Here is a 97,568-nt window from a genome sequence, read left to right as displayed (position 1 = left end):
CCGTTCTGAGGTATTTTGTGCTCACGCAATGCTAGTGCCGGTGTGGTGAGTTCTATGAGTCAATTTCGGCGCCGGAAGTCCCTGACCGGCGCTGCTGTTCCTCGCCATAGCCCGGCTATGACTCGTCACAGCGCCTTGGCCGTGAACTTCTGGCATCCGAATTTGAGTTAACGAACTCACCGTACAGGCCACTAGGCTCGGTGCCTGGCATTGTTGTTTCCCAGGCTTGGGTCTGAGCATTTGACGCTGGCCGGAGCCACGGGTATAAACCGCCTCTCGCAGTTTTGTCGGACCTTCTCCCATGAGTTTCAGCCCCCTGATTCGCCAGTTGATCGATGCCTTTCGGGTTTTGCCCGGTGTCGGTCAGAAAACTGCCCAGCGCATGGCTTTGCAGCTGCTCGAGCGCGACCGTAGCGGTGGCGCGCGCCTGGCACAGGCATTGGGCCAGGCCATGGACGGAGTCGGGCATTGCCGCCGGTGCCGGACCTTGACCGAAGACGACCTGTGCCCACAGTGTGCCGATCCCCGGCGCGACGACACCTTACTGTGTGTGGTCGAAGGACCGATGGATGTTTACGCGGTGGAGCAGACCGGTTATCGCGGTCGTTACTTCGTGCTCAAGGGACATCTGTCGCCGCTCGATGGCCTTGGGCCGGAAGCCATCGGTATTCCGCAGTTGTTGGTGCGTATCGAAGAACAAGGCAGCTTCACCGAGATCATCCTTGCCACCAACCCGACGGTCGAAGGCGAAGCTACGGCGCACTACATCGCACAGTTGCTCTCCAACAAGGGGTTGATCACCTCGCGTATCGCTCATGGTGTTCCCCTGGGCGGCGAGTTGGAACTGGTCGACGGCGGTACGCTGGCGCATTCGTTCGCGGGACGCAAACCTATCACGCTTTGAAGGCAGGAAGGGGCGATCGGACAAGCTCTTCAGGGAGCCAGCAAACGCAGTATCTGATCCAGTCGGTGGTTGGCGAGCCAGCTCAGCAGCATACCCAGGACCGTTGTACCGCCAGCGATATAGGCAAGTCGGGCCTTGATCGACTTCACATCGCCGCGGACTTCGCCGAGGTCGCGGTGGATGTACTCCAGGTGGGTTTCCAGTTCGGTGATTCGTGGTTCCATGGTGTCGCCTCGAGACGGGTCGCCGGTCTTGGTGGGACCACTGGGTGACGGAGATTGCTGCATCGCCTCATGATTGCCCGACCATCGGGAGGCAGGATTCAGGCAGGGTGTCACGCAGTGTTGTAGCTCAACTTCCATGTGGTTTACATCCTCGCTGGTTGATGTTCCGGGCACCATCGCCCTGATAAAAGACACCGTGGAAAATCGCGCCATTTCGCTTTCCGGTCAATTAAGGCGATTCGCTGATGTTTATGGGAAAAGTCGCCGGCGCCCGACATGCCCGCTGAATCAGGCTCGGGCTGTCGGCGTAGCGTCTATACAAGCTATCTACCAGGGTCAGGGTGAGCCCAGTGCCGGCAGTCAGTCGGTTGAACGGCCGCTGCGGTTGGATTTATTTTTTTGGGGGAGGACGGTGAAATAAATCCTGGGGCGCCAGCTCCTTTGCGGCTGGCCGTGGTCCACATTCTTCAGGCTCATCGACACAGGAGAAACCGCTGATGAACGAGCGCAAGGCATTGCTGATTCTGCATGGCAAGCAGGCCTTCAACGAAGAAGTGCGGTCGGCGGTTGAGGGCAAGCGACGAGACGGTTGGGAATTGGCCGTGCGCGTCACCTGGGAGGCCGGGGATGCCCGGCGCCTGGTGGCTGAAGCGTTGGACATGGGTTATCGGCAGTTGATCGCCGGCGGTGGCGACGGCACTTGTCGTGAGGTCGCCGAGGCCATGGCATTGGCGCACAGCGAGGCGAGTTTGGTGCTGATGCCGTTGGGCACCGCCAATGACTTTGCCCGTGCCGCCGGAGTGCCGCTGGAGCCAGCCCTGGCCTTGCAATTGTTGGAGGTGCCTGCCGCGGCGATCGACCTGGGGGCGGTTGGCGGGCAGTTGTTCCTGAACATGGCCACCGGCGGTTTCGGTAGCCAGGTGACGGCCAATACCTCGGAGGAACTGAAGAAAATCGTTGGTGGTGCGGCCTACCTGTTTACCGGTCTGTCACGCTTCAGCGAGCTGCATGCCGCCTACGGCGAGTTGCAGGGGCCGGATTTCCATTGGCGAGGGGAATTATTGGCATTGGGGATCGGCAATGGACGTCAGGCGGGGGGCGGGCACCTGTTGTGCCCCGAGGCGCTGGCCGACGATGGCTTGCTCGATATCAGTATCCTGCCGGCGCCCCAGGAGGTGGTGGGCACCTTGCGCCAATTGATGAGCGATGGGTGGGGGCTCGACAACCTGTTTGTCCGAGCCCGCCTCCCCTGGGTCGAGATCAAGGTCGCCGAAGGCTTGTACCTGAACCTCGACGGTGAACCCCTGGAGAGCGAGTGCCTGCGTTTCGAGGCGCGTGCCGGGGCACTGCGGCTGCACTTGCCGACGGATTCGCCGCTGCTCAGTCGTCGAGGCTGATGATTCGCTCGCGGACGGCGAACAGTACCAGCCCGGCGATGTCGAAAATCTGCAGGCGTTTCATGATCTGCGAACGATGGGCCTCCACGGTCTTGATGCTCAGGCCCAGGCCGTTGGCGATTTCCCGAGTCGATTTGCCGCGCACGATCAGTCGGAGGATTTCCAGCTGGCGCCCGGTCAGGTTGTAGGTGGCGGCCTCCATCGGCGAGTGACGCTGGACCTGGGTCAGGGCCCGATTGATCACCGTGTGGGCGACCGCCGGGCTGAGGTAGCGCTCGTCGTTGCGCAAGGCTTCCAGGGCCTGGGCCAGTTCGGTGGCGGTGGTGTCCTTGAGCAGGTAGCCACGGGCGCCGATCTCCAGAGCCTGCATGATCAATTGCGGGTCGGTGTGCATCGATAGAATCAGCACCTTGCTGTGAGGGCGGGCCGCCTGGAGCTGGCGCAAGGCGTCCAGGCCGCCAGTATCGCGCATGGACAGGTCGAGCAGGATGATATCCGGGTTCAGGCGCTCGACGGCTTCGAGCAACTGGGCGCCGTCACTGGCTTCGCCGATGACGGCGTAGCCCGGGATGTCCAGCACCAGGGCACGCACACCGGCCCTGATCAGTGAGTGATCATCCACAAGAAGTAAGTTGCAGGTCATAAAACTTTATTCGTACTGGCTCGTTCGAGGGCTCGTGGAGCCCAAGGAAGTAGGGCGTCGATTTGCGTGCCCTTGCCGGGTCCGCTGGTGATTGTCAATGTACCGCCTAGCTGTTCGACACGCTCCGCCATACCGGCCATGCCGCGCTGCCCTTGCTCGCTCGGATTGGCCACCGGCGAAAAACCCAGACCATCGTCGGCGATGTGTATCGACAGACCTTCGGGCAGGCGCTTGAGGCGTATCAGCAGATTGTCGGCCTGAGCATGGCGCAACATATTTGTAACGGCTTCCTGGGCCAGGCGAAAGGCAGTCACGGCCATTTCCTCTGACAACCCGGTCAGCCGTTGCTGGCATTCCAGGCTCCAGTTCACCGTGGTATTGCCCAGGGTCTTGAGCAGGTGGGCACGCAGACTGGCTTCGAGTCCGAGGCTGGCCAACTGGCGTGGATTGAGAATCGCCGAAACGTCCCGCACCTTGGTCAGGGTTTCATCCAGGATGTTGCTCAGATCGGCACAATGGTTACGCAACGTCTCCGGCAAGTGCCCCAGCAGCCATTGGGTTTGCAGCTTGGCGGCCGTCAGTAGTTGGCCGATATCGTCGTGCAGTTCGCGGCTGAGGCGGTGGCGCTCGTTTTCTTGCACTTCCAGCAGGCGATCGGCGAGTTCCTGGGGTTGAAAATTGATCGATGCCCGCGACCCCCGATGCTGTATCCAGACGCTGATCAGCGCGGCCAGATTGAGCATTGGCAGCAACAGGCTTCGCGGTAGGCTCGAACAGCTCAGATAGACCGACAAGCTCGTCACGGCCGAGGCAAGGCATAGCAATACGGTCAGCCGGCGGGCATTTTTGCGAGAGGAAAGCCAAGGCTTTAATGACTTGAGGCTGGCGTACATAGCGTGTGGAGCCAATGAATGTTCGCTACGGAGAGCCCCACGCTGTCACCGGCGGGACTCTGTTTGAAAAACGGTTACGGTTCAATACCTATACATAAAGTTCTGCGATGTATAGGTTAGCTCGTCAAGACAATGCTGGTGCCATGACCAATCGAGGTGAAATCATTTTGTAGTCAAGCACATAAGTGAACGGACAGCATAATAGCACTTTGTTTAAGATTGGTCCTCCTCAAGGATATATGTCCGGATGGTCAGCATTTTTTGCGCAATGGTTCTGCAAGGCTCGGGAAGCCGCTGACCGCAGTCTGGTTAATTGTGAACTTGCGACACTTTACTAGTTGTTTTTTGGCTAATAAAAAGCCCGGTCTGAAACCCGGAAATTGGTTAATTAGTTGGTTGTGTCGGTTTTGACTATGAGGCAGGGGTAAGGCGCGCTTAACTATTGAAAACAGCGCATGTAAATGCATGGGCGAAGATGCTGCTATTCAAGCGGATTGTCCGGGAAAAGTGATCAGTGTGAAGGTTTTTGGCTCGTTAAACACGGTTTCGGACATGTTGGTCTGTGACGCCAGGGTCGCGACCAGTGCAGCCTGCTCGCTGTCGTCGAGGCTCAACTGACCACTATAGGGATCGATCAATTCGAGCTGCCACGCTAACAAGGTCAAGCAGTCCTGTAGGGCCTGCAAGGCAGCGCTGTGCAGGTTGAGTTGCTCGGGAGCGTGGCTTAGCACACTGTGGATATGCCGGGAAAACTCGGCCATACAACGCACGCCGAGCACATCGGCGCGTCCGGCCAGCTTGTGCAGCGTAGCGAGTAGGCAATCGATTGCATCCCGGTCGTTGCGGATCAGGCCCAGATGCAGGCAGCACTCTTGCATTTTCGCTTGCAAAGTCTCGGCCTCGACGAGGAATTCAGGCAGGCTTATCTGCCACTCTTTACCGTTCAGCATGCTTTATCTCCATGAAAATATCGGCAGGCGATAGAACGTCGCGCTTGGCGAACGGTGTTAAGTTAATGTCGCCAACAGAGGATGTCTGTAGTCTGTTTCCGATTGTTTCGGCCTTGGTGCATTGCGCGACATTTTTGGGCCGTGCGCTCATTTTTAAGAAGATGATCCCCTGCGGTTGCAAAGATCCTTCGAAATAGCCATTGCAGAGCGCCTCAGCAAAATCTATGAGGCTTTTTCCCGGCTTTCCGGCCATCGTCTCGCGATCGAAAGCAAAAGCCTGACTCCATTCATGCAATGAGAATAGCGTCACATTAATAGCTATTGAATATTGCGAATATCAGGTCATGCCTGATTGTTGCTAGGGGATTCCCCTATAGAGGGGAACAAAAAGCATAATTGATGGTCGCGCGCCTGGGGCGGGTGTCGAATTCTGGCGGTGAATTCAGTGAAGCATGATATCAATATGGTATCAACTGCTTTGCATGGCATTGGGGTGGGCGGTCAAGCTTTGACAGCTCCAGCCGATAACTCGCGCAATGTAGCTTTTTTTATCAGCGCCCCAGGAGTGATTGATGGCCGGCATTCTCGACACGGTAGACCAACGCACGCAACTGGTGGGTGAGAATCGTCTGGAGATTCTCATGTTTCGCCTGGCCGGTCGGCAGTTGTTCGCGATCAACGTGTTCAAGGTTCAGGAGGTACTGCAACTGCCCAAGCTGACCTTGATGCCCCAGCGCCATCCGTTTGTCTGCGGTGTGGTCAACTTGCGGGGCCAGACCCTGCCGGTGATCGACCTGTCCCAGGCGATTGGCATGCGTCCTCTGGTGCCAGGTCCCAACAGCACCATTATCGTGACCGAATACAACCGTTCGGTGCAGGCATTCCTGGTCGGTGGTGTGGATCGCATCGTCAACATGAACTGGGAGGCAATCCTACCGCCGCCGACCAGCGCGGGTCGCCAGCACTACCTGACTGCCATCAGCAAGGTCGACGATCAGTTGGTGGAAATCATCGATGTCGAGAAAGTCCTGGCTGAAATCGTCCCCTACAACGCCAAGGTGTCCCGTGAAAAACTCGACGATCCGTTGATGGAGCGCGCGCGCGGGCGGGAGGTGTTGCTGGTCGATGACTCCAACGTGGCCTTGTCGCAGTTACGCGATACCCTGGGCCAACTGGGGGTGAAGATGCATATCGCCGGCGATGGATTGAAGGCGTTGAACATGCTCAAGGGCTGGGCCGATTCCGGGACGGTGATGACCGACAAGTTGCTGATGGTCTTCACCGATGCGGAAATGCCAGAGATGGACGGTTATCGCCTGACCACCGAAATTCGCAACGACCCACGCTTGCGCGGTCTTTATGTGGTGTTGCATACCTCGCTGTCCGGCAGCTTCAACGATGCCATGGTGAAGAAGGTCGGTTGCGACAACTTCCTTTCCAAGTTCCAGCCGGACAAGCTGGTGGATGTAGTGCGCCAGCGTTTGTTGCTGGATAAGAGCTGATCCCCTGCGTCTGCAAGGCGTGCCGGCCAGCCGAACCTCAGGGCACGTTTGTGTGACGGTGATTCACCCTCCTGTAGAATCACTGTTTTACCTCTCCAGGAGTTGGACATGTTGCGTTTGAGCGCGCTGTACCGTTACCCGCTGAAGTCCGGCAGGGGCGAACGCCGGCAGCACAGCTCGCTCGACGAGTTGGGGTTGAGCGGGGATCGGCGCTGGATGGTGGTGGATGAAGCCAGCGGACGCTTCCTGACTCAACGAGCCGTGGCCGGCATGAGCCAGTTGTCCGCCTTGTGGAATGCCGCGGGCGGCCTGACCTTGAGTGCACCGGGGCGTTTGGCGCTGGAGGTGGCATTACCCTCGGCAGACCAGTCGTTACGCGGGGTGACCCTCTGGAGCGATACCTTGCGGGTGCCCGATGCCGGTGATGAAGCCGCGGCTTGGCTCAGCGAGTTTATCGGCAGGCCGGTGCGCCTGGTCCATATGCCGCCGGAACGGGCGCGGACCACCCAGGCGGGTTATGGCAAGGAGGATGACCGTGTGGCGTTTGCCGATGGTTTCCCGTTGTTGCTGATTGGCCAGGCCTCGCTGGAGGATCTTTCCCGCAAAGTCGGACGACCTCTGGAGATGCTGCGTTTTCGTCCCAACCTGGTGATCGAGGGCGGCTCGGCGTTTATCGAGGACCAGTGGAAGCGTATTCGTATCGGCGACATCGATTTTCGTGTGATCAAGCCTTGCTCACGCTGCATCCTGACCACGATCGACCCGCAATCCGGGGTGCGTAGCGTTGACCGGGAACCGTTGACGACTCTCAAGACCTATCGAGAACAAGGTGGGGATGTGATGTTCGGGCAAAACCTGGTCAATGACGGCCAGGGGCGGCTTGAGGTGGGTATGCCGGTTACCGTTCTTGAGTCATGACGCAAAAGGGTAGGCGCCGGCCAGCCGGCGCGCATGAGTAACCTTATTGATCGTCGAAATAACGCTCGTTCCAATCGACCAGCGGCTGCGGTGCGTTGAGTTTCTGGCCGTAGATCACCGAGTACGACAGCACGTTCTGCACGTATTGGCGGGTTTCATCGAACGGAATGCTTTCCACCCAGACGTCGAAACTCAGGTGGTTGGCACCCCTGAGCCATTGCCTGACCCGGCCCGGGCCGGCGTTGTAGGCGGCGGTGGCGAGCACGCGGTTACCGTTGAACTGGCCGTGGACCTGGCTCAAATAGGCCGCACCCAGTTGGACGTTCTTGTCCGGATCCAGCACCTGCTGGGGGGACGCCAGCGGGATGCTGAACTTGCGCGCGGTTTCCTTGGCGGTGCCGGGCATCAGTTGCATCAGGCCAGTGGCGCCGGCGCTGGAGCGGGCGTCATCCATGAAGGCACTTTCCTGGCGGGTAATAGCAAACACCCAGCTCGAATGCAGGCCGCGTAGCTTGGCTTCGCGCACTAGCGTATCGCGGTGAGCCATCGGGAAGCGGATATCCAGATCATCCCAATACTGGGCCTGGCTGATAGTGCGAATCGCGGGAAAGTACCACTTCAGATCGTAGGCCAATTTGGCCTGGGCAACCATTTCGTCACGGTTGAACATCCGGCTGACGTGATACCACTCGCGTCGACCGTCGACAATCTGGCCGCGATCATGCAGCTCCAATGCCCGCCGCACGCCCGGTGTATTGCGGACTTTATTGATTAATTGCGGGCTGAGCACTAGCGGGCGATTGGTCAACTGGTAGGGCGTCTGCGCGCGATCGGCGGCGAGGAAGCCGTAGAAGTCACGCTCACGGGCGACATTTTTGAGCAGCACCAGCGCCTGCGGATTCTGCGGTTGCGCCAGCTCCAGGCTACGGGCCTGCCAGTAACGCCAGCGATTGGTCTCGGCCAGGTCCTGAGGCAGCTTGCGGGTCAACTGGTAGACATCTTCCCAGCGGCCCAGGCGCAACAGCAGGCGCAAGCGCCATTCGGTGACGGTATTGTCGCGCCGCTCCGGGTCGTACTGGGTCATGATATCGAGGGCGCGACTGTCATAGCGGCGCGCCAGGGTCAGGCCGATCTCGCGGGCGATCGAAACCTTTTCGTCACGGGAGAAGTGCATGCTGGCGGCATAACCGTCGAGCAGCGCCATGGCCTTGTCCGGATCCTGGCGGGCGAGGCGGCGCAGGCCGAGGCCGACCACGTCGGACATGGCGTCATCGGCTGGCAGGAAGCGCGAGGGTTGGCTGAGCAGGTCGGGTTTTTGCGCCACCTCGATCATCAATTGACCCTGCGCGCCGAGGGTGCCCAGGCCCTTCATCAGGGCGGTGGCCAGCGTGTAGTTGCGGGCTTCGGCGGCCAGCTTGAGGCGCTGCCAGCGTTTTTGTTCGGTCAACTGGCCTTCCGTCGCCCAGCGGTCGAACAGCGCATCACAGGCGGTTGGCTGGGTCTTGCCGGTCAACCAGAGCTTTTGTGCCGTGGCGTAGCCTTCGGCGCGCAGGTTGTGAATGAGCTGGTATTGGCCATTGAGGCAGTCCAGTTCGGTGAAATTCAGTTTCGGGTCGTAATATTTGGCGAAGGGCCCCCAGTCGCCACGCTCGGCGAGCCAGCGCAACCAACGCAGTTTCATCCAGTTGGCCTGGGGCAGATCGCCGTGTTCGGCGAGAAATTTCTCGATCTCGGCGTTGCTGGCGGTTTTCAGCCGGGCGGTCAGTTCGTCGTAGGCTAGGTACGGTTCAAGCGGGTAGCTGCGCAGGGTGTCCTGATAGCGCAAGTAAGGGCCTGAGTCGCCCTTGGCCAGGGCGCGCTTGGCCTCGTCGTAGAGTTGGCGTTGCTGAGCGAGATCGACAGCCTGGGCTGCTTGAACGGCGCAGGTGGAAAGAAGCAGGCACGATAAAAAGTTGAAAAGACGGCTGCGCATGAGACTTCCGAGCAAAAAAACGGGTAAGTGGCGACAAGGCCGACACGGATTGTCGGGTAGCTTAGCCTTTTGCCGGCGACGGGCGAAAGTTTTGCCGGGCGCTGTACGCAACTTGATACTAATTGTCATCTTGCTCGGCTCATTGGCAAAAATCGCGGCCGCCTCATAGCCCAACTCAGGTAGAATACGCGCCCGGTTTTTGGAGAAGCTCATGACCCTGCTCAAATTCAGCGATGTGTCCCTTGCTTTCGGCGCCATGCCGTTGTTGGACAAGGTGTCCTGGCAGATCGCCCGTGGTGAGCGGGTGTGCATCATCGGTCGCAATGGCACAGGCAAATCCAGCATGCTGAAGCTGGTCAAGGGCGATCAGAAGCCCGATGACGGCTCCGTCTGGCGTGCGCCCGGACTCAAGATCGGCGAATTGCCGCAAGAGCTGCCGGTGGCCGACGGGCGAACCGTGTTCGATGTCGTGGCCGAGGGCCTGGATGGCGTCGGTGAGTTGCTCGCGCAATATCACCATCTGAGCCAGAACATTGTCACCGATGCCGATCTGGACAAACTGATGCATGTCCAGCACGACCTTGAGGCTCGTGACGGCTGGCGTTTGCAGCAACTGGTCGACAGCACCCTGAGTCGCCTGCAGTTGCCCGCCGACAAGACCCTCGCTGAGTTGTCCGGCGGCTGGCGTCGTCGCGTGCTGCTGGCCCAGGCGCTGGTGTCCGAGCCGGACTTGCTGCTGCTCGATGAGCCGACCAACCACTTGGACATCGGTGCGATTGCCTGGTTGGAAGAGGCCCTGAAGGATTTCCAGGGCGCTGTGCTGTTTATTACCCACGACCGTTCTTTCCTGCAAAACCTGGCGACCCGCATCCTTGAGCTGGATCGTGGCGGCCTGATCGACTGGAATGGCGACTACGCCAGCTTCCTCGTGCACAAGGAAGCGTCCCTGGCCGCTGAAGAAACTGCCAACGCATTGTTCGACAAGCGCCTGGCCCAGGAAGAAGTCTGGATTCGCCAGGGCATCAAGGCCCGGCGTACCCGTAACGAAGGCCGCGTGCGGGCGTTGAAGGCCCTGCGCGTAGAGCGCAGTGAGCGTCGCGAGCGCACCGGTAAGGCGAATATCCAACTGGAAACCGCCGACAAATCCGGCAAACAGGTCATGGTCCTCGACAACGTCAGCTTTGCCCACCCAGGCGGCCCGTTCTTGATCAAGGATTTCTCCATGGTCCTGCAGCGCGGCGACCGGATTGGCCTGCTGGGGGCCAACGGTACCGGCAAGACGACGCTGTTGAAGCTAATGCTCAGCGGGCTGGTGCCGACTAGCGGCAAAGTGGAAGAGGGCACCCGTATCGACGTGGCCTACTTCGATCAGTTGCGTCATCAACTGGACCTGGAAAAGACCGTGATCGATAACGTCGCCGAAGGTCGCGACTTTATCGATATCGATGGCCAGAGCCGTCATGTGCTCAGCTACCTCGGTGACTTCCTGTTCAGTCCGCAGCGTGCGCGAACGCCGGTCAAGGCTTTGTCCGGTGGCGAGCGTGCGCGTTTGCTGCTGGCCAAGCTGTTCAGCAAACCGGCGAATCTGCTGGTGCTCGATGAACCGACCAATGACCTCGATGTGGAAACCCTCGAGCTGCTGGAGGAGGTGCTGTTGACCTTCCAGGGCACCGTGTTGATGGTCAGCCACGACCGGGCATTCCTCGATAACGTAGTGACCAGCACCTTGGTCTTCGAAGGCGAAGGCAAGGTTCGTGAATACGTCGGTGGTTATCAGGACTGGTTGCGCCAGGGCGGCTCGCCCCGGCTGTTGGGCGTGACCGAGAACAAGTCGGGCAAGGCCGAGCTGAATTCGGCGGTGGTGAGCGCACCCGCGGCGCCGGTGGCGGCCGTGGCCGAAGCTCCGGCAGCGAAAAAGAAGCTCAGTTACAAGCTGCAGCGCGAGCTGGAAGCCCTGCCGAGCGAGATCGACGCCAAGGAGCAGGAGATTGCCGCTGTCGAGGCCGAAATGGCCGAGACGGGTTTCTATCAGCGCCCTGCGACTGAAACGGCAGCAGTGATTGCCCGGCTGGAAAAACTCCAGGCTGAACTGGACCTGATGGTGGAGCGTTGGGCAGAGTTGGATGCCTGATTGATCGACTGGCAAGCAAAAGCCCGGCTTCATGCCGGGCTTTTTTGATGATCAGCTCTTGCTCTGCAGGCGGACCGCGAGAACGTCACACGGAGCGCCGTGTAGCACGTCATTGGCGGTAGATCCGAGCAGCAAGGCCAGCCCGTGGCGGCCGTGACTGCCGACCACGATCAGGTCGCAGGCCTGTTCCTTGGCCAGGTGATGAATTTCCTGGCGGGGCTGGCCGTAGGTCAGGTGACTGGTATCTTGCGACAGCTCGGGATACTTGAGGATCAGCCGCTCCAGGCGCTCCTTGGCCTGATCGAACTGTTGCTGCTGCAATTGGGACAGGTCCATCGGCACATCGCCGCCGAAGGCCATGGCCATGGGCTCGACGATATGCACCAGGGACAATTTGGCGCTGTTGCTGACCGACAGTTCGCGTGCGCGATGAATGACCGGGTCGCATTCTTCCGTCAAGTCGACGGCAACGAGAATGTGGTGGTAGGGCATGGAAGGCACCTCCTGAGGATCGCAATTGCTTTAAGTATGGCTCGTTTCATGCGGATTGGTTCAGCGGCGACCCAATGGCTCATGAATAATGTTCGGGGAGTAGAAATATGACGGTCTGGATAGTGGTGTCAATCCTGGCGGTAGTTCTCAGCCCTCTGGCCTGGTTGCGTCCTTCGCGCCGCCAGAGCGGCCAGATGGCCCTGCGTATGGAGGCACGCCGCATCGGCCTGGGCATGCAACTGGCGCCCCAGGAGTGGCCGCACTGGCTGACACAGGAACCACCCAGTCCGTGTGCCCAATACCACCGGCCCCGCCGTGGTCAGGACCCGGCGTGTTGGAGCTACTGGCAGACTGAGCCTGGGGTTTGGGTCAACCGATGGCGCGAGGTGCTGGTAGATGATGCCTTGCTGGTTCATTTCAGGACATTGCCGGCCAATGTGTTCAAGGTCGAGGCAGACAAGCAGATGATCGCGTTGTACTGGGGTGAGCGCGGTGAGGTGCTGGTATTACAGGACATCGCAGCTGTACTCAAGGCGCTGGCCTGAGGCAAGTAAGCGAGCCGCAATGGCGCTGGCATCGCGACGGGAAAACAGTCAAATTACGACCCGACAGGCTATATGAGTCTGGGTAGGTCAAGCAGGCTGACCAAGCAGTGTGGCGAGGCTTATGCTTCGGCTTCATAAAAAATGCCCTATTTTCTACCAAGCTGTTTCTTGGGATCTGGTAGGTTTATTCCCTTATCGTTGCCTGATCTGGTCGCTTGGTGGGGTATTGTTTCCGTGAATGAGACGTCATCAGGCCCGCTGCTGGCGTACTCGTCGGCCTTGAAAGTGACTGGAAAATCGCATTTTTAGGGAGTGTTTTCGACAATTGACAATTGTCTCGAATTCCGTGATCGTGTTTACACCCAAATCAAACGGGCGTATGAATTGAGCGTTTGTCTGATCAGACAACTCTTACAGAATCCCGACTATCGCGTCGGCGGGTTCGCCTGGCAGCTTGGCGTAGCAGCGATGATGAGGTCAATGCCGGGTCAGAAGTTAGCGTCCGACGCGTACTGTTCAGCTTCCATATCGTGGAGATCAGTTGATGATTTACGAAGGTAAAGCCATCACGGTTAAGGCTCTTGAAAGTGGTATCGTCGAACTGACGTTCGACCTCAAGGGTGAGTCCGTCAACAAGTTCAACCGTCTAACCCTGAACGAGTTGCGTCAGGCGGTAGGCGCCATCAAGGCCGATGCCTCGATCAAGGGTGTCATTGTCAGCAGCGGCAAGGACGTGTTTATCGTCGGCGCCGACATCACCGAATTTGTCGACAACTTCAAGCTGCCCGATGCCGAGCTCCTGGCGGGTACCCTCGAAGCCAGCAGGATTTTCAGCGATTTCGAGGACCTGGCCGTACCGACCGTTGCCGCAATCAATGGCATCGCCCTGGGTGGCGGCCTGGAAATGTGCCTGGCCGCGGATTTTCGCGTGATGTCCACCCGTGCGAAGATTGGTCTGCCGGAAGTCAAGCTGGGAATCTATCCGGGCTTTGGTGGCACCGTGCGCTTGCCGCGCCTGATCGGTGCGGACAATGCCATCGAGTGGATTGCCGCCGGTAAGGAAAACAGTGCCGAAGACGCTCTGAAGGTCGGTGCCGTCGATGCCGTGGTCGCTCCGGAAAAGCTGCGGGCAGCCGCCCTGGAACTGGTCAAGCGCGCCATTGGCGGCGAGATCGATCATAAAGCCAGGCGCCAGCCCAAGCTGGACAAGCTCAAGCTCAATGCCATCGAGCAGATGATGGCGTTCGAAACCGCCAAGGGGTTTGTCGCCGGTCAGGCCGGTCCGAACTACCCGGCTCCGGTCGAAGCGATCAAGGCAATCCAGAAAGCCGCCAACTTCGGTCGCGACAAGGCGCTGGAAATTGAGGCCGCCGGTTTCGTGAAACTGGCCAAGACCTCGGCTGCACAGAGCCTGATCGGGCTGTTCCTGAATGACCAGGAGTTGAAGAAAAAGGCCAGGGTCTATGACGAAATCGCCAAGGAGGTGAAACAGGCCGCCGTGTTGGGCGCCGGTATCATGGGCGGTGGCATCGCTTATCAGTCGGCGTCCAAGGGAACGCCGATCCTGATGAAGGACATCAACGAGCACGGCATCGAGCAGGGGCTGGCGGAAGCCGCCAAGCTGCTGGTCGGTCGCGTCGACAAGGGCCGCATGAGCGCGGCGAAGATGGCCGAAGTGCTCAACGGCATTCGTCCGACCCTGTCCTACGGCGACTTCGGTCATGTCGATCTGGTGGTCGAAGCGGTAGTCGAGAACCCAAAGGTCAAGCAGGCAGTACTGGCGGAAGTGGAAGCCCAGGTCAGGGAAAATGCGATCCTTGCGTCCAACACCTCGACCATTTCCATCAGCCTGCTGGCCAAGGCCCTCAAACGTCCGGAAAATTTCGTCGGCATGCACTTCTTTAACCCGGTGCATATGATGCCGCTGGTGGAAGTGATCCGTGGCGAGAAGTCCAGCGAACAAGCGATTGCCACTACCGTGGCCTATGCCAAGAAGATGGGCAAGAACCCGATCGTGGTCAACGACTGTCCAGGCTTTTTGGTCAACCGTATCCTGTTCCCGTACTTCGGCGGTTTCGCCAAGCTGGTCAGCGCTGGCGTGGACTTCGTCCGTATCGACAAGGTCATGGAGAAGTTCGGCTGGCCGATGGGCCCGGCCTATCTGATGGACGTGGTCGGCATCGATACCGGTCATCATGGCCGCGATGTGATGGCCGAAGGTTTCCCGGACCGCATGAAGGACGACCGTCGTTCGGCTGTCGATGCCTTGTATGAGGCCAAGCGCCTGGGTCAGAAGAACGGCAAGGGCTTCTACGCCTACGAGACCGACAAGCGCGGCAAACAGAACAAAGTCACCGACTCTTCGGTGTTGGAAGTGCTCAAGCCGATCATCTACGAGCAGCGTGAAGTGAGCGACGAGGACATCATCAACTGGATGATGATCCCGTTGTGCCTGGAAACCGTGCGCTGCCTGGAAGACGGTATCGTCGAGACTGCCGCCGAAGCCGACATGGGGTTGGTCTATGGTATTGGTTTCCCGCCCTTCCGTGGCGGTGCGTTGCGCTACATCGATTCCATCGGTGTGGCCGAATTCGTTGCCCTGGCCGATCAGTACGCCGACCTGGGCGCGCTGTACCACCCGACCGCGAAGCTGCGCGAAATGGCCAAGAACGGCCAGCGGTTTTTCGGTTAAGCGCCCACACCAGAGCGAGAGTGAACGATATGAGCTTGAATCCTAGAGACGTCGTGATTGTCGACTTCGGTCGTACTCCGATGGGCCGCTCCAAGGGCGGCATGCACCGCAACACCCGCGCCGAGGACATGTCGGCGCACCTGATCAGCAAGCTGCTGGAACGCAACGTCAAGGTCGACCCGAACGAAGTCGAGGACGTGATCTGGGGCTGTGTGAACCAGACCCTGGAGCAGGGCTGGAACATCGCGCGCATGGCATCGCTGATGACCCAGATCCCGCACACCGCTGCCGGTCAGACCGTCAGTCGCCTGTGCGGCTCGTCGATGAGCGCGCTGCACACCGCCGCCCAGGCAATCATGACCGGCAATGGTGACGTCTTCGTCGTCGGCGGCGTCGAGCATATGGGCCATGTCGGAATGATGCACGGTGTCGATCCTAACCCGCACATGTCGCTGTACGCGGCGAAGGCCTCGGGCATGATGGGCCTGACCGCCGAGATGCTTGGCAAGATGCACGGCATTACCCGCGAGCAGCAGGATGCCTTTGGCGTGCGCTCCCATCAGTTGGCTCACAAGGCCACGGTGGAAGGTAAGTTCAAGGACGAAATCATCCCGATGCAGGGTTATGACGAAAATGGTTTCCTGAAAGTGTTCGACTACGACGAAACCATTCGTCCGGAAACGACCCTGGAAAGCCTGGCGGCGTTGAAGCCGGCGTTCAACCCCAAGGGCGGCACCGTGACGGCAGGCACTTCGTCGCAGATCACCGATGGTGCTTCGTGCATGATTGTGATGTCGGCGCAGCGTGCCCAGGACCTCGGGATCCAGCCTCTGGCGGTGATCCGCTCGATGGCGGTGGCGGGTGTAGATCCAGCGATCATGGGCTATGGTCCGGTACCGGCGACCCAGAAAGCGCTGAAGCGCGCGGGCCTGGCGATCTCCGATATCGACTTCTTGGAGCTCAACGAAGCCTTCGCCGCACAGGCCTTGCCGGTGCTGAAGGATCTGAAAGTGCTCGACAAGATGAACGACAAGATTAACCTGCACGGCGGTGCCATTGCTCTGGGCCACCCGTTCGGTTGTTCCGGTGCGCGAATCTCCGGCACCTTGCTCAACGTGATGAAGCAGAATGGCGGGACCTTTGGGGTCTCCACCATGTGCATCGGTCTCGGCCAGGGCATTGCCACCGTCTTCGAACGCGTCTAAGCGTCTCGTCGATGGAATCCGGGGCCTAGTGCCCCGGTTTTTGTTTTTTAAAATTTTTTTATTTTTATTTTGTAAGAGGTCGAGACATGAAATTGCAGCCTGGGCTCTATCAGCATTATAAGGGGCCGCAGTACCGTGTTTTCAGCGTGGCACGGCATTCCGAGACTGAGGAGGAAGTGGTGTTTTACCAAGCGTTGTATGGCGATTGCGGCTTCTGGGTACGTCCTTTGAGCATGTTCCTGGAGTCGGTCGAGGTTGACGGCGAACGGGTCCCGCGCTTTGCTTTGGTGCAAGCCGAACCGAGCCTTTTTTCCAGGCCATGAGTGCGGGTTGCACGGAACCCCGCGCTTGACCTCACGTTGTTGCCACTATATATAGCGATGCCGCGCCCGACGCGGGCTGCGCTCTCACTTCAAGCATTCAGGAATTTTCCGATCCATGGGCAAATCGCTGGTCATTGTGGAATCCCCGGCTAAGGCCAAGACCATCAACAAGTACTTGGGTACCCAGTACGTGGTGAAGTCGAGTATCGGCCATATCCGAGACCTGCCCACCAGCGGTTCGGCGAGTGCCGCCAAAGAACCTGCCGCCAAGCGTGGCAAGGCTGGCGCTGGCGAAGCGCCGGTGCTCTCGGCAAAAGAGAAGGCGCGCAAGCAGCTTGTCTCGCGCATGGGCGTCGATCCGGATCATGGCTGGAAAGCCCGTTACGAAATCCTTCCTGGCAAGGAGAAGGTGATCGAGGAGCTGCGCCGGCTCGCCAAGGATGCTGACACCATCTACCTCGCAACCGACTTGGACCGCGAAGGGGAGGCCATTGCCTGGCACCTGCGCGAAGCCATCGGCGGTGACGACAGCCGCTACAAGCGCGTGGTGTTCAACGAAATTACCAAGAAGGCAATCCAGGAAGCCTTCTCCAAGCCGGGCGAGCTGGACCTGGATCGCGTCAATGCCCAGCAGGCGCGACGTTTCCTCGATCGCGTGGTGGGTTACATGGTTTCGCCGCTGCTGTGGGCCAAGATCGCCCGTGGCCTGTCCGCCGGTCGTGTGCAGTCGGTGGCGGTGAAGTTGGTGGTCGAGCGCGAGCGCGAAATTCGCGCATTCAACCCGGAAGAATACTGGGAAATCCACGCCGACCTGGGCACCACTAAGGGCGCCAAGGTGCGCTTCGAAGTGGCCCGGGAAAAAGGCGAGGCCTTCAAGCCACTCAACGAAGCCCAGGCCATGGCGGCACTGGAGAAGCTCCGGGCATCGGCCTATACCATCGCCAAGCGCGAAGACAAACCGACCAGCAGCAAGCCCTCGGCCCCGTTCATCACGTCCACCCTGCAGCAAGCCGCAAGCAACCGCCTGGGCTTCGGGGTGAAGAAGACCATGATGATGGCCCAGCGTCTATATGAGGCCGGCTACATCACCTATATGCGTACCGACTCGACCAACCTCTCGGTCGATGCCGTGGCGATGGCACGCAGCTACATCGAGAGCGAGTTCGGCAAGAAGTACCTGCCGGACTCGCCAAACGTCTACAGCAGCAAGGAAGGCGCCCAGGAGGCTCACGAAGCGATCCGTCCTTCCGATGCCAATACCGAGCCGAGCAAGTTGTCGGGTATGGAGCGTGATGCCGAGCGCCTTTACGAACTGATCTGGCGCCAGTTTCTCGCCTGCCAGATGCTGCCGGCGCAGTACTTGTCGACCACCGTGACGGTGGGGGCCGGTGACTTCGAGTTGCGTGCCAAGGGGCGCATCCTGAAGTTCGACGGCTATACCCGCGTGATGCCACAGATCGCCAAGCCGGGCGATGATGATGTGCTGCCGGAGATGAGCCAGGGCGATGTGCTCAAGCTGATCCAGCTCGACCCGAGCCAGCACTTCACCAAACCGCCGGCGCGTTACTCCGAAGCCAGCCTGGTCAAGGAAATGGAAAAGCGTGGCATTGGTCGTCCTTCGACTTATGCGGCGATCATTTCCACCATCCAGGACCGTGGCTATGTGGCGCTGCACAACCGTCGCTTTTACTCCGAGAAGATGGGCGACATTGTCACCGAGCGCCTCGCGGAGAGCTTCTCGAACCTGATGGACTACGGTTTCACCGCCGGCATGGAAGAGAACCTCGATGACGTGGCCCAGGGCGAGCGTGACTGGAAAAACGTGCTCGACGAGTTCTACGGCGACTTCAAGAAGAAGCTCGAAGTGGCCGAAGGCGCGGAAAACGGCATGCGTGCCAACCAGCCGGTCATGACCGACATCCCGTGCCTGACCTGTGGCCGACCGATGCAGATTCGTACCGCATCCACGGGAGTGTTCCTCGGCTGCTCGGGTTACAGTCTGCCGCCCAAAGAACGCTGCAAGGCGACCGTCAATCTGGTTCCCGGCGACGAGATCGCCGCTGACGATGAGGGCGAGTCGGAATCGCTGGTGCTGCGTGGCAAGCATCGCTGCCCGATTTGCAGCACGGCAATGGATGCCTACCTGCTGGACGAGAAACGCAAGTTGCATATCTGTGGCAACAACCCGGATTGCGCCGGCTACGAGATCGAAGAGGGCAGCTACCGGATCAAGGGCTATGAAGGCCCGAGCCTGGAATGCGACAAGTGCGGCAGCGAAATGCAGCTCAAGACCGGTCGCTTCGGCAAGTTCTTCGGTTGCACCAATCCGACCTGCAAGAATACCCGCAAGCTGCTCAAGAGCGGTGACGCGGCACCGCCGAAGATGGATCCGGTGAAGATGCCGGAGCTCAAGTGCGAAAAGGTCAACGATACCTACATCTTGCGTGACGGTGCGTCCGGCCTGTTCCTGGCGGCCAGCCAGTTCCCGAAAAACCGTGAGACCCGTGCGCCGCTGGTGATCGAGATCGTTCCTCACAAGGACGAGATCGATCCCAAGTACCACTTCCTCTGTGAAGCGCCGAAGAAGGACCCGGACGGGCGTCCGGCAGTCATTCGCTACAGCCGCAAGACCAAGGAGCAGTACGTGCAGAGCGAAGTCGATGGCAAGCCGACCGGTTGGAAGGCGTTCTACGACGGTGGCAAGTGGAAGGTCGAGGACAAGCGTCAGGGCGCCTGATGTCCGCTATCTCGTAGTGGCAAGGCCGTGTGAAGACCTGGGGTTTCACGCGGCCTTGGTCTTTTTGGCTTGCCGCAAGCCGGGTCGATCCCTGAAACTGTCCGACTCGCCTGTGGCTTTTTGTCTGGAGTGCGCCGTCATGGCCAATGAACTCTACACTCGCACCAACCAGAAGATTTTTTACGCGGGCCTGGCGCTTGAGGCCTTGGGCAAGGCCGAGGAAAGCCGGGCTCTAAACGCGCTGGCGCTGATCCAGGCCGAGCGTGAAGCGGCGGTATTCCACCTGTATGGCGCCTTGCTCGGGCTGTGCCATGAAATTGCCGGTTTCTACCGGCTGCCCCAGGCCAATGCGCCGCGTGCCGAGCTATTGCTGACCCGGGAAGCGCTGGCATCCATTGCTATTCCGGAAATGGCCGAGCTGGTCGAGTTGGCCCACAGCCCGCAAACCTGGCTGGCCCGGCTGATCGCCGCGCACACGGCCTTGTACTTGCCGCCCCAGATGCCCAGGAAAGCCAAGGGAGACGTGTTGCAACCGTTGATCGTGGCGGTCGGCCTGGACGAGGAGGAAACTCCGCAGCTGGGGCGCGAGGAGCTGGAGGGCTGGCGACAGAACCTCAAGGGTTTGGCGATCCGCTTTCGCGATGGACTGAACGAGTGCTAATTCGTTGGGTGGGGCTGTAGGCTCCGTCTGTCAGTTGTTCATCAAGCAGTAAAGAAAGCTGTTGAGATCTTGAGCGAGTTGCCACGGATGACTGATATAATCCTGGCCTTTCGTGGAGAACAGATTTTTATGCCTACGTCCTTTCTAGAAATCGTCGAACTGCCGGACGGCCGTATCGAGCTGCGCCGGGCCGAGGACGAAGGTTCTCTGGTTACCTTGAACTTCTCTGAAGATGCCAAAGTGTTCCTGCAGGGCCAGCATGTCGAAGTAGCCAAAGCCATGTTGAGCGTCGGTGTGCAGATGGCGGGGCGATTGGTAGAAGGCGAGCTTGAGAAAGAAGACGGTCCGCGCGTTCTTCATTGAAGCTGCCAACCGTTTTCTAGCGTAGATCATCGATTCTGATCGACTTCCCTGTTCAGCATACGCGCTAAGAGTGCCTGCGGCGCCTCTGTCTAGCCCAAACGAATATTCAGGCTTTGCGCATCACCCTTGCGGGCTGCGCTGATCAATTGTTGGCGAGCGCTGTTGCTCAGCGGATTGAGCCAACTGACCACGGTATGGCTGCGTCCCAGGCGCAAGGCTTCGCAAGTCAGCTGCTGGGCATTCTGGGCGCTACTGGGTTGCAGCAGCAGGATTCGCTCGCGATTCAATCCTGCTTCCCGCAGCCAGGCCTGGGTCAGGCTCGACGGCGGGGCGATCAGGGTCAACCAGCGGGCATCCTGGTCCTGGCTCAGTTCACGCAGGATGGGCGCCAGCAGGCTCAGGCAATTCCCGCCACGTAACGACAATTCGCTGAAGACCTCGGACTCGGTGCTCCAGGGCGTTTCAACCACTTCCGTGAGAAGCGGAGCCAGCGGCTGCGCCATGAAAGCTTCGAACAAGGGCAACTGTGCGTGTTGTGGAGTTTGCGGAAATTGCATGATGCCTCCTTCAGCGGCGAATGACGCCGACACTCAAACCTTCGATGACGAAGTCCTGATCTTTCAGGTTGACTTCGATGGGGGCGAACTCGGGGTTTTCAGCCAGCAGCCAGACCTTGCTGCCTTCGCGCTTGAAGCGCTTGACGGTGACTTCCTCGCCGATCCGCGCCACCACGATCTGGCCGTTGCGGGCTTCGCGGCACGTATGCACGGCCAGCAGGTCACCGTCGAAAATGCCGACGTCCTTCATGCTCATGCCGTGAACGCGCAACAGGTAGTCGGCTCGGGGATGGAAGAAGGTCGGGTTGATGTTGCAGGATTCCTCGACATGCTGTTGGGCGAGAATCGGCGCGCCTGCGGCGACCCGGCCGATGATCGGCAAGGTGGACTCGTCGGCCTTGGCCTCGAAGCCAGGAATACGAATGCCGCGCGAGGCGCCAGGGGTCATTTCGATGGCACCCTTGCGCGCCAGGGCCTTGAGGTGCTCCTCGGCCGCGTTCGGTGACTTGAAACCCAGTTCCAGGGCAATCTCCGCGCGGGTCGGCGGATAACCGTTATCCTCCAGGCAGCGTTTGATAAAAACCAGAATCTCAGCTTGGCGTGGCGTCAGTTTTAGCATCTCGATCGCTCTGTTTTTTTATACAGTGACTGGGATTATATACAGTGGAAGGCACTTGGCAATCCTCCTTTTCAAAGCGTCCGCCGGACGGTTGTCGGGAAGGTTGCCGACAACTGAGTCGAGCACTGTGCTACAGGTCCCGATTTCTATGATTTAATACCTGACCGGCCGGCCACGAATGGACTGTCAGACTTGACATTTTTTGAATTGAAACGTATGTTTCAAACAAGTGTTTGTCAGGCGGAATAATCGTGGCCCAATCGGAAACCGTTGAACGCATTCTCGATGCCGCCGAGCAATTGTTCGCGGAAAAAGGTTTCGCCGAGACCTCATTGCGATTGATCACCAGCAAGGCGGGCGTCAATCTGGCGGCGGTGAATTACCACTTCGGCTCAAAGAAAGCCCTTATCCAGGCGGTGTTTTCGCGCTTCCTCGGACCATTCTGCATCAGCCTTGACCGCGAGCTGGAGCAGCGCCTGGCCAGGCCCGAGGTCAAGTCGAGCCTGGAGGATCTGCTGGAAATCCTTGTCGAGCAGGCGTTGGTGGTGCAGCCGCGCAGCGGCAACGACCTGTCGATCTTCATGCGCTTGCTGGGGTTGGCGTTCAGCCAGAGCCAGGGTCACTTGCGGCGCTATCTGGAAGACATGTACGGCAGGGTGTTCCGTCGCTACATGCTCCTGGTCAATGAGGCGGCCCCGCGTATTCCGCCGATCGAATTGTTCTGGCGCGTCCACTTCATGTTGGGGGCGGCGGCGTTCAGCATGTCCGGGATCAAGGCGTTGCGAGCGATTGCCGAGACCGATTTCGGCGTCAACACCTCGATCGAGACCGTAATGCGCCTGATGGTGCCGTTCCTCGCGGCCGGCATGCGTGCGGACAGTGGCGTGACGGATGAAGCCATGGCTGGCGCCCAGTTACGGCCGCGTAGCAAGTCGAGCGTGCCGGTCGCCGCCAAGGCCTGATGTATTTTTTTCACAAGGATTTTCTATGAGTACTGCCCTGCAAGGCTCCCTGATGGTCGACATCGCCGGTACGTGGCTGACGGCTGAAGATCGTCAGTTGCTGCGCCAGCCGCAAGTGGGTGGGCTGATCATCTTCGCACGCAATATCGAGCATCCGCGCCAGGTGCGCGAACTGAGTGCGTCGATCCGTGCGATTCGCCCCGACCTGTTGCTGGCGGTCGACCAGGAGGGTGGCCGCGTGCAGCGCTTGCGCCAGGGCTTTGTGCGCTTGCCGGCGATGCGCGCCATTGCTGACAATCCGAACGCCGAATACCTGGCCGAGCAATGCGGCTGGCTGATGGCAACGGAAGTCCTGGCCGTAGGGCTTGACCTGAGCTTTGCGCCAGTACTCGACCTGGATCACCAGCGTAGCGCGGTGGTGGGTAGCCGCGCCTTCGAGGGCGACCCCGAGCGTGCGGCGTTGCTGGCCGGTGCCTTTATCCGTGGGATGAAGGACGCTGGCATGGCGGCCACCGGCAAGCATTTTCCGGGGCATGGTTGGGCCGAGGCGGATTCCCATGTGGCGATCCCCGTCGATGAGCGCAGCCTGGAGGTTATCCGTAGCCATGACCTGGTGTCTTTCGCACGGTTGAGCCAGCAGTTGGCGGCGGTGATGCCGGCCCATGTGATTTACCCACAGGTCGATGCGCAGCCTGCCGGGTTTTCCCGGCGTTGGTTGCAGGAGATCCTGCGTGGTGAGTTGCAATTCGACGGGGTCATCTTCAGCGATGACTTGTCGATGGCCGGTGCCCATGTGGTTGGCGATGCCGCCAGTCGCATCGAAGCGGCGTTGTCAGCCGGTTGCGATATGGGCCTGGTGTGCAACGACCGGGCGGCGGCGGAGTTGGCGCTTGGCGCGGTCCAGCGCCTGCGGGTGACGCCGTCGCCCCGTATCGCGAGGATGCGCGGGCAGGGGTTTGCTCGCACCGATTACCGTCAGGAGCCGCGTTGGCTGACGGCTATCGAAGCCCTCAGGGACGCCCAATTGATTGATTGAGCCCCTCTGGCAAGCGGTCTCGGTGCCGGCTGATAGCTGTCGGTCGAGCCGTTTGGAACTCATGCTTCGCTAAGTTGATTGGGTGGGCAACGGCGCAAACAGCGCCTCGATATCGTCGTTCTGTAACTGCCAGTCGCCGGCCTGGCGCCCGTCGAGCACGCCCGCGGCGAGGGCGGATTTTTCCTGTTGCAGATGTTGGATCTTCTCCTCCACCGTGCCGCGAGCGATCATTTTGTAGACGAACACCGGTTTTTCCTGGCCAATCCGGTACGCGCGGTCGGTTGCCTGGTTTTCCGCCGCCGGATTCCACCACGGGTCGTAGTGGATCACGGTGTCGGCCTCGGTGAGGTTCAGGCCGACGCCACCGGCCTTGAGGCTGATCAGGAAAATCTGCAATTTCCCGCTCTGGAAGTCCTTGACCGGAGTCCTTCGATCCCGGGTCTGTCCGGTCAGCTGCGCATAGGCCACATTGCGCTTTTGTAGCTCCACCTCGATTAACGCCAGCATCGAGGTGAACTGGGAGAACAGCAGGATCCGTCGGCCCTCGGCAAACAACTCATCGAGCATTTCCATCAGGCTGTCGAGCTTGCCGGAAGCGCTGCCACGCGCCGGCAGGGTGGCGCCGTTGACCAGGCGCAGGTCGCAGCAGACCTGGCGCAGCTTGAGCAGGGCTTCGAGAATGATGATCTGGCTGCGGGCCACGCCTTTGCGAGTGATTTCGTCGCGGACTTTCCGGTCCATCGCCAGGCGCATGGTCTCGTAGACGTCGCGCTGGGCCTCGTTGAGTTCAACCCAGTGAATAATTTCGGTCTTGGGCGGCAGTTCGGTGGCCACCTGTTCCTTGGTCCGACGCAGCAGAAAAGGTTTGATCCGACCGTTGAGGTGTTGCAGGCGGACTTCGCTGGCGCGCTTTTCGATGGGCACGCGGTAGTCGCGGTTGAAGCGCTTGATATCTCCCAACCAGCCCGGCAGGAGGAAGTGGAACAACGACCAGAGTTCGCCGAGGTGGTTTTCCAGCGGCGTGCCGCTCAGGCACAGGCGCTGGCGTGCATTCAGCTCGCGGGCGGCGTGGGCGGCCTTGCTGCCGGGGTTTTTGATGTACTGCGCCTCATCGAGCACCAACACATGCAACGGTTGCAGCTTGAGTTTCTCGATGTCCTTGGGCAGTAGGGCATAGGTGGTGAGGATCAGGTCGTAATTTTGCAGTTGTGCGAAATGTTTTTTGCGGGCGGCGCCATACAGTGCCAGGACCTTGAGCTGGGGAGTGAAATGTGCGGCTTCGTCGACCCAATTGGGTATCAGGCTGGTGGGCATCACTACCATGCAGGGGCAGTCGAGGCGTCCGGCATGCTTTTCGCTGAGCATATGCGCCAGGGTCTGCAAGGTCTTGCCCAGGCCCATGTCGTCGGCGAGGATCCCGCCGACTTGCAATTGCCGTAGCGATTGCATCCAGCTCAGGCCTTCGTGTTGGTAGGGGCGCAAGGTGGCGTTGAGCCCCTTGGGAATGCAGGCCTGATACTCGCGGATATCGCGCAGGCGCTCGGCGAAGTTACGAATCTGTTCGCCGCCTTCCCAGAGCAGCGGCAAGCCGTCGAGAGGGTTGAGGCGCGTGGCATCGGCGCGGCTCAGACGTAGGGCGGTGGCGCCGGGTTCTTCCAGGTAGAACTCACCGAGGGTGATCAGCACCGGTTTAAGGCGGCCGTAGGGCAGCGCTACTTGCAGCGGTCCGTGGCTGCCGTTGGGCGAGGCGGGGATATTCACCAGGATCAGCTCGTCGTCTCGGCGCCGGGCCAGACGCTCGGGGTTGAGTAGTTCGGTGTGGGAGCGCATCAGATTGAGCAGAATCGGCAGCAGGCTCAGGCGTTCGCCATTGACGATGATCCCCAATTCGAGGTCGAACCAGTCGCGCCCCGGTGCTTCGTCGACAGTGGCGTACCAGTCGTCGATGGTGCTCAGGTCGAAACCGAAATCCTCGTCGATCTGCAACTCCCAGCCCTGACTGCGCAAACCTGGCAGCTCGTTGAGGGTGAAGTTCAGCCAGGCGCTGTCGTTGACCATCTCGTACAGATCGCCGGCGCTTTCCGGCAGGGCCTTGCTTTGTCGCGTGGCGATCTTGAAGCCGAGCAGGCGCAACTGCTCGCGGCCAGTCTTTTCTGCTTCGGGCTGGCGCTTGATACGCAGGCTCTGGTGCTCCTGGCGCAGGATAATATCGGCGTTTTTCTGTCCGCTGACGTACTCGCCCAGGTAGTTAAACGACAGTGCCGCACGGTGCTGGATGTAGCGCTGCATGCGTCCGTTGCGCGGTTCGAAGGCGCTGAACGCGACGCTGGCCAACCACAGGCGCGGCACGGGCATGACGTCTTCGACGAGCTGCTGGGGCAGCGCGGGAGGGCGGGCATCCAACACCGCCTGCAGCTTTTCCAGCAGTTCGGCGTCTTGTTCCGCTGCTGGGTAGGCCAGGGTTTCCTGGACTTTCAACAAGACCGCCGCGGTGTGCTTGCAGTAGCTGCGAACCGGACAGGTGCAGTTGGCATCGACAATCAGCAAGGTGCCCTTGGCCGACTCGCGAAGGTGAACGGTTTGGCGGTAGACATTGCCACCGGAGCCTTCGCAACTGGCGGTGATGGTGCTATCACCGACCTGGACAATTCTCACCCGGTTTTCCACGGCGTAGCGCCTGCCACGTTCCAGGCTCTGTTCCTTGAAGCGGCTGACCCATGACGGCGCGAGTGGCTTGGTCATGGAGGGCGTCAGGGATGAGGGCATCGGCTGGTCACTGGTCCAGGTTCTGTGGCGGCGCTTCGCGTTTGGAGGCTGACAGCGAGGTCACCTTGAGCAGCAGGGCGAGGTGCCCGCTGTCGAGGAAGTTGAGTTGACCGTTCTTGATCTGGCTGATCTGGTTCAGGCGTTCACTGGCACTGACCACGCCGTTGCTGTCGAAGCGGTTGACCCAGAACAGAGCTTCCACGTCGGTGAAACGCTTGAGCGTGAGGCTCAACGTGCCCTCCACGGGAAACTGGCCGAACTGTTCCTGGCCGGCAGTGATCGAGACCTTGCTCGGTTGGTCGCTGAGTGACTGCTGCCAGCTCTTGTGCAGCAATACTTCATAGTTGCCGCTGGCGCCGAGCTTGGCGACCATGTCGTTCAGCGCCGGCGTGCGCTCGTCGCCAGTGGTAACAGGTCTGGCGCCCTTGGCCCAGTCTTCGGGAGCCGGTTGGCTGAGGAACGGTTGTTCGAGGTTTTGTCGGATCAGGATCATTTCGACCTGATACTGCTCGTCGGCAAAGGCTGGCGGGGTAAGCAGGGCCAACAACACGGCCAGCGAAGAGATCAGGCGCATACGGCGTCCTTATCAAGCAGATTTCGGGGTGAGGCGCTCGAACAGCGCCTCCAGTGTACTAAAGCGTTCTTGCGCATGCTCCATCGGCACCATGAACTTGAACAGTGTGGCACCTTCGAATTTATAGCGATTGGGTTGCCCCTGGATCAGCTTGATCAATGCCAGGGGATCGACCGGCGTGTCCGCGGCGAACTCGATACGCCCGCCTTGCGGACCACCGTCGATTTTCTTGATGCCCAGTTGCTCGGCCTGCAGTTTCAGCAAGGTCAGGCGCACCAGGTTCTTGGTCGGTTCCGGCAGCAGGCCGAAGCGGTCGATCATTTCCACTTGCAGGTCCTTGAGACCGTCTTCGTCGGTCGCCGAGGCGATGCGCTTGTAGAGGATCAGGCGCGCATGGACGTCCGGCAGGTAATCTTCGGGGATCAGCGCCGGCAGGCGTAGGTTGATCTCCGGGCCGCCGCCCAGGGGCTGGTCGAGGTTGGGTTGCTCGCCTTTGCGAATGGATTTGACTGCGCGCTCGAGCATTTCCATGTACAGGGTGAAGCCCACCGCCTGGATCTGCCCGCTTTGGCCGTCGCCCAGCAGTTCGCCGGCACCGCGGATCTCCAGGTCGTTGGTGGCGAGTACAAAGCCGGCGCCGAGGTCCTGGGTATTGGCGATGGCCTCCAGGCGTTTCTCCGCGTCGGCGGTGATCTGCTGGCGAGCGGGCGTCAGCAGGTAGGCGTAGGCCTGGTGGTGACTGCGCCCGACCCGGCCACGCAACTGGTGCAATTGGGCCAGGCCGAACTTGTCGGCGCGCTCAATGATGATGGTGTTGGCGCTCGGCACATCGATGCCGGTCTCGATGATGGTCGAGGCGATCAGCACGTTGAAGCGCTTGTGGTAGAAATCGCTCATCACCTGTTCGAGTTCGCGCTCGCGCATCTGCCCGTGGCCGATGCCGATGCGAGCTTCCGGCACCAGTTCGGCGAGGTCGGCGGCGCACTTCTCGATGGTCTTCACATCGTTGTGCAGGTAGTAGACTTGGCCGCCGCGCAACAGCTCGCGCAGCAGGGCTTCCTTGATCGTGCTTTTGTTCTGCTCCATGACGAAGGTGCGCACCGACAGGCGTCGGGCTGGCGGGGTGGCGATGATCGACAGGTCGCGCATACCCGACACCGCCATGTTCAGCGTGCGCGGAATCGGCGTGGCGGTCAGGGTGAGGATGTCGACTTCGCTGCGCAGGGCCTTGAGCTGTTCTTTCTGGCGCACGCCAAAACGGTGTTCTTCGTCGATGATCACCAAGCCCAGATTCTTGATCTTCACATCATCCTGCAGCAACTTGTGGGTGCCAATGACGATATCGATCTTGCCTTCGGCCAGCTCCGCCACGGCGGCGTTCACCTCTTTGGCGGACTTGAAGCGGCTCATCACTTCGACGGTCACCGGCCAGTCGGCGAAGCGATCGCGGAAGCTGTTGTAGTGCTGTTGGGCGAGTAGCGTGGTCGGCACCAGGATCGCCACCTGCCTGCCGCCGTGGACTGCGATAAAGGCAGCGCGCATCGCCACTTCGGTTTTGCCGAAGCCCACGTCGCCACAGACCAGGCGGTCCATCGGCTTGGCCGAGAGCATGTCGGCGCGCACCGCCTCGATGGTGGTCTGCTGGTCCGGGGTTTCCTCGAACGGGAAGCCGGCGCTGAAAGTCGCATAGTCGGCTTTCGGATCGGCGAATGCATAACCTTCACGGGCGGCTCGACGGGCGTAGATGTCGAGCAGTTCGGCGGCGACGTCGCGGACCTGCTCGGCGGCCTTGCGCTTGGCTTTTTGCCAGGCTTCCGAGCCCAGGCGGTGCAGCGGTGCGAGGGCGTCGTCGCTGCCGGTGTAGCGGGCGATCAGGTGCAGGTTGGCCACGGGCACGTAGAGCTTGGCGCCCTCGGCGTATTCCATGGTGAGGAATTCAGCGGCTTGATTGTCGATTTCCAGAGTAGCCAGGCCGAGGTAGCGACCGACGCCATGGTCGATATGTACCACCGGCGCGCCTTCGCGCAACTCGGTGAGGTTCTTGATGACGGCGTCGTTGTTAGCGTCGGCGCGTTTTTCCCGACGTCGGCGCTGCATCACGCGTTGGCCGAACAGCGGGCTTTCGGCAATCAGTGCCAGGGCTGGATCGTCAAGGACCAGGCCTTCGTCCAGCGGCGCGATGGTGATCGCCAGGCGCTCCTTCGCGGCGACGAAGTCGGGCCAACTGTCGACGGTCTTCGGGCGCAACTTGAGGCGTTCGAGCAGCTCCAATAAGACTTCACGACGACCGGCGGATTCGGCGGTGAACAGCACCCGCCCGGGAAACTGGTCGAGGAACGCGGAGAGCGCCGCCAAGGGCTGGTTGGCTTTGGCCTCGATCGCCAGGTTCGGCAGTTCGCGGGTGGGGAAACGTTCGCGGCCTATACCGGTTTCCACATCTTGCTGGCTGGCGATGACCCGTGGCCAGCGTTTCAAGCGGGCGAAGCAGTCCTCCACCGGCAGGAACAGTTCAGCCGGCGGCAGTAGTGGGCGGGTTGGATCGACGCGGCGCTCTTCGTAGCGGTTGCGCACATCGTTCCAAAAGTTTTCCGCGGCCTGCTCGATGCCTGGCAGGGAGAACACTTGGGTGTCCTGAGGCAAGTAGTCGAACAAGGTCGAGGTTTCCTCGAAGAACAGCGGCAGGTAGTACTCGATGCCGGCAGGGGTGATCCCGCTGTTGAGGTCCTGGAAGATCGGGCAGCGGCGAAAGTCGACGTCGAAGCGTTCGCGAAAGCGCGCCTTGAAGCGGGTGACCGCTTCCTTTTGTAGCGGGAATTCCTTGGCCGGCAGCAGGCGCACCGAATCAACCTTGTCGATGGAGCGCTGGTTTTCCGGGTCGAAGGTGCGCAGCGTCTCGATCTCGTCATCGAACAGATCCACGCGGTAAGGCAGTTTACTGCCCATCGGGAACAGATCGATCAGGGCCCCACGCACGGCAAATTCACCATGCTCATAGACCGTGTCGACACAGCGGTAGCCGGAGGCTTCCAGGCGGCTGCGCATCTGTTCGACGTCGAGTTTTTGGCCGATATCCAGCACCAGGCTGCTACCCAGCAGGAACCGGGTCGGGGCCAGACGGTGCAGCGCGGTGGTGATCGGCACTACCAATACGCCATGTTCCAGCTCCGGCAGCCGGTAAAGGCTGGCGATGCGCTGAGAAATGATGTCCTGATGCGGTGAAAACAGATCGTAAGGCAGGGTTTCCCAGTCGGGAAAATGCAGTACCGGCAAATCGGGGGCGAAGAAACTCAGCTCCTGTTCCAGTCGTTCAGCGCTCTGGCTGTCGGCGGTGAGCAGCAGGGTGAAGCGCCTGGCGGCGCTGGCGGCCTCGGCAATGGCCAGGCTCAGGGCGGCACCGGGGAGATTGCCCCAGTGCTGTTTACCTGCCGCAGCAGGGAGTAGCGGTAGACGCAGAACGGGCACGGAAGGTTGAGCTCCAAGCGTTGCGACAAAGTCGGTAATTGTAGCGGCCTAGGGTGCCGCCTGTCAGTTGTAGACTGTGTCTATTACAGGTTGGGGGAAAATGTAGTGGCTATGATAAGAAATAGCGCTTTTATGCTGAATAGGTGGTGCCATATTGCACGGGTAGTTCGGAGGGTTACAGACAAGTTATGGTGAGCGCTCCAAAATGGTGCGCTCCGAAGGCCGCGTATTTACTGGCCTTGCGCGGGGTGAGAAGTTTCTGTGTGGAGTTTTATGGGCAATTGCGCGACAGCCGCGCATTGCTCGTCGGGCGACTGGACTGCATAATGTAGCCCCTTTTTTCAGCCCCTACATGTGGAAGGTTCCCGTGACTCAGAAGCCCGACCAGTGTCTTGGTGAGTGGATTGATCGTGAAGCGCTTGCAGAAGCGATGATTCCGCTTATCGGTCAGCTCTACCGCAATAACAATGTGGTGAGTTCGATCTATGGCCGCAGCCTGATCAACCAGTCTGTCATCGCGATTCTCAAGGCTCACCGCTTTGCTCGCCATCGTCAGACCGATGATGTCGAACTGTCCGTCCACGAGACTTTCCCGCTGCTCAAGGCCATGAGCGAGCTCAAGCTGGGCGCCGCTTCGGTGGATCTCGGCAAGTTGGCCGTGAAGTTCAAGACTCAGGGCAATGGTCGCAGCGCCGAGCAGTTCGTCCGCGAAGAGCTGGCCGATGTCGTCGGTCAGCAGAATGTTTGCGCACGCAAGGGCACTGACGTGGTGCTGTACGGCTTTGGTCGTATCGGTCGTCTGCTGGCGCGTATCCTGATCGAGAAAACCGGTGGCGGCGACGGATTGCGCCTGCGCGCCATCGTCGTGCGCAAAGGCGCCGAGAACGACCTGACCAAGCGCGCCAGCCTGCTGCGCCGCGACTCGGTGCATGGTTCGTTCAACGGCACCATCACCATCGACGAAGAAAACAACACCATCACCGCCAACGGTAACCTGATCCAGGTGATCTACGCGAAGAGTCCGAGCGAGGTGGACTACACCCGGTACGGCATCAAGAACGCCCTGCTGGTGGACAACACCGGCGTATGGCGTGACGCCGACGGCCTGGGTCAGCACCTGGCCTGTCCGGGTATCGACCGCGTGGTCTTGACCGCGCCGGGCAAAGGCAAGCTGAAGAACATCGTGCATGGCATCAACCACGGTGAAATCACCGCTGACGATAAGATCGTTTCCGCGGCGTCCTGCACCACCAACGCCATCGTGCCGGTGCTCAAGGCCGTCAACGACAAGTTCGGCATCGTCAACGGCCACGTCGAAACCGTTCACTCGTACACCAACGACCAGAACCTGATCGACAACTTCCACAAGGGCGATCGCCGTGGCCGCAGCGCGGCGCTGAATATGGTGATCACCGAGACCGGTGCCGCCACTGCTGCCGCCAAGGCCTTGCCTGAGCTGGCCGGCAAACTGACCGGCAATGCGATTCGCGTACCGACTCCGAACGTGTCGATGGCGATTCTGAACCTCAACCTGGAGACTGCCACCAGCCGCGAGGAGATGAACGAGTACCTGCGCTATGTGGCGCTGCACTCGGATCTGCACAAGCAGATCGACTTCGTCAACTCGCAGGAAGTGGTGTCCACCGACTTCGTCGGTTCGCGCCACGCTGGTGTGGTCGATGCCGAGGCGACGATCTGCAACGATAACCGTGTTGTCCTGTACGTCTGGTACGACAACGAGTTCGGTTACAGCTGCCAGGTGGTGCGTGTGATGGAAGATATGGCTGGGGTCAACCCGCCAGCGCTTCCACACTAAGCAACAGCCGCCAACAAAAACGCCCCGACTAGTCGGGGCGTTTTTGTTGGCGATCAAACCTGGCTGGGGGCCGTCACTTGTGCGGTGCGCAGTTCATGCCTGTTACCATGGAACAGCACCAGGGTAGCGATCAGCCCCAGTACGGCCGCACCACTGAGCCAGATGCCCGGAGCCGCCTTATTGTCCAGTACGTGGATCAGGTAGGTGCAGGCCGCCGGCGTGAAGCCGCCGAAGGTCGCCGTCGCCAGGCTGTAGGCCAGGGAGAAGCCCGTGGTGCGGACTTCCACTGGCATGATCTCGGTCAGGGCTACCACCATTGCGCCGTTGTACGAACCGTAGAGGAACGACAACCACAACTCGGCAATCAGCAGATGGCTGAAACTCGGGTTTACCACCAGCCAGGACAGCACTGGATAGGCCGTAAGGATCGCCAGGATGGTCGCCCCCAACAGTAACGGCTTGCGGCCGATCTTATCGGAAACGGCGCCCATCACCGGCAGCCAGAAGAAGTTCGACAGGCCGATGCACACGGTCACCAGCAACGCGTCGAAGTCCGACAGGTGCAGTTCGTTCTTGCCGAAGGTCGGGGTGTAGGCGGTGATCAGATAGAACGATACCGTGGTCATGACCACCAGCGCCATGCCCGCCAGCACCAGGCCGAAGTTCTGGCTGATCGAACGCATGACTTCCTGTAAGGTGGGGCGATGTTTGCGTGCCTGGAATTCAGGTGTCTCTTCCAGCGAGCGGCGGATGATGAAGATCGTCGGGACGATCATGCAGCCGATCAGGAACGGCACGCGCCAACCCCATTCACCCATTTGCTCGGGGCTCAGCCAGTGGTTCAAAGCCACCCCCAGCAAGCCGGCGAAGACCACTGCGGCCTGTTGACTGGCAGACTGCCAACTGACGAAAAAGCCTTTGCGGCCCGGCGTCGAGATCTCGGCCAGGTAGACCGAAACACCGCCCAGCTCTACCCCAGCAGAGAAACCCTGCAACAGACGGCCCAACAGGACCAGCAGCGGTGCCGCCACGCCGAGGGTTGCGTAACCCGGCACACCGGCAATCAACACCGTGCCTGCAGCCATCATCGCCAAGGTGATGATCAGCCCCTGACGACGACCATGGCGGTCGATGTAGGCACCGAGAAAGATCGCACCCAGCGGACGCATCAGGAAACCGGCACCGAAGGTAGCCAGAGAAAGCATCAGGGAGGCAAATGCACTGTCGGCCGGAAAGAAGGTTTTAGCGATGGCCGTGGCATAGAAGCCATAGACCATGAAGTCGAACATCTCAAGAAAGTTACCGCTGACAACGCGAAAAATCGCCTTGCCCTTGCCTGTACTCAAGGCCATTTTTATCCACCACGTTGGCTATCGAAGCAATCTTTCGTCGTTGTTCCTCGTGACTGATCCTTTCAGGTATCCGCAAGCTGGAAGAACAGTTTGTAACAATATGTGTATTGCCGAGGTCAGGCAACAAAAACCCCAGCCTCTGAGCAAAATGCCATAATCTGGCCACTAGAGCGTCTCAGTTGGTTTTTGGGGTGAGCAAGGTCGCGTGCCGCGGGGCTGAAAAGGTGTCCGAGACTAACCCAACACTGAAGGGCACCCAGGTGAGTTCCGAAGGCCGGCGGCCTGCAACGATCTAACGCATACTACGCAACCTCCAACGATGCCTTCTTAGCGATCATGTTATTTCCAGGCCCCAGGATTTTCTTACGAACAGGTATGCCATGGCTCGCCACCGCGTTCCTGCTGATCTGCGGCTGCGGTTCGCAAGACTCCCTGGAGCGGTTTGGTGGGCCTACCATGGGCAGTACCTATTCCATCCAATACGTGCGGCGTGCGGATGGGCCAGTGGCCCGTGAGGTCAAGGCCGAAGTCGAGGCGATTTTGGCTGAGGTCGACCAGCAGATGTCGACCTATCGCAGCGACTCCGATATTGAACAGTTCAACGATCTGCCGGCCCATCGCTGTCGTCCCATGCCTGCCTCGATTCTGCGATTGGTGCGCGTGGGCGATGAGTTGGCGCGGGCCAGCCAGGGAGCCTACGACCTGACGGTCGAGCCGCTGATGAATCTCTGGGGCTTTGGTCCGCAAGGGCGCAAGGAACAAGTGCCGCAGGCCGCGCAACTGGCCGAGGCCCGCCAACGCGTCGGGCACCTGCATCTGCGTGTCGAGGCCGAACGGTTGTGCAAGGACGCGGCCGTGCGGGTCGACTTCGATAGCATCGCCGCAGGCTACACGGTGGACCGGATTGCCGAGCGGCTGACGGCGATGGGCATTGAGAGCTTTCTAGCCGAGGTCACGGGCGAACTCAAGGCAGTGGGCCGCAAACCCGACGGCAGCCCCTGGCGCGTTGCGCTGGAAGAACCGCGCGACGACCGGCAGGTCGCGCAACGCGTCATCGATATCGATGGCTACGGGGTGTCCACTTCCGGTGACTATCGCAATTATTTCGAGCAGGATGGCAGGCGGTACTCCCACACCTTCGATGCGCTCACCGGCGCGCCGATTACCCACGGGCTGGCGGCGGTCACGGTGATCGATCCCTCGACCCTGATGGCCGATGGGTTATCGACGATGCTGTTGATCCTGGGCCCCGAGCGCGGTTGGGACTACGCGCAGGAGCACGATATCGCTGCATTTTTTGTGGTGCGTGCCGATACCGGTTTCGTCACGCGAACGAATTTGGCGTTTGACCGATTGTTCAGCGACAAGGCACATTAACTTGAGTGCCTGGGCCTAGCCCGCGACGCGGCCAAGGGTTAGTGTGCGCGGCGTTAACGTTTCTATAGACTGCACACCGAGATTTGATCCTTCATGTCGTCGGTTGCGACATGGTTTAGCCGCAGGTGCCAGAGGGGTGCCTCGGCCTGTTCTGAGGAGTACGCATGGCTGTCTACAACTACGACGTGGTGGTACTGGGTTCTGGGCCCGCTGGAGAAGGTGCGGCGATGAACGCCGCCAAAGCAGGGCGCAAGGTGGCGATGGTCGACAGCCGTCGGCAGGTTGGCGGCAACAGCACCCACCTGGGGACCATCCCGTCCAAGGCCCTGCGTCACTCTGTACGACAGATCATGCAGTTCAACACTAACCCGATGTTCCGGGCCATCGGTGAGCCACGCTGGTTCTCCTTCCCGGATGTGCTCAAGAGTGCGGAAAAGGTGATCTCCAAGCAGGTTGCCTCGCGCACTGGTTACTATGCCCGTAATCGCGTGGACCTGTTTTTCGGCACTGGCAGCTTCGCCGACGAGCAGACCATCGAAGTGGTTTGCTCCAACGGCGTGGTCGAGACGCTGGTGGCCAGGCACATCATCATCGCTACCGGTTCGCGGCCTTATCGCCCAGCCGATATCGATTTCCATCACCCGCGTATCTACGACAGCGACACGATCCTCAGCCTGGGCCATACCCCGCGCAAGCTGATTATCTACGGGGCCGGGGTGATCGGTTGCGAATACGCCTCGATCTTCAGTGGTCTGGGGGTGCTGGTGGAACTGGTGGATAACCGCGACCAGTTGCTCAGCTTCCTCGACTCGGAGATTTCCCAGGCGCTGAGCTACCACTTCAGCAACAACAACATCACCGTGCGCCACAACGAAGAGTACGAGCGCGTCGAGGGCCTGGACAATGGGGTGATCCTGCACCTGAAGTCGGGCAAGAAAATCAAGGCCGATGCCTTGCTTTGGTGTAACGGCCGTACCGGCAACACCGATAAGCTGGGCATGGAGAACATCGGGGTCAAGGTCAACGGCCGTGGCCAGATCGAGGTCGACGAGAACTATCGTACCTGCGTGCCCAACATCTATGGTGCTGGCGATGTGATCGGCTGGCCGAGCCTGGCCAGTGCCGCCCACGACCAGGGCCGTTCGGCGGCGGGCAGCATTGTCGACAACGGTAGCTGGCGCTATGTCAACGACGTGCCGACCGGGATCTACACCATTCCGGAGATCAGCTCGATCGGCAAGAACGAGCATGAACTGACCAAGGCCAAGGTGCCTTACGAAGTGGGCAAGGCATTCTTCAAGAGCATGGCCCGGGCGCAGATCGCCGGCGAGCCACAAGGCATGTTGAAGATCCTGTTCCACCGCGAGACCCTGGAGGTCCTCGGCGTTCATTGCTTCGGTTACCAGGCCTCGGAGATCGTGCACATTGGCCAGGCGATCATGAACCAGCCGGGCGAGAACAACACCCTGAAGTACTTCGTCAACACCACCTTCAACTACCCGACCATGGCCGAAGCCTATCGGGTAGCGGCTTATGATGGTCTCAACCGGCTTTTTTGAGCGGCTCCGGCCGGTGGCCTGAGCCGGCCGGGGAGACCGATTTCAGCCTTTCCCAAGTGTGGCCGTGGCCAAACCGGGAAAGTCTGTAATCAGGCTGTCGACGCCGAAGTCGGCGAGCCTGCGCATCAGCGCCGGCTCGTTGACTGTCCATACCGACACATGCAGACCCTGGCGCTGAGCCTTGATCAGGCGTTCCGGGGTGCAGAGCGTCCAGTTCAACGCCAGAATCTGGCAGCCATAACTCTGCGCAATCTTCAGCGGGTCGAGCCAGGCGTATTCGGCTACCAGTCCACGTGACAGATCAGGGGTCAGCTCCAAGGCGGCCTTGAGCACCTCGCGAGAGCTGGAGGTGACGGTGACCCTGTCCAGCAGGCCGAAGCGCTGGGCCATTTCGCGGATCGCCAGTACGGTGGTTGCGGCGCGGGTACGTGAAGCGCTCTTGACTTCCAGTTGCCAGTGTTCGAACTCGCACTGCTCGAACAATTCCTCCAGGCGCGGAATCGGACACGGGGTGATCCAACCCGGACCGCCCTTGCGTGCGTCGTAGGTCACAAGGTCGGCGGCCGAATGCTCGACCACCTTGCCGCGTCGGTCGGTGGTGCGCTTGAGGGTCGGGTCATGGATCACCATCAATTCGCCATCCATGGACAGATGCAAATCCAGTTCGCAGCGGCGCACGCCGTGTTTGAGGCACTCCTGGAAGCTGGTCAGGGTGTTTTCCGGTGCCTCGCCTTTGGCACCACGATGGCCATAAATCAGAGTCACGACTGCTCCTTCAAGGAAAAAATGATCCTGCAAATAATCGGGTCGCACGATAAATCCAGGGCTTAACTCGCCTCGGGATCGTTTTGCTCGCGAGCCAGGCGTCGTTGCTGCGCCTGTTTCTGGAGGATATAGCGTGCCAGCAGTTGGCGCTGGGCATCGGTCAATGCTTGGAATTCGGTGCCGATTTCGAAAGTGCCGAAGCTCTGTGGTTTGCAGTGGACCACCTTGGCCCGCAACAGCAGCCCGAGGGCCTGCGGCATCAGCACCAGCTTGACCGCCAGGTGGGTGCCCGCCAGGTAGGCCTGGTGATGGCTGAACTCAATGCCGCCTTCGGAGATGATCACCGATTGCGGTTCGCCGAACTCGCCGAGCACGGTCAAGGCCATGACCTGGCTGAGCAGGTCGATGCGCTTGTTCTGCGATTTCAGGTAGGCCGACAGCGTCCGGTCGCGCTCGCTGACCTGGCGCAGCAGATGCTGTGATTCGAATTCGCTCAGGTGCAGTTCGCTGAGCAGATTGAAGAGCGGCGAAGCATCCTGCAATACTTCCCGGTGAGCGGCATCGGCGGCAGACAGAGGGTGGATTTCCAGTGCGATCGTGTCCTCGATACGGTAGTATTCGCGGCGATCTTCTTCATCTAATGTCGACATGGCGAACCCAAGGTAGAGGTGATGGTCTGAGTGTAAAGCTGCTGACCCCGCCTCGCCACATTGGACGTCTTCTTTTCCTCCGAACTTCTTTGCCTTCGAACTAGCCTCCGACATGTTCAGACCACTTTTCGTATTTATCGGTACGCGTTACACCCGTGCAAAGCGCCGCAGTCACTTTGTTTCCTTCATTTCCCTGACATCCATGATTGGCCTTGCCTTGGGCGTGGTAGTGATGATCGTGGTGCTGTCGGTGATGAACGGCTTCGACCGTGAAATGCGCGACCGCGTGCTGGGCATGGTGCCCCACGCCACCCTCGAGTCGGGCCAGCCGATCAGTGACTGGCCGAGCCTGGCGGACAAGGTCCGGCACAACCCGAAAGTCGCCGCCGTGGCCCCGTTCACTCAGATGCAGGGGTTGCTGACCAACAACGGTCAGGTGCAGAAGGTGCTGCTCAATGCCATCGATCCGGCGCAGGAGCGTAAGGTCTCGATCATTGACCGGTTCATGCTCCAGGGCCAGCTTGATGCGTTGTCGCCTGGCAGCTTCGGCATCGTCATTGGCGACAAGGCGGCGACCAAGCTCGGTGTCGGTCTCGGCGACAAGCTGACTTTCGTCGCCCCGGAAGTCACGGTGACGCCGGCGGGAATGTTCCCGCGGATGAAGCGCTTTACCGTGGTCGGGATCTTCCATGTCGGCGCTGGCGAACTGGATGGCTATCTCGGCCTGACCAATCTCGATGACCTTGCGCGCCTGCATCGTTGGAAACCGGATCAGGTCCAGGGCCTGCGCCTGAAGTTCAACGACCTGTTCCAGGCACCGCGCACGGCCTGGGAAATCGCCCAGCAGTTGGGCGACAACCACTACTACGCCCGCGACTGGACCCGTACCCACGGCAACCTGTACCAGGCAATCAAGATGGAAAAAGCCATCATCGGCCTGCTGCTGCTGCTGATCGTGGCGGTGGCGGCGTTTAACATCATCTCGACCCTGGTGATGGTGGTGAACGACAAGAAAGGCGATATCGCCATCCTACGTACCCTGGGGGCCACGCCGGGGCAGATCATGAGGATCTTCATGGTCCAGGGCACCGTGATCGGCGTGGTGGGCACGCTGATTGGTGCGGCGGTGGGAATGTTCGCCGCGCTCAATGTCAGCGCGGCGATTTCTGCCCTCGAAGGTCTGATCGGGCACAAATTCCTCAATGCCGATGTGTATTTCATCGACTACCTGCCGTCCCAACTGATGGCCCAGGATGTCTTGGCGGTCTGTGGCGCGGCGTTGGTCCTGAGTTTCCTCGCCACCTTGTATCCGGCCTGGCGTGCGGCGCGCACCCAGCCTGCGGAGGCGCTACGTTATGAGTGAGTTAGGCATGAGTGATAAAGCAGTGCTGAGTTGCCGCAACCTGGGCAAGTCCTACGAGGAGGGCCCGGAGTCGGTGGTGGTGTTGTCCGGCTTGCAGCTTGAGCTCCACGCGGGCGAGCGGGTGGCGATCGTTGGCAGTTCCGGCTCCGGCAAGAGCACCTTACTCAACCTGCTGGGCGGGCTGGATACGCCGTCCCAGGGCAGTGTCTGGCTGGCCGGCGAAGAGTTGTCGGCGTTGGGGGAAAAGGCCCGTGGGTTGTTGCGCAATCGTTCCCTGGGTTTCGTTTACCAGTTCCATCATCTGCTGGCGGAATTCACTGCACTGGAGAACGTCTGCATGCCGTTGCTGATCGGTCGCACGGCGATTCTCGAGGCCCGCCAGCGCGCTACTGCATTGCTGGCGCGGGTCGGCCTGGGGCACCGCCTGGAGCACAAACCGGCCGAGCTGTCCGGCGGTGAGCGCCAGCGCGTGGCGATTGCTCGGGCGCTGGTGAACAAACCGGGCCTGGTGATGCTCGACGAGCCGACCGGTAACCTCGACCACCACACTGCTCAGGGTATCCAGGACCTGATGCTGGAACTCAGCACCTCGATGCGCACGGCGTTCCTGGTGGTGACCCACGACATGAGCCTGGCCCGCCAGATGGACCGCGTGCTCCATCTGGAAGATGGCAAGCTGGTCCAAATCCCGTGAAAGCTACGGCGCTCGACGATACGGCGTTAAATACAGGCTCGCCGTCGCTCGCTGCGCTTTCGGGCGATTTGGATGTCTGTTCTTCATATTGAAGTAACTGTTATTTTTCTACGGTGGCTTGCGAATGTTCCGACCGTTATCGATTTTCATCGGCACGCGCTATACCCGCGCCAAGCGCCGCAATCGCTTTGTCTCGTTTATCTCGATGACCTCAATGATCGGCCTGGCCCTGGGCGTGCTGGCAATGATCGTGGTGCTGTCGGTGATGAACGGTTTCCAGAAGGAAATGCAGTCGCGCATCCTTGGCATGGTGCCTCATGCGACCATCGTCGGCGTAAAGCCCATCGATGACTGGCTGCCGGTGGCTGAGGCGGCAATGAAGAATCCCGAAGTGATCGCGGCGGTGCCGTTCACTGAAATGGACGGGATGCTGTCGTACAAGGGCTCGATGCAACCGATCCAGATCAGCGGCGTCGATCCGGCCCAGGAAGGCAAGGTCTCGATCGTTGCCCAACATATTGTCCAGGGCCAGTTGGATGACCTAAAGCCGGGCGAGTTCGGCGTGGTGATCGGCGATATCACCGCGCGGCGCTTTCGCCTGAATATCGGTGACAAGTTGACGTTGATCGTCCCCGAGCTCAGCTCCGCGCCGGGTGGCATCACCCCGCGTATGCAACGCCTGAACGTGGTCGGGGTATTCAAGGTCGGTGCCGAGCTGGATGGTTCCATGGCCCTGATCCATATGGCGGATGCGGCGGATATCCAGCACTGGCAACCGAACCAGGTGCAGAGTGTGCGCCTGGCGGTGAAGGACCTGTATGCCGCGCCCCGAGTCTCGGCTCACATTGCCAGCGGGCTGGGCGCCGAGTTCACGGCGGATAACTGGACCCATACCCAGGGCAGCCTGTTCAGCGCGATGAAGATGGAAAAGACCATGATCGGCCTGCTGCTGATGATGATCGTGGCGGTGGCGGCGTTCAATATCATCGCGACGCTGATCATGGTGGTGAACGACAAGGGGGCGGATATCGCCATCTTGCGCACCCTTGGCGCCACGCCCCGGCAAATCATGACGATCTTCATGGTCCAGGGCACGGTAATCGGGATTGTCGGGACCTTGATCGGTGGTGTGCTCGGCGTGATCGCGGCGCTCAATGTCAGCGAACTGGTGGGTTGGATCGAGCGCATCAGTGGGCAGCACATCTTCAGTTCCGATGTGTACTTCGTCAGCAACCTGCCGTCACAGTTGCAGGCGGGGGATGTAGTGTTGATCTGTTCGGCCGGGTTTATCCTCAGTTTCCTGGCGACCCTGTACCCGGCATATCGGGCGGCGAAGATCGAGCCGGCGCATGCGCTAAGATATTCGTAGTCGGTGATGGCCTCTGTGGCGGGTGGGCTGGTCGGAACGCCGCACCGCCGCTGGGCGCGAAGCGTTGTGTCAGATGGAACGCGGTACTTGCACAGGGTCAATCCCATTCCGTTGGAGGGTGAGTATGTTTGTTTTTAATAGCATTGCGCGCAATAGCCTGGCACTGGCCAGCCTGCTGGTGGCGGGTTTTCCGGCCTGGGCATCGCCGGTCCACTATGACTTCGGCCAGCCCGCGCCCGCCGCGAAGGCCACCCGCACGATCGAAGTAGGCATGACCGATATCGCCTTCAGCGCCAAGGAGCTGGAGGTCAAGGCCGGTGAAACCGTGCGTTTCGTACTGGTCAATAACGGCCATCTGCTGCATGAGTTCAACCTCGGCCATGCCTCGATGCATGCCGAGCACCAGCAGGAAATGCTCAAGATGCAACAGGCCGGCCTGTTAACCCCGACCGGCATACAGGAAGGCGCAATGGATCATTCCGCCATGGCGGGCATGGATCATGGGATGAAGCATGACGATCCCAACAGTGTGCTGGTGGCGCCGGGCAAGACCGCCGAACTGACCTGGACCTTCAATCAGGCCGGCAACCTGCAGTTTGCCTGCAATATCCCTGGCCATTACCAGGCAGGCATGGTCGGCGAGCTAAAAATCGACGGTTGAGCGGGGTCGGTTGCATCGCCACGCTGAAAGCCGCAGGTAAACCCGATAGACTGGTCGGGTTTATTCTTTCAGGTTTCCGTTATGCATCCCGCAGCCGAACACTCGCCGCTGGGCAAGTCCAGCGAGTACATCGCCACTTACACCCCGTCCTTACTGTTCTCGATCCCGCGTGCGGCAAAATGGGCCGAATTGGGCCTGAGCGCCGCTACCTTGCCTTATCGGGGCGTGGATTTCTGGAACTGCTTCGAGCTGTCCTGGCTGTTGCCGTCGGGCAAGCCTGTGGTGGCGATCGGCGAGTTCAGCATTCCCGCGGATTCACCGAATATCATCGAATCCAAGTCCTTCAAACTGTACCTTAACTCCTTGAACCAGACGCCGTTCGCCGATACCGCGAGCCTGGAGGCAGTGCTGCGCGCCGATTTGTCGGCAGCCGCCGGGAAAGCGGTGGGCGTGCGGGTCCGTTCCTTGAATGAGGTGCAGGCCGAGGGCGTGGTGGCGTTACCGGGTGTGTGCATCGACGACCTGGAGGTCACTGTCAACGACTACGCCCATCCGCGTCCCGAGCTGCTGCGTTGCGATAAGTCGCGGGTGATCGAGGAGAGCGTGTACAGTCATCTGCTCAAGTCCAATTGCCCGGTCACCAGCCAACCGGACTGGGGCAGCGTGGTCGTCGAGTATCGTGGTGCGGCGCTGGATCACGCGAGTCTGTTGGCGTATCTGGTGAGCTTCCGCCAACACTCGGATTTTCATGAGCAGTGCGTGGAGCGGATCTTCCTCGACCTGCAACGCTTGCTGAAGCCGGAGAAACTGACGGTGTATGCGCGTTATGTACGGCGCGGTGGCTTGGATATCAATCCGTATCGCAGTACCGAGGCGGCCGAATTCCAGAACCTGCGGTTGGTGCGTCAGTAACGGTTATCGCCAACGCGTGTTGGCGATAACCATTCAGGCACAAAAAAGCCTCGACGAGTCGAGGCTTTTTCTATTGGGTGCTCCAGGAACGACAGGTTGCGCAAACGCAGCCTGCTTGGCTGTGGATCCGACAGCCATAAGCAAGAAGGTCGCACGAATTACCTCGTCATCTTACTCGATTTTCTGCAGTGTGATCATCTAACCAGAAAAAGGTAATCTTGCTCGTAGCGATTCAAGAAAGGTTGGAGGCATGACGATGGTGTGATCCACCTGTTTTTCATCATCTTGATAAATGATCTTACCCTTTTCGATAGTGATAGGCTCATGACCTGGCTGACCATCCCAGAAGATTTTGTAGTGTCTCTTGACTAGAAGCGATCCTTGTTCATCTGTGATGGTGAGTTGAACTTGATCCATGCTATCGCCAAAGAGGTGGCTGGTATTTACTCCGCTACCACAAATGTTGATAGTGTACTTCTTGTCATCGAACTCTTTGACTCCACCATTCAATTTGTCATTATAGTTGTATCTTTGACAATCAGTGTTATTAAATGAATTTTCGAGAAAAGATGCACCATAACCAAGGACTATAATACCGATAGCTATAAAAAGGGCAGACTTGAAAGGCCTCTTCACATCGGCTCCGATGGGCGGCATATTTGTTCCAATTTCATTTGAATCGGCTTCTTCAGCTTGAAAAGTTGTGGTTTGCTGTAGATCATGAAATCGCCACCTCTATTGTGCTTCTCGCGCCACTCATTATAGCTTTTGTTGTAAACGGGATAGTAAACGTTTTTCACCAAAAGCTTACTGAAGAAGCCGGTTCTCTTATCTATAGGTTTGTCAATAGGGTTGCCTGGTAGGTAATCCCAATTGATACCCATCTCGGTAATTTTTGAGCTTCCCATCTTGGTATTAATTTTATTGCCATCAACCAAGTCACTGATTACTGCAAAGTAAGAAAGAATCATGTCTTTCTTATTCCAATGTCCAAGATATTGACTGTTGCTATTATTTTTGTCATTGAATGAATAATTGTCTTTCAGATATGCATAAATGTGAGTGATGGTGGCAGTGGAGTCAATGCAATATGACTTGGTTCTGTTCTGTCCGTCATATTTGAAATATTTCTCTGTGCTGATTTTGACGTGGCCAATAGCGGTATAGATATTGAAATTTCCTAATGTTCCGGTAAGGTCGGTTAGAAGCAATCCATCCAGTGTCGCACTTGTTGGGATGTCCTGAAATTGAAATTGCCAATCGATGTGAAATTGGCGAATGTCGCCGATATATTGTGCAGTGCCAAATGAAAGGTTCATTGATTTTTGATCGATGAATATCTTTCTGATCTGCTCTGTAATTTTTTTCTTGGCACCCTCAATAGCTTTAGGTGAATATATTTTCTCACTTAGTAGTTCATCGAAACGCCTTCGCACGCTGCCAAAATTTAATGCCCATTTGAGTGTTACCGTATTGTGGTCAATGGGGTGAACCGCGTTAGGTTGATCGTTATAGATGTGTTTGGGGCTGGCAAACCATTCTCTAGCGACCTTGGCGGATATTGGCCAACCAATCTTTTCCATTGCACCGGGAATGTCTTGAAGATCAAATTCAGGGAGCCTCTCATGATCTTCAGCTTCAAGCTCTTGTGGCTTGAGGGCAGGTGGGGGCTTAGATTCTTTCTGCTGTTGTTTTGCGGTTTGTGCAGCAAGCTGCTTCTGAGGTGCTGCTTCTACTTGTTGGGGCTTGATTTGTTCAGCGATGAGTGTGGATACCGTGGGCCTTGGGGGTGGAGCTTCACCAGGCGCAAGCCGCTCATAGGAGATCGTCTGTGGGGTGTTGATTGGGACACACCCAGCCGATCCCACATAGCACTTCCACGTTGAAGTAGTAAACGGAAGACCAGATGGAGCCATCTGGTAATAGGGTCGCTTTATTATCTTCGTTTTGCTCAAAACACCTTCCTGCTTATCGTTGCGCGTGTGGCATGCCCGATGCCTATCTAAGCGAAGCGTGCCAAGTTCATCTACATAAATCTAACTTAATCGTATCGTAAGATTAGTTTGTAGTTGTTCGTTATTGAATTTTGGAGAGACTCGGTATGAGCAATCCTAAATAAAGAAAGCACGCTGTTGAGTACATTTTTATGATTCAGCTTTAATTTTTCACGTTTCAGTTTTTCTATGATTTTTTTGAGTATAAAGTGAAAATTATCAATGACGCCATCGTCTAATCTCAATACAGGATACGATAAATCGGCTCAGCAATGTAACCTGAGCCGCTGTATACGGGGTTGTATGTATGATGAATGGGAGGCGGTTCTGAAGCCGCCTCCCATTCGATCACTTGTTGCTTAGGCTTGCACAACCGGGATCTTGGCGTTTGCCGCGGCTTCACGGAACTCGGCGATCTGGTCGAAGCTGAGATAGCGGTAAACATCGGCAGCCATGCTGTCGATCTTGCCCGCGTACTCCATGTACTCCTCGACGGTCGGCAGGCGACCCAGGATCGATGCCACGGACGCCAGCTCGGCCGAAGCCAGGTAGACGTTCGCGCCGTCGCCCAGACGGTTCGGGAAGTTACGGGTCGAGGTCGACACCACGGTGGAGTTCGGTTCTACCCGTGCCTGGTTACCCATGCACAGCGAGCAGCCCGGCATTTCCATGCGCGCACCGGCCTTGCCGTAGATGCCGTAGTAGCCTTCCTCGGTCAGTTGGTGAGCGTCCATCTTGGTTGGCGGCGACAGCCACAGGCGAGTCGGCAGTTGGCCCTTGACCTGATCCAGCAACTTGCCCGCGGCGCGGAAGTGGCCGATGTTGGTCATGCAGGAACCGATGAACACTTCGTCGATCTTCTCGCCGGCAACGCTGGACAGCAGGCGGGCGTCGTCCGGGTCGTTCGGCGCGCAGAGCACGGGCTCCTTGACGTCGGCCAGGTCGATTTCGATGATTTCGGCGTACTCGGCGTCCTTGTCGGCTTCCAGCAGCTCAGGATTGGCGACCCAGGCTTCCATCGCCTGTGCTCGACGTTCCAGAGTGCGGGCATCGCCGTAGCCTTCGCCGATCATCCAGCGCAGCAGGGTGATGTTCGACTTCAGGTACTCAGTGATCGACTCTTTGGACAGCTTGATGGTGCAACCGGCGGCGGAACGTTCGGCCGAGGCGTCGGACAGTTCGAAAGCCTGCTCGACGGTCAGGGTTTCCAGACCTTCGATTTCCAGGATGCGACCAGAGAAGGCGTTCTTCTTGCCTTTCTTCTCGACAGTCAGCAGACCTTTCTGGATCGCGTAGTAAGGGATGGCATGTACCAGGTCACGCAGGGTGACGCCCGGTTGCAGTTTGCCCTTGAAACGCACCAGAATGGATTCCGGCATGTCCAGTGGCATCACGCCAGTGGCGGCGGCGAAAGCCACCAGGCCGGAACCGGCTGGGAACGAGATGCCGATCGGGAAGCGGGTGTGCGAGTCACCACCGGTGCCGACGGTATCCGGCAGCAGCATGCGGTTCAGCCAACTGTGGATGATGCCGTCGCCCGGACGCAGGGACACACCGCCACGGGTCATGATGAAGTCGGGCAGGGTGTGATGCGTGGTGACATCGATTGGCTTCGGATAGGCCGCGGTGTGGCAGAACGACTGCATGACCAGGTCGGTGGAGAAGCCCAGGCAAGCCAGGTCTTTGAGTTCGTCACGGGTCATCGGCCCCGTGGTGTCCTGGGAACCGACGGTGGTCATCTTCGGCTCGCAGTAGGTGCCAGGACGAACGCCTGTCACGCCGCAGGCCTTGCCGACCATTTTCTGCGCCAGGGTATAGCCCTTGGTGCTTTGGGCCGGAGCTTCCGGCAGCTTGAACAGGGTCGAAGCGGGCAGGCCCAGTTCGGCACGCGCCTTCTCGGTCAGGCCACGGCCGATGATCAGTGGGATACGACCGCCGGCACGAACTTCGTCGAGCAGTACCGGGGTCTTCATTTCGAAGGTGGCCAGGACTTCATCGCTGTTGTGCTTGGTCACTTTGCCGGCATGCGGGTACAGGTCGATCACGTCGCCCATGTGCATGTTGGTGACATCGAACTCGATTGGCAGTGCGCCAGCGTCTTCCATGGTGTTGTAGAAGATCGGGGCAATCTTGCTGCCGAAGCAGAAGCCGCCTGCGCGCTTGTTCGGCACATAAGGAACGTCGTCACCGAAGAACCACAGGACCGAGTTGGTCGCCGATTTACGCGACGAACCGGTACCGACCACGTCACCGACGTAGGCAATCGGGAAGCCGTCATTGCGCATCTGCTCGATCTGTTTCATCGGGCCGATGGCGCCTTGCTGGTCCGGAACAATACCGTCACGGGCCATTTTCAGCATGGCCAGAGCGTGCAGCGGAATGTCAGGGCGCGACCAGGCATCCGGAGCCGGGGACAGGTCGTCGGTGTTGGTTTCGCCAGTGACCTTGAACACGCGCAGGCTGATCTTGTCGGCCAGGGTCGGGCGGTTCTTGAACCACTCGCCGTCGGCCCAGGACTGGATCACGGCCTTGGCGTGGGCATTGCCGTTCCTGGCTTTTTCCGCGACGTCGTGGAAGGCATCGAACATCAGCAGGGTATGCTTGAGTTGCGCGGCGGCAACCGGGGCCAGCTCGGCGTCGTCCAGCAGCTCGACCAGGGTGACGATGTTGTAGCCGCCCTGCATGGTGCCGAGCAGCTCAACGGCACGCTTCTTGTCGATCAGGGGGGAACTGACTTCGCTCTTGGCCAGGGCGGAGAGGAAACCGGCCTTGACGTAGGCGGCTTCGTCCACTCCAGGCGGAACGCGATGGGTGATCAAGTCAACAAGGAACGTTTCTTCGCCAGCCGGGGGGTTCTTCAGCAGCTCGACCAGGCCTGCAGTTTGTTCGGCGTTAAGCGGCTGGGGCACGATACCCAGGGCTGCACGCTCTTCGATATGTTTGCGGTAGGCTTCAAGCACAGTATTACCCTCATCAGTGGTCCCAAATGGGTGTCCGGGACGCTCATCCAGAAATGCTCGACTCCATGCGCAACAGGGCTTTTTGAGCCGTTTAGCCAGAGGTTCGGAGATTTCCAACAGAAGCTGTTTTCAAAGTTTTACGTCTTCGGAACGGAGCTGATGCAGATGAGGGTCGGCATGAGGATTTCCGGGCGGAAACTCCCACGCCAACGCCGTTCTTCAGAATGAGGGCGATTTCGCCCGGAGGGTGAAGCGTCTTTGGACGTATTTCACCCCACACTGTGCTCGTGACGCTTTGAAAACAGCTTCCAACGGACATTGGCGCCTAAAAAGGCAGGCCGATTCTACGGCATATTCCGGAGAAAGGTAAGTTAAGCCCTACAGGTTCGGGGGTGATCCTTTTTAGACAAAAGGCTAACATGCGGACCTGTTTTGCTTTGCCGCGTGTTCCCTGCCCATGTCCCATCAGACCATCAAGACTCCCTGCGTCGGCCTCTGCTCCACTGTTTACGGTGACTTGGTGTGTCGTGGCTGCAAGCGCTTCCACCATGAAGTGATCCACTGGAACGGTTACGACGAGGAGGCCAAGCGTGCGGTCTGGCTGCGTTTGGAGCAGTTGCTGGTGCAGGTCATGGTGGCCAAGCTGGAAGTGTTCGATCCGGTCAGGCTGCGTGAGCAACTGGAGGCCCGCAAGATTCGCTTCGTGCCGCATCAGTCGGAATATTGCTGGGCTTATCAGTTGATTGCCCGCGGCGCACGGGTGATCAGTCAGTTGGATGCCTACGGTATGGTACTGCTGCCGGAGTTCCGCGATTGGAACCTGCCGGAGCTGCGCGATGCCATTGATCGGGAGTTTTTCCTGCTGTCCGAAGCGCACTACCAGCGTTATATCGCGCCGGGCTTTCTCAAGGACGCGTTCGGCGCCTGAGAAATCCGGCGCGGGGCAGCGATGCCGGATTCAGCGCCGACTTCAACCTCTGGCCAGTTCTTCCAGATGATCGATGATCTCCTGGGGCTTGAGCACCAGGATGTCGCTTTCCAGTGAGTCCAGGACCGCCTCGGCGGTATTGCCGATCAGCGCTCCCGAGATCCCGGTGCGCGCCACCGTACCGATCACCGTGACCGCCGCGTCGAGCTTATGGGCCATGTGCGGGATCAGCACATCCGCCGGGCCTTCGGCGATGTGCAGGTGGTCGTCGTCGATATCGAACTCTGTCTGGAAGGCACGGCATTGCTCGCGATAACGCGCCTCGATGGTTTCCTTCAACTGATACACCGGGTCGGCTGCCGAGAGCATGGGCGAGGGGTGGGCGGTCATCACGTGCAGTCGCCCTTTGGCGAGGCTGGCGATGTCATAGCCATGATCAATGATACTGGCATGCAGGTGCCGATGTTCTTCGTCCGCGTTGCCGACATCCACAGCCGCCAGGATCACCCCACCGGCCCATGGCACTTCGGTCTTGACCATCAGCACGGCGCAAGGGCAGAAACGCAGCAGCTGCCAGTCCGAGGGGGTCAACAGGGCTTTTTTCAGCGAGCTGTCGGGGCGGTGTTGTTTGATCACCAGTGCGCAGCCTTCGGCCTGTTGCACGCCGATGATGGTGTCGTGCGGGGTTTTTTCCCAGGCCTGTTCCGCGGTGGCGCTGTAGCCGTCGTCATGCAACTGACTCTTGAGCAGCGCGAGCAGGGCGCTGTGATCATGTCTTGGGTCGCACATCAGTAGGTGCAGGTGCGCGTCCGTGACCTTGGCAATCAGTTTGGCGCGATTGAGCGCCAGGCTATGCGCGTGTTCAGGGTCGAGTATCACCAGAATGCTGCGGATGGCTTGCATGGTCAGGTTTCTCCCTGAGGCTGAAGTCGGCTTATACATCACTATAGTTGGACTGCGCCGACTCTGGAGTTGCTGCCCATCCAGGGCGGCGGTTAGTGGCCCGGCCCAGGCTCTGTACGAAATGTATCTACGCTTGCCCATGCCGCGAGAGCCGGCTCGCCATGCTCATTGTCCCCCCGCCAACGGCGCTGGCTCGGCTGCTTTCGCCTGGTCTGGGCTTTGCTCGAAAACATTTCGTACAGACCCCAGGATCCGTATAATCGCCTACCCTGCTTGCCCGCACCGCCAGAGCCTTGCTGTGAACCTGCCGGAAAAAGGGGCGCGTTTGGGGGGTAAGCGGCGCTGGCCGATCAAGCGGCACGGCTGATCGACCACAAGAACCCTGAGAAGAAGGCGGCAATGCGCCGACCCATTGTGAGAGTTTTCCATGCTGCCTGAAATCCATGATTTTCTAGGATGTCGCACACCCGATGCCTGGGTGGAAGCTGCCCTTGGCCAGCAGGATGTGATGCTTTTGGATCACAAAAATTGCGAATTCAAGGCCGCTAGCACGGCCCTGAGCCTGATTGCCAAATATCACTCCCATGTCGACTTGATCAACATGATGTCGCGTCTGGCCCGGGAAGAGCTGGTTCACCACGAGCAGGTCATGCGCCTGCTGAAAAAGCGCAAGATCGAGCTGCGTCAACTCTCCGCCGGGCGATACGCATCGGGCCTGCGCAAAGTGGTGCGCAACCACGAGCCGGTCAAACTGGTCGATACGCTGGTGGTCGGCGCGTTCATCGAAGCCCGGAGCTGTGAGCGTTTCGAGGCGCTGGTGCCGCATCTGGACGAAGAGCTGGGCACGTTCTATTTTGGTTTGCTGAAAAGCGAAGCCCGGCATTTCCAGGGTTATCTGAAACTGGCCTACCAGTACGGCGATGCGAGTGACATCGCCCAGGTGATCGATAAGGTTCGTGCCGCCGAGCAGGAACTGATCGAGTCCCCGGACGTGGAGTTCCGTTTCCACAGCGGTGTGCCGACAGCGGCGTGACGTGGATTGTACCCGTGGGGATGTAGCTTGAGGCGTAGCCCAGTCCAACGCCGGATCAGGTGTGCAAGCTTGTGGGGTGTATGGCCTTGAAGCTACCCTCTGCCTTTGGTTCGAGCTTGGTAGTACCTTATGGAAGTAAAACTGGTTGCCCGCACACTTGACCTTCTAGAGGTCTTTGCCCGCGAGCGTCGCGCCATGTCGCTGACCGAGTTGGCCCGGCTGCTGGATGTGCCAATGTCGAGTTGCCTTGGACTCATTCGTACATTATCGGCACGAGGGTATCTTTATGAAGTGCGCAAGCGAGGGGGCTATTACCCGACAAAGCGCTTGTTGTCGATAGCCATGCAGATCGATAGCGGTGACTCACTGGTCAATATCATCGATGAGCATCTGCAGGCGCTTCAGCGAGAGGTCGATGAGACGGTAGTCCTGGGTAAATTGGAAGGTTCGCAGGTGCTCTATCTGCATGTGCTGGATTCCTCCCGGCCAATCCGCTACTCCCCTGACGCTGGCGAACTTCGACCTTTACACGCCAACTCCATCGGCAAGGCGATATTGGCGCAATTACCCGAGACGCAGGTACGACAGCGACTGCAAGGTTTGGCCATGCCGCGCTTCACTGATCACACACTCACCTGCGAAGACGATTATCTCGCCGCACTGGCAGAAGTGCGCCAGCGTGGCTGGAGTGAGAATATGGGTGAAAGCTCCAATGATCTGGCAGCGCTCTCCTGTGCCTTCAATTTCGCCGGGGAATGGTATGCGGTTTCAATCGCAGGGCCGCTGCCACGTATGCGCGAACATTGGCAAAGCCTTTCGGCACCGCTGCTGGCGTGCATCGCGTCGATCGTCGCCGACATAGACCTCGGTTGAAAACACACGTTTGCCATCAGGCTCAATCACCGGGATGCAGGGCACTGCATCCGGCCACGCAATTAAAGCCGGGCCACCCATTGATGATCGCGCTTGTGCTAGCGGCGATGAAAACAACCGTCCTTCCTTTTCCCGATGTTCATCGGATTTTACCGCCACTCCCACCGAAATAGCCTGCTGAGCTCGTACACCCTCGACTCCTGGGCATTGCGCTGTTCCCCGCTCATTGGATTCTTCGAACAAAGTGCGATCACGAAAATGATTGCGCGAAGTAATTCTTGAAGGTAAATTAATTTTCACTCTGGTGAATTAACTGCGCGTGTAACCCGTGGCCCTCGAATAAAAACAACGGAGAAAGCGATGAATTTTCAGCTCAATGAAGACCAGTTGGCCATCCGCGATTCCATTCAGCGAATTTGCAAGGCATTTGGTGATGAGTACTGGCTTGAGCGCGACGCCGACGGTCGATTTCCCCATGAGCTGTACCGTGCTTTAGCGGATCAGGGATGGTTGGGTATCGCCATGGATGCGAAATATGGCGGCGCCGGTCTGGGTATTTTTGAAGCGGCGGTGATGATGCAAACCATCAGCGGCTCGGGCGCAGGTCTTTCCGGTGCATCAGCCGTGCACATGAATATTTTCGGGTTGAACCCGGTGCAGGTCTTTGGCAGCGAAGAGCAAAAGCAGCGTTTTTTACCCGCGTTGATTCAGGGCAAGGAAAAGGCCTGTTTCGCGGTTACCGAGCCTAATACGGGCTTGGACACCACGAACCTTAAGACCTTCGCACGCAAGGTCCCCGGCGGGTATGTGGTAGATGGCCGCAAAATCTGGATTTCCACCGCGCAGATAGCCGACCGAATGCTGATCATTGCCAGGACCACGCCTCGCGATCATGTCAGCAAGTCGACTCAGGGTCTCTCCTTGTTCTACACCCGCCTGGATCGCGAAAAAGTTGAAGTGCGCGAGATAGAAAAAATGGGCCGCAAGTCCGTGGACTCCAACATGCTCTTCATCGACGGTCTTGAAGTGCCCGAAGAAGATCTTATCGGCGAAGAAGGGAAGGGGTTCGAGTACCTGCTGCACGGGCTCAATCCCGAACGCATCCTGATTGCGGCGGAAGCCGTTGGACTCGGCCAAGTGGCACTGTGGCGCGCGGTTGAGTATGCGCAGGATCGAGTGGTATTTGGCCGACCGATTGGGCAAAACCAGGGCATACAGCATCCTTTAGCCCAAGCCTGGATGGCCTTGGAGGCAGCCCAGTTAATGGTTTACAAGGCCGCCAGTCTGTATGACGCGGGACAACCCTGTGGCGCCGAAGCAAACACCGCCAAATACCTGGCAGCAGAAGCTTGCAGTCAGGCGTGTCAAACCGCAGTGGCGACGCTTGGCGGTATGGGGTTTGCGAAGGAGTATCACGTCGAGCGTTATCTTCGTGAGAGCTGGATTCCGCGTCTGGCACCGGTGAGCCCGCAACTGATCATGTGCCATATCGCCGAAAAGGTTCTCGGTCTCCCCAAATCCTACTAAACAAGTCTGCGACCTAGCCTGGGCGGTTTCTATAAAAAAATAACAAGAAGGTAACGCTGATGAACCTACAAGCAAACTTGAGCGCGCTTTCGGGACTCAAAATAGTAGATCTATCGAAAGTTCTGGGTGGTCCTTATTGCACCCAGATCCTCGCTGATCACGGTGCGCAAGTGATCAAGGTCGAGCCCCCTTCGGGCGACGAAACCCGTGGCTGGGGTGCCCCAGTGCGCGAACGCACCTCCGCGTATTTTATGGGGGTCAATAGAAACAAACGTGGAGTCAGTTTAAACCTCGGCGACGCTGTCGATCGGCAACGCCTGTTCGATCTTCTCGAAGACGCCGATGTATTGGTGGAAAACTACAAGCCAGGCACCCTGGAAAGGTGGGGCTTGAACTATGAGTCGTTGAAGTTACGCTTCCCCAGACTGATCCATTGCCGCATTTCTGGCTATGGCGATCAAGGCCCCTACGCGGGCATGCCGGGCTACGATGCGGCCATCCAAGCCATGAGTGGGCTCATGAGCGTAAATGGTGAACAAGGCGGCGATTCACTTCGGGTTGGCGTGCCCATAGTCGACATGGTCACGGGTATGAATGCCACGCTCGGTATCCTCATGGCGCTTTACGAGCGCGAGCGTAGCGGTGAGGGGCAGTTCGTCGAAGCGGCGCTGTTCGATTGCGCGTTGTCGATCCTGCATCCGCATTCGGCCAACTATCTCTACGCGGCGCAAACACCCCAGCGCAGTGGCAATGCCCATCCCAACATCACGCCTTATGACAAATTCGCCACGGCTACCGGCGACATTTTCCTCGCTGTTGGCAACGACGCACAATTTGCCACGCTGTGCCAGCGGCTCGCTTTGCCGGAGCTGATTGATGACCCACGCTTCTTCAGCAACCAACTGCGTAATGAGCACCGCCAGGCGCTACGCCAATCATTGGCGACAAAACTATTGAAGCTTTCTGGCGAGGCATTGTGCGAGCAACTGATCCATCAAGGCGTGCCTTGCGGGCCTGTGCTGGATATCCCGCAGGCGCTGGCGTTGCCTCAAGTCGCCGCACGCAACATGCTGGTGAGGATCGGCGAGGACTACAGCGGCATCGCCTCGCCGATTCGCCTCAGTCGTACACCTGCCAGTTACCGGTGCCGTCCGCCATTACTGAATGAGCACGCCGCTGAAATCTTCGGTACGACCGCAGATTGACGACCTGACCAGGCCCGCAGTGACGGACCGCTCTGACATAAGCCGGGAGTCAGGAGCTGCCTTCATACACGGGTAGCCCCTTGGATCGTTCGATGAGGAAAGAAAAATGCTCGCGAGTATCGGTTTGCTGGCCATTGCCAGCCTGTTCTTGCTTATTCTGACGAAACGCCTTTCGCCACTCGTGGCGTTAATCATAGTGCCGGTGGTTGCATCGCTGTTAGCTGGGTTCGGCTTGCAGACTTCTGGCTTCGTGCTCAATGGCATTAAAAATATCGCTCCCGTGGCCGGCATGTTTATTTTCGCCATTATCTTCTTTGGTGTGATGAGCGATGCGGGGTTGCTCGATCCGATCATTAAGCGCGTATTGAGGGTCGTTGGCGGGCGACCGCGTTATATCGTCATGGGCACCGCAATGCTAGCGCTGCTTATTCACTTGGATGGATCAGGCGCGGTAACTTTTCTGGTGACTATCCCGGCAATGCTTCCGCTTTATGAACGTTTGGGAATGGATAAGCGAGTGCTGGCCTGCGCGGTGTCGCTGGCGGCCGGCGTGAATTTTCTGCCTTGGGTAGGCCCGATGCTGCGTGCCTCGGCGGCATTGGGCATACCGACCACGGAAATGTTTTATCCACTTATTCCCGTGCAGATAATAGGGCTGACTTTTGTGTTTGCCGTGTGTTACTGGCTCGGACTTCGTGAAGAGCGGCGTTTGGGTATCACGGCCATGGGTATCGACGTATCGGCACACGTACCGGAAATGTCGATTGAACAACAAGGGATACGTCGCCCCAAGCGTTTCGGCGTTAATTGCGTGATCACATCGACGGTCTTGATCGTTCTCGTGGCTGGCTGGGTTCCACCGGTCCTGATGTTCATGCTCGGCACTGTCGCGGCTTTGTTGGTCAACTATCCCAATGTACACGAGCAACGTGCCCGAGTGGATGCTCACGCCAAGGCAGCATTGATGATGGCAAGTGTATTGCTGGCTGCCGGTGTATTTACCGGAATCATGGGGGAATCGGGCATGCTCAGGGCCATGGCCGAAATGCTGGTGCAGCATGTGCCCCGCGAGCACGCGGAGCATATGCCGTTTATCCTTGGCCTGCTTTCCATGCCATTGAGCCTTTTGTTTGATCCGGACTCCTTCTACTTCGGCGTACTGCCTGTATTGGCCCACAGCGCGCAACTGCTTGGGGTTGCGCCCATTCAGATGGGCCAGGCCGCGCTCCTTGGGCAAATGACCACGGGGTTTCCGGTCAGTCCGCTAACGCCTGCCACTTTCTTGATTGTGGGGCTGACCAAAATAGATCTGGCCGACCATCAGAAATTCACCATTCCTTATCTGTTTGTGGCGAGCGTGATTATGACTATCGCGGCAGCGGCATTTGGGGTGTTCCCATTTTGATTGACATATAACCCAGATAGGCGAGTTCCCAGGGCGGTGGTTGAGTGGCTCGCGATTGCCGTGGAACGCTTCCTGGCCGTTACGAACTGATTAATCATTAGAAGTGCGGGAGTGTGTAAATGAATGCAAATGCTTTGGTTGTCCAACAACGAGGCTTGTATTACGAAGAACTCGAAATGGGCGTGCTTTACAGCCACGCACCTGGGCGAACGCTGGATGACGGGGACAGCACGTTATTTTCTTTGTTGACCATGAATCCCGCGAGCATTCATTTCGATGCACATGACAGTGCTGGCAACGAATTTGGCGGGCGTTTGGTTAATAGCATGCTGACAGTTTCAACGCTGGTCGGCTTGAGCGTAGGTCATTTGACACAAAAGACGCTTGTAGCAAACCTGGGTTTTGCTGACATAAAATTTCCGGCACCGGTGTTTTCCGGCGATACCCTTTATGCAAAGACAGAAGTCATAGAAAAGCGCCTGTCAAAGTCCCGCCCGGACGCTGGAATAGTTCTGCTGGAGCATCGTGGATATAATCAGGAAGGTGTCTTAGTGGCTGTTGCCCGGCGTCACGCGCTCATGTTGCGCAAGCCGGAGGTGGTATGAAACAAATCCGTCTTGGAGAGGCCATCTTATTTTGTCCTGGCGATCGTCCCGAACGTTTTGACAAGGCCTTGCAGCGAGCCGACCGGGTTATTTTTGACTTGGAAGACAGTGTCGCTGCGCACCGCAAGGACGTGGCTCGTCGTTGCGTCATCGATGCCTTACCGGCAGCAGGTAAGGACATTATTGTGCGGATCAACGCGTCGATGTCCCCTTGGTATAAAGAGGATGTGCAAGCCTTGCGAGACCTGCGTGAACGCAGCGGTATTGATCCTTTGATTCTTCTTCCAAAGGCAGAAGAAATACAACAACTGCTGGCTTTGGATGACTTCCAGGTAATCGTCCTGTGTGAAACCGCGAAAGGAGTGATCAACGCTTATCAGTTAGCGCAGGCTCAAAACTGTATGGCGCTGTTCTGGGGCGGCGAAGATCTCATCGCCGACCTGGGAGGGCGCAGTAGTCGGGACTCTTCCGGGAACTATTACCCTGTGGTCGAGCACGCGCGAACCACGATCCTCCTCGCCGCCGGTCAGTGCGCTAAGCCAGCCATTGATGCCGTGCATATTGATATAGCCGATGTGGACGGATTGGCCCGTGAATCCAAGCAAGCGGTTGATGTGGGCTTTACGGCCAAGGCATGCATCCATCCTTCCCATGTCAACGTTATTCGTAACGCCTTCAGCCCCAGCGAAGAACAACGCCTGTGGGCCACGCAAGTGGTTGCGGCGATGCAATCCACCGCCGGCGCAGTGGTCAGCCTTAATGGGCGCATGATCGATGAACCTCTCCTCAAGCAAGCTTTGCGAGTGCTCCAAGCACCCTCTGTAACGCTCACCAACAGATAGCAACCGACACTCCCTGACCTGGGCGCGACGATCATACCGGCATTGAAGTGACAGGCATACACACGCACCGATGGCTCTTGCGGGAGGGGGCCTTTTATCGAGTAAATAAAAAGCTTGCTAACAATTGCGTTGACACAGGCTGCCTAAGCAGTAATATCCAAGCGACTATCTGTCTAGGCAGCTTTCCAGGTAACGCGTATGAAACACTTCTTGCCGGACGACTTCCACAACTGCCATCTGGGTCTGCTTCTGGGGCGCGCTGCCTTGCTCAAGGACCGGATCATTGACACCCATATGGTCCCTTACGGCATTACTGCGGCGCAGTTCAAGGTGCTGATCATCATGGCCCAATTCGGCGTCGACTCGCCGGCCGAGCTGTGTCGCCACCTGTCCTTGGACAGCGGTTCGATGACGCGAATGCTCGATCGCCTGGAACAGAAGGCGTTGCTGGCCCGCCAGCGCTCGGCAGGGGATCGGCGCCAAGTCCGATTGGTGTTGACCGCGCAGGGGCAGGCCCTTGCGGATCGCTTGCCGCAGATCGGTGCCGATGCCATGAACGAGTTGGCGGGAGCGATTACCCACGAGGAATTGCGGACCCTGGAAAATGTTCTCAAGAAGATTTTGCTGGCGGCCGGCGATTCGCTTATCGAGCTGCGCCTGGGTGGAGAAAATGAACAGTAGGACCTTGCGTGGTGCTTTGAGTACAGCAGACCCCGCCGCACAACCTCATTAACTGAAGGTACTGGCCATGGCTATCGCTGCCGAAACAGATGCGGTTGAAAAGGTCCCGAATACCGGCAATTCCGGCAAACGCAAGGTCATGTTCTCGGCACTCGCCCTGGCGGTGCTCGTGGGTGGTCTAGCGGTGTGGGGTTGGTATGAATTCTACGGTCGCTGGAGCGAAAGCACCGACGATGCCTACGTTAACGGTAACGTGGTGGAAATCACCCCGCTGATCACCGGGACGGTGGTGAGCATTGGCGCCGACGACGGCGATCTGGTCCATGCAGGCCAGGTGTTACTGAACTTCGATCCGAGCGATGCCCAGATTGACCTGCAAAGTGCCGAGGCCAGCCTGGCCAAGACCGTGCGCGAGGTCCGTGGTCTGTATAGCAACGTCGATGGCATGAAGGCCCAGCTCGCGGTGCAGCAGGTTGCGGTGCGCAAAGCCCAGGACAACTTCTCCCGCCGCAAGAACCTGGCCGCTGGCGGGGCAATCTCCCAGGAAGAGCTGTCCCATGCCCGCGATGATCTGACCATGGCTCAGAGTGCTTTGGGCAACACCCAGCAGCAACTCAACACCCTCAATGCGCTGGTGGACGATACGGTGGTGTCCAATCACCCCGAGGTCAAGGCCGCCGCCGCCCGTTTGCGCCAGGCCTACCTGGCGAATGCCCGGACCACCTTGATCGCGCCCGTGACCGGCTATGTCGCCAAGCGGACCGTGCAGCTCGGCCAGCGTGTGCAGCCGGGCACCGCGCTGATGGCGGTGATCCCGCTGGATCAGTTGTGGATCGATGCCAACTTCAAGGAAACCCAGCTACGGCAGATGCGTATCGGCCAGCCGGTGGATATCGAGGCCGATCTGTACGGCAGCGAGGTGAAATACAGCGGCACCGTCGACAGCCTCGGTGCTGGCACCGGCAGTGCCTTCGCCCTGTTGCCGGCGCAGAACGCCACCGGTAACTGGATCAAGATCGTCCAGCGTGTGCCGGTGCGGATTTATATCAACGCCCAAGAGCTGGTCCGGCATCCGCTGCGGGTCGGGCTGTCGACCCAAGTTGAAGTCAACTTACGGGACCAAAGCGGTCCGGTGCTCGCCCAGCAACCGCCGCAAAAAGCCTCGTTCACCACACATGTCTATCAGTGGCAACTGGCTGACGCCGATGCAGTGATTACCCGGCTGATCAATGAAAACAGCGCGGCGGCGAGCAAAACCTCGCAACGCTGAGTCGCCGATCCCCGCTCGCGAGCCTGTTGGTCGCGGTGCCAGCCTTGCTCCAAAGGATTCGCGATGAACTCGAACGCCTCTTTTACTCCGCCCAGCTTGCTGCTCAGCACCATCGGCTTGTCGCTGGCGACCTTTATGCAGGTACTCGACACCACCATCGCCAATGTGGCGCTGCCCACCATTTCCGGCAACCTGGGAGTGAGTTCGGAGCAGGGGACCTGGGTCATCACCTCGTTTGCCGTGAGCAACGCCATTGCCCTGCCGCTGACCGGCTGGCTGAGCCGGCGCTTTGGCGAGGTGAAACTGTTTATCTGGGCCACGCTGTTGTTTGTGTTGGCTTCGTTTCTCTGTGGCATTTCCACATCGATGCCCGAGTTGGTGGGCTTCCGCGTCGTCCAGGGTCTGGTGGCCGGGCCGTTGTACCCGATGACTCAGACGCTGTTGATCGCCGTGTATCCACCGGCGCGGCGCGGCATGGCCCTGGCGTTGCTGGCGATGGTCACGGTGGTGGCGCCGATTGCCGGGCCGATTCTCGGTGGCTGGATCACCGACAGCTACAGTTGGCCGTGGATTTTCTTCATAAATGTGCCGATCGGCATCTTTGCCACCCTGGTCGTGCGCCAGCAGCTCAAGGCGCGACCGGTAGTAACCCAGCGCCAACCGCTGGACTATGTCGGCTTGCTAACCCTGATCATCGGTGTTGGCGCATTGCAGGTGATCCTCGACAAAGGCAACGACCTGGATTGGTTCGAGTCGAACTTCATTATTATCGGTGCGGTGATCTCGCTGATCGCCCTGGCGGCCTTTGTGATCTGGGAAATGACCGATCAGCACCCGGTGGTCAACTTGCGCCTGTTTGCCTACCGCAATTTCCGTATCGGCACCCTGGTGCTGATCCTGGGTTATGCGGGGTTCTTCGGCATCAATCTGATCCAGCCCCAGTGGTTACAGACCCAGATGGGCTACACCGCGACCTGGGCGGGATTGGCGGTGGCGCCGCTGGGCATCCTGCCGGTGCTGATGTCACCCTTTGTTGGCCAGTACGCCCACAAGGTCGACCTGCGCCTGCTGGCGGGCTTGGCGTTCCTGACCATCGGCTTGAGTTGCTTTATGCGGGCGGGCTTCACCAACGAGGTGGATTTCCAACATATCGCTCTGGTGCAGTTGTTCATGGGGATCGGCGTGGCGCTGTTCTTCATGCCGACCTTGAGCATCCTGATGTCGGACCTACCGCCGCACCAGATTGCCGACGGCGCCGGCCTGGCCACGTTCCTGCGCACGCTCGGCGGGAGTTTCGCGGCGTCGCTGACCACCTGGATCTGGATTCGCCGGGCGGACCAGCACCACGCCTACCTGAGTGAAAGCATGAGCCCGTTCGATCCGGCGACGCGCAGCGCTCTGGATAGTCTTGGCGGGGCGGGCAGCCAGGCTTATGGCCGGCTGGATCAGATTCTCACCAGCCAGGCGTACATGCTCTCGACCGTGGATTATTTCACGCTGCTGGGTTGGGGCTTCATGGGATTGATGCTGCTGGTGTGGCTGGCCAAGCCGCCGTTCACGGCCAAGGCCGGGCCGGCAGCGGCGGGGCATTAGTGGTAAGACACTGATGTGACAAGGGGGCAAGCCTGCTCGCCACCCGGGATTCAGTTGTCAGATCGCTGGTGGCGTAAAATCGAAGGGCGCCAACTGGAATCCTTGCTCATCTACCTGCAAGGCCCAACCCTGGCGATCCCAATCCCCCAGGACAATGCGCTTCGCCGCTTGCGCGCCGAGTTGCAGTTTGTGGATGGCGGGGCGGTGGGTATGACCATGGATCAGCGTGTGCACGCCATATTGCTGCATGATCCGTGGAATTTCCTCGGGAGTCACGTCAACGATGTCGTTGGCCTTCATGCGGGTCTGGGCGCGACTTTCGCTGCGCAGCTTGCGCGCCAGCTTGTGGCGGGTGCGCAATGGCAGGTGTCGCAGGATAAACAACGTAACGGGATTGCGCAGGTAGCGCCGCAGGCGCATGTAGGCCTCGTCACGGGTACACAGGCTGTCACCGTGCATCAGCAGCACCGGTTCGCCATTAATCTGCACCACGCTCGGGTCTTTGAGCAGGGTGGCGCCGGCGGCCTTGCAAAAGGCCGTGCCGAGCAGGAAATCGCGATTGCCGTGCATCAGGAAAATCGCCGTGCCAGCCTCGCTGGCCGTGCGCAGCGCGGCGCAGATCGAACGTTGGAACGGGGTCATGGCATCGTCGCCGATCCAGGCTTCGAAGAAGTCGCCGAGGATGTACAACGCTTGTGCCGAACGGACGCGCCCGGCGAGGAAATCCAGAAACGCCCGGGTGATGTCCGGGCGCCCCTCTTCCAGATGTAAATCTGAAATCAGCAGTATCACTCAATGATCTCGGCTTTCTCGATAATCACATCCTCTGCCGGAACATCCTGGTGGCCGGCTTTGTTCGTGGTGGCAACGCCCTTGATCTTGTCGACCACCTCATTGCCGGCCACTACTTTGCCGAATACCGCGTAACCCCAGCCCTGAGTGGTCTTGGCACTGTGGTTCAGGAAGCTGTTGTCAGCCACGTTGATGAAGAACTGCGCGGAGGCCGAGTGCGGCTCCATGGTACGCGCCATGGCCACGGTGTACTTGTCGTTTGGCAGACCGTTGTCGGCTTCGTTCTGAATGCTTGGGCGCTTGTCTTTCTTTTCCTTCATGCCCGGCTCGAAACCGCCGCCCTGGATCATGAAGTTGCCGATGACGCGATGGAACACGGTGTTTTCGTAGTGGCCCGCGCTGACGTACTCAACGAAGTTCTTTACGGTGATCGGGGCTTTCTCTTTGTTCAACTCGAGAACGATCTCGCCGTGGTTGGTGGTCAGTTTGACTTGAGTCATGGTAGCTATCGCTCTATTCAGGGAATTCGTGGAACTGTGGCCGAACCCGATAACAGTTCACGCCACAACCTGGCCTGGGAGTTTAACGTGCTCCTCGGGCATTTCGAGGGGTTTTTATATCGACGGTATTAAAAGCGGCGGTTTTCCGGGTGGCCCTGTCAGGGGCTTGACAGGTTCGGCTATGATAGGAGCTTTGATTGACTCGGCCTATCCGGGCCACGCACTTGTCACGTCCAAGGATCTTATGAGCAAGCCCACTGTCGACCCTGCTTCGAACGCCAAGACCGGCCCGGCTGTCCCGGTCAACTTCCTGCGCCCGATTATTCAGGCCGACCTGGATTCGGGCAAGCACACCCAGATCGTCACCCGTTTCCCGCCCGAGCCCAACGGCTACTTGCACATCGGTCACGCCAAGTCGATCTGTGTGAACTTCGGCCTGGCCCAGGAGTTCGGTGGCATCACGCACCTGCGTTTCGACGACACCAATCCGGCCAAGGAAGACCAGGAATACATCGATGCCATCGAAAGCGACGTCAAGTGGCTGGGCTTTCAGTGGGCCGGTGAAGTGCGCTACGCCTCGCAGTATTTCGACCAGTTGCATGACTGGGCGGTCGAGTTGATCAAGGCCGGCAAGGCCTATGTCGACGACCTGACCCCCGAGCAAGCCAGGGAATACCGTGGCAGCCTGACCGAACCGGGCAAGAACAGCCCGTTCCGCGAGCGTTCGGTGGAAGAAAACCTCGACTGGTTCGCCCGCATGAAAGCCGGCGAATTCAAGGATGGCGAGCGCGTACTGCGGGCGAAGATCGACATGGCCTCGCCGAACATGAACCTGCGCGATCCGATCCTCTATCGCATCCGTCATGCCCACCACCACCAGACCGGCGACAAGTGGTGCATCTATCCGATCTACGACTTCACCCACGGTCAGTCGGATGCTATAGAAGGCATCACTCATTCCGTCTGCACCCTGGAATTTGAAAGCCATCGTCCACTCTATGAGTGGTTCCTCGACAACCTGTCGGTGCCGTGCAAGCCGCGCCAGTATGAGTTTTCGCGGCTGAACCTGAACTACACCATCACCAGCAAGCGCAAGCTCAAGCAGTTGGTGGACGAGAAGCACGTCAACGGTTGGGACGACCCGCGCATGTCGACTCTGTCAGGCTTTCGCCGGCGCGGCTACACGCCCAAATCCATTCGCAATTTCTGCGAGATGGTCGGCACCAATCGCTCCGATGGCGTGGTCGACTTCGCCATGCTGGAGTTCAGCATCCGTGACGACCTCGATCACAGCGCGCCGCGTGCCATGTGCGTGCTGCGCCCGTTGAAAGTGGTCATCACCAACTATCCGCAAGGCCAGGTCGAGAACCTTGAACTGCCGCGCCACCCGAAGGAAGACATGGGCGTGCGTCAGTTGCCATTCGCCCGCGAGATCTATATCGACCGTGACGATTTCATGGAGGAGCCGCCAAAGGGCTACAAGCGCCTGGAGCCGGCCGGTGAGGTGCGCCTGCGCGGCAGCTATGTGATCCGTGCCGATGAGGCGGTCAAGGACGCCGAGGGCAATATCGTCGAGCTGCGTTGCTCCTACGATCCAGAAACCCTGGGCAAGAACCCCGAGGGCCGCAAGGTCAAGGGCGTGATCCACTGGGTGCCGGCGGCGGCCAGCGTCGAGTGCGAAGTGCGTCTGTACGACCGCCTGTTTCGTTCGCCGAATCCGGAGAAGGCCGAAGACGGTGCCAGTTTCCTCGACAACATCAACCCTGACTCCCTGCGCATCCTCACGGGCTGTCGTGCCGAACCTTCGTTGGGTAACGCACAACCGGAAGATCGTTTCCAGTTCGAGCGCGAAGGCTACTTCTGCGCGGATATCAAGGACTCGAAACCTGGCGCCCTCGTATTCAACCGCACGGTGACCCTGCGCGACTCCTGGGGTCAGTGATAGTTAAGGAACCTTTTGTGCTAAGCATCTACAACACGCTCACCAAGAGTAAAGAAGTCTTCAAGCCGCTGGATGGCAACAAGGTACGCCTGTATGTCTGCGGGATGACGGTGTATGACTATTGCCACCTGGGCCACGGTCGCAGCATGATCGCTTTCGACCTGGTGACCCGCTGGCTGCGTTTTTGCGGTTATGACCTGACCTATGTGCGTAACATCACCGACATCGACGACAAGATCATCAATCGGGCCAGGGAGAATGGCGAATCGTTCCAAGCGCTGACCGAGCGCATGATCGCCGCGATGCACGAGGATGAGGCGCGCCTGAACATCCTCAAGCCGGACATGGAACCGCGCGCCACCGATCACATTCCGGGCATGCACGCCATGATCCAGACTCTGATCGACAAGGGCTACGCCTACGCGCCGGGCAACGGTGACGTGTATTACCGCGTTGGCAAGTTCCTGGGCTACGGCAAGCTGTCGCGCAAGAAGATCGAAGACCTGCGCATCGGTGCGCGGATCGAGGTCGACGAAGCGAAGCAAGACCCGCTGGATTTCGTCCTGTGGAAAGCCGCCAAAGCGGGTGAACCGAGCTGGGAGTCGCCGTGGGGCGCCGGGCGTCCGGGCTGGCATATCGAATGCTCGGTGATGTCCACCTGCTGCCTGGGCGAGACGTTCGACATTCATGGCGGTGGCAGTGACCTTGAGTTCCCGCACCATGAAAACGAAATCGCCCAGAGCGAGGCCGCCACTGGCAAGACCTACGCTAATGCCTGGATGCATTGCGGCATGATTCGCATCAACGGCGAGAAGATGTCCAAGTCGTTGAACAACTTCTTCACCATTCGCGATGTGCTGCACAAGTATCACCCGGAGGTCGTGCGTTATCTGCTGGTGTCGAGCCACTACCGCAGCGCGATCAACTATTCGCAAGACAACCTCAAGGACGCCAAGGCCGCCCTGGAGCGTTTCTACCACGCGTTGAAAGGCCTGCCGAGCGTGCCGGCTGCCGGCGGCGAAGCCTTTGTCGAGCGTTTCACCCAGGTGATGAACGACGACTTCGGGACGCCGGAAGCCTGTGCGGTATTGTTCGAGATGGTGCGCGAGATCAATCGCCTGCGCGAGAGCGATGTCAATGCGGCGGCGGCTCTGGCGGCGCGCTTGAAGGAGCTGGCCAACGTGCTCGGTGTCTTGCAGTTGGACGCCGATGACTTCCTGCGGGCAGGCGCCCAGGGGCGGGTCGACGCGGCTGAAGTCCAAGCACTGATCCAGGCTCGCCTGGCGGCGCGGGCCAACAAGGACTGGGCCGAATCCGACCGCATTCGCGACCAGATCAGCGCGATGGGCGTGGTGCTGGAAGACGGTAAGGGTGGTACCACCTGGCGTCTGGCTGACTGAGCGCTAGCTTGAATTGACAGAAGCCCGCCGGGCGCGGGCTGCTGTTTTGCGGCGCTGGTGGGCCTTCAGGTCTCGAGTTGCCGCAGGCGTTTGTACAAGGTATTGCGACTGACCCCGAGTTGTCGGGCCAGATGGGAAATATTCCCGCCGGAGGCCTTGAGCAACTGGTTCAGATCATCGACGTGTTCCAACGCGGGTTTGCTCTGCAACGGGATCGACTCCCTGCCGGTCAGGCCGAGATCGACGAAAAAATCATCCGGTAGATGTTCGGCGCGAATCGGCTGATCCTCGGCCATCGCCAATGCCACCTGAATCACGCTATCGAGCTGGCGGATGTTACCGGGCCAGGGGTGTCGGTCGAACAGCTCCAGTACCTCCCGGCTCAACCCGGCCCATTGCGGGCTTTCCCGATGCCGCTCCCAAATCTGCTGAAACAGCGCCTGTTTGTCGGTGCGCTCGCGCAAGGGCGGCAACTCCAGGGTCAGGCCGCCGATGCGGTAGTACAAGTCTTCGCGAAACAGACCGTTTTGGATCTGCTGGCGCAACGAACGGTTGGTCGCCGAAACCAGGCGAATATCCACCGGATAAGCCTCGCTGCCGCCCACCGGTTGCACACAGCGTTCCTGCAATACTCGCAGCAAGCGAGCCTGGGTCGGCAGCGGCATGTCGCCGATTTCATCGAGAAACAGCGTGCCCTTGTCAGCTTGGCGGATCAGCCCGATATGGCCTTTCTGGTTGGCCCCGGTAAAGGCGCCTTTCTCGTAGCCGAACAGTTCCGACTCCACCAACTCCGCCGGAATGGCCGCACAGTTCACCGCGATCAAGGGCTGTATGGCGCGTGAGCCAGCCTGGTGCAAGGCCTTGACGAAAACTTCCTTACCGACCCCGGTCTCGCCGTGGATCAGCAACGCAATGCCTTTTTCCTGCAGGCGTTGCGCCTGACGTATGGCTTTCTCCACCCGCTTTTCACCCCAATGCAGGCCCTTGAGGCTTGATCTGTCCGTCGTGGTCTCGGTTCGCGGCTTGGCTTCGGCAAATACCCGCGGCTTGATCGGACGGCACTGTGGCCGCTTGAGCAGGCAATGAAAGCGGTTGCGCCCCGAGGCTTGCAAGGCAAAGGGCAGGCCTTCGGGTTGGTTGAGCAGCTCCAGCAACGAGACATTGAACAGGCTATCGATGCCGACCCGTGCCAGGCGGATGCCCAGCAGGTTGTCCGCGCGGCGATTGGCCGAGAGCACCTGGCCGCTGTCATCGAAGATCAGCAGCCCGGCCCACTGGCTGTCGAGGTTGTTCAGGCCGGTATTGAACACCAGTTGGAACTGTTTGCCCTCGAACAGATTGAGGATCAGTCGGTTCTCCACCGTCTGGCTCATCATCTTGACGATGCCCAGGGTGTGGGAGGGTGGCAGGTAGCTGTCGCTGGACACATCCAGCACGGCAATGACCTGCCGGCTGGCATCGAAGATCGGCGCCGCGGAGCCGCTCATGAAGCGGTTGGCCTTGAGGAAGTGTTCATCGTGCTCGATATGCACCGCCTGCCCGCAGGCCAGGGCGGTGCCGATGGCATTGGTGCCGGTGCAGCGTTCCATCCAACTAGCCCCGGCGCTGAAGCCGCGCTGCAACTTGGGCTCGATAAACCGCTGGGTGCCCCAGGAGGTGAGGACCTGGCCCTGATTGTCGGCGAGCATGATCAGGCAGTTGGAATTACTGAGGATGTTCTCGTAGTACGGCAGCACTTCCTGATGGGTGGTCTGCACCAGTGCCTGTTGACTGTCGATCAGTTGCGCGACCTCGTGGGCCGGCAACTGATCGAACGCCGGCGCGCACTGGTGGCTCAAGCCGAAGCGGCGGCAGCGGCTCCAGGAGTCCTGGATGATGGTGTCGTGACTGAGAGGGGCAACGGCCATGGCTGTCGATCTCCTGGGTGCTTTATTGTTTTTGTTGTGGGCGGGCGCAATCGAGCCAAACAAGCATTCGTTTAGTGTTGTTCACTTGTGTTCATTGTCAACGCTCGAAGTGTTCATCTGTTCACTCGAGGTTGTTCATTTCTGTTCAGTCATGAACCCGCTATAGCCTTCGATCTTCACTGTCCGGGGCTCTGCTCCGAGGGGTTGCGCAGTGTTTTGCGTTTCTGGCACGGATGTCGCTCTGGCGGTTGAGCGATGTGTGGCATTTGCTTTCAATAATAAAAAGGTCGAGCCATGTCTTTAACGCTGGAGCGCGTCAGTCGTGTGGTCGAGGGGCAGGTCTGGATCGAGGAGGCGAGCCTGAGTTTCGAACCTGGGTCCTTCAATGTCCTGTTGGGGCGCACGCTGTCCGGCAAGACCAGTCTTATGCGCCTGATGGCCGGCCTGGACAAGCCCGACGGCGGACGGGTGCTGATGAATGGCGTGGATGTCACCGGGCGTGCGGTGCGCTTGCGCAACGTATCGATGGTGTACCAGCAGTTCATCAACTATCCGACCATGACGGTATTCGAGAACATTGCCTCGCCGCTGCGTCAGGCGCGGATGCCGGCGGAGCAGATCCAGGCCAAGGTGCTGGAAACCGCACGGATGCTACGCATCGAGAAGTTCCTGCAACGTCATCCGCTTGAGCTTTCCGGCGGCCAGCAACAGCGCACGGCGATGGCCAGGGCGCTGGTCAAGGATGCCGAGTTGATCTTGTTCGACGAGCCGCTGGTCAACCTCGACTACAAGCTGCGCGAAGAACTGCGCCAGGAAATGCGTGAGCTGTTCAAGGCACGCCACACCATTGCGGTGTATGCCACCACCGAGCCCAACGAGGCTTTGGCCCTGGGCGGCACCACCACCCTCGTCCACGAGGGGCGGATCATCCAGAGCGATAGTACGCCTGCGGTCTATCACCAGCCGCGAACGGTATTGGCGGCGCAACTGTTTTCCGAGCCGCCGATCAACCTGATGCCGGGCCGGATTCTCGGCAACGAGGTCAGTTTCGCCAACTTCGTGCATTTTCCGCTGAACGTCGACCTGTGTCCGGTTGGCGAAGGTGAATTCCGTTTCGGTGTACGGCCAAGCCATATCCGTCTGGTGCCGAGCAACGATGACGACTTGGAGCTGGCGGTGACCGTGGAGTTGGCGGAAATCAGCGGCTCGGAGACCTTTCTCCATGTGCGCAACGAACAGTTCCAACTGGTGCTGCATTTGCCTGGGGTGCATGCCTACGACGTCGATGCGTCGATCCGTATCTACATCCCGACTCACAAACTCTTTGTGTTCGACGCACAGGGCCAACTGGTCTAGGCGCCGGGTCGACGTGTGGCGAGGGTTGCCTGATGGCGCGGATCCAGTTACGAAACCTGGCCCACAGCTACAGCCAGAACCCAACCGGTGCCGAAGATTATGCCATTCACGAGATGAACCATATCTGGGAGCAGGGCGGTGCCTATGCGCTGCTGGGGCCATCGGGGTGTGGCAAGTCGACCCTGCTCAATATCATTTCCGGGCTGCTCAGCCCATCGCAGGGGCAGGTGCTGTTCGACACCACGGTAGTCAACGCACTGAGCCCGGAAAAACGCAATATTGCCCAGGTGTTCCAGTTCCCGGTGGTCTACGACACCATGACGGTGTTCGACAACCTGGCCTTTCCCTTGCGCAACCAGGGTATGACCGAATCGCGGGTGTTGAGCAAGGTTCAGGAAATCGCCGAGGTGCTCGACCTGCAACCGCTGTTGCAACGTAAGGCCAGCAACCTGAGTGCCGATGAAAAGCAGAAGGTTTCGATGGGGCGTGGGTTGGTACGCGACGATGTCTCGGCGATTCTCTTCGACGAGCCGTTGACGGTGATCGACCCGCACTTGAAGTGGAAGCTGCGACGCAAGCTCAAGCAGATCCACGAGCAATTCAATATCACCATGGTCTACGTGACCCACGACCAATTGGAGGCTTCGACCTTTGCCGACAAGATCGCCGTGATGTATGGCGGGCAGATCGTCCAGTTCGGCACGCCACGGGAGTTGTTCGAGCGGCCCAGCCATACCTTTGTCGGCTATTTCATCGGCAGCCCTGGGATGAACCTGATCGACGTGCAGCCCAGGCTCGGTGGCGTCGGTTTTGCCAATACCCATCTGGAGTTGTCCGAAGCCTTGCGGCAGCGGATTGCCGCCGGTGGTTGGCGCCGCCTGCAAGTCGGCATTCGCCCCGAGTTCGTGCGTGTCTGGGATGAGGCTTACGAGGAAGCGTTGTGTGCCCAAGTCCGACATATCGAGGATCTTGGAACCTACAAGATCATGACCCTCGACCTGGATGGCCAGATGCTCAAGGTCCGCCTGCAGGAAGACAAACCGGTGCCGCAAGGCAAGGCCTGGATCAGTTTCCCGGCGCAATGGTTGATGGTCTATGCCGATGATCGGCTGTTGGAGGTCAACCCATGAACAAGGTGCGCAACAACAAGGCCTGGTGGCTGGTATTGCCGGTTTTCCTGCTGGTGGCGTTCAGTGCGGTGGTGCCGATGATGACGGTGGTCAACTATTCGGTACAGGACATCTTCGACCAGTCCAGTCGCTACTTTGTCGGTGCCGACTGGTATCGGCAGGTGCTACGGGACCCACGCCTGCACGATTCGCTGCTGCGCCAGTTCATCTATTCAGCCTGTGTGCTGGCGATCGAGATTCCGCTGGGTATCGCCATCGCCCTGACCATGCCGACCAAGGGGCGCTGGTCCTCGCTGGTGCTGATCGTGCTGGCGATTCCGCTGCTGATCCCGTGGAACGTGGTGGGGACCATCTGGCAGATCTTTGGCAGGGCGGATATCGGGCTGCTGGGCTGGACCCTCAATGCCCTGGGTTTGAACTACAACTATGCGGCCAACACCATGGACGCCTGGGTCACGGTGCTGGTGATGGATGTCTGGCACTGGACGTCGCTGGTGGCATTGCTCTGCTACTCGGGGCTGCGGGCGATTCCGGATGTCTATTACCAGGCGGCGCGCATCGACCGGGCCTCGGCCTGGGCGGTGTTCCGATATATCCAACTGCCGAAGATGAAGAGCGTGTTGTTGATCGCGGTGATGCTGCGCTTCATGGACAGTTTCATGATCTACACCGAACCCTTCGTGCTGACAGGCGGCGGGCCGGGCAATGCCACCACCTTCCTCAGCCAGACCCTGACTCAGATGGCTATCGGCCAATTCGACCTGGGACCGGCGGCGGCGTTTTCGCTGGTGTACTTCCTGATCATCCTGTTGGTGTCCTGGTTGTTCTATACCGCCATGACCCACGCCGATGCCAAGCGCTGAGGTTTGTCATGAACGCACGCAAGCTGGTTCCCTTGCTGATCTACATCCTGTTCCTGCTGGTACCCATTTACTGGCTGCTGAACATGTCGTTCAAGAGCAATACCGAGATCCTCGGCGGGCTGACTCTGTTTCCGCGCGATTTCACCTTGGCGAACTATCGGGTGATTTTCACTGACCCAAGCTGGTACAGCGGCTATATCAACTCGTTGTACTACGTCAGCCTCAACACAGTGATTTCCCTGACCGTGGCGCTGCCAGCGGCCTATGCGTTCTCACGCTATCGGTTTCTCGGCGACAAGCATCTGTTCTTCTGGTTGTTGACCAACCGTATGGCGCCGCCGGCGGTGTTCCTGTTGCCGTTCTTCCAGTTGTATTCGTCCATCGGCCTGTTCGATACGCCGATTGCCGTGGCCCTGGCGCATTGCCTGTTCAATGTGCCCCTGGCGGTGTGGATATTGGAGGGCTTCATGTCCGGTGTGCCGAAGGAAATCGACGAAACCGCCTATATCGACGGCTACAGCTTTGCCAAATTCTTCGTAAAAATCTTTGTCCCGCTGATTGGCTCGGGGATCGGTGTGACGGCTTTTTTCTGCTTCATGTTTTCTTGGGTCGAATTGTTGCTGGCGCGCACCCTGACGTCGGTCAATGCCAAGCCCATTGCGGCGGTGATGACCCGCACGGTGTCGGCCTCGGGAATTGATTGGGGGGTGCTGGCGGCGGCGGGCGTGCTGACTATCCTGCCCGGCGTGCTGGTGATCTGGTTTGTTCGCAACCATGTGGTCAAGGGCTTCGCCCTCGGTCGGGTCTGAGGAGTCGCATGATGGATTGGATGGCCTGGACCCCACTGACCGCTACCTTCTTCGGCGCTATCGCGTTGCTGCTGATCGGCATGACGGTCTGGGAACTGCGTTCACCGTGTATCGAGCGGCGAGGTTTTCTGCCGATCACCACCGGTCGTGGCGATCGTTTGTTTATCGGGCTCCTGCTCAGCGCCTTCCTGCATTTGCTGGTCATCGGTGTCACCGACTGGAGCCTGTGGATCGGGTCGTTGCTGGCCTTGGCATGGCTGTGGGTGGTGATGCGTTGGGGTTAGCCGGCAAGCACGGCGACTGGTTTCGGATCTCTTGGCAAGTGGGCTACGTGGAAATCATCTGGAGGTGTCTATGTTCTATAAAAACAATAAGCTTCGACATAGCGTGACGTTGGCTTCGATGCTGGCGCTCGGTGGCTTGAGCGCGACAGCCTGGGCGGATGCCTACGAAGACGCGGCAAAAAAATGGATAGGCGCGGAATTCAAGCCCTCGACCCTGACCCCCGAGCAGCAGCTCGCGGAGTTGACGTGGTTTATCAAGGCTGCCGAACCCTTTCGCGGAATGGATATCAAGGTGGTCTCGGAAACCCTGACCACCCACGAGTATGAATCCAAGACCCTGGCCAAGGCTTTTACTGAAATCACCGGGATCAAAGTGACCCATGACTTGCTGCAGGAAGGCGACGTGATCGAGAAGATCCAGACCCAGATGCAGTCGGACAAGAATATCTATGATGGCTGGGTCAACGACTCTGACCTGATCGGTACGCATTTCCGTTATGGCAAGGCACAATCGCTGGACGAACTGATGGCCAGCGATGCCGGCAAGCAAGTCACTTCGCCCACCCTGGATATCAAGGACTTCATCGGCCTGTCCTTTACCACCGCACCGGACGGCAAGGTCTACCAACTGCCGGACCAGCAGTTCGCTAACCTCTACTGGTTTCGTGCCGACTGGTTCGAGCGGGCGGATCTAAAGGCCAGGTTCAAGGCGAAGTACGGTTATGAACTAGGAGTGCCGGTCAACTGGTCGGCCTATGAGGACATTGCCAAATTCTTCAGCGAGGACGTCAGGGAGATCGATGGCAAACGCGTGTATGGCCACATGGACTATGGCAAGAAGGATCCGTCCCTGGGTTGGCGTTTCACCGATGCCTGGTTTTCCATGGCTGGCGGCGGCGACAAGGGTCTGCCCAACGGCTTGCCGGTGGATGAATGGGGGATCCGGGTAGAGGATTGCCATCCGGTGGGGTCGAGCATTACCCGCGGCGGCGACACCAACGGTCCGGCGGCGGTCTTCGCCACGCAGAAATACATCGACTGGCTCAAGGCGTATGCGCCTCCCGAGGCGGCGGGCATGACCTTCTCCGAGTCCGGGCCGGTGCCGTCGCAAGGCAATATCGCCCAGCAGATCTTCTGGTATACCGCGTTCACCGCCGACATGACCAAGCCGGGGCTGGCGGTGATGAATGCCGACGGCACGCCAAAATGGCGGATGGCGCCGTCGCCCAAGGGGCCTTACTGGAAAGAAGGTATGAAGCTTGGGTATCAGGATGTCGGTTCCTGGACCTTCCTTTATTCGACACCCGAGAAACAGCGCATGGCGGCCTGGCTCTATGCGCAGTTCGTGACCTCGAAAACCGTATCCCTGAAGAAAACCATTGTTGGCTTGACCCCCATTCGCGAGTCGGACATCAATTCCCCGGCCATGACCGAGCTGGCACCGAAGCTGGGTGGCCTGGTGGAGTTCTACCGCAGCCCGGCGCGGGTGCAATGGACGCCGACAGGCACCAACGTACCGGATTATCCGAAGCTGGCGCAGTTGTGGTGGAGCCATGTGGCCGAGGCCGTCACGGGTGAGAAGACCGCGCAGCAGGCGCTGGATGGCCTGGCCAAGGATCAGGACGCGATCCTGACGCGGCTTGAGCGTTCCAAGGCGCAGGAAAAGAGCGGTTGTGCGCCGAAGATGAACCCGCCAACCACCGCTGAGGAGTGGTACAGGAAGGGTGAGGCCGTCGGCGGTGCGCCGCAGCGCAAACTGGCCAACGAGAAGCCCAAGGGCGAGACCATTAATTACAACGAACTGCTGAAAAGCTGGGCGGACGCCCGCCAGTAATCAACTGCGGCTGTAAAACGACAAAGGCACCCAGGGGGCCTTTGTCGTCGATGGTCACTAATGGTGGTCAGACATGCAGCGACTCGGCCGCATACAGGGTATTTTCCAGCAGGCAGGCGCGGGTCATCGGGCCTACGCCGCCTGGCACCGGAGTGATCCACCCGGCGCGGGGCAGGGCCGTCTCATACACCACATCGCCGACCAGCTTGCCGTCTTCCTGGCGGTTGATGCCCACGTCGATCACGATGGCCCCTTCCTTGATCCACTCGCCCTTGACCAGTCCCGGTTTGCCGGCGGCTACCACTACCAGATCGGCACGGCCAACGTGGCCGGCGAGGTCCTGGGTGAAACGGTGGGTTACGGTCACGGTGCAACCGGCCAGCAACAGTTCCATGGCCATTGGCCGGCCCACGATATTCGATGCACCGACAATAACCGCATCCATCCCGTAAAGATCGGCCCCCGTGCTTTCCAGCAAGGCCATGATGCCTTTCGGGGTACAGGGACGCAGCAGCGGGATGCGTTGGGCCAGGCGACCGACGTTATAAGGATGAAAGCCATCCACGTCTTTATCCGGACGAATGCGCTCCAGCAACCTGGAGGCGTCCAGGTGTGCCGGCAGCGGCAATTGCAATAGCACGCCGTCGATGCTCGGATCGTCATTCAGGCGATCGATCAGATCGGTCAGCGCCTGTTGTGTGGTTTCGCCAGGCAAGTCATAGGCTTGGGAAATAAAGCCGACTTCTTCACAGTCCTTGCGCTTGTGCGAGACATAAACCTGAGAGGCGGGATCGCTGCCGACCAGAATCACTGCGAGGCCTGGCATACGCAGGCCCTGCTGGCGACGCTCGGCGACACGCTTGGCGATCTGCTGGCGCAGACGGGCGGCGATCGCTTTGCCGTCGATTAGTTGTGCAGTCATGACGCGTGATTAACCATCGAAAGGGGTTGAAAAAGAGTGCGCATTCTCGCACGCCATGACCCCAGGGCAAAGGCGCTTGGTCTGGTTATTCCCCTAACTCCTTTATATTTCTGAATTTTTTTTAGAAAATAGTTGACGGCCTTCAGGCTCACCTATAACATTCGTCGCACTTGTCGGGCACAGCCTAGCACTGGTTGAGAAGGTCGAGCAGAGTTGATGTTCAGCTGTGCAAGATTGAAGCACTTAGTTTGTAGTCGTAATAGAATGCAGATTAATAAGGCGCCCGTAGCTCAGCTGGATAGAGCATCCGCCTTCTAAGCGGATGGTCGCAGGTTCGAGTCCTGCCGGGTGCGCCATTAGGCAGCTTTGGCACAAGTAACGCAATATGGTGGGCGTAGCTCAGTTGGTAGAGCACAGGATTGTGACTCCTGTTGTCGTGGGTTCGATCCCCATCGTCCACCCCATATTCGGATAAAGACGCCAGATTAATGATCTGGCGTCTTTGCTTTAAGAGTTTGACCCGCGGACGTGGTGGAATTGGTAGACACACTGGATTTAGGTTCCAGCGCCGCAAGGCGTGAGAGTTCGAGTCTCTCCGTCCGCACCAATTAGCTTGAAATTAAGAACGGTGCAGTACCTGAAAAGGGGCTGCGCCGTTTTTGTTTCGGATGTCCCGGCAGCTCCAGTGATGTCGCCGGTTTGGGGCGGATAGGGTGGCATGCATCGGCATGGCCTTATTGTTGCTGGATGATACCGGTTCAACCTTCGGTCTGTCTGGCAGACCGATCGTCGGGGCACCGGCTGAGCAGTCCTTCTATATATATAGGCTGGCCGAGGCTGCGACGTGAGTGAATGCGTGTTGCCGGGCGGGCCGCCAACAGTCTGTTCCGGCAAATAATTGCCTGCTGTTTTTTACCCGTTTTCAGTAGGGTGACTTCTTGAGTATGACCCACTAGAATGCATGCCCTTGCTTCTGAGGTCGGAAACGGCCGGCTAACGTCTGTGCAACGAGGAATATCCATGCAAGTTTCTGTTGAAAGTACATCGGCTCTTGAGCGCCGCATGAGCATTACCGTGCCAGCTGAGCGCATCGAGACCCAGGTCAACAAGCGTCTGCAGCAGACTGCCCAAAAGGCCAAGATCGCTGGCTTCCGTCCTGGCAAGGTGCCAATGAGCGTGATCCGTCAGCGTTATGAAACTGATGCCCGTCAAGAAGCGGTGGGCGAGGTGATCCAGGCCTCCTTCTACGAGGCCGTGGTCGAGCAGAAGCTCAACCCTGCTGGCCAGCCTTCGGTCGAGCCCAAAGTGCTGGAAAAAGGCAAGGACCTGGAATACATCGCGACTTTCGAGGTGTTCCCTGAATTTACCGTTGCCGGTTTCGAGTCCATTGCGGTAGAGCGCCTGAGCGCTGAAGTGGCTGATGCCGACCTGGACAAGATGCTGGAAGTCCTGCGCAAGCAGAACACCCGTTTCGAAGTGGCCGAGCGTGCCGCCCAGAACGAAGACCAGTTGAACATCGATTTCGTTGGCAAGGTCGACGGCGAAGAGTTCGCTGGCGGTTCCGCCAAGGGCACCCAACTGGTCCTGGGTTCCAATCGCATGATCCCAGGCTTCGAAGATGGCCTGGTGGGCGCCAAGGCCGGTGAAGAACGCGTTCTGAACCTGACCTTCCCAGCGGATTATCAGAATCTGGACCTGGCGGGCAAAGTCGCCGAGTTCAGCGTGACCGTGAACAGCGTTTCCGCTCCGACTCTGCCTGAGCTGAACGAGGCGTTCTTCGCCCAGTTCGGTATCAAGGAAAGCGGTCTGGAAGGCTTCCGCGCCGAAGTTCGCAAGAACATGGAGCGTGAGCTGCGTCAGGCGATCAAGTCCAAGGTCAAGAACCAGGTGATGGACGGTCTGCTGGCCGCCAACCCGATCGAAGTGCCGAAGGCGCTGCTGGACAACGAAGTGAACCGCCTGCGCGTGCAGGCCGTTCAGCAGTTCGGCGGCAACATCAAGCCTGACCAACTGCCGGCCGAGCTATTCGAAGAGCAAGCCAAGCGCCGTGTGGTACTGGGCCTGATCGTGGCCGAAGTGGTCAAGCAATTCGACCTCAAGCCAGACGAAACCCGCGTTCGCGAACTGATTCAGGAAATGGCCTCGGCCTACCAGGAGCCAGAGCAAGTTGTGTCCTGGTACTACAAGAACGACCAGCAGTTGAACGAAGTTCGTTCGGTTGTGCTGGAAGAACAAGTTGTGGATACTGTTCTGCAGAAGGCGAATGTGACCGATAAATCGGTCTCCTACGAAGAAGCAGTCAAGCCGGTGGAAGCTCCACAAGCCGACTGATTTTCTGACTCGTTGGAAAATACCCACCATAAGCCAGCCTCGCGCTGGCTTATGCGTATTCAAGACATGACTATTTGGGAGTGACTGCAGAGCATGTTCCGTAATTCCTATATTCAGCAGAACTCTGATATTCAGGCCGCCGGTGGCCTGGTCCCGATGGTTGTCGAGCAGTCCGCTCGTGGCGAGCGCGCCTATGATATCTACTCGCGGCTTCTCAAGGAGCGGGTGATTTTCCTGGTGGGCCCGGTTGAGGACTACATGGCCAACCTGATTTGTGCGCAATTGCTGTTCCTTGAAGCGGAAAACCCGGACAAGGATATTCATCTCTATATCAACTCCCCGGGCGGTTCGGTGACGGCGGGCATGTCGATCTATGACACCATGCAGTTCATCAAGCCAAACGTGTCGACCACCTGTATCGGTCAGGCGTGCAGCATGGGGGCGTTCCTGCTAACGGCAGGTGCCCACGGCAAGCGCTTCTGCCTGCCCAACTCGCGTGTGATGATTCACCAGCCACTGGGTGGTTTCCAGGGCCAGGCGTCGGATATCGAAATTCATGCCAAGGAAATCCTCTTCATTCGTGAGCGGCTCAACACGTTGATGGCCAAGCATAGCGGGCGCACCCTTGAAGAAATCGAGCGCGATACCAATCGCGACAACTTCATGAGTGCGGAAGCTGCGAAGGCATACGGCCTGATCGATGAAGTGATCACCCAGCGCCCCGCGTAAAATAAGCAGCTCAAAATAGGGGTGGTCGGCTGCTCCGATCACCAGCGGGCTTGAAAAAGCCCGCAATAGCCTTCATCTTGTGCTGCAAGCCTATCGGATTTGGATCGAACGAATGACTGACACCCGCAACGGCGAGGACAACGGCAAGCTGCTCTATTGCTCCTTCTGTGGCAAAAGCCAGCATGAAGTACGCAAATTGATTGCCGGCCCCTCGGTCTTTATCTGCGACGAGTGCGTCGACCTGTGCAATGACATCATCCGTGAGGAGGTGCAGGAAGCACAGGCGGAAAGCAGCGCGCATAAATTGCCTTCGCCTAAAGAAATCAGCGGCATCCTTGATCAGTATGTGATTGGTCAGGAGCGTGCAAAAAAGGTTCTGGCAGTAGCGGTCTACAACCACTACAAGCGTTTGAACCAGCGTGACAAGAAAAATGACGACGTCGAACTCGGCAAAAGCAATATCCTGCTGATCGGCCCGACCGGCTCGGGTAAGACTCTGCTGGCCGAAACCCTGGCTCGTCTGCTGAATGTGCCATTCACCATCGCCGATGCAACCACCCTCACCGAGGCGGGTTATGTGGGCGAGGACGTGGAAAACATTATTCAGAAACTGTTGCAGAAGTGCGACTACGATGTGGAAAAAGCCCAGATGGGTATTGTCTACATCGATGAAATCGACAAGATTTCCCGCAAGTCCGATAACCCGTCGATCACTCGCGACGTTTCCGGTGAAGGCGTGCAACAAGCCTTGCTGAAGCTGATCGAAGGCACAGTGGCCTCCGTTCCGCCTCAGGGCGGGCGTAAGCACCCACAACAGGAGTTCTTGCAGGTCGATACCCGCAACATCCTGTTTATCTGCGGTGGAGCGTTCTCGGGCCTGGAAAAGGTCATCCAGAACCGCTCGACCAAGGGTGGCATCGGCTTCAGCGCCGAAGTGCGTAGCAAGGAAGAAGGCAAGAAGGTGGGGGAGTCCCTGCGTGAAGTCGAACCTGACGATCTGGTCAAGTTTGGTCTGATCCCGGAATTCGTCGGCCGCCTGCCGGTCCTGGCCACGCTGGACGAACTGGATGAGGCGGCACTGATGCAGATCCTCACCGAACCGAAGAACGCGTTGACCAAGCAATACGCCAAGTTGTTCGAAATGGAAGGAGTTGACCTCGAGTTTCGTACCGATGCGCTGAAATCCGTGGCCAAGCGTGCCCTGGAGCGCAAGACGGGAGCTCGTGGCCTGCGTTCGATCCTCGAAGGCGTCTTGCTCGATACCATGTACGAAATTCCCTCGCAGTCCGAGGTGAGTAAGGTGGTGATTGACGAAAGCGTTATAGAAGGCAAGTCCAAGCCGTTGTATATCTATGAAAACAACGAACCGACCGCCAAGGCCGCACCTGACGCGTAAGTGTTACAGCGTGTGACCTAAAAGGGGGCCTTCTGGCCCCTTTTGCTTTTCCTGCCCCTTTGCTTTTCCTGATAGGGTGCTTGTTTTTTTTCCAAGCAGCCCCCATCTTGGGTCCAAGCTTACTTTCATCCGTTTACGGCCTTATGGCCGCCGTAGAGGCGAAATCATGAAGACAACCATCGAATTGCCTCTCCTGCCATTGCGTGATGTCGTGGTGTATCCGCACATGGTTATCCCGCTGTTCGTGGGGCGCGAGAAGTCTATCGAAGCTCTCGAAGCCGCGATGATGGGCGACAAGCAGATCCTGCTGTTGGCCCAACGTAATCCCGCCGATGATGACCCGGGCGAAGAGGCATTGTATCGAGTCGGTACCGTGGCTACCGTCCTGCAACTGCTCAAGCTACCCGATGGTACCGTCAAGGTGCTTGTGGAAGGCGAGCAGCGCGGCACCGTCGAGCTTTTTAGCGAAGTCGATGGCCACTGCCGTGCGCAAGTGGCGCTGATCGAAGAGACCGATGCACCGGACCGAGAGTCCGAAGTCTTCGTGCGCAGCCTGTTGTCGCAGTTCGAGCAGTATGTGCAACTGGGCAAAAAGGTGCCGGCCGAGGTTTTGTCCTCGTTGAACAGTATCGATGAGCCAAGCCGCCTGGTCGATACCATGGCCGCTCACATGGCGCTGAAGATCGAGCAGAAACAGGAAATTCTTGAAATCGTCGAACTGCCGGCCCGTGTCGAACACGTCCTGGCATTGTTAGATGCTGAAATCGACCTGCTGCAGGTTGAAAAACGCATCCGTGGCCGCGTCAAGAAGCAAATGGAGCGTAGCCAGCGCGAGTACTACCTGAATGAGCAGATGAAGGCCATTCAGAAAGAGCTGGGCGATGGCGACGAAGGCCATAATGAAATCGAAGAGCTGAGAAAGCGGATCGATGCCGCCGGCCTGCCCAAAGATGCCCTGACCAAGGCCCAGGCCGAGCTGAACAAGCTCAAGCAGATGTCGCCGATGTCGGCTGAGGCCACGGTCGTGCGTTCCTACCTCGACTGGCTGGTGCAGGTGCCCTGGAAGGCCCAAAGCAAAGTGCGCCTGGACCTTAAGCGGGCCGAGGATATTCTCGATGCCGATCATTATGGTCTGGATGAAGTCAAGGAACGGATTCTCGAATACCTCGCCGTGCAGAAGCGCGTGAAGAAGATTCGTGGCCCGGTATTGTGCCTGGTCGGCCCTCCGGGAGTGGGTAAAACCTCCCTGGCTGAGTCGATTGCCCATGCGACCAACCGTAAGTTCGTGCGTATGGCCCTTGGTGGAGTGCGTGACGAGGCGGAAATTCGTGGTCATCGGCGAACTTATATCGGTTCGATGCCAGGAAGATTGATACAAAAGATGACAAAGGTGGGGGTGCGCAACCCACTGTTCCTGCTCGATGAAATTGACAAGATGGGCAGCGATATGCGTGGCGATCCGGCCTCGGCTCTGTTGGAGGTCCTGGACCCCGAGCAGAACCACAATTTCAACGATCATTACCTGGAAGTCGACTACGATCTGTCTGATGTAATGTTCCTCTGCACCTCCAACTCGATGAACATTCCGCCAGCGCTACTGGATCGGATGGAAGTGATCCGCCTGCCGGGTTACACCGAGGACGAGAAGATCAATATCGCCACTAAGTACCTGTCTCCCAAGCAGATTCAGGCCAATGGCCTGAAGAAAGGTGAGTTGGAATTCGAGGTCGAGGCGATCCGTGACATCATCCGTTACTACACCCGCGAAGCCGGTGTACGCGGGCTGGAACGGCAGATTGCCAAGGTCTGTCGCAAGGCGGTCAAGGAGCACGCACTGGAAAAACGCTTCACGGTGACGGTGACTGCCGACCTGCTGGAACACTTCCTGGGCGTGCGCAAATTCCGCTATGGCCTGGCCGAACAGCAGGACCAGATCGGTCAGGTGACCGGCCTGGCCTGGACGCAGGTGGGAGGCGAACTGCTGACCATCGAAGCAGCGGTGGTACCGGGCAAGGGGCAGTTGATCAAGACCGGTTCGCTGGGTGATGTCATGGTCGAATCGATCACCGCGGCCCTCACCGTTGTACGCAGCCGGGCCAAGAGCCTGGGCATCCCGCTGGATTTCCATGAGAAGCGCGACACTCATATACACATGCCAGAAGGGGCCACGCCCAAAGACGGTCCTAGCGCCGGTGTAGGCATGTGCACGGCGTTGGTGTCGGCCTTGACGGGTATCCCTGTGCGCGCAGATGTTGCGATGACCGGCGAAATCACGCTGCGAGGCCAAGTGTTGGCGATTGGTGGTTTGAAGGAAAAATTGCTCGCCGCTCACCGTGGTGGGATTAAGATTGTGATTATTCCAGAAGAAAATGTGCGCGATCTGAAGGAAATTCCTGACAATATCAAACAGGATCTTCAGATCAAGCCAGTTAAATGGATTGACGAAGTCCTGCAAATTGCGCTGCAATACGCGCCGGAGCCCTTGCCAGATGTGGTTCCGGAGATCGTCGCGAAGGATGAGAAGCGCGATTCGGACTCCAAGGAAAGAATCAGTACCCATTAATAGAGATCATCCATAGAGATCCGGCCTGGGTGAGCTTCCTTGACAGCTTTTTAGAGCCCTTGTTATAAAGCGGCTCTTAAGTGTCTGTAGGCCAATCAGCACCCGTTTTAGCTTTTTACCAAGAAACTTAGAAATATACTCAATAGATATAAGGGGACTTAGAGTGAACAAGTCGGAACTGATTGATGCCATCGCTGCATCTGCTGATATCCCGAAAGCCGCTGCTGGTCGTGCACTGGACGCAGTAATCGAATCCGTCACTGGTGCTCTGAAGGCTGGCGACTCCGTTGTACTGGTTGGTTTCGGTACTTTCTCTGTTACCGATCGTCCTGCTCGTATTGGTCGTAACCCACAGACCGGTAAGACACTGGAAATCGCTGCGGCTAAAAAACCAGGATTCAAAGCTGGTAAAGCACTTAAAGAAGCGGTCAACTAAGTTTCTTTCAAGCCTTTGGCTATCTGGGCCGGGTTCACTCCCGGCTTGGCAGCGGAGCGGTAGAGCGTTCGGGCAGACCTTCAGGGTAGCGCCGAGCCGTCTGCCGAGGGTCGAATTCGATCTTCGTCCGCTCTGCCCGTTACGAGAAGGCGCATCCTCGGATGCGCCTTTCTTCTATTCGGTTTCTACCCACGCTCCACGGTTGCCTATTTTGAAGTTCAACCGTTTCTGGGGGACGCATGCTGCAAAATATCAGGGACAATTCACAAGGCTGGATTGCCAAGACTATTATCGGGGTCATCGTCGCATTGATGGCGCTGACCGGTTTCGATGCCATTTTCCAGGCCACCTCCACCCGTCAGGACGCGGCCAAGGTCAATGGTGAGGAAATTACCCAGAACGAACTGAGCCAGGCGGTCGACATGCAGCGCCGCCAGCTGATGCAACAGCTGGGCAAGGATTTCGATGCCTCGCTGCTGGATGAAAAGATGCTACGCGAATCCGCTCTCAAGGGATTGATCGATCGCAAGCTGTTGCTGCAAGGCGCCGAGAAATCGAAATTCGCTTTCTCCGAGGCGGCGTTGGACCAGGTCATTCTGATGACGCCTGAATTCCAGGTGGACGGCCAGTTCAGTGCCGACCGTTTCGATCAGGTAACTCGTCAGTTGGGTTACAGCCGCCTGCAGTTTCGCGAGATGCTGACCCAGGAAATGCTGATTGGCCAGGTGCGCGCCGGTCTGGCGGGAAGCGGTTTCGTGACCGATGCCCAGGTGCTGGCCTTTGCCCGCCTGGAGAAGCAGACCCGCGATTTCTCCTCTTTGAGCATCAAGTCCGACCCCTCGATCGTGAAGCTCAGCGATGATGAGGTCAAAGCGTACTACGACAAGCACGCCAAAGAGTTCATGACCCCGGATCAAGTGTTGGTGGATTACCTGGAGCTGAAGAAGTCTTCCTTCTTCGATCAGGTCAGCGTCAAGGACGAAGACCTGCAAGCGTCGTATCGGAAAGAGACGGCCAACCTGTCGGAACAACGTCGGGCGGCACATATCCTGATCGAAGTAAACGACAAGGTCACTGACGCCCAGGCCAAGGCCAAGATCGAAGAGATCCAGCAGCGTCAGGCCAAGGGCGAGAACTTCGCCGCCCTGGCCAAGGAGTTCTCCCAGGATCCAGGTTCGGCCAGCAATGGCGGTGATCTCGGTTTCGCTGGTCCTGGCGTCTACGACCCGGCCTTTGAGAAAGCGCTGTACGCGTTGAACAAGGATCAGGTTTCAGGTCCGGTGCGCAGTGAGTTCGGTTATCACCTGATCAAGCTGCTGGGTGTCGAAGCGCCTGAAGTGCCGACCTTTGCCAGCCTGAAAGACAAGCTGACCCGCGAACTGAAAGCGCAGCAGGTAGAGCAGCGTTTCGTCGAGGCGACCAAACAACTGGAGGACTCTTCGTTCGAAGCTTCCGATCTGGCCCAGCCGGCGCAGGATCTGAACCTGAAGCTGCAGACCTCCGCGCCATTCGGTCGTGAAGGTGGCCCAGGTGTGGCGGCGAATCGCGCTGTGGTGACGGCGGCGTTCAGCCCGGAAGTCCTCGACGAGGGGGCCAACAGCAGCGCCATCGAGCTGGATCCGGATACGGTCATCGTCTTGCGTGCCAAGGAGCATCGCAGGCCCGAGCAACTGCCGCTGGAGAGCGTGGACGCCAGTATTCGCAAGCAACTGACCCAGGAACATGCCACAGCGGATGCCAAGGTCAAGGCTGACGGACTGATCGCCAGCCTGCGTGATGGCAAGGCGCTGCCTTCCGGGTCGTCCTGGAAGGTACAAGAAGCTGTGACCCGTGGTCAGGAAGGTGTCGATCCTACCGTGCTGCAGGCGCTGTTCCGCATGCCCAAGCCTGTAGCCAAGGACCAGCCGACCTTCAATACCGTGACCTTGGCTGATGGCAGCCTGGTGATCTTGCGCCTGAGTGGTGTCAATGAAGGTGCCGCGCCGAACGATGAAGAGAAAGCCTCCTACCGTCGCTTCCTCGCGTCGCGTCTTGGTCAACAGGACTTCGCCGCGTATCGTAAGCAACTCGAAAGCCAGGCAGATATCAAGCGCTTCTGAAGCCGCTGATATTGCTTAACCACCTACAAGAAGGCCGCTCAATCGAGCGGCCTTCTTGTAGGTGTGCTTCGAAGCACGGGCGATCAGGGGGCGATCGGTTCGGGGGTGATGAACGCCGCTTCCAGCAGCCTTTTCGTATAGCGGTGCTGTGGCGCGGCAAAGATTGCCTGCGCCGCCCCTTGTTCGACCACCTGGCCATGCTTGATCACCATCAACTGATGGCTCAGCGCTTTGACCACCGCCAGATCGTGGCTGATAAACAGGTAGGTCAGGTTGTACTTGATCTGTAGCGAGCGCAGCAACTCGACCACTTGTCGCTGCACGGTCCGGTCGAGGGCCGAAGTCGGTTCGTCCAGGAGGATCAACGCCGGTTTGAGGACCAGGGCCCGGGCGATAGCGATCCGTTGGCGCTGTCCACCGGAGAACTCGTGGGGATATCGATGTCGGGTTTGCGGGTCGAGGCCGACTTCTTTCAGCGCGGCAATGATTGCCTGTTCCTGCTCGGGCGGTGTGCCGATCTTATGGATACGCAGGCCCTCTCCAACAATCTCGCTGACACACATGCGCGGACTGAGGCTGCCGAACGGGTCCTGGAACACTACCTGCATTTCCCGCCGCAATGGTCGCACCCGTTGCTGGGACAAGCAGCTCAACGACTGGCCGTCGAAGCGGATATCGCCTTTGCTGGCGATCAACCGCAGGATCGCCAAGCCCAGGGTCGACTTGCCCGAGCCGCTTTCACCGACGATTCCCAGAGTCTGGCCCTGGGGCAGGCTGAAGTTGATGCCGTCCACCGCCTTGACATGGTCCACGGTTCTGCGCAGCAGGCCTTTCTTGATCGGGAACCAGACCTTCAGGTCCTCCACTTCCAGCAAGGGTGCGCCGGCCTGGTTCGCCGCCGGCTCGCCGCGCGGTTCGGCGCTTAGCAACTCGCAGGTGTAGGGATGTTGTGGCTGGCGGAACAGCACCTCGCCGTCTGCCTGCTCAACGATGCGCCCGCTCTGCATCACACAGACCCGATGGGCGATCCGTCGCACGAGGTTGAGGTCATGACTGATCAGCAGCAGTGCCATGCCCAGGCGCGCCTGAAGCTCCTTGAGCAAATCGAGGATTTTCAGTTGTACGGTGACATCCAGTGCCGTGGTCGGCTCGTCGGCGATCAGCAGCTCGGGTTCGTTGGCCAGCGCCATGGCGATCATCACGCGTTGGCGCTGACCGCCGGAGAGCTCGTGCGGCAGTGCCTTGAGGCGTTTGTGCGGCTCGGGTATGCCCACCAGTTCCAATAGTTCCAGGGTGCGTCGTGTGGCCACCTTGCCGGTCAATCCCTTGTGGATACAGAGCACTTCATTGATCTGCTTCTCGATGGAGTGCAGTGGGTTCAACGAGGTCATCGGCTCCTGGAAGATCATCGCGATGCGGTTGCCGCGAATATGTCGCAGGGTTTTCTCCTTGAGGGCCAGTAGGTCCTGTCCGGAGTACTGGATGGTACCACTGGGGTGGTGCGCCAGTGGGTAGGGCAGCAGACGCAGGATTGAGTGCGCCGTTACGGACTTGCCCGAACCGCTTTCGCCGACCAGTGCCAGGGTTTCCCCGCGACGGATATCGAAGCTGACGTTCTCGACCACGCGCTGGCGGTATTGGCCGACGACAAATTCCACTGTGAGGTCGCGCACTTCGATCAGATTGTCGTTATCCATGTTATTTCCTCGGATCGAAGGCATCGCGAGCGGACTCGCCGATAAAGACCAGCAAGCTCAGCATGACTGCCAGTACGGCAAAAGCACTCATACCCAGCCACGGCGCTTGCAGATTGGACTTGCCCTGGGCTACCAGTTCGCCGAGCGACGGTGCCCCTGGCGGCAGGCCAAAACCGAGGAAGTCCAGCGCGGTCAGCGTACCGATGGCGCCGGTGAGAATGAACGGCATGAAGGTCATGGTCGAGACCATCGCATTGGGCAGGATATGCCGGAACATGATCGCGCCGTTCTGCATGCCCAGCGCCCGGGCCGCGCGGACATATTCCAGGTTGCGGCCACGGAGGAATTCGGCGCGGACCACATCCACCAGGCTCATCCAGGAGAACAGCAGCATGATCCCCAGCAGCCACCAGAAGTTCGGCTGGACGAAGCTGGCGAGGATGATCAGCAGGTAGAGCACCGGCAGGCCCGACCAGATCTCCAGGAAGCGCTGGCCGGTCAAATCGACCCAACCGCCATAGAAACCCTGCAAGGCACCGGCAATCACCCCGATAATCGAGCTGAGGACCGTCAGTGTCAGGGCGAACAGCACCGAGATGCGAAAACCGTAGATCACTCGGGCGAGCACGTCACGGCCCTGGTCGTCGGTCCCCAGCAGGTTGTCCGCCGAGGGCGGAGCGGGCGCCGGGACTTTCAGGTCATAGTTGATGGTCTGATAGCTGAATGGGATCGGTGCCCAGATCACCCAGGCCTCCTTGGCCTTCATCAGCTCGCGGATATACGGGCTCTTGTAGTTGGCCTCCAGTGGGAACTCACCGCCGAAAGTGGTTTCCGGGTAGCGCTTGAGGGCCGGGAAATACCAATCACCGTCGTAATGCACCAGCAACGGCTTGTCATTGGCGATCAACTCGGCGCCTAGGCTCAGGCCGAACAGGATCAGGAACAACCACAATGACCACCACCCGCGCTTGTTGGCCTTGAAGCGTTCGAATCGTCGGCGATTGATGGGAGATAATTTCATCTCAATGCTCCCGGTGTTCAAAGTCGATACGCGGGTCGATCAGGGTATAGGTCAGGTCGCCGATCAGTTTTACCACCAGGCCCAGCAGGGTGAAGATGAACAGAGTACCGAATACCACCGGATAATCACGATTGATCGCCGCCTCGAAGCTCATCAGGCCGAGGCCGTCGAGGGAGAAGATCACCTCCACCAACAACGAGCCGGTAAAAAAGATGCCGATGAAGGCCGACGGAAAACCGGCAATCACCAGCAGCATGGCGTTGCGGAACACATGGCCGTAGAGGATGCGCCGTTGCGTCAGGCCCTTGGCCTTTGCGGTGACCACGTATTGTTTGTTGATTTCATCGAGAAAGCTGTTCTTGGTCAGCAGGGTCAAGGTGGCGAAGTTGCCGATGACCAGTGCGGTGACGGGCAGGGCCAGGTGCCAGAAGTAGTCGAGGATCTTGCCGCCCAGGCTCAACTGGTCGAAGTCGTTCGAGGTCAATCCGCGCAGGGGAAACCAGTTCAGATAACTGCCGCCGGCAAATACCACGATCAGCAGGATTGCGAATAGGAACGCCGGGATGGCGTAACCGACGATGATCGCCGAACTGGTCCAGACATCGAAATGGCTACCATGGCGGGTGGCCTTGGCGATCCCCAGCGGGATTGAAACCAGGTACATGATCAGGGTGCTCCACAACCCGAGCGAGATCGACACCGGCATCTTTTCCCGGATCAGGTCGATGACCTTGGCGTCGCGGAAGAAGCTGTCGCCGAAGTCCAGGGTTGCGTAGTTCTTGAGCATGATCCACAAACGTTCCGGCGCCGACTTGTCGAAGCCGTACAGGTGCTCGATTTCCTTCACCAGCGCCGGGTCCAGACCTTGGGCGCCGCGATAGTTGGAACCGGCTACCGAGACTTCCGAACCACCCCCGGCGATCCGGCTGGTGGCGCCCTCGAAGCCCTCGAGCTTGGCGATCATCTGTTCCACCGGGCCGCCAGGGGCGGCCTGAATGATCACGAAGTTGATCAGCAGAATACCGAACAGGGTCGGGATGATCAGCAGCAGCCGCCGAAAAATATAAGCCAGCATCTTATTATTGCTCCGCGCTTGTGCTGTTGGTTTTTTCCAGTGATACCGCCGGTTTGGCGTCCGGCTTGATCCACCAGGTGGACGTGCCGATCTCATAGGTTGGCGAGATTTTCGGATGGCCGATATGGTCCCAGTAGGCAACGCGCCACGTCTTGATGTGCCAGTTCGGGATGACGTAGAACCCCCATTGCAGTACGCGGTCCAGCGCCCTGGCATGGCTCACCAGGCTCTGTCGGGAGTCGGCGTTGATCAGTTGCTCCACCAGGGTATCCACCGCCGGGTCCTTGAGGCCCATGATATTGCGGCTGCCGGGCTTGTCGGCACTGGCCGACATCCAGAACTCGCGCTGCTCGTTACCGGGCGAGCTGGATTGTGGGAAGCTGCCGACGACCATGTCGAAATCGCGCGAACGCAGGCGGTTGATGTACTGGGAAACATCGACCCGACGAATCACCAGATTGATGCCCAGGTCGCTGAGGTTGCGTTTGAACGGTAGCAGCACCCGCTCGAACTCGGTCTGGGCCAACAGGAATTCAATGCTCACTGGCTTGCCGTGGGTGTCGACCATTTTGTCGTCGACAATATGCCAGCCGGCTTCGAGCAACAGTTGATAGGCACGGCGTTGCTGGTTGCGGATCATTCCGCTGCCGTCACAAAGCGGTGGTTGGAAGGGCTGGTCGAATACCGGTTCGGGGACCTGGCCGCGCAAAGGTTCGAGAATGGCCAGTTGGGCCTCGTCCGGCAAGTCCGTGGCGGCCATTTCCGAGTTTTCGAAGTAGCTGCGGGTACGGGTATAGGCGCCGTTGAACAGTTGCTTGTTGCTCCATTCGAAGTCGAACAGCAGGCTCAGGGCCTCGCGCACGCGGATATCCTGGAACATCGGTTTGCGCAGGTTGTAGACGAACCCCTGCATGCCGGTCGGATTGCCGTTGGCGATCTGTTCCTTGATCAGGCGCCCCTGAGTCACGGCGGGCGTGTTGTAGGCGTTCGCCCAGTTCTTCGCGCTCATCTCCAGCCAGTAATCGAACTGCCCGGCCTTCAGGGCTTCGAGGGCGACGCTGTTGTCGCGATAGTAATCGGTGGTCAGCACATCGAAGTTGTAGAACCCACGATTGATCGGCAGGTCCCTGGCCCAATAGTCCTTCACCCGTTCATAACGTATCGAGCGTCCGGCTTTGACCTCGGCCACCTTGTACGGGCCGCTGCCAAGGGGGAACTCCAGGTTGCCCTTGGTGAAATCGCGCGAGGCCCACCAGTGCTTGGGCAGTACTGGCAACTGGCCAAGGATCAGTGGCAGCTCCCGGTTGTTGGTATGCTTGAACTTGAACAGCACTCGTAACGGATCTTCCTCGATCACCTCGGCGACATCCGCGTAGTAGGCGCGATAGAGCGGGGCGCCCTGCTTGATCAGGGTCTGGAAGCTGAATACGACGTCGTCGGCGCGCATCGGATGGCCGTCATGGAAGCGGGCTTCGGGGCGCAGATAGAAGCGCACCCAGCCGTTGTCCGGGGCTTTTTCGATCCTGGCAGCCACCAGCCCGTACTCGGTGAAGGGCTCGTCCAGGCCCTGGCGAGCCAAAGTGTCGTAGATCAGGCCAATATCCTCGGCCGGCACGCCCTTGCTGATAAAGGGGTTGAGACTGTCGAAACCGCCGGAGGCCGATTGCCGAAAAGTGCCGCCCTTGGGCGCCTCGGGATTGACGAAGTCGACATGCTTGAAATCGGCGGGGTATTTCGGTGGCTCATCATAGAGCGTCAGGGCATGTTGCGGGGCGGCACTGGCGAAACCGATCATCCCGGTCAACAACAGGCCGCTGGCGGACAGCAACAGGGCACGCAAGGGCATCATGGGGCTTTCTCCGAAGCTTTTATCCACCAGGCACTCAGGCCAAGGGTGTACGGCGGGGTGGTGATGAAAGCGAACCGGTTGCGGTAGGCCAGGCGATGATAATTGAGGTACCAATTAGGAATCATGTAGTGGTGCCATAACAGTACCCGATCAAGGGCACGTCCCGCGGCCAATTGTTCGTCCCTTGAGTGGGCCGCCAGCAGGACGTCGAGCAAATGGTCGACCACCGGGTTGGCAACGCCCGCGTAATTCTTGCTGCCCTTGATGGCCGCTTGCGTGGAGTGAAAGTACTGCCATTGTTCAAGGCCTGGGCTGAGGGTCTGGTCAAGGGTCATCAGGATCATGTCGAAATCGAACTGATCGAGACGCTGCTTGTACTGGGCACGATCCACTGTTCTCAGGTGGGCGTCTATACCGATGCCGGCGAGGTTCTCGATATAGGGTTGCAGAATCCGCTCCAGGTTCGGGTTGACCAATAGGATCTCGAAGCGCAGCGGCTGCCCGGCGCTATTGAGCAGATGCTGGCCTTCGAGTTTCCAGCCTGCCTCCTTCAACAGGTCCAAGGCCTGGCGCAGGGTTTCGCGAGGAATGCCGCGACCGTCGGTCCGGGGTAGGCTGAATGGCTGGCTGAACAGACCGCTGGGTAACTGATTCCGGTATGGCGAGAGCAGCAGCCATTCCTGCCCAAGCGGCAGGCCACTGGCGGCAAATTCGCTGTTGGGGTAATAGCTCAGGGCGCGTTGGTAGGCGCCGCCGAACAGAGTCCGGTTGGCCCACTCAAAGTCGAACATCAACCCCATGGCTTCGCGCACTTTGTCCTTGGCAAAGGCTCCGCGACGGCTGTTCATGAACAGGCCTTGGGTTTGGGTCGGGATCTGGTGGGCAATCTGTGCCTTGATCACCTCGCCGCGAGCGACAGCGGGAAAGTGGTAGCCCGAGTTCCAATTCTTCGCCTGGTGTTCGATGTAGATATCGAACTCACCCGCTTTGAAGGCTTCGAAGGCAACGTTGCTATCACGATAGAACTCGACTTCGACGCGGTCGAAATTGTATTTGCCGCGATTGACTGGCAGGTTCTCGCCCCACCAGTTCTTCACGCGCTCGAATATCAGTTGCCGGCCGGGCCGGACTTGAGTAATGCGGTAGGGGCCGCTCCCCAGTGGTGGCTCGAAGGTCGTCGCCTGGAAGTTGCGACTCTGCCAGTAGTGCTGCGCCATTACTGGTAATTCGCCCAGGCGCAGGATCAACAATGGATTGCCCGAGCGCTTGAAGACAAAACGGATCCGTCGCGGTCCGAGTACATCGACCCGTGAAACCTCCTGCAGGTTGGTCCGGTATTGAGGATGACCTTCCTTGAGCAGCAGGCGGTAGGAAAAGGCGACGTCATCGGCGGTGATTGGCGTGCCATCGTGAAAGCGCGCTTCGGGACGCAGATTGAACACCACCCAACTGCGATCCTCGCTGTATTCCACCGATTGTGCGATCAATCCGTAGCTGGAGGTCGGTTCGTCGCCAGAGGGGGCATACTGGCCGGTGCCGACCATCAGGGTTTCATTCAGCTCGTTGATGCCGTATTGCAAGAAGTTCGCGGTCGAGACCGGGCTGGTGCCCTTGAGGGTATAGGGGTTGAGCGTGTCGAAGGTGCCGAGCGCCATGAGCCGCAAGGTGCCGCCCTTGGGCGCGTGCGCATTGACCCAATCGAAATGGGTGAACCTGGCGGGGTACTTGAGCGTGCCGAATTGCGCATAACCATGGCTTTCGCTGATCGTCGCGCTTGCGGGAGAGCTCAAGGCCAGGCTGATGAAGAGCAGAAGGAGAGGACGCATCAAGTCAGAGATCCGATCCAGGCAGCTTGGGCTATGTGGATCGTACCTTAACAGCTTGTATCGACAGGAAAAAGGCACGGATCAAGACGTTGATCCGGTAGCGAGCGGCCAACCCGCTCGCTACCGGCGGGGCTCAGCGCGACTGGGAAACCGTCAGGATCTGGCCTGGTTTCAAGGCCTGGCCGGTGCGCGGGTTGAGGCGCTTGAGGTGTTGCATCTCAAGGTTGAAGCGCTTGGCGACGATGTACAACGAGTCGCCTTTCTGGACTTTGTAAGTCGTGGCCTGTTGGCTGGCCTCAGCCCGGACATTGTCCTGCATGACCAGGGTCTGGCCGATCTTCAGCTTCTGGCCGGATAACTTGTTCCAGTGCTGCAAGTCCTTGACATCAACTTTGTTGGCCTTGGCGATCGAGGTCAGGTTGTCGCCGTTCTTGACCTTGTAGCGGCGGTTCAGGCGTACCGGGTCATTGCTGGCGACGTTTTCGAATACCGGCTTTTTTGGCCGCAAGCTGACCAGTTCCTCGGGTTTGAGGTTCGACAGGCTGGCGGTCAGCAATTGTGCCTTGGAGCTCGGCACCAACAGGTGTTGCGGACCATCAAGGGTCGCCTTCTGTTTGTAGGCCGGATTCAATTGGATCATCTCGTCTTCGTCGATCTCGGCCAGGGCCGCGACGCGAGAAAGGTCCATCGGTTGATTGACTTCGACGGTAGCGAAATAAGGCTCGTTGGCAATTGGATTGAGGTTCACGCCGTAGGCTTCGGGCGCCATGACCACCTGGGACAGGGCCAGCAGCTTGGGCACGTAGTCACGGGTTTCCTGGGGCAGCGGCAGGTTCCAGTAGTCGGTGGGCAGGCCGAGCTTTTCGTTACGCTCGATCGCCCGGCTGACAGTGCCTTCACCGGCATTGTAGGCCGCCAGGGCCAGCAGCCAGTCGCCGTTGAACATATCGTGCAGGCGGGTCAGATAGTTCATCGCCGCGAGGGTCGAGGCGGTGATGTCGCGACGACCGTCGTAGAAGCGATCCTGGCGCAGGTTGAAATAGCGCCCGGTGGATGGGATGAATTGCCACAGGCCCACTGCATCGGCACGTGAATAGGCCATCGGGTTGTAGGCACTTTCGATGACCGGCAACAGCGCCAGTTCCAGCGGCATATTGCGCTCTTCGAGGCGCTCGACGATGTAGTGAATGTAGAGGGTGCCGCGCTCGCCGGCATTTTCCAGGAACGAAGGGTTGCTGGCGAACCACAAGCGCTGCTGTTCGATACGCGGGTTCACCCCCAGGCCATCTTGCAGCTTGAAGCCCTGGCGCATGCGCTCCCAGACATCCTGAGGTGGCGTTGGGTTGGCTTTTTCGCCGAGCCAGATGGGTTTTTGCTTGATCCTGGCGCTGAGGTTCGGGGCCGGTTCGGTGCTGTTATCTGCCGGATGATGAAAGCTTTGGCAGCCCGCCAGGGTGGCGGACACAGCCACCGCGATAGCTTGAGCCAATCGCGTCAACGCGTCTTTATTGATGGATTTTCGGTTAAGTGACGACATTGGCTGGAAGGTAGTTCCGGGCGAAAATGTCGGGGGATTCTAGAAAGCGCTCAGGGTGCGGTCAACCATTCAGAATTTTTGTGCCAACCGCACCACAGATTAGAACTTATCTTTCCAGCCTCGCAGGGCAGCAAACACCTCGCTCGGCGACTGATTATCGAGGTCGTTCCGTTCGTCTGCTTTTTCTTTAACAGATGTTTCTCCGACCCGAAGGAACGGGTTGGTCAGCCGTTCCAGGGCAATGTTCGAAGGCAGGCTGATCCGACTCTCTGCCCGCCACTGGCTGACTTGTGTCAGGCGCGCGGCGATGTCCGGATTGTGCGGCTCGACAGCCTGGGCAAAACGCAGGTTGCTCAGGGTGTATTCGTGGGTGCAGTAGACCTTGGTGCTGGCCGGCAGGGCCGCCAGTCGGCTCAAGGACGCATGCATCTGTTCAGGTGTCCCCTCGAACAGGCGCCCGCAACCGGCGGCGAACAGAGTGTCGCCGCAGAACAATAGCGGTGTGTCGGCAGTCTCATGATAGAAGGCAATATGACCCAGGGTATGGCCGGGCACGGCAAACACCTGGAACTCCAGGCCGAGTACATTGACCTGGTCGTTGTCGTCCAGCGCCACGTCGCGGGCCGGGACGTTTTCGGTGGCGGGACCGAGCACGCGGGCACCGGTCAGCTGTTTCAGACGTTCGACACCGCCGACGTGATCATGATGATGATGAGTGACCAGGATATCCTCCAGTCGCCAGCCTGGATGCTGTTCCAGCCAGGCCAATACCGGCATCGCATCGCCCGGATCGACCACCGCGCAGCGATGCCGGGCGTTGTCCTGCAGCAACCAGATATAGTTGTCGGTGAAGGCGGGCAGTGCATCGATCTGTATCATGTGAAAGTCGCCAAACGGAAAACAATGGCGCATCTTAGAGCCTGGGAAGGACTCATGGCGAGTAGGAGTAAGCAATGACCGATAAAGCGTTCGCTCAGGCTGATCCGGACTGGCTGGCACTGATCAGCGCGGCCCGTGAGTGGTTGTCCGGACCGCTGGGGCAGCTGCTACTCGCGCAAGAGCGGCGTATGCTTGAGGATGAACTCGGGCGTTATTTTGGCGGCTACCTGGTGCATTACGGCCCGTCCGCCGAAACCCCGCCCCAAGCGCAGCAGGTCCGTCGCACGGTGCGTCTGGGCGCACCGCTGCCGGGGGTGGAGATCGTCTGCGAAGAGCGGGCCTGGCCGTTGAGCGAACACGCGGCCGATGTCGTGGTGCTGCAACACGGCCTGGATTTCTGCCTGTCGCCCCACGGCTTGCTGCGCGAAGCCGCCGCCAGCGTGCGTCCTGGCGGGCACCTGTTGATCATCGGGATCAACCCCTGGAGTGCCTGGGGGCTGCGACACGTGTTTGCCCACGATGCGCTGCGCCAGGCCCGATGCATTTCACCATCACGGGTCGTTGATTGGCTGAACCTGCTGGGCTTTGCGCTGGAGAAACGCCGCTTCGGATGTTATCGTCCGCCGCTGGCCTCACCGGCCTGGCAGGCACGACTGGCGGGTTGGGAGCGGGTTGCCGGCGGCTGGCAGTTGCTGGGCGGTGGCTTCTACCTGTTGGTGGCGCGCAAGATCGTGGTCGGCCTGCGGCCTGTGCGGCAAGTGCGGCGCGAATCGATCGGCAAGCTGGTGCCGCTGCCGATGGCCAAGGTCAACCGACGCCACAGCGAACCCTAGTGGTCTGACGTGTGGCCGCCGAATTTGAGCTAACGAACTCACCGCACAGGCCACCAGATCATGTTTTTTTCCAAGGGATCGGGCCTTCCGATCCGAGTGTCGTCGGCCAACTGCCAGCGGGCCACAGGGCAATTTTCGATGGAAAGGTTGTAATGAGCGATAGCGTTGAACTCTTCACTGATGGTGCCTGCAAGGGCAATCCCGGTCCCGGTGGCTGGGGCGCGCTGCTGGTGTGCAAGGGTATCGAGAAAGAACTCTGGGGCGGCGAGCTCAACACCACCAATAACCGCATGGAACTGATGGGTGCGATCCGTGGCCTGGAGGAGCTCAAACGGCCGTGCGAGGTATTGCTGGTGACCGACTCCCAATACGTGATGAAAGGCATCACCGAGTGGATGGTCAACTGGAAGAAGCGTGGCTGGAAGACTGCGGCCAAGGAACCGGTGAAAAATGCCGATCTGTGGCAACTGCTCGACGAGCAGGTCAACCGTCATAGCGTGAAATGGAAGTGGGTGCGCGGGCACATCGGTCATCATGGCAACGAGCGCGCCGACCAGTTGGCTAATCGTGGCGTGGATGAAGTGCGAGGAGTCAAACATGCGTAGTGTGGTACTCGATACCGAAACCACCGGTATGCCGGTCACCGATGGTCACCGGATCATCGAGATCGGTTGTGTCGAACTGATGGGCCGCCGCCTGACGGGCCGGCATTTCCACGTCTACCTGCAACCGGACCGCGAGAGCGACGAGGGTGCCATCGGCGTCCACGGCATCACCGATCAGTTCCTGGTGGGCAAGCCACGTTTCGGCGAAGTGGCCGATGAGTTCTTCGAGTTCATCCAGGGCGCACAACTGATCATCCACAACGCGGCGTTCGACGTTGGCTTTATCAACAACGAATTCGCCTTGCTGGGGCAGCACGACCGTGCCGATATCAGCCAGCACTGCGGCATCCTTGATACGTTGATGATGGCCAGAGAACGCCACCCTGGGCAGCGCAACAACCTCGACGCCCTGTGCAAGCGTTATGGCGTCGACAACTCCGGCCGTGAACTGCACGGCGCCTTGCTCGACTCGGAAATTCTCGCCGACGTCTACCTGACCATGACCGGTGGCCAGACCAGCCTGTCCTTGGCCGGCAACGCTACCGACGGCAATGGCTCCGGCGAAGGTTCGGGTAACCAGGCCACTGAAATTCGCCGTCTGCCGGCGAACCGTGCGCCGAGCCGGATCATCCGCGCCAGCGAAAGCGAGCTGGCCGAACACCTGGCTCGCCTGGAGGTCATCGCCAAGTCCGCCGGAGCGCCCGCGCTCTGGACACAACTGGCCGACGCTGAGTCGCAGGTGCGCTGAGTCTGTTGACGTTTCACATGGGTAGCCATAGGGCATCACCGGCTATGGCTACCACGCTTGCCTAATTTCTTTTCAATTGATCGAGTCGCGGTGCCACTGTTCGGTAGTGTTAGTGGCTCTATAAAGCGGCGAGAAGACACCTTGAGTTAAATAATTGGTTATTATCTCGCGGTCATTTCTTGATTATATTACTTCCTCTAATAGAAGTTTAGGAGGCTCTGGTTTTTGATCATGATGTAAACGCCTCTGGCAAACTATCGCGTAGCACTTAAAAGTGCAATTGATGCACTAGTGGTCTGTATGGTTAGTTAGTTAAAGTTCGGATGCCAGAAGTTCATGGCCAAGACGCTGTGACGAATCATAGCCAGCCTATAGCGAGGAGGAGCAACGCCGGCCAGGGGCGGGCGGTGCCGAAATCGACTAATAGAGCATAGGCCACTAGACGCTGCGCGTGTTTACCAGGTGCCATAGGGAATACCGTGCTGGTCGATATAGGTCTGAGCCTTAGGATTCGGCGCCCGATAATAAATACCGTTGCCGTTCAGATAGGGCCCTTGCGGCTCGATCTCGGCCTGAAAGCGCCCAACCTCCTTGAACCCCAGACAACCCGCTCCTACCCAAACTTTGACGATGCCACCAGGGGCCATGCCCAGCGTTATTCTGTTGCGATAAAGAGTTACGTTTTTCTGGTCCGCCGCGCAAAACACCCGCTCCGGCTTGACCATCTCATCGCGCACCCACTGCGGAATTGGGATTCTGATCCTGTAGGCTTGCGGCTCCACCAGTGATTGCCAGCGCAGGAAGATCCGTTCCGGCAGGTCAACGTTGTTGATCGGTTTCATTTTTCCCCCGCCGTTGTGCCAACCCTCTGGATTGCGGGTGTAGCCGGCGACCCCGCCATGTACACGAAAGAACGCCAGCCCACGCTGGTCGAGCACATCCACGGTCTCAACCCAAACTTCCATATGGCGCGGCGCGGCCAGACCTACGTACCAACTGTTGTAAGGTAACTTGGGTGGGGCGGCTGGTTTCGGACCGCTGGCGCAGGCACTCAGGCTTAATAACAGACCGATCAACAGGCCTAGACGCTGCGCGTGTTTACCAGGTGCCATAGGGAATACCGTGCTGGTCGATATAGGCTTTGTTCTCAGGTTCTATCGGCACGTATTTACCGTTGCTCTTGCCTCTATAAGGTCCTAGAGCCTCGATCTCGGCCTGAAAGCGACCAACCTCCTTGAACCCTAGACAACCCGCTCCTACCCAAACTTTGACGATGCCACCAGGGGCCATGCCCAGCGTTATTCTGTTGCGATAAAGAGTTACGTTTTCCTGGTCCGCCG

At 58.9% G+C, this 97,568-nt stretch carries 82 protein-coding genes and 3 tRNA genes; 53 read left to right on the top strand and 32 right to left on the bottom strand.

Going from position 1 to position 97,568, the window contains the following annotated elements; all coding sequences use genetic code 11:
- Positions 1-301: 301 nt before the first annotated feature.
- Complete coding sequence (recR, locus tag AWM79_RS22400; RefSeq protein ID WP_017134151.1) at positions 302-904, top strand: recombination mediator RecR; 603 nt, start codon at positions 302-304, stop codon at positions 902-904.
- A 29-nt stretch (positions 905-933) separates the two neighbouring features.
- Here the strand turns inward: recR and AWM79_RS26015 are convergent, their stop codons facing one another.
- A complete protein-coding gene (locus AWM79_RS26015) occupies positions 934-1,128 on the bottom strand; it encodes a hypothetical protein (RefSeq protein ID WP_017134150.1) in 195 nt (64 codons plus the stop codon).
- A gap of 497 nt (positions 1,129-1,625) precedes the next feature.
- Between AWM79_RS26015 and yegS the strand changes: the two genes are divergently transcribed.
- Positions 1,626-2,525 carry a lipid kinase YegS gene (gene yegS, locus AWM79_RS22390; RefSeq protein WP_060783804.1) on the top strand — a complete coding sequence of 300 codons (900 nt, stop codon included), beginning with the start codon at positions 1,626-1,628 and terminating at the stop codon, positions 2,523-2,525.
- On the opposite strand, the gene AWM79_RS22385 is transcribed toward yegS, so the two are convergent.
- From AWM79_RS22385 to AWM79_RS22370, 4 genes are all read right to left on the bottom strand, one after another.
- Complete coding sequence (locus AWM79_RS22385; protein WP_017134148.1) at positions 2,509-3,168, bottom strand: response regulator; 660 nt, start codon at positions 3,166-3,168, stop codon at positions 2,509-2,511. The genes yegS and AWM79_RS22385 overlap by 17 nt on opposite strands.
- Complete coding sequence (locus AWM79_RS22380; RefSeq protein WP_060783803.1) at positions 3,165-4,061, bottom strand: sensor histidine kinase; 897 nt, start codon at positions 4,059-4,061, stop codon at positions 3,165-3,167. The genes AWM79_RS22385 and AWM79_RS22380 overlap by 4 nt, the downstream gene beginning before the upstream one ends.
- A 485-nt stretch (positions 4,062-4,546) precedes the next feature.
- Positions 4,547-5,011 (bottom strand): hypothetical protein, encoded by a 465-nt coding sequence (locus tag AWM79_RS22375; protein ID WP_017134146.1) that lies wholly within the window; start codon positions 5,009-5,011, stop codon positions 4,547-4,549.
- Entirely contained in the window at positions 4,998-5,321 is a 324-nt protein-coding gene (locus tag AWM79_RS22370; RefSeq protein ID WP_143063226.1) for a hypothetical protein, read from the bottom strand. The genes AWM79_RS22375 and AWM79_RS22370 overlap by 14 nt, the downstream gene beginning before the upstream one ends.
- Positions 5,322-5,583: 262 nt before the next feature.
- On the opposite strand from AWM79_RS22370, the gene AWM79_RS22365 reads away from it, so the two are divergent.
- Both AWM79_RS22365 and AWM79_RS22360 read left to right on the top strand, forming a co-directional pair.
- Entirely contained in the window at positions 5,584-6,513 is a 930-nt protein-coding gene (locus AWM79_RS22365; protein ID WP_017134144.1) for a chemotaxis protein CheV, read from the top strand.
- Between the two features lie 108 nt (positions 6,514-6,621).
- Positions 6,622-7,431, top strand: a complete 810-nt coding sequence (locus AWM79_RS22360) for an MOSC domain-containing protein (protein ID WP_060783802.1) — start codon at positions 6,622-6,624, stop codon at positions 7,429-7,431.
- A gap of 43 nt (positions 7,432-7,474) precedes the next feature.
- On the opposite strand, the gene AWM79_RS22355 is transcribed toward AWM79_RS22360, so the two are convergent.
- On the bottom strand, positions 7,475-9,403 hold the full coding sequence (locus AWM79_RS22355; protein WP_017134142.1) for a transglycosylase SLT domain-containing protein: 1,929 nt from the start codon (positions 9,401-9,403) through the stop codon (positions 7,475-7,477).
- Positions 9,404-9,614: 211 nt separating this feature from the next.
- Between AWM79_RS22355 and AWM79_RS22350 the strand changes: the two genes are divergently transcribed.
- The gene (locus AWM79_RS22350; RefSeq protein WP_060783801.1) at positions 9,615-11,534 is read left to right on the top strand and encodes an ATP-binding cassette domain-containing protein; all 1,920 of its coding nucleotides are present in this window, start codon (positions 9,615-9,617) and stop codon (positions 11,532-11,534) included.
- A 51-nt stretch (positions 11,535-11,585) separates the two neighbouring features.
- On the opposite strand, the gene AWM79_RS22345 is transcribed toward AWM79_RS22350, so the two are convergent.
- A complete protein-coding gene (locus AWM79_RS22345) occupies positions 11,586-12,026 on the bottom strand; it encodes a universal stress protein (RefSeq protein ID WP_017134140.1) in 441 nt (146 codons plus the stop codon).
- Between the two features lie 107 nt (positions 12,027-12,133).
- Between AWM79_RS22345 and AWM79_RS22340 the strand changes: the two genes are divergently transcribed.
- The 7 genes from AWM79_RS22340 (at position 12,134) to AWM79_RS22310 (ending at position 20,552) form a co-directional block, all read left to right on the top strand.
- The gene (locus AWM79_RS22340; RefSeq protein ID WP_017134139.1) at positions 12,134-12,571 is read left to right on the top strand and encodes a hypothetical protein; all 438 of its coding nucleotides are present in this window, start codon (positions 12,134-12,136) and stop codon (positions 12,569-12,571) included.
- 544 nt (positions 12,572-13,115) lie between these two features.
- Entirely contained in the window at positions 13,116-15,263 is a 2,148-nt protein-coding gene (gene fadB / locus AWM79_RS22335; RefSeq protein ID WP_017134138.1) for a fatty acid oxidation complex subunit alpha FadB, read from the top strand.
- Positions 15,264-15,292: 29 nt separating this feature from the next.
- Positions 15,293-16,468, top strand: coding sequence for an acetyl-CoA C-acyltransferase FadA (gene fadA / locus AWM79_RS22330; protein ID WP_060783800.1), 1,176 nt, complete (start codon positions 15,293-15,295; stop codon positions 16,466-16,468).
- Between the two features lie 86 nt (positions 16,469-16,554).
- Positions 16,555-16,791, top strand: coding sequence for a DUF1653 domain-containing protein (locus AWM79_RS22325; RefSeq protein WP_017134136.1), 237 nt, complete (start codon positions 16,555-16,557; stop codon positions 16,789-16,791).
- A 115-nt stretch (positions 16,792-16,906) separates the two neighbouring features.
- Positions 16,907-19,528: a type I DNA topoisomerase gene (gene topA, locus AWM79_RS22320; RefSeq protein ID WP_060783799.1), complete on the top strand. Its 2,622-nt coding sequence runs from the start codon at positions 16,907-16,909 to the stop codon at positions 19,526-19,528.
- 139 nt (positions 19,529-19,667) lie between these two features.
- Positions 19,668-20,189: a DUF6586 family protein gene (locus tag AWM79_RS22315; protein WP_017134135.1), complete on the top strand. Its 522-nt coding sequence runs from the start codon at positions 19,668-19,670 to the stop codon at positions 20,187-20,189.
- Positions 20,190-20,318: 129 nt separating this feature from the next.
- Positions 20,319-20,552 carry a hypothetical protein gene (locus AWM79_RS22310; RefSeq protein ID WP_026013433.1) on the top strand — a complete coding sequence of 78 codons (234 nt, stop codon included), beginning with the start codon at positions 20,319-20,321 and terminating at the stop codon, positions 20,550-20,552.
- A gap of 89 nt (positions 20,553-20,641) precedes the next feature.
- Here the strand turns inward: AWM79_RS22310 and sulA are convergent, their stop codons facing one another.
- Together sulA and lexA are read right to left on the bottom strand one after the other, a co-directional pair.
- Positions 20,642-21,109: an SOS-induced cell division inhibitor SulA gene (gene sulA / locus AWM79_RS22305; protein WP_017134133.1), complete on the bottom strand. Its 468-nt coding sequence runs from the start codon at positions 21,107-21,109 to the stop codon at positions 20,642-20,644.
- A 10-nt stretch (positions 21,110-21,119) separates the two neighbouring features.
- Positions 21,120-21,728 carry a transcriptional repressor LexA gene (gene lexA, locus AWM79_RS22300; RefSeq protein WP_026013432.1) on the bottom strand — a complete coding sequence of 203 codons (609 nt, stop codon included), beginning with the start codon at positions 21,726-21,728 and terminating at the stop codon, positions 21,120-21,122.
- 251 nt (positions 21,729-21,979) lie between these two features.
- Here lexA and AWM79_RS22295 point away from each other — a divergent pair, with 251 nt between their 5' ends.
- Together AWM79_RS22295 and nagZ are read left to right on the top strand one after the other, a co-directional pair.
- Positions 21,980-22,690, top strand: coding sequence for a TetR/AcrR family transcriptional regulator (locus AWM79_RS22295; protein WP_017134132.1), 711 nt, complete (start codon positions 21,980-21,982; stop codon positions 22,688-22,690).
- Between the two features lie 37 nt (positions 22,691-22,727).
- Positions 22,728-23,726: a beta-N-acetylhexosaminidase gene (nagZ, locus tag AWM79_RS22290; protein WP_208599958.1), complete on the top strand. Its 999-nt coding sequence runs from the start codon at positions 22,728-22,730 to the stop codon at positions 23,724-23,726.
- A 69-nt stretch (positions 23,727-23,795) separates the two neighbouring features.
- On the opposite strand, the gene AWM79_RS22285 is transcribed toward nagZ, so the two are convergent.
- Genes AWM79_RS22285 through mfd form a run of 3 tightly spaced genes read right to left on the bottom strand, consistent with a single transcriptional unit; the run spans position 23,796 to position 30,528 of the window.
- Positions 23,796-26,492, bottom strand: coding sequence for a DEAD/DEAH box helicase (locus tag AWM79_RS22285; RefSeq protein WP_060783797.1), 2,697 nt, complete (start codon positions 26,490-26,492; stop codon positions 23,796-23,798).
- Between the two features lie 7 nt (positions 26,493-26,499).
- Positions 26,500-27,066 carry a CsiV family protein gene (locus tag AWM79_RS22280; RefSeq protein WP_017134129.1) on the bottom strand — a complete coding sequence of 189 codons (567 nt, stop codon included), beginning with the start codon at positions 27,064-27,066 and terminating at the stop codon, positions 26,500-26,502.
- A gap of 12 nt (positions 27,067-27,078) precedes the next feature.
- Positions 27,079-30,528 (bottom strand): transcription-repair coupling factor, encoded by a 3,450-nt coding sequence (gene mfd / locus AWM79_RS22275; RefSeq protein ID WP_017134128.1) that lies wholly within the window; start codon positions 30,526-30,528, stop codon positions 27,079-27,081.
- A 352-nt stretch (positions 30,529-30,880) separates the two neighbouring features.
- Here mfd and AWM79_RS22270 point away from each other — a divergent pair, with 352 nt between their 5' ends.
- Positions 30,881-32,344 (top strand): glyceraldehyde-3-phosphate dehydrogenase, encoded by a 1,464-nt coding sequence (locus AWM79_RS22270; protein ID WP_060783796.1) that lies wholly within the window; start codon positions 30,881-30,883, stop codon positions 32,342-32,344.
- Between the two features lie 53 nt (positions 32,345-32,397).
- On the opposite strand, the gene tcuC is transcribed toward AWM79_RS22270, so the two are convergent.
- Positions 32,398-33,696 (bottom strand): MFS transporter, encoded by a 1,299-nt coding sequence (gene tcuC, locus AWM79_RS22265; protein WP_017134126.1) that lies wholly within the window; start codon positions 33,694-33,696, stop codon positions 32,398-32,400.
- 375 nt (positions 33,697-34,071) lie between these two features.
- Between tcuC and AWM79_RS22260 the strand changes: the two genes are divergently transcribed.
- Complete coding sequence (locus tag AWM79_RS22260; protein ID WP_156430145.1) at positions 34,072-35,073, top strand: FAD:protein FMN transferase; 1,002 nt, start codon at positions 34,072-34,074, stop codon at positions 35,071-35,073.
- 164 nt (positions 35,074-35,237) lie between these two features.
- On the top strand, positions 35,238-36,632 hold the full coding sequence (gene sthA / locus AWM79_RS22255; protein ID WP_017134124.1) for a Si-specific NAD(P)(+) transhydrogenase: 1,395 nt from the start codon (positions 35,238-35,240) through the stop codon (positions 36,630-36,632).
- Positions 36,633-36,674: 42 nt separating this feature from the next.
- Here the strand turns inward: sthA and AWM79_RS22250 are convergent, their stop codons facing one another.
- Both AWM79_RS22250 and AWM79_RS22245 read right to left on the bottom strand, forming a co-directional pair.
- On the bottom strand, positions 36,675-37,397 hold the full coding sequence (locus AWM79_RS22250) for a glycerophosphodiester phosphodiesterase (protein WP_017134123.1): 723 nt from the start codon (positions 37,395-37,397) through the stop codon (positions 36,675-36,677).
- 62 nt (positions 37,398-37,459) lie between these two features.
- Positions 37,460-38,047: a PilZ domain-containing protein gene (locus AWM79_RS22245; RefSeq protein WP_017134122.1), complete on the bottom strand. Its 588-nt coding sequence runs from the start codon at positions 38,045-38,047 to the stop codon at positions 37,460-37,462.
- A 112-nt stretch (positions 38,048-38,159) separates the two neighbouring features.
- On the opposite strand from AWM79_RS22245, the gene AWM79_RS22240 reads away from it, so the two are divergent.
- The 5 genes from AWM79_RS22240 to queF all read left to right on the top strand — a co-directional run bounded on the left by AWM79_RS22240 (position 38,160) and on the right by queF (position 43,046).
- Positions 38,160-39,410 (top strand): lipoprotein-releasing ABC transporter permease subunit, encoded by a 1,251-nt coding sequence (locus AWM79_RS22240; protein ID WP_026013428.1) that lies wholly within the window; start codon positions 38,160-38,162, stop codon positions 39,408-39,410.
- 7 nt (positions 39,411-39,417) lie between these two features.
- Positions 39,418-40,104 carry a lipoprotein-releasing ABC transporter ATP-binding protein LolD gene (gene lolD / locus AWM79_RS22235; RefSeq protein ID WP_167375440.1) on the top strand — a complete coding sequence of 229 codons (687 nt, stop codon included), beginning with the start codon at positions 39,418-39,420 and terminating at the stop codon, positions 40,102-40,104.
- Positions 40,105-40,228: 124 nt separating this feature from the next.
- Positions 40,229-41,473, top strand: a complete 1,245-nt coding sequence (locus AWM79_RS22230; protein WP_017134119.1) for a lipoprotein-releasing ABC transporter permease subunit — start codon at positions 40,229-40,231, stop codon at positions 41,471-41,473.
- A gap of 124 nt (positions 41,474-41,597) precedes the next feature.
- Positions 41,598-42,134 (top strand): copper-resistant cuproprotein CopI, encoded by a 537-nt coding sequence (gene copI, locus AWM79_RS25170; RefSeq protein WP_060783794.1) that lies wholly within the window; start codon positions 41,598-41,600, stop codon positions 42,132-42,134.
- A gap of 81 nt (positions 42,135-42,215) precedes the next feature.
- Positions 42,216-43,046 carry an NADPH-dependent 7-cyano-7-deazaguanine reductase QueF gene (gene queF / locus AWM79_RS25165; RefSeq protein WP_017134117.1) on the top strand — a complete coding sequence of 277 codons (831 nt, stop codon included), beginning with the start codon at positions 42,216-42,218 and terminating at the stop codon, positions 43,044-43,046.
- Positions 43,047-43,244: 198 nt separating this feature from the next.
- On the opposite strand, the gene AWM79_RS22215 is transcribed toward queF, so the two are convergent.
- The 3 genes from AWM79_RS22215 to acnB form a co-directional block, all read right to left on the bottom strand.
- On the bottom strand, positions 43,245-43,703 hold the full coding sequence (locus AWM79_RS22215; RefSeq protein ID WP_017134116.1) for a hypothetical protein: 459 nt from the start codon (positions 43,701-43,703) through the stop codon (positions 43,245-43,247).
- A complete protein-coding gene (locus AWM79_RS22210; RefSeq protein ID WP_060784034.1) occupies positions 43,679-44,962 on the bottom strand; it encodes a DUF6402 family protein in 1,284 nt (427 codons plus the stop codon). The genes AWM79_RS22215 and AWM79_RS22210 overlap by 25 nt, the downstream gene beginning before the upstream one ends.
- A gap of 437 nt (positions 44,963-45,399) precedes the next feature.
- Entirely contained in the window at positions 45,400-48,000 is a 2,601-nt protein-coding gene (acnB, locus tag AWM79_RS22205; protein WP_060783793.1) for a bifunctional aconitate hydratase 2/2-methylisocitrate dehydratase, read from the bottom strand.
- Between the two features lie 457 nt (positions 48,001-48,457).
- Between acnB and AWM79_RS22200 the strand changes: the two genes are divergently transcribed.
- Entirely contained in the window at positions 48,458-48,928 is a 471-nt protein-coding gene (locus AWM79_RS22200; RefSeq protein ID WP_017134113.1) for a DUF1289 domain-containing protein, read from the top strand.
- A 42-nt stretch (positions 48,929-48,970) separates the two neighbouring features.
- Here the strand turns inward: AWM79_RS22200 and AWM79_RS22195 are convergent, their stop codons facing one another.
- Positions 48,971-49,831, bottom strand: a complete 861-nt coding sequence (locus tag AWM79_RS22195; protein ID WP_017134112.1) for a universal stress protein — start codon at positions 49,829-49,831, stop codon at positions 48,971-48,973.
- Positions 49,832-50,258: 427 nt separating this feature from the next.
- Here AWM79_RS22195 and AWM79_RS22190 point away from each other — a divergent pair, with 427 nt between their 5' ends.
- From AWM79_RS22190 to AWM79_RS22145, 10 genes are all read left to right on the top strand, one after another.
- Positions 50,259-50,864: a MiaE family protein gene (locus tag AWM79_RS22190; protein ID WP_017134111.1), complete on the top strand. Its 606-nt coding sequence runs from the start codon at positions 50,259-50,261 to the stop codon at positions 50,862-50,864.
- 129 nt (positions 50,865-50,993) lie between these two features.
- Positions 50,994-51,737: an IclR family transcriptional regulator gene (locus tag AWM79_RS22185; protein WP_026013423.1), complete on the top strand. Its 744-nt coding sequence runs from the start codon at positions 50,994-50,996 to the stop codon at positions 51,735-51,737.
- Between the two features lie 360 nt (positions 51,738-52,097).
- Positions 52,098-53,264, top strand: a complete 1,167-nt coding sequence (locus tag AWM79_RS22180) for an acyl-CoA dehydrogenase family protein (protein WP_060783792.1) — start codon at positions 52,098-52,100, stop codon at positions 53,262-53,264.
- A gap of 59 nt (positions 53,265-53,323) precedes the next feature.
- Entirely contained in the window at positions 53,324-54,469 is a 1,146-nt protein-coding gene (locus AWM79_RS22175) for a CaiB/BaiF CoA transferase family protein (protein WP_017134108.1), read from the top strand.
- A 106-nt stretch (positions 54,470-54,575) separates the two neighbouring features.
- Entirely contained in the window at positions 54,576-55,874 is a 1,299-nt protein-coding gene (locus AWM79_RS22170; RefSeq protein ID WP_060783791.1) for a CitMHS family transporter, read from the top strand.
- Positions 55,875-55,993: 119 nt separating this feature from the next.
- Entirely contained in the window at positions 55,994-56,479 is a 486-nt protein-coding gene (locus AWM79_RS22165) for a MaoC family dehydratase (protein WP_017134106.1), read from the top strand.
- Positions 56,476-57,321: an HpcH/HpaI aldolase/citrate lyase family protein gene (locus tag AWM79_RS22160; RefSeq protein WP_017134105.1), complete on the top strand. Its 846-nt coding sequence runs from the start codon at positions 56,476-56,478 to the stop codon at positions 57,319-57,321. Before AWM79_RS22165 ends, AWM79_RS22160 begins: the two co-directional genes overlap by 4 nt.
- 198 nt (positions 57,322-57,519) lie before the next feature.
- On the top strand, positions 57,520-58,002 hold the full coding sequence (locus AWM79_RS22155; protein ID WP_017134104.1) for a MarR family winged helix-turn-helix transcriptional regulator: 483 nt from the start codon (positions 57,520-57,522) through the stop codon (positions 58,000-58,002).
- A gap of 67 nt (positions 58,003-58,069) precedes the next feature.
- Positions 58,070-59,272, top strand: a complete 1,203-nt coding sequence (locus tag AWM79_RS22150) for an HlyD/EmrA/EmrK family protein (RefSeq protein ID WP_017134103.1) — start codon at positions 58,070-58,072, stop codon at positions 59,270-59,272.
- Between the two features lie 63 nt (positions 59,273-59,335).
- Positions 59,336-60,865 carry a DHA2 family efflux MFS transporter permease subunit gene (locus tag AWM79_RS22145; RefSeq protein WP_060783790.1) on the top strand — a complete coding sequence of 510 codons (1,530 nt, stop codon included), beginning with the start codon at positions 59,336-59,338 and terminating at the stop codon, positions 60,863-60,865.
- Between the two features lie 57 nt (positions 60,866-60,922).
- Here AWM79_RS22145 and AWM79_RS22140 read toward each other — a convergent pair whose 3' ends face one another.
- A complete protein-coding gene (locus AWM79_RS22140; RefSeq protein ID WP_017134102.1) occupies positions 60,923-61,657 on the bottom strand; it encodes a UDP-2,3-diacylglucosamine diphosphatase in 735 nt (244 codons plus the stop codon).
- The gene (locus tag AWM79_RS22135) at positions 61,654-62,157 is read right to left on the bottom strand and encodes a peptidylprolyl isomerase (RefSeq protein ID WP_017134101.1); all 504 of its coding nucleotides are present in this window, start codon (positions 62,155-62,157) and stop codon (positions 61,654-61,656) included. The genes AWM79_RS22140 and AWM79_RS22135 overlap by 4 nt, the downstream gene beginning before the upstream one ends.
- Positions 62,158-62,401: 244 nt before the next feature.
- On the opposite strand from AWM79_RS22135, the gene AWM79_RS22130 reads away from it, so the two are divergent.
- Positions 62,402-64,099 (top strand): glutamine--tRNA ligase/YqeY domain fusion protein, encoded by a 1,698-nt coding sequence (locus AWM79_RS22130; protein ID WP_017134100.1) that lies wholly within the window; start codon positions 62,402-62,404, stop codon positions 64,097-64,099.
- A 17-nt stretch (positions 64,100-64,116) separates the two neighbouring features.
- Positions 64,117-65,499, top strand: coding sequence for a cysteine--tRNA ligase (gene cysS / locus AWM79_RS22125; protein ID WP_060783789.1), 1,383 nt, complete (start codon positions 64,117-64,119; stop codon positions 65,497-65,499).
- A gap of 65 nt (positions 65,500-65,564) precedes the next feature.
- Here cysS and AWM79_RS22120 read toward each other — a convergent pair whose 3' ends face one another.
- Entirely contained in the window at positions 65,565-67,406 is a 1,842-nt protein-coding gene (locus tag AWM79_RS22120; protein ID WP_060783788.1) for a sigma-54-dependent Fis family transcriptional regulator, read from the bottom strand.
- A 294-nt stretch (positions 67,407-67,700) separates the two neighbouring features.
- Here AWM79_RS22120 and AWM79_RS22115 point away from each other — a divergent pair, with 294 nt between their 5' ends.
- The 6 genes from AWM79_RS22115 (at position 67,701) to AWM79_RS22090 (ending at position 73,682) form a co-directional block, all read left to right on the top strand.
- A complete protein-coding gene (locus AWM79_RS22115; RefSeq protein ID WP_060783787.1) occupies positions 67,701-68,762 on the top strand; it encodes an ABC transporter ATP-binding protein in 1,062 nt (353 codons plus the stop codon).
- A 32-nt stretch (positions 68,763-68,794) separates the two neighbouring features.
- Complete coding sequence (locus AWM79_RS22110) at positions 68,795-69,892, top strand: ABC transporter ATP-binding protein (RefSeq protein WP_060783786.1); 1,098 nt, start codon at positions 68,795-68,797, stop codon at positions 69,890-69,892.
- On the top strand, positions 69,889-70,755 hold the full coding sequence (locus AWM79_RS22105; RefSeq protein ID WP_017134095.1) for a carbohydrate ABC transporter permease: 867 nt from the start codon (positions 69,889-69,891) through the stop codon (positions 70,753-70,755). The genes AWM79_RS22110 and AWM79_RS22105 overlap by 4 nt, the downstream gene beginning before the upstream one ends.
- Positions 70,756-70,763: 8 nt before the next feature.
- Entirely contained in the window at positions 70,764-71,564 is an 801-nt protein-coding gene (locus AWM79_RS22100) for a carbohydrate ABC transporter permease (protein ID WP_017134094.1), read from the top strand.
- A gap of 11 nt (positions 71,565-71,575) precedes the next feature.
- Entirely contained in the window at positions 71,576-71,848 is a 273-nt protein-coding gene (locus AWM79_RS22095; protein ID WP_017134093.1) for a DUF2160 domain-containing protein, read from the top strand.
- A gap of 70 nt (positions 71,849-71,918) precedes the next feature.
- Positions 71,919-73,682: an ABC transporter substrate-binding protein gene (locus AWM79_RS22090; protein WP_060783785.1), complete on the top strand. Its 1,764-nt coding sequence runs from the start codon at positions 71,919-71,921 to the stop codon at positions 73,680-73,682.
- Between the two features lie 67 nt (positions 73,683-73,749).
- Here AWM79_RS22090 and folD read toward each other — a convergent pair whose 3' ends face one another.
- Positions 73,750-74,604, bottom strand: coding sequence for a bifunctional methylenetetrahydrofolate dehydrogenase/methenyltetrahydrofolate cyclohydrolase FolD (gene folD / locus AWM79_RS22085; RefSeq protein ID WP_017134092.1), 855 nt, complete (start codon positions 74,602-74,604; stop codon positions 73,750-73,752).
- A gap of 279 nt (positions 74,605-74,883) precedes the next feature.
- On the opposite strand from folD, the gene AWM79_RS22080 reads away from it, so the two are divergent.
- From AWM79_RS22080 to AWM79_RS22045, 9 genes are all read left to right on the top strand, one after another.
- Positions 74,884-74,960 (top strand) — tRNA-Arg (locus AWM79_RS22080).
- Between the two features lie 32 nt (positions 74,961-74,992).
- Positions 74,993-75,068: transfer RNA gene (locus AWM79_RS22075), tRNA-His, on the top strand.
- Between the two features lie 58 nt (positions 75,069-75,126).
- A tRNA-Leu gene (locus AWM79_RS22070) sits at positions 75,127-75,211 on the top strand.
- Positions 75,212-75,624: 413 nt separating this feature from the next.
- Positions 75,625-76,935, top strand: a complete 1,311-nt coding sequence (tig, locus tag AWM79_RS22065) for a trigger factor (RefSeq protein WP_026013422.1) — start codon at positions 75,625-75,627, stop codon at positions 76,933-76,935.
- A 93-nt stretch (positions 76,936-77,028) separates the two neighbouring features.
- Positions 77,029-77,664 carry an ATP-dependent Clp endopeptidase proteolytic subunit ClpP gene (clpP, locus tag AWM79_RS22060; protein WP_017134090.1) on the top strand — a complete coding sequence of 212 codons (636 nt, stop codon included), beginning with the start codon at positions 77,029-77,031 and terminating at the stop codon, positions 77,662-77,664.
- A 112-nt stretch (positions 77,665-77,776) separates the two neighbouring features.
- Entirely contained in the window at positions 77,777-79,060 is a 1,284-nt protein-coding gene (gene clpX, locus AWM79_RS22055) for an ATP-dependent Clp protease ATP-binding subunit ClpX (protein ID WP_017134089.1), read from the top strand.
- A 166-nt stretch (positions 79,061-79,226) separates the two neighbouring features.
- Complete coding sequence (lon, locus tag AWM79_RS22050) at positions 79,227-81,623, top strand: endopeptidase La (RefSeq protein ID WP_017134088.1); 2,397 nt, start codon at positions 79,227-79,229, stop codon at positions 81,621-81,623.
- 163 nt (positions 81,624-81,786) lie between these two features.
- Positions 81,787-82,059, top strand: coding sequence for an HU family DNA-binding protein (locus AWM79_RS24630; RefSeq protein ID WP_002552737.1), 273 nt, complete (start codon positions 81,787-81,789; stop codon positions 82,057-82,059).
- Between the two features lie 239 nt (positions 82,060-82,298).
- Positions 82,299-84,158, top strand: coding sequence for a SurA N-terminal domain-containing protein (locus AWM79_RS22045; RefSeq protein WP_060783784.1), 1,860 nt, complete (start codon positions 82,299-82,301; stop codon positions 84,156-84,158).
- Positions 84,159-84,241: 83 nt separating this feature from the next.
- Here the strand turns inward: AWM79_RS22045 and AWM79_RS22040 are convergent, their stop codons facing one another.
- From AWM79_RS22040 to gloB, 7 genes are all read right to left on the bottom strand, one after another.
- On the bottom strand, positions 84,242-85,855 hold the full coding sequence (locus tag AWM79_RS22040) for an ABC transporter ATP-binding protein (protein WP_017134086.1): 1,614 nt from the start codon (positions 85,853-85,855) through the stop codon (positions 84,242-84,244).
- Position 85,856: 1 nt separating this feature from the next.
- Complete coding sequence (locus tag AWM79_RS22035) at positions 85,857-86,876, bottom strand: ABC transporter permease (protein WP_060783783.1); 1,020 nt, start codon at positions 86,874-86,876, stop codon at positions 85,857-85,859.
- A 1-nt stretch (position 86,877) separates the two neighbouring features.
- Complete coding sequence (locus tag AWM79_RS22030; RefSeq protein ID WP_060783782.1) at positions 86,878-87,951, bottom strand: microcin C ABC transporter permease YejB; 1,074 nt, start codon at positions 87,949-87,951, stop codon at positions 86,878-86,880.
- 4 nt (positions 87,952-87,955) lie between these two features.
- Positions 87,956-89,800, bottom strand: coding sequence for an extracellular solute-binding protein (locus AWM79_RS22025; protein ID WP_060783781.1), 1,845 nt, complete (start codon positions 89,798-89,800; stop codon positions 87,956-87,958).
- Positions 89,797-91,626 (bottom strand): extracellular solute-binding protein, encoded by a 1,830-nt coding sequence (locus tag AWM79_RS22020; protein WP_060783780.1) that lies wholly within the window; start codon positions 91,624-91,626, stop codon positions 89,797-89,799. Before AWM79_RS22020 ends, AWM79_RS22025 begins: the two co-directional genes overlap by 4 nt.
- A 133-nt stretch (positions 91,627-91,759) precedes the next feature.
- The gene (locus tag AWM79_RS22015) at positions 91,760-93,163 is read right to left on the bottom strand and encodes a transglycosylase SLT domain-containing protein (RefSeq protein ID WP_026013420.1); all 1,404 of its coding nucleotides are present in this window, start codon (positions 93,161-93,163) and stop codon (positions 91,760-91,762) included.
- Positions 93,164-93,262: 99 nt separating this feature from the next.
- A complete protein-coding gene (gloB, locus tag AWM79_RS22010; protein WP_060784033.1) occupies positions 93,263-94,042 on the bottom strand; it encodes a hydroxyacylglutathione hydrolase in 780 nt (259 codons plus the stop codon).
- 74 nt (positions 94,043-94,116) lie between these two features.
- Between gloB and AWM79_RS22005 the strand changes: the two genes are divergently transcribed.
- From AWM79_RS22005 to dnaQ, 3 genes are all read left to right on the top strand, one after another.
- A complete protein-coding gene (locus AWM79_RS22005; RefSeq protein WP_017134079.1) occupies positions 94,117-94,875 on the top strand; it encodes a methyltransferase domain-containing protein in 759 nt (252 codons plus the stop codon).
- A 152-nt stretch (positions 94,876-95,027) separates the two neighbouring features.
- The gene (gene rnhA / locus AWM79_RS22000; protein WP_017134078.1) at positions 95,028-95,480 is read left to right on the top strand and encodes a ribonuclease HI; all 453 of its coding nucleotides are present in this window, start codon (positions 95,028-95,030) and stop codon (positions 95,478-95,480) included.
- Positions 95,473-96,228, top strand: a complete 756-nt coding sequence (gene dnaQ, locus AWM79_RS21995) for a DNA polymerase III subunit epsilon (protein WP_017134077.1) — start codon at positions 95,473-95,475, stop codon at positions 96,226-96,228. The genes rnhA and dnaQ overlap by 8 nt, the downstream gene beginning before the upstream one ends.
- Before the next feature lie 455 nt (positions 96,229-96,683).
- On the opposite strand, the gene AWM79_RS21990 is transcribed toward dnaQ, so the two are convergent.
- Both AWM79_RS21990 and AWM79_RS21985 read right to left on the bottom strand, forming a co-directional pair.
- Positions 96,684-97,340, bottom strand: coding sequence for a DUF2931 family protein (locus AWM79_RS21990; protein WP_060783779.1), 657 nt, complete (start codon positions 97,338-97,340; stop codon positions 96,684-96,686).
- A partial coding sequence (locus AWM79_RS21985; protein ID WP_156430183.1) for a DUF2931 family protein occupies positions 97,327-97,568 on the bottom strand: 242 nt, incomplete at its 5' end. The genes AWM79_RS21985 and AWM79_RS21990, both read right to left, overlap by 14 nt.

It is taken from the genome of Pseudomonas agarici (genome assembly GCF_001543125.1).
GTDB classification, from domain to species: Bacteria; Pseudomonadota; Gammaproteobacteria; order Pseudomonadales; family Pseudomonadaceae; genus Aquipseudomonas; species Aquipseudomonas agarici.
The sequence above is the reverse complement of the archived record's forward strand: the minus strand, read 5'-3'. Positions and strand labels throughout refer to the sequence as shown.

What these genes read in the sequence shown, in the direction of transcription:
- recR (WP_017134151.1), top strand. Translation starts at nt 302, where the DNA reads ATGAGTTTCAGCCCCCTGATTCGCCAGTTGATCGATGCCTTTCGGGTT.
- AWM79_RS26015 (WP_017134150.1), bottom strand. Translation starts at nt 1,128, where the DNA reads ATGGAACCACGAATCACCGAACTGGAAACCCACCTGGAGTACATCCAC.
- yegS (WP_060783804.1), top strand. Translation starts at nt 1,626, where the DNA reads ATGAACGAGCGCAAGGCATTGCTGATTCTGCATGGCAAGCAGGCCTTC.
- AWM79_RS22385 (WP_017134148.1), bottom strand. Translation starts at nt 3,168, where the DNA reads ATGACCTGCAACTTACTTCTTGTGGATGATCACTCACTGATCAGGGCC.
- AWM79_RS22380 (WP_060783803.1), bottom strand. Translation starts at nt 4,061, where the DNA reads ATGTACGCCAGCCTCAAGTCATTAAAGCCTTGGCTTTCCTCTCGCAAA.
- AWM79_RS22375 (WP_017134146.1), bottom strand. Translation starts at nt 5,011, where the DNA reads ATGCTGAACGGTAAAGAGTGGCAGATAAGCCTGCCTGAATTCCTCGTC.
- AWM79_RS22365 (WP_017134144.1), top strand. Translation starts at nt 5,584, where the DNA reads ATGGCCGGCATTCTCGACACGGTAGACCAACGCACGCAACTGGTGGGT.
- AWM79_RS22360 (WP_060783802.1), top strand. Translation starts at nt 6,622, where the DNA reads ATGTTGCGTTTGAGCGCGCTGTACCGTTACCCGCTGAAGTCCGGCAGG.
- AWM79_RS22355 (WP_017134142.1), bottom strand. Translation starts at nt 9,403, where the DNA reads ATGCGCAGCCGTCTTTTCAACTTTTTATCGTGCCTGCTTCTTTCCACC.
- AWM79_RS22350 (WP_060783801.1), top strand. Translation starts at nt 9,615, where the DNA reads ATGACCCTGCTCAAATTCAGCGATGTGTCCCTTGCTTTCGGCGCCATG.
- AWM79_RS22345 (WP_017134140.1), bottom strand. Translation starts at nt 12,026, where the DNA reads ATGCCCTACCACCACATTCTCGTTGCCGTCGACTTGACGGAAGAATGC.
- AWM79_RS22340 (WP_017134139.1), top strand. Translation starts at nt 12,134, where the DNA reads ATGACGGTCTGGATAGTGGTGTCAATCCTGGCGGTAGTTCTCAGCCCT.
- fadB (WP_017134138.1), top strand. Translation starts at nt 13,116, where the DNA reads ATGATTTACGAAGGTAAAGCCATCACGGTTAAGGCTCTTGAAAGTGGT.
- fadA (WP_060783800.1), top strand. Translation starts at nt 15,293, where the DNA reads ATGAGCTTGAATCCTAGAGACGTCGTGATTGTCGACTTCGGTCGTACT.
- AWM79_RS22325 (WP_017134136.1), top strand. Translation starts at nt 16,555, where the DNA reads ATGAAATTGCAGCCTGGGCTCTATCAGCATTATAAGGGGCCGCAGTAC.
- topA (WP_060783799.1), top strand. Translation starts at nt 16,907, where the DNA reads ATGGGCAAATCGCTGGTCATTGTGGAATCCCCGGCTAAGGCCAAGACC.
- AWM79_RS22315 (WP_017134135.1), top strand. Translation starts at nt 19,668, where the DNA reads ATGGCCAATGAACTCTACACTCGCACCAACCAGAAGATTTTTTACGCG.
- AWM79_RS22310 (WP_026013433.1), top strand. Translation starts at nt 20,319, where the DNA reads ATGCCTACGTCCTTTCTAGAAATCGTCGAACTGCCGGACGGCCGTATC.
- sulA (WP_017134133.1), bottom strand. Translation starts at nt 21,109, where the DNA reads ATGCAATTTCCGCAAACTCCACAACACGCACAGTTGCCCTTGTTCGAA.
- lexA (WP_026013432.1), bottom strand. Translation starts at nt 21,728, where the DNA reads ATGCTAAAACTGACGCCACGCCAAGCTGAGATTCTGGTTTTTATCAAA.
- AWM79_RS22285 (WP_060783797.1), bottom strand. Translation starts at nt 26,492, where the DNA reads ATGCCCTCATCCCTGACGCCCTCCATGACCAAGCCACTCGCGCCGTCA.
- AWM79_RS22280 (WP_017134129.1), bottom strand. Translation starts at nt 27,066, where the DNA reads ATGCGCCTGATCTCTTCGCTGGCCGTGTTGTTGGCCCTGCTTACCCCG.
- AWM79_RS22270 (WP_060783796.1), top strand. Translation starts at nt 30,881, where the DNA reads ATGTGGAAGGTTCCCGTGACTCAGAAGCCCGACCAGTGTCTTGGTGAG.
- tcuC (WP_017134126.1), bottom strand. Translation starts at nt 33,696, where the DNA reads ATGGCCTTGAGTACAGGCAAGGGCAAGGCGATTTTTCGCGTTGTCAGC.
- AWM79_RS22260 (WP_156430145.1), top strand. Translation starts at nt 34,072, where the DNA reads ATGCCATGGCTCGCCACCGCGTTCCTGCTGATCTGCGGCTGCGGTTCG.
- sthA (WP_017134124.1), top strand. Translation starts at nt 35,238, where the DNA reads ATGGCTGTCTACAACTACGACGTGGTGGTACTGGGTTCTGGGCCCGCT.
- AWM79_RS22245 (WP_017134122.1), bottom strand. Translation starts at nt 38,047, where the DNA reads ATGTCGACATTAGATGAAGAAGATCGCCGCGAATACTACCGTATCGAG.
- AWM79_RS22240 (WP_026013428.1), top strand. Translation starts at nt 38,160, where the DNA reads ATGTTCAGACCACTTTTCGTATTTATCGGTACGCGTTACACCCGTGCA.
- lolD (WP_167375440.1), top strand. Translation starts at nt 39,418, where the DNA reads ATGAGTGATAAAGCAGTGCTGAGTTGCCGCAACCTGGGCAAGTCCTAC.
- AWM79_RS22230 (WP_017134119.1), top strand. Translation starts at nt 40,229, where the DNA reads ATGTTCCGACCGTTATCGATTTTCATCGGCACGCGCTATACCCGCGCC.
- copI (WP_060783794.1), top strand. Translation starts at nt 41,598, where the DNA reads ATGTTTGTTTTTAATAGCATTGCGCGCAATAGCCTGGCACTGGCCAGC.
- queF (WP_017134117.1), top strand. Translation starts at nt 42,216, where the DNA reads ATGCATCCCGCAGCCGAACACTCGCCGCTGGGCAAGTCCAGCGAGTAC.
- AWM79_RS22215 (WP_017134116.1), bottom strand. Translation starts at nt 43,703, where the DNA reads ATGCCGCCCATCGGAGCCGATGTGAAGAGGCCTTTCAAGTCTGCCCTT.
- AWM79_RS22210 (WP_060784034.1), bottom strand. Translation starts at nt 44,962, where the DNA reads ATGGCTCCATCTGGTCTTCCGTTTACTACTTCAACGTGGAAGTGCTAT.
- AWM79_RS22200 (WP_017134113.1), top strand. Translation starts at nt 48,458, where the DNA reads ATGTCCCATCAGACCATCAAGACTCCCTGCGTCGGCCTCTGCTCCACT.
- AWM79_RS22195 (WP_017134112.1), bottom strand. Translation starts at nt 49,831, where the DNA reads ATGCAAGCCATCCGCAGCATTCTGGTGATACTCGACCCTGAACACGCG.
- AWM79_RS22190 (WP_017134111.1), top strand. Translation starts at nt 50,259, where the DNA reads ATGCTGCCTGAAATCCATGATTTTCTAGGATGTCGCACACCCGATGCC.
- AWM79_RS22185 (WP_026013423.1), top strand. Translation starts at nt 50,994, where the DNA reads ATGGAAGTAAAACTGGTTGCCCGCACACTTGACCTTCTAGAGGTCTTT.
- AWM79_RS22180 (WP_060783792.1), top strand. Translation starts at nt 52,098, where the DNA reads ATGAATTTTCAGCTCAATGAAGACCAGTTGGCCATCCGCGATTCCATT.
- AWM79_RS22175 (WP_017134108.1), top strand. Translation starts at nt 53,324, where the DNA reads ATGAACCTACAAGCAAACTTGAGCGCGCTTTCGGGACTCAAAATAGTA.
- AWM79_RS22170 (WP_060783791.1), top strand. Translation starts at nt 54,576, where the DNA reads ATGCTCGCGAGTATCGGTTTGCTGGCCATTGCCAGCCTGTTCTTGCTT.
- AWM79_RS22165 (WP_017134106.1), top strand. Translation starts at nt 55,994, where the DNA reads ATGAATGCAAATGCTTTGGTTGTCCAACAACGAGGCTTGTATTACGAA.
- AWM79_RS22160 (WP_017134105.1), top strand. Translation starts at nt 56,476, where the DNA reads ATGAAACAAATCCGTCTTGGAGAGGCCATCTTATTTTGTCCTGGCGAT.
- AWM79_RS22155 (WP_017134104.1), top strand. Translation starts at nt 57,520, where the DNA reads ATGAAACACTTCTTGCCGGACGACTTCCACAACTGCCATCTGGGTCTG.
- AWM79_RS22150 (WP_017134103.1), top strand. Translation starts at nt 58,070, where the DNA reads ATGGCTATCGCTGCCGAAACAGATGCGGTTGAAAAGGTCCCGAATACC.
- AWM79_RS22145 (WP_060783790.1), top strand. Translation starts at nt 59,336, where the DNA reads ATGAACTCGAACGCCTCTTTTACTCCGCCCAGCTTGCTGCTCAGCACC.
- AWM79_RS22135 (WP_017134101.1), bottom strand. Translation starts at nt 62,157, where the DNA reads ATGACTCAAGTCAAACTGACCACCAACCACGGCGAGATCGTTCTCGAG.
- AWM79_RS22130 (WP_017134100.1), top strand. Translation starts at nt 62,402, where the DNA reads ATGAGCAAGCCCACTGTCGACCCTGCTTCGAACGCCAAGACCGGCCCG.
- AWM79_RS22120 (WP_060783788.1), bottom strand. Translation starts at nt 67,406, where the DNA reads ATGGCCGTTGCCCCTCTCAGTCACGACACCATCATCCAGGACTCCTGG.
- AWM79_RS22115 (WP_060783787.1), top strand. Translation starts at nt 67,701, where the DNA reads ATGTCTTTAACGCTGGAGCGCGTCAGTCGTGTGGTCGAGGGGCAGGTC.
- AWM79_RS22110 (WP_060783786.1), top strand. Translation starts at nt 68,795, where the DNA reads ATGGCGCGGATCCAGTTACGAAACCTGGCCCACAGCTACAGCCAGAAC.
- AWM79_RS22105 (WP_017134095.1), top strand. Translation starts at nt 69,889, where the DNA reads ATGAACAAGGTGCGCAACAACAAGGCCTGGTGGCTGGTATTGCCGGTT.
- AWM79_RS22100 (WP_017134094.1), top strand. Translation starts at nt 70,764, where the DNA reads ATGAACGCACGCAAGCTGGTTCCCTTGCTGATCTACATCCTGTTCCTG.
- AWM79_RS22095 (WP_017134093.1), top strand. Translation starts at nt 71,576, where the DNA reads ATGGATTGGATGGCCTGGACCCCACTGACCGCTACCTTCTTCGGCGCT.
- AWM79_RS22090 (WP_060783785.1), top strand. Translation starts at nt 71,919, where the DNA reads ATGTTCTATAAAAACAATAAGCTTCGACATAGCGTGACGTTGGCTTCG.
- folD (WP_017134092.1), bottom strand. Translation starts at nt 74,604, where the DNA reads ATGACTGCACAACTAATCGACGGCAAAGCGATCGCCGCCCGTCTGCGC.
- tig (WP_026013422.1), top strand. Translation starts at nt 75,625, where the DNA reads ATGCAAGTTTCTGTTGAAAGTACATCGGCTCTTGAGCGCCGCATGAGC.
- clpP (WP_017134090.1), top strand. Translation starts at nt 77,029, where the DNA reads ATGTTCCGTAATTCCTATATTCAGCAGAACTCTGATATTCAGGCCGCC.
- clpX (WP_017134089.1), top strand. Translation starts at nt 77,777, where the DNA reads ATGACTGACACCCGCAACGGCGAGGACAACGGCAAGCTGCTCTATTGC.
- lon (WP_017134088.1), top strand. Translation starts at nt 79,227, where the DNA reads ATGAAGACAACCATCGAATTGCCTCTCCTGCCATTGCGTGATGTCGTG.
- AWM79_RS22045 (WP_060783784.1), top strand. Translation starts at nt 82,299, where the DNA reads ATGCTGCAAAATATCAGGGACAATTCACAAGGCTGGATTGCCAAGACT.
- AWM79_RS22040 (WP_017134086.1), bottom strand. Translation starts at nt 85,855, where the DNA reads ATGGATAACGACAATCTGATCGAAGTGCGCGACCTCACAGTGGAATTT.
- AWM79_RS22035 (WP_060783783.1), bottom strand. Translation starts at nt 86,876, where the DNA reads ATGAAATTATCTCCCATCAATCGCCGACGATTCGAACGCTTCAAGGCC.
- AWM79_RS22030 (WP_060783782.1), bottom strand. Translation starts at nt 87,951, where the DNA reads ATGCTGGCTTATATTTTTCGGCGGCTGCTGCTGATCATCCCGACCCTG.
- AWM79_RS22025 (WP_060783781.1), bottom strand. Translation starts at nt 89,800, where the DNA reads ATGATGCCCTTGCGTGCCCTGTTGCTGTCCGCCAGCGGCCTGTTGTTG.
- AWM79_RS22020 (WP_060783780.1), bottom strand. Translation starts at nt 91,626, where the DNA reads ATGCGTCCTCTCCTTCTGCTCTTCATCAGCCTGGCCTTGAGCTCTCCC.
- AWM79_RS22015 (WP_026013420.1), bottom strand. Translation starts at nt 93,163, where the DNA reads ATGTCGTCACTTAACCGAAAATCCATCAATAAAGACGCGTTGACGCGA.
- gloB (WP_060784033.1), bottom strand. Translation starts at nt 94,042, where the DNA reads ATGATACAGATCGATGCACTGCCCGCCTTCACCGACAACTATATCTGG.
- AWM79_RS22005 (WP_017134079.1), top strand. Translation starts at nt 94,117, where the DNA reads ATGACCGATAAAGCGTTCGCTCAGGCTGATCCGGACTGGCTGGCACTG.
- rnhA (WP_017134078.1), top strand. Translation starts at nt 95,028, where the DNA reads ATGAGCGATAGCGTTGAACTCTTCACTGATGGTGCCTGCAAGGGCAAT.
- dnaQ (WP_017134077.1), top strand. Translation starts at nt 95,473, where the DNA reads ATGCGTAGTGTGGTACTCGATACCGAAACCACCGGTATGCCGGTCACC.
- AWM79_RS21990 (WP_060783779.1), bottom strand. Translation starts at nt 97,340, where the DNA reads ATGGCACCTGGTAAACACGCGCAGCGTCTAGGCCTGTTGATCGGTCTG.